Origin of the sequence: Akkermansia muciniphila (genome assembly GCF_900184965.1) — a bacterium.
Lineage (GTDB): Bacteria > Verrucomicrobiota > Verrucomicrobiia > Verrucomicrobiales > Akkermansiaceae > Akkermansia > Akkermansia muciniphila_A.
Map to the genome: position 1 here is coordinate 1 of NZ_FXYA01000185.1, position 115,343 is coordinate 115,343.

The window sequence follows — 115,343 nt, forward strand, 5'->3', positions numbered from 1 at the left end:
GGGCGTTGCGAGAGGGATGTAATCATTTGAATCCCCGAACGATTGGCAGCTTGTGGAGCTCAGGCAAAGGGAGAATCCTGCAAGGAGGGCGAATAAACGCATGTCTTGTTGCTACAGTAAGAAGTTTCATTCATCAAGCCCAAACTCCGCCTTTGAAAGAGAGCCGGACGAAAAAAAGCCGCGGATCAAACAATCCGCGGCCTTTTTTCTCTATTAACTACCTATGGAACCAAAAACCACCCTGAACGGAGTTTGAATTATTTTTTTCACCCGTCGGACAGATCTTGTGAAGGATGAGACTCCGTGCAGGAAAAATGCGTTCAAAATATGTTCGTCAACAGTTCTTTCAGGAGGTGTTTCCGTATGCGCCCTGGCTTGCGTTCAGCAAATATATCAGAGATTTTTTCTGAACATATTCTGTTTTGCAGACATGTCAATTTTGCCGCTGGCATTTAAAATGCCGGGGATGCGTTGCTGATAGATTTAATTTCTGGAATAATAATTATTGAAGGAAAGAATTTGGCGGCTGTTTGAAGATGTTTGTTTGGCTTCCGGCTGAGAAGATTTTTATGTGGGGATGGCCGGAGGCGCCTTACGGCGCCACGGTCAAGGGGCAAGGAAAGGTGCCCTGGAACCGGCGTTTTTCCCGGCGGAAAAGCAGAATCCGCCTACAGTTTCCTGCTGTTTATGGAGAAATACCCTCCGGCGTCCGGAGTGATTTGCCCTGCAATTTGCATTTTTGCCAAAAGCGGGGTGATGATGTGCGCCGCTTTTCCCAGAGAGGTGCAGAGGGTGTCAATCGTATTGAACCCCAGTCTGATGGCGTGGAGAATTTCCTTTTCTTCCAAAGTGGGAAGCGGTGGGGGTGTGGCTCTGGAAGGAGCTCCTGGAGAGAAGAGAGGAAGTCCCTGTTCCGGAACGGCCCAGTTCATGTCCTGCAAAATATCGGAGGCTCCGGTGGCCAGGATAGCTCCGTCCCGGATGAGGGCATGGCATCCGTCGGAAGAATGCCGGTCAACCGGTCCGGGGATGCAGAAAACGTCCCGGCCCTGTTCGGCCGCCGTCCGGGCTGTGATCAAAGCTCCGCTGCGTCCGGACGCTTCCACCACCAGCGTAGCGCGGCTCCAGCCGCTCACGATGCGGTTGCGCATGGGAAAAGTGGTGCGGGAGGGAGGCAAGTCCATCGGGAACTCGGAAACTACCGCTCCATGCCCGTCCGCAATGCGCTGCGCCAAATTGCTGTTTTCCCGAGGATACAGTTTGTTGAGCCCTGCCCCGATGACGGCAATGGTGCGTCCTCCCGCGTCCATGGCCCCGGCATGGGCTTCCGTGTCCACGCCGCGCGCCAGTCCGGAAATAACGGTTACTCCGGCTTCCGCCAGGTCATGGGAGACGTTTCTGGCGCAAAGCCTGCCGTAATGGGTGGCCATGCGTGAGCCGACGACGGCAATGGAGCGTTCGGCATCCGTTTCAGTCCAGTTTCCCCAGGAGTAGAGGACAATGGGCGGGGCCAGCAGATCACGCAGGGAGGATGGGTAGGAGTCGTCAAAAACCGTGGTGACTGAAGCTCCCGCGTTTTCCGCCAGTTCCAGTTCCCTGTACGGGTTGACGGTGCTCCGCCAGGAGGAAATATGGCGCGCAAGTTGCGCCCCGATGCCGGGAATCTCCATCAACAGGGAGGCAGGGGATTCCAGAATCAGTTCCGGAGTGGCGAATACCTGCAGAAGGCGCATGATTCTGACAGGGCCCAGGCCCGGTATCAGGTTCAGGGCTATGGCTGCTTCCCGAGGAGTCATGAAGAGGTGGTCAGTTCCTGGTAAACGTCCAGATGGGATTGAATCATATCCTGCATTTTGTAAGGGGAAGGGATTTGCCGGGGCAGGGGGGGGGGCTGGGCGTGCCAGCGTGCCAGCAGGTCCGCCATGGCGGCGGCATCTCCTACGGCGACATTCCCTTCCGGAAGGAAGGAGTCCAGCTGTTCCTTGACTCCTCCGTGAGCGTATCCGGCAACGGGTTTGCCCAGAGCAAGAGCCTCCAGGGTTGATTTGCCGAAGGCTTCCGGGCTTTTGGTCAGGGAGAGGGTGACGGAACACGTGGAAATAATGTCCCGCAGATCCTGGCGATGTCCTGTCCAGGTGAAAGCCTGGGAGACGCCGGAACGCTCTATTGCCCGCAGGACTTCGTTTTTATATTCTTCTTTTCCTTTCTTGGCTTCTCCTACGATGACGGCGTGGGCCGGAATCCCCTGTTCCAGAAGCTGCCTGACGACCGGAATCAGATCCAGATGCCCTTTCAGGCGCGTGATGCGGCCCGGCAGGCACAGGGTGAATTTGCCCTTCAGCTCGGGATAGGACATGAACCAGCCCGTGAGCCATTCCCGGGAGGGGGAGTAATCCGGATGATACTGGTCAGGAGAAATGGCGTTGGGTATGATTCTGATGTGGTCCGGCGGGGTGGACGGATAATGGGCGAGGATATAGTCCCTGATGCAGTTGGAGACGGCGAGCACCCGCTCTCCCCGGCTCATGATGGCGGAGTACCGGTTGACGGAGTAAAAGCCGTGAACGCTGGTGACGAGGCCGGGCCTGTCTTCCGGCGGCAGCTTTTTCCATGCCAGGTAGCCCGCCCATGCAGGAACGCGGGAATGGAGATGCAGGATATCCGGCCTGACGGCCTGAAGCAGGGCGCGGAGGGCTCCGATGCGGAAGAGAGTGGAGATGCTTTTTTTCCCTATCGGCATCAGGATATGGCGGGAGCCTTCCTTTTCCAGACGGGGCACCAGGCGTCCGCCTCCGGAAACGACGATATTTTCCACGCCCCGGGAAGAAAGGCCGCTGCCCAGTTCCATAACGACTTGTTCCACGCCTCCGGATTCCATGGAGGGGACGAGATGCACTATTTTCATAAGGCGCGGAGCTGGGGGAAAAATCTGGAGAGGATGTAGTCTGCCGCACGGTCCGCTTCCAGAAGGGGGGAACCTGGAGCCGCCAGGCGGAAGTTCTGTTTTTTCCAGTCACTGTATCCAGTAACCATGCCTTCCTTCTCCAGTATCTCCAGGCCGGACAGGATGCGGGATTTGCGGTTGCCATGCCGGCGCGGCACGGAAAGGAGGCCTACAGGCGCGCCGGAGCCGAGAGCCTCATAAACCATGGAGACGCTGTCCTGGCTGACCCAGGCGGCGGAGGCGTGCGCCAGATGCCGGGCCACCCAGCCCGGCCGGGTCTCCTCTACGGGAACGACGGTGATTTCCGGAACGGCTGTCCGGATTTTTTCCGCAAAGCCGTCCGGCGTCCGGCGTGAGGTGGTCAAAACGATGTTCCCGGGGGTGTGGATGCTGATGGAAGAGAGCTGATTGAGCATGCTTTCGTCATCCCAGTCAAAGTCTTTGCTGGGTCCTCCGATGAGAATCAGGGTGATATCCTTTGGTCCGGATGGGTTTGGCCTCATGGGGTGGAGGGCTCCCCGGGTGGGGAAGATATCCGTGTCGGTGTAATCGCGGCCGGAATCCAGGTCGTGGCGGGGAATAAGGCAGAGGTCGAAAAAGGAGCAGGGAAGCGTGGGTTTCATGCAGAGGACGGCCCGGGTTTTGAAATGGTGCCGTGCGCAGATGAGCGGGATATGCGTTGCGTGGCCGGCGGAAATGAACAGGTCCGGCCGCGGAATATCGCTGCCGGAGACGACCTTCCGGATTTTCCCCAGAAGGGAAAGTCCCTGCAGATCCACCGTTTCCACGGTTCCTCCCGCTTTGGATATCAGGGCCTGCGCCAGCCCCAGGGACTGGTTGAGGTGGCCCTGTTTCCCATCGCTCAGAATCCGGATGTTCATATAAGCGTTATTATGAAGCGGCGGCGAGGTGCAGGCAATCCAATTCCCTCCGGACAGAAGAAAATTCTTGGTGGAAGGCGCGTTCTTGTTCATGATTCCGGCGTGCTGACTCCGGATCCCGCTGTGATTAAAAATTCCTTGTGCGCCGTGTCCCGGCAGCTTGGATTTTCCGGCTGCCGGGTGGCCCGCGCGGGAAAGAGCCTGCATGCGGAGAAATTATTTCAATGGCTGGAGCGCGGATGGCACGCCGGAATGGAATGGATGGCGCGTTCCCCGGAGCGGCGCGCGGACCCCGCGGAAGTGCTTCCCGGATGCCGTTCCATCATCTGCCTGTCCTATGATTATGACAGCCCCGTTATGCGGCCGGAGGGGGAGGGAAGCATTTGCCTTTACGCCCATGGAAAGGATTACCACGGAATTCTTGAGGAAAAACTGGCGGATTTGCAGGAGCTGCTTTCCATTTACGGAGGAGAGCAGAAGGGGTATGTGGATTCCGGCCCTGTTATGGAACGGGATCATGCGGAGACGTGCGGCCTGGGATGGCGCGGAAGAAGCGGCCTGATTGTGCGCAGGAAAGGAGGTTCCCGCTTTTTTATCGCCACCTTGCTGACTACGCTGGAACTGGAGCCGGACGCTCCGGTATCAAACGGATGCGGCAGTTGCCGCCGTTGCGCGGCCCTGTGCCCGACAGGCGCGATTATGGAGAACGGTCAGGTTGATGCCGGCCGCTGCCTTTCCTACTGGACGATTGAACACCGGGGGGCTATTCCGGAAAAAATCCGTCCCCTGATAGGCGCGCGCTTGTACGGGTGCGATACCTGCGTGACGGTCTGTCCCTGGAACAGCAAACCTCTGCCGGACGCTGACGAACGGTTCCGCATGTCCCGTTTTCTGTCTTCTGTTTCCCTGCGCGATCTTCTTTCCCTGGATGCCGGCGGTTTTGCCGCCCTGTTCCGGAATTCTCCTTTGAAAAGGCTCAAGAGGGATGGATTGTTGCGCAACGGCTGCATTGTGATGGGGAATGCGGGAACTCCGGATGACGTTGATTTTCTGAAGACGCTTTACGGGGAGTCCCCTCTGGTGGAGGAGCATGCCTCCTGGGCGGTGGAGCGCATCCTCCGCCGTTACGGACGGCATGCATCTTCAAGCGGCGCAAGAGATTAAAAATAGAAAAAATGATGTTTTGGTCTTGTCAAAACCTCAATTTATGGTATCCATCTTGCCCCAAGCAATAGCTCTGCGCGAGGCAGAGAAAAATAACAGCTAGCAAATCCAATCCATTATGGCACGCCTTTTCGGTACAGAAATACCCAACGAGAAGCGCATCGAGGCTTCCCTTCCGTATATTTACGGAATTGGTCGCTCGACTTCTAAGAGAATCCTGGAACAAGCAGGCATCAATCCCGACATCCGCACGGGACAGCTTACCGACGAACAGCTCACGAAGATTGTTCAAGTGATCACCACTGACGGCATTTTGATTGAAGGTGACCTTCGTCGTGAAAAGCAATCCATCCTCAAGCGTCTGACCTCCATCAACTGCTATCGCGGTCAGCGTCACCGCCGCGGCCTTCCGGTGCGCGGCCAGCGTACCCGTACGAACGCCCGCACCCGTAAAGGCAAGAAGAAGACTGTTGGCGCGCAGGCCAAGAAGAAGTAATCCGCCAATCTGAATTTTAATATAGCTTTACTATGGCTAGCGAAGAAATCACCAACGAAACCGCCGAACAGCCTGTGGAAGCGGCAGCTTCCGCTCCCGTCGCTGAAACTCCGGCCGCCGCTGTTTCCGCTCCTGAAGAAATCAAGAAGCCTGAACCCCGCAAGGACATCTTTGCGGAACTTGGTCTGGGCGGCGATGACGACAAGCCCAAAATCCTGAAGGCCAAGGGCAGCAAAAACGTTTCCACGGGCGTGGTTCACGTTTCCTCCACGTTCAACAACACCGTCGTGACTGTGACCGACCAGCGCGGCAATGTCATCGGCTGGTCCTCCGCCGGCAAGATGGGCTTTAAGGGTTCCCGCAAGAGCACGGCCTATGCCGGCCAGGTGGTGTGCCAGGACGCCTGCCGCCAGGCCATGGGCCACGGCTTGCGTGAAGTGGAAGTGCGTGTGAAGGGCCCCGGTTCCGGTCGTGAATCCGCTGTACGTGCCGTGCAGACGATCGGTATTGAAATCACCTCCATCAAGGACGTGACTCCCATTCCCCACAACGGCTGCCGTCCTCCGAAGGCCCGCCGCGTCTAATTGAGAATCCTTTACCTATAGATCTAATATATCATGGCTCGTTATACCGGTCCCCGCGATAAAGTGTCCCGCCGTTTTGGCGTTGCCCTTTTCGGTTCCACCAAGGCTCTTGAAAAGCGCCCCTTCCCTCCCGGCCAGCATGGCATGCGCGCCGGCCGCAAGAAAAAGTCCGACTATGGCGTGATGCTTGCTGAAAAACAGAAGCTGCGTTTCCAGTACGGTGTGCTTGAAGGCCAGTTCCGCAAGTATTATGCAGAAGCCGCCCGCCGCCGCGGCATTACCGGCGATATTCTGCTTCAGCTCCTTGAGCTTCGTCTGGACAATGTTGTGTACCGCCTCGGTTTCAGCAATACCCGCGCCGGAGCCCGTCAGCTCGTTTCCCACGGCCACATCACCGTGAACGGCAAGAAGACGAACATTGCGTCCTACTCCTGCCGTCCGGGCGATGTCATTGCCGTCGGCGGTAAGGCTTCCTCCCAGCAGCTGGTTACCCGTTCCCTTGACCTGACTCAGGCTACTGTGGTCCCGGATTGGCTGGAATGCGACCGTGACAAGCTCACGGGCAAAATTGCCCGCGTGCCTTCCAAGGAAGAGATTGCTCCCATCGTCAACGAGCAGCTCATCGTGGAATTCTACTCCCGTTAATCTTATTTCCTTCTGGATTTGCTTCAAAACCCCGGTTGCCTTTTGGCGGCCGGGGTTTTGGGCATTCAGGGGGGAGTAATGGAGGAGTTGGGTGTTGAGAGTTGAGGAAAGCGGGTATAGGATGAAACCATGACGGACGATTGGAAAGGAAGAGGCGTGGCTCTTTTTGATATGGACGGAACGCTCCTGCCCTGGGATACGCAATATGTTTTCTCCTGTTTCGTGGTAAGGCTCCATCCCTGGAGGCGCCTGCTGATTGTTCTCTTCCTGGCCTGTATTCCGTTTTATGTTTTGAAAATATGGGATGAAAAACGGATGAAGCGAGCCTATCTCATGTATTTGTGGGGGCTCCCCGCTGAAACGGTACGGGAATATGGACGGAAGTTTGCCAGGATGGCGCAGGAATGGATTTATCCGGAGCTGAAGGAACGGCTGGAAGAAGACCGGAAGAAGGGGTATCTGTGCTTCATGGTTTCCGCCTCTCCTTCATTTTATGTGAAGCCTCTGGGGGAGCTGCTGGGGTTTGATGGAGTTTTGGGAACGGATGTGCTTCTGGAGAAACGCATGCCGGCAATGCCGGAACTGCCGCACGGTAATAATAAAGGGGCGGTGAAAGTGAAACGCTTGCGGGAGGGGAATGTGCTTCCGGAGCACGGCATTCTGGAAAACGCCGTTGCTTACAGCGACAGTGCAGCGGATATTCCCATGCTGCTTTCCTGCAGGAGAAAGGTTCTGGTGAATCCTTCTCCTGACCTGAAGAAAGACAGGCGTCTGGATGGCGCGGAGTGTCTGTATCCTGCCAGACCCTGGAAGGGAAGGCTTGGGAAGATATGGAAGATTGTCTTTTTTGTCATGGGGCTGGTAAATGTAAATGACAGAAAATCAATGGTTGGTTGATGGGTGGAGAGAAAAATGCTTTACTTTTGTGACGAAAATGTTTCACTTTTCTTAACAAGGGGGAAAAAAGCGTTTTTCTTTCCATGTTAGCAAATCAACAATTAATACCCTAACCAAGTAATAGTCATGCAAACCAAGAACATCATCAGTGTTGCTGCAGTTGTGGCATCCTTTGCCGGAGCCGCTCTTGCGGGGACTCCCGTCAAGATTGTTGCTCCGACTCCGGTTCCCGCTCCTGTGGCGACTACCAGCCCGCTGTCCGGCGATATTTACGCCGGGTACGCTTCCAATTACACCTGCCGCGGCATTGTGGCTTCCCACGCGCTGGCGGAAGGGGATAGCGTTATCCCTGCTGGTGTCAATCTGAATTACAAGCTGTGTGATGCCAACTCCATCGTGGCTTCCGCTTCTTATACGACCTTGACTTCAGGCCACCATCTCATGGGGGACAGGGATACTTCCTTCCACAATGAGACCAATTTCAATCTTGGCTGGCAGAATAAGGACGGTTTGTTGAACAATCTGTCCACGACGCTTGGCTGGAATCTGATTCATGGCGGCCTGCTGGGCAGCTTTGCCAAGTATGACCACGCTCATTCCGTCACGCAGGAGTTTTACCTGAACCTGAACTATGATGTGACCAAGAACTGGTTTGCCGGCGTGACCACGAGCTATGCCTTCCAGGGCATGACCGGCTGGTGGTTCCAGCCTTACGTTGGCTACAAGGCAGCCCTCTGCCCTGCCACGGACATTGTCGTAACGGCCGGCATGTCCGCCACGTCCAGCTATTTTGGCGCTGCGTTTGAGCAGGCCAATGGCGCTCAGGCCTGGTGGGTGAAAGCTGAACTTCCGGTGAAGCTGGGAGTGAAGAACCTTTCCCTTGTTCCCTTTGTCAGCTTCAACTGGGCCGGCTGCGGCGCGTTGAAGGTCAATAAGGGCCTGGATAAGGGAGACAAGCCTTACAAGAACTTCGGCGTGGTGGCTGGCGCCAGCCTCGTCTATTCTTTCTAAGCCATCCGGCCAACGATTGAATGATATTTTCAGGTGCGGCGGAGAAATCCGCCGCGCTTTTTATTTCCAATGGTTCCCGGGCCTGATGACTGAAAGTTGAACTTCCGGTGAAACTGGTCTCCAGGAACCTATCTCTCGTTCCTTTTGCCAGCTTCAACCGGGCCCTTGAAGGCCAACCGGGGTTCGGGCAGGGGCGGCAAGCCTGATAAGACTTTCAAAGTAGTGGACGGTTCTGGCCCCGTTTATCCTTTCTGAAGTTGACGGGGGCAAACTTGAATGATGTTTCCTGAAACGGAGCAGGGATCAGCGGCGTTTTTGCTTGTTGCCAAGAGGAGTTTTTTTATCCAGAATACTTTCCGCACGGCATTTCGATGTTATGAATTTCTTTTTTTCTTTTCTCCTTGGAGCAGGCATGGCCTCCGTCGCTTTCATGGCCGTTTCTTCGGCGGAATCACGCATTCCGGAGGTTCCTTCCGCTCCTGCTTTAAGACCGGTCAGCGGCAGTATCAAAGCCGGGTATTCCACTAATTACGAGTTTAGAGGCCTGATTCCCGCAGGCTGTAATCCCACGGCGCCTCTGCGGCTGGATTGGAGAAGCGATTTGAATGACCGGTATTCCCTGATTCTGGCTTTGAAGGAGGAGATTTTACTGGGGCATCCGGCGGCGGATATAGAGAATGAGACGATGGTGGATCTTGGCCTTCAGCGGAAGCTTGGAAAGGCTACGTATGCGGCATTATCCTTTCGTGCGAATGACGGCGGATTAGCGGGGTTTGCTTCCGAACGTTTGTTCGGCAATGGGGGGACAACGTACGAAACGGCGCTGATTATGCGCCATGATGTGGGATTCCTTCCCGGTTTTTATGCGCAGGGAAGTGCCGCATATTCCTTTTACGGAATCACGGGCTGGTGGTTTGATATGTGCACGGGATCGGATTTCCGGATGACGGAGAACCTTTATATGGGCTTTAAATTCGGCGCCGTGTTGAGTTCTTCCTATTGGCCTTCCAGCAGCAACGGCTGGCAGTCTCTCTATTTCAGGGTGACGGCGAATTACCGCCTGTTCGGGAATGTTTTTATAGAACCTTTCGTTGGCCTGCACTGGCTCGGCAAAGGTTCCCACGGGGTGAACCGCGTGTATGGAAGAACGCTGGTGAAGGGTAATAGCTGGGTGACGGGAGCCAGCCTGGTTTATGCTTTCTGAGCAGCATGGGGGACCCCTTCTTCCCGAAGGGAGAGGTCCGCACGCATGCGGATCATGTCAATGCATTGCACGCCGTTGTCCCAGACGGGTTCCGGATAGTTGTCCGTGAAGTGGTTGTTGATAACGCCAGAAACCTGGAATCCGCAGCTTTCATAGAGGGCCATTGGCCCCGGAGACGCATCGGACGTTCCCACTTCCGCATACCGGCCCCCTTTGCTTCTGATGATGTCCAGGGCGTGCCGCACCAGGGCTGTTCCGCAGCGCTGCCTTCTATATTCAGGGGCTACGGAGCAATTCATGATTTCCCATGTATTTTCCCCCGTCTGACGGATAACGATGACTCCGGCGGCAGCTCCGCAGTTTCTTGCGACGTAAAGTTCGCCGTGGGCCAGATGATCCGCTATCCGGCGTTCGTCCGGATCTGCATCCCGCAGAAGTTCCCTGAGGGGGGCGGGCGGGGGCCATACGGCCGTCTCCCGCTCTATAGGAAAGGTGCGGGCCATTATTCCACGCGCATGAAGATGATGGAGTCCGCCAGCAGTTCCCCTTGCAGACTGTCCCCCTGGATGACGACAGGCTGACCGGAGGAGATCAGCCCTTTTTCCTTCAACAGGTCCAGAGCGGTGGAAATCATGCGGGCCGGATCTTTCAGGAAGGGGGATTCAAAGGCGGTTACGTCGCGAGCCAGGGCGAGCTGCCTGACAACGACAGGGTCATTGCTGAAGGCGAAGATGGCCGCCCGTTCCGGCCTGAGGACGGCTGCCTGCGTGGCGGCCAGGCCGCGGCGGGTAAAGACGACCAGACAGGCGTTTTCCACGGAGTCCGCCAGGGAGATGGCTGCCTTGGTGGCTTTCTGGCGGTCTCCGTTCAGGATGGCGGATGCCGCGAAGTTGAGGTTGCCGGAGCGTTCCATACGGTGGGCGATGGAGTCCAGCACTTCCACGCAGCGTACGGGGTAATGGCCCACGGAGGTTTCCCCGGAAAGCATGACGGCGTCCACTTGTTCAAAGATGGCGTTGGAAACGTCCGTGACTTCCGCACGGGTGGGCGTAGGCTGGGTGATCATGGATTCCAGCATATGCGTTGCCACGATGCAGCGGCGTCCCAGCCTGTGGCAATGGCGGATGATGCGGCGCTGGATGATGGGCAGTTCTTCAATGCTGACTTCAATGCCCAGGTCTCCGCGCGCGACCATGATGACGTCTGCGGCCAGGATGATATCGTCAATGTGGCGGATAGCCTGCTGGTCTTCAATCTTTGCGACGATCTGGGCTTTGCCTCCCAAGTTGTCGATATGTTCCCGGAGCTGGGCAATATGGGCGGCATCCCGGACAAAGGACATGGCTACGTAGTCCGTCTCGCATTCTACGGCCACGGCCAGATCCGCCAGGTCTTTTTCCGTCAGGGCCGGGAGCCGCAGCGCTACGCCGGGCAGGTTGATGTGGCGGCGGGAGCCGAATACGCCTTCCGTGAGCACGTCGCAGATAAGCCTGTCCGGGCGCACTTCCGCAATGCGCATGAGGATGCCTCCGTTATCCACCACCATGGTATGGCCCGCCTGAACGTCCTGCAGGAGGCCGTCATAGTTTACCGTGGTGGAAAAAGGAAGTTCCGGCTTGGCCGTGCCCAGGCGGATTTCCATTGTGTCTCCCTTTTTCAAATGGTAGGGTTCAACCAGATCTCCCGTGCGGATGGAAGGCCCCTGGAGGTCAAAGAGGATGGCCACGTTCGCTTTCAGTTCCGCTGCTTTCCGGCGGATGCGGAAGACGACTTCCCGAACCCAGTCGTGCTGGGAATGGCTCATATTGAGCCGGAAGACGTTGGCTCCGGCTTCAATAAGCTGGCCCAGCATGTCGGAAGTGTCTGTTGCGGGTCCAATAGTGCAGATGATTTTGGTGGCCCGAGGCCGGGAGGGTGTGTTCATGGTCTTTGTCAGTGCCCATAATGTATCTTACGGGGCATTTAAATGAAGTTTTTTATGATACATGGCAGGATTGTTGCATGTCACGGAGCTCTTGAGGGAGCATACTGGATACATGAAAGAGATCAGGGTTGAATTGATCAACACCGGGACGGAAATTTTGCTGGGGAGTATTGTGAATACAAATGCCGCATGGCTGGGCAACAGATTATTTGAGGCCGGATTCCGTGTGGGGAGGGTAACCGTCGTGCCCGACGGTTACGCTATTAACGAGGCTATGAGGGAGAGCGCCCGGCGCGCAGATATCGTGATTGTGAGCGGGGGGCTGGGACCGACGAGCGATGATGTGACCCGGGAAGCCCTGTGCGACGTGTGCGGCGTGGATATGCATCATGATGAGCGTGTGGCGGAGGGACTGAAGAGTTATTTTGAACGGAGGGGGATTCCCATTGCGGAGTGCAATTTCAAGCAGGCCATGGTTCCGGATGGAGCTGCGGTATTGAAGAATTCCAACGGAACGGCGCCCGGGCTGGTGATGCCTGCCAGCGGTTCCCTTCCCATGTTTATCCTGCTGCCGGGGCCTCCGGCAGAGTTAAGGCCGATGGTGGAAGATTCCGTAATGCCGCTTCTGGAAGATTTGGCGGATGAGGATATTCCGCATTTGCGCGTGTTCCGCCTGGTAGGGATAGGGGAGAGCGATCTTCAGGAACTGGTGGATGGTTCCCTGCACCAGGTGGAGGGGCTGGAAGTGGCGTATTGCGCGCGCGTCGGGGAAGTGGACGTCCGTCTGGTGGGCAGCGAGACGGCTTTGAAACAGGGTGAGGCCCGTTTGCGCATTTTGGCCGGGGCGTATGTGCTGGCTCCTGTTGGGGCCTCTCTGGAGAAAGCGGTTGTGTGCCATCTGGCGCAGCAGGGGCTGAAAGCGGCGACGGCGGAAAGCTGCACCGGCGGCCTGATTGCCAAGAGAATTACGGATGTGCCGGGATCTTCCGGAGTTTTTGAATGCGGATGGGTTACTTATGCCGACCGGGCAAAGACGGAGATGCTGGGCGTGCCGAAGGAGGTTCTGACGCGTTACGGTGCTGTGAGCGAGCCCGTGGTCAGAGCGATGGCGGAAGGAGCCCTGGAACGCTCCGGAGCTGATGTCGCCGTTGCCGTCAGCGGTATTGCGGGCCCCGGAGGCGGTACGCCGGAAAAGCCTGTGGGGACCGTATGGCTTGCCTGGGCTTTCCGGGGAGGAGAGACGCGGGCGGAGATAATGTTTTATCCGAGGGACCGCCTGTCTTTCCGTAAAATGGTTTCCCAGCGGGCCCTTGCGGGGCTTCTGGATGCCAGGGGAAAGGCGCCTGTTTAAGCTGCTACGGGGTTCCGGCAAGGGCGCGAAGATGTTTTCCGTGACGTTCCCGTCATTCATCTGGAAAATAAAACAGCCTGTACGCGGGGCATACAGGCTGTTGAGAAAAGATAGGGGGGATGAAAGGTCAGGCGCGCCTGCGGCGCAGCATCAGGGAAGCCAGCCCCAGCAGGCTGAGGGTGGCCGTAGCAGGTTCCGGCACTGCTCCCGCCACTACGTACTGCACCTTGACGTTTCCGTTTTCCGTGTAGAGATAGTACTGGCCCTGGTAGTCTGCGGCGTTCCCTTCCATAATTCCGGACGCCTTGGTCAGCGCGCCGCCGTCTTCCGCGGTGAAGTCTCCCAGGGAAATGGAACCGCCGTCAAAACCGGCGGAGGTAATCAGCGTGCGGGTAACAAACTGGAATTCTCCAGCAGCCAAGTCAGTGGATATGGTGGCCAGCATGCCGGAAACGGAGAAGCCGGATGCTCCCCAGATTTGCTGATTAACGTTCATGATACCGTTTGTTCCGAAAACAAGCCGGGCTCCATTGCCTCCATTGTCAATGCCGCAAACGCCAAGATGGAAGATCCCGTCCAGGATGATCTCACTGCTTTTGAAGTCCACTTGTGTGAGGGAAAGAGAGGAATTGGCTCCAATGGTGACGTTTCCGGTCCAGCGGGTTCCCCCAACCGTAACATTGCTGTTGCCTGTGACGGTGATGCTGCCACCGTCGGAGGTGTCCACCATGGAGCCGCTGATATTGATAGTTCCGGTGTTATTGAAGATGACGTCCGGCCCCTGCCCGTTGCTGCGGGCGGGAACTCCATTGCTCCAGTTGTCCGCATTACCCAGTTCATAGGTATTGCCTTCCGTAGGACCAGCGTTGCCAGTCCATTCCGTAACCATGCTGGCGGCATTGGCGCAGATGCATGATCCGCAGAGGATTGCCGCAATAAATAAGTTTTTTTTCATATTAAAAAAATAACTAGATTAATAAGCCCAGAGAAAACGCTGGCGCTACCGTGATGCTACCGGGTTAGCAATCCGTTATAGGCAAAAACCGAAGAAAATCCTGTTTGACTTAGGAAAAGTTTCAAAGAGCTACAGCCATTGAAAGGCAGACTTTTTCTTACATATAACGTATTCCAGAAAAGAGAGTTATCAAAATTTAACTACAGATTTAAATAACGCAAAGGATCTCAGGGCTTTCATTGGAAGCCAATGGCGCCGGGCAGACTTCATTTCATAAAAACGCCTCTTGGCATGGAAGGAAACGCCAATACAAGTCATTCCCGCTTAGAATCAAAGCTTGACCCCGGATTGCTAATCCGTAGAGAACAGGCGTCTGGAGAGAAAGTTTTTATTCGCTTTCTTGGTCGTGTTCATCCGCTTCGCGGGTGGAGAAGCGCATGAGTTCCGCTTCGAAGTGGAGCGGAACGTCCCCCGTGGGGCCGTTGCGGTTTTTGGCCAGATGCAGATTGGCCCGTCCGGCCATTTGCTGGCGTTTTTCCTCATCTTCCGCATAGTAGGCGGAGCGGTAGAGCAGGCCGATCATGTCCGCGTCCTGTTCGATGGAGCCGGATTCGCGAAGGTCGGAGATGCGGGGGACGCCCAAGCTGGCTCCCGTGCGGCTTTCCGGACCGCGGTTGAGCTGGGCGAGGACGATAACAGGCACTTTAAGTTCCTTGGCCAGGGCTTTGAGGCCGGCGGATATTTCCGCTACTTCTCGTTCACGGCTGTTGGCCGCCTGTTTGGAGTGGGAGCGCATGAGCTGGAGATAGTCTACGCCGATGGCTGCCAAACCGCCCTGGTCCCGCATGACCCGGCGCGCTTTGGCCCGGAGTTCGTTGATGGAGATGGCTGCGGTATCGTCAATGACAAGCTGGGAAGCCCCCACTTCCTTGACGGCCTGTTTGAAGTGCTTCATTTCAAGCTGGGTGAGGTTGCCTCTCTTGATGATTTCCCGGCTGCGGACTCCGGAGCGGGCGAAAAGAAGGCGTTCCACAATCTGGACCGCGGGCATTTCACAGGAAAAGAGCAGAGTAGGTTTTTTCTCATTCAGCGCGATGTGCTCAATGATGTTGAGCAGGAAGGAGGTTTTACCCATGGATGGACGGGCGGCGATGATGAACATGTCCCCCGGTTTAAGGCCGTTGCTTTTTTTATCCAGTTCCTCAAATCCCGTGGTCAGTCCCTGGATTTGGCCTTTGCTTGCGATGAATTTTTCAAAATTGGTGACGGCCTGTTTAAGGATGCTGGCCAGGCTTTGTTCATCCTTGGCGCTGTTATAGCGTTCCCGTATCTGGAAAATATGGGTTTCCACAGAATCCAGCAGTTCCGCTACGTCGTCCGGATTGTCAAAGGCCTGCGTAGTGGACTGGTTGGCGATGTCAATGATGGAGCGAAGGATGAATTTGTCCTTCAGGACATTGAGGTAGTGCTCAAAATAGGCTCCGGTGGTGGTAAAGGTGTAGATTTCCGCCAGGCCCGCGCTTCCGCCTACGGCTTCCAGCTGGTGCATGTCTTCCAGGGCCTGGGTGATGGAAACGATGTCAATGGGTTCGTTTTTGTTATATCGGGCCTGGAAAAGGCGCCAGAGCAGCTTGTGCGCAGGGAGGTAGAAGTAGTCCTCCGTCATGCCGATGGTGACGCATTGCCCCACATAAGTGGCCGGGTCCATGGCCATGAGGGCCAACACTCCCTTTTCCGGGCCGGGAGCCTGCGGGATGTCCCTGAGGTCCAGGGACTGAATTTTTCGGGGGGCCCTGGTCAGTTCCAGCGGGGGAACGGCAGTGGTGGTTGTTGTAGTTTCCATGGCGGGGCGGCAGGATGGGTGGCATCCGGCCGGAAAGGATAGCACAACGGCGGGCGCCGGGCAATAGGCAACGTTGCCAATCAGGAAAAGTCCCGTTCCGTCAACGGGGCGTACTTCCGTTTTTTTCCTGTTCCTTCCTTAGCCTCAGCTGCCCGCAGGCGGCGTTGATGTCATGGCCTTTTTCATACCGCATGGTGACGGGGATACGCGCTTTGTGAACAGCATCCCGGAAGGAGCGGCAGCGTTCTTCCGTGGGGCGTTTCCACGGAAGCCCCTCCACGGTGTTGTACGGGATGAGATTGACTTTGGCGTGTAGGCGTTTGGCGATCCGGATGAGATGGGACGCGTCTTTCGGAGAGTCGTTGATGTCCCGGATGAGGATGTATTCCAGCGTGGGCATCTGGTTTCTTCCCCTGCTCCATTCCTCAAGGGCCGGAATGAGCTGGGAGAGCGGCCATTTTTTGTTGACCGGCATGATCTGGTCGCGAACTTCGTCCGTAGCTCCGTGCAGGGAGACGGCCAGACGGATTTGCCTGGGATAGGCCGCCAGTTTTTTCAGTCCGGGAACGAATCCTGACGTGGAGATGGTGATGTGGCGCGCCCCTATTTCCAGACCGCGGTGGGAAGTGATGATTTCCAGGGCATCCGCCAAGTTGTCAAAGTTGGAGAGAGGTTCCCCCATGCCCATGAAGACGATGTTGTTGACCCGTTTTTCCGCGATGGTTTCCGCGGAGAGGATTTGCCCGATGATTTCTCCCGTGGTGAGGTGGCGTTTAAGGCCCAGCAGACCGGAAGCGCAGAATTTGCAGCCGAAAGCGCAGCCTACCTGGGAGGAAACGCAGAGGGTAACGCGCTCTGATTTTTCTCCATTTTCCGCAACGGCGGCGGGAATGATGACGGATTCCACCAGGCTGCCGTCTTCCATTTTGGTAAGGAATTTCCGTGTGGTGTCCGCAGAACCGTGAATTTCCACGATTTCCGGTGTATGGAAGCGGAAATGTTCCGCCAGCAGATTTTTGAGCGCGGGGGGGAGGTTGCTCATCGCGTCAAAGGTGGTGACGCGCTTGCGCCACACCCAGTCCAGAACCTGCTGGGCGCGGAATTTGGTGTGCCCGTGTTCCGTCAGGAAGGCGAGCAGCTTTTCCTCCGTCTGGGCGGTGATGAGGGGAAGTGGGGACATGGATTTGAGGCGGTCCCGTTACAGCAGGGAATCCACGTAGCGGTCCCGATTGAAGGGTTCAAAGTCTTCGGCTCCTTCCCCGGTTCCCAGAAAGGAGGGGGGGATATGCATTTCATCCATGATGGCTACGGCCACTCCTCCCTTTCCGGAGCCGTCCATTTTGGTGATCATAACGGAGTCCAGGGGCGTCGCTTTATGAAATTCCCTGGCTTGCGCCAGGGCATTGGCGCCAGTGGTGGCATCCACCACCAGCAGGGTGTGATGGGGAGCGTCCGCATCCTGCTTGGCGAGAGTCCGGCGGATTTTGGAGAGTTCCTCCATGAGGTTGTGGCGCGTATGGAGGCGCCCCGCGGTATCGCAAATGAGGTATGGGAAACCTTCCCTGATGGCCCGCGTATGGGCCTCATAGCAGACGGAGGCCGGATCCTGGCCGGGAGCTCCCTTGTAGATGGGAATGTTCAGCTTGTCCGCCCAGCTTTGAAGCTGTTCCACAGCGGCCGCGCGGAAAGTGTCCGCCGCAGCCAGGAGAACGCGGGAACCCTGTTTTTGCAGCAGATGGGCCAATTTGGCCGCAGAAGTGGTTTTCCCGGTGCCGTTGACGCCCACGACCAGAATGACCAGCGGTTTCCCTGCCGGAGGGACGGGCAGGGACGGGGCCGCGGAAGGAAAGGCCTGGCGAAGCGCTTCACGGGTGGATTCCACCAGATTTTCCGCATTCAGGCCTTTGCTTTCTTTCAGCTGGTCCACAATACCCATGGCGCGCCTGATGCCGATGTCTGCGGCTACCAGGTCAGCTTCCAGTTCATCCCAGTCTATCCGGGAGCTTCGGGAGAATTTGGTGAATAGTTTTTTAAAGAATCCTGCCATGGCGCGAAGCGGAGTTATGCCGGGCGTTCCGTTTTTGAGATTCCGGCCAGGACGCCGTTGACGAAGCGGGGGGATTCCGCAGAGGAGAAGCGTTCCGACAGGCGGATGGCCTCCGAGATGACGATGGGAGCCGGGAGGTCTTTGCGATGAAGGAGTTCATAGGCGCCCAGGCGCAGGATGGCGCGGTCAATGGCGCTGACGCGTTCCGGGGAGTAGTTTTCCAACGTGGAGTCGATGGCTGCGTCCAGCCCGTCCCGGCGGCGCAGGATGTCTTCCCCCAGGGTTTTGGCTTCCCGGTAGAGTTCATCCGCATCCCGTCCTGCTTCCACCACTTTTTTTATTTCCGCCAGGGAGGGGCGGTCGTCCGGGTGGATGAGGCAGTTGATGCGGTCATTGATTTCCTGGAGTTTCCTGCAGGAGGAGATGAGGGAGGGCCAGATTCCGTTATAAGCTGGGAAGTCCTTGAGCGTGTCCAGCAGGCGGCGGCGCATCTGCATCAGCGCGGTATTGAGTTCCTGGGCGGCGTCGCAGGCGGCGGAAAGCGAGCCCTTGTCATTGGCGGGGTCTTCGTGCAGGGCTTTTTTCAGCCGGAGCAGGGCGGCGTTGAATTCTCCTTCCTTGGTCAGCAGGTCCTGAAGCTGGTCGCGGACGGGGAGGGTAAGAGGGTCTTGCTGCAGTTTGTCCGCCGTTTCCCGCGCACGGGTGATGAAGAGGCGCAGTTTGTCCGGATAGTCCCTTGTAAGGTGGCCGGAGACGGCCCTGGCTTTGAGTTTGCAGTAGTCGCCCCGGAAAGGTTCCATCAGGATATCCCAGATTCCCTCCCATTCCGTTTCCGGCGTCTGAGAGGCGGCGTAAAGGTATTGGAGGGTTGTTTGTCTGATTTGATTACGAGAGAGCATGGCGATGGAGAAGAGAGAGATGGGCCTTATTGCCGGGACAGGGAGTTGAGGAAGAGTTCCGCCATGCGGGCGGCGGTACGGGCCGCTTCACGGCCGCGGTTGAGCTGAGAGGCGATACAGCGGGCGAAGGCCTGCTTTTCATCATTCAGGAGCAGGACTTCATGGATGACGGGGATGGTGAATTCCAGGGCAAGCTGCATCAGTGCCTGGGTAATGGTGGAGCCGATCAGATCCGCATGGTCTGTGCTGCCGCGCAGGATGACCCCCAGAGCCACCACGGCATCGGGACGTTTTTCCGGAGAACGGGAGAGAACGGATTTAATGGTTACCGGAATTTCAAAAGCTCCCGGGACGCGGATGATTTCCAGGCGAACCGAGGGAAGCACGGTTTCCAGTTCTGCCGAGCAGTTGTCTACCAGGGCCTGGGTGTATTGTTCGTTGTATTCCGAGGCGACGATGCAGATTTTGGCGCGCGTGCCCGTGGCGCGCTGGCGGCGGGGAAGTTCCGTGGACATGAAGGGATGGAGTGAAAGGTTACAGGATATGGCCCAGCTTGCATTTTTTGGTAGCCAGGTATTTGCTGTTTTGTTCGTTGGGTGGGATGATGAGAGGAACCTGTTCCGTGATTTTTATGCCAAAGCCTTCCAGCCCCACGATTTTCCGCGGGTTGTTGGTAAGCAGGCGCAGCTGGTTTGCTCCCAGGTCATGCAGGATTTGCGCGCCGATGCCGTAGTCGCGCAGGTCGTCCGGGTAGCCGAGTTTGAGGTTGGCTTCCACAGTATCCAGACCCTGTTCCTGAAGTTTGTAAGCCTTGAGTTTCGCCGCCAGGCCGATGCCTCGGCCTTCCTGCCGCAGGTAGAGCAGGACGCCTCCTTCCTGGGCGATGCGGCGCATGGCGGTGTGCAACTGGCTGCCGCAGTCACAGCGGCGGGAGCCGAAGACATCCCCTGTCAGGCATTCACTATGCACGCGTACCAGCGTGGGCTTGTCCGGGGAGATTTCTCCGTGAACCAGGGCCAGGTGAAGAGCCCCGTCCAGCTGGGATTCATAAAGGTGGCAGGTAAAGTTCCCGTAGTCTGTGGGCATGTTGACGGTTTCCACCAGCCGGATTTGCTTTTCCTTAGCCCGGCGGTATTCAATGAGCTGGGCTACGGTGCAGGCTTTCAACCCATGTTTTTTCTGGAATTCTCCCAGGTCCCCAATGCGGGCCATGGTCCCGTCTTCCTTCATGATTTCACAGCAGACGCCGGCGGGCTGGAGGCCCGCCATATGCACGAGGTCAATGGTGGCTTCCGTATGGCCGGCGCGGCGCAGCACGCCGCCGGGCACAGCGCGGAGAGGGAATGTGTGCCCCGGCTGTACAAAGTCGTTGACCGTGGCTTTGGGGTCCGCCAGCGTGCGGATGGTGAGGGACCGTTCCGCGGCGCTGATGCCTGTCGTGATGTCATGGGCCGCATCCACGGAGACGGTGAATGCGGTGGACATGTTTTCCCGGTTGACGGAGGTCATGAGCGGGAGCTGGAGGGCATCCGCCCGTTCCGGGGAAAGCGGCGCGCAGACGAGGCCCCTGGCGTGGGTGACCATGAAGTTGATGGCTTCCGGCGTAGCGAATTCGGCGGCAATAATCAGGTCTGCCTCGTTTTCGCGCCCGGGGTCGTCCGTAACGATGATCATCCGTCCCCGCCGTATTTCTTCCACGGCTTCTTCAACGGTGCAGAATTGAAGCTGATTGTCCATAAAAGGGGATGAAGAGAGGTTATTTTTGCTTTTTCGCCCAGGAGTCCTTGAGAGCCACGGTGCGGTTGAACACAGGCCTCCGGCCCGGCACATGGTCCCTGCGGTCCGCCACAAAGTAGCCGAGGCGTTCGAACTGGCAGCGGAATTCGGGTTCCGCTCCGGCCAGGGAGGGTTCCAGCTTGGCGTTTGTGATGACGGACAGGGAGGAAGGATTCATGACGGAAAGGAACCCTTCCTCAGCAGCGTCCGGGTTTTCTTCCGTGAAAAGACGGTCATAGATGCGGATTTCCCCGTCCACCGCGTATTTGGTGCTTACCCAGTGGATGGCGGCGCGGCACTGGATTCCTTCCGGCGGGTTGGAGCCGATGGTGCCGGGAATGTGTTCGCAGAAGATTTCCGTGATATTTCCCTCCGCATCCTGTTTGTAGTCCGTGCAGGTGATGCAGTAGCCCCCCCGGAGGCGTACGGTGCGGCCGGGCGCCAGGCGGAAGTATTTTTTAGGAGGATCCAGCATGAAGTCGTCCCGTTCAATCCAGACTTCCCTTGTGATGGGGAGACGGCGGACGCCTTCTTCCGGTTTTTCCGGATTGTTCAGCACTTCAGCCATTTCTTCCGCGTTTTCCGGCAGGGTGGTGATGGTGACCTTGAGGGGATTGAGCACGGCCATGCGGCGCGGCGCGTTGGCATTCAGGTCTTCCCTGACGCTGTATTCCAGCAGGGCCACATCCGTGAAGCCGTTGAATTTAGTGATGCCTATGGTTTGGCAGAAGTTGCGGATGGCGGCAGGAGTGTAACCCCGGCGGCGCATCCCGGAGACGGTGGGCATCCGTGGATCGTCCCAGCCGGAGACGTGTCCTTCCTGCACCAGTTGCAGCAGCTTGCGCTTGCTCATGACGGTGTAGGTAAGGTTCAGGCGGGCGAATTCCGTCTGACGCGGGCGCGCCGGGACAGGGCAGTTTTCAATGACCCAGTCATAGAGGGGACGGTGGTTTTCAAATTCCAGCGTGCAGAGAGAGTGGGTGATGTGTTCGTAGGCATCTTCCAGCGGGTGGGCAAAATCATACATGGGATAAATGCACCAGGAACTGCCCGTGTTGTGGTGTTCCGCGAACATGATGCGGTACAACACGGGGTCACGCATGTTCATGTTGCTGGAACTCATGTCTATCCTGGCCCGCAGGATGGCTCTGCCTTCCGGGATTTCCCCGTTTTTCATGGCCTGGAACCGTTCCAGGTTTTCTTCCACGGAGCGGTTGCGGTAGGGGGATTCCTGCCCGGGCACGTTCACGTTGCCGCGCTGGGCGCGTATTTCCTCCACCGTCTGTTCGTCTACGTAGGCCAATCCCTTGCGGATGAGGGAAACGGCGCATTCGTAAAAAAAGCCGAACATGTTGCTGGCAAAGAAAAGGTTGTCGCCCCAGTCAAAGCCCAGCCAGCGGATGTCTTCCTGAATGCTGTCCACATATTCCTGGTCTTCCTTGCTGGGGTTGGTGTCGTCAAAACGCAGGTGGCAGCGCGCACCCGGGAATTCCTGGGCGATGCCGAAGTTAAGACAGATGGATTTGGCATGTCCGATATGAAGATACCCGTTGGGTTCCGGAGGAAAGCGTGTTACCGGGGCCTGATGCTTGCCGGAGGCAAGGTCATCAGAAATCATATCGCGGATGAAATCTCGGCGTTCGGCAGGCTGCAATGACATGGCGGAAATTCTACTACCAAATTTTCTCTTCTGCAAGCGTGTTCACTCGGAATGACGTGAGGCGGGAGGATAAGCATGACGAGTGTTTTTGTCTTTTTTTCAATGGTCCGTGTCGTCAAATTCAAATAATTTATATGAAGGGGCGTTTGGAGATGTGAGCCTTTTATTTATGAAAGCGGACTAAAAAAACATCCTTTCGTCAGGAAAAAATGGGAACTTTCTCCTTACCTTGTTTTCCGGAGTTTACGGAATAGTTTTCAGGTGAATAAGATTTTCAATAAGAGCGGTTTGATCAGAATTTTAAAATTCTGAAGAAATCAGAACTGCGGAATGAAAAGAAGATATAACGGGAATGGGGTTCGGTGGGAGTTTCTTGAAAATTTGAGCGGGCGCATGATCAAGAAAAAGTTTGGAAGACTGGTATTGCAAAAGAATGAAAAACGTGCATATTGGAGCCCGGTGAATCTGAATTGTCCACAGTGCAAACGACATATCAATGTTCCTTCTTCCGCGGAAGGTTCTATGGTGAATTGCAGCAAATGCGGGCATGAGTTTCTTTGCGACAGGGAAAAACTGATTCCTAAGAAACCTTTTGCCAAGGCGAAGAGGGCCGTTTCCGTCCATCCTCCCAAAGACAGAAGGGAGGTCATCCAAAGCGCCCTGGTGGAAACGGGGCTGATTCAATTGGTGTGTCTTTGCGCGTCCCTGGCTGTTGCCGCCGGTTGCGTGTGGATTTTTTACAATGCTTCTTCCAAGATGGATGGGTCCTTTTTCCTTTCCATGCTGCAGCAGCCCCAGCAGAAGGCATTTGCCCTGTTTTTTGCCTGTCTTGCCGGAGGCTTGATGGCCTGTGCCGGACGCAGGCACAAGATTGTTTTCATTTTGCTGGGTTTGCTGGTTGCTGGGGGGATTGCTTCCCTGCCTTTCGTGTATCCGGTCAAGGTGAATCCCTCCCTGCTCGGAGGGCATGAAGAGGGAAACGCCGGGGAAGAAGATGTCTCCGGATTTACCAGTATGGGCCTGGAGCAGCTGCCCTCCAAGAACGCTTCTGTCCAGAATTATGGGGCGAGTGATTTGAAACCTCTGTTTTCCGCTATTGACCGAAAGGAATCCCAGGGGGTTCTGGGCGTATGGGTGGTGGGGGTGAATGCGGCCAACCGGGATATGGTGAAGGCGTATTTGAAGAGGATGACCCAGTCTGAGGACGAACCTATTTTTTATGACCGTAAGGGAACGGGCGGCGGGCTGTTCGTTATTACTCCCACTCCCATTACGTTTAAGGAATTTGTAGAGGTCGCGGGTAAGATGGGGAAGGTGTCTTTGCAGGATAAGGAGCGTTTTTTTGTGGAAGTGATTTTGAACCGGGACAGGTTTGAAGCGCGGCCCGCTTCCGCCGCGTTGCAGGATGAGCGCCACCAGTATTTTGTGCTGGCCAATTTGAAGGAGCTGTCCTGTCTGGACATCCGCCGCGTTATTGCCGCTGCAAAACGCCTGTCAGCCGTAAATCCGGATAAGATGCGGGGCGAGGTTTCTGACAGGCTGGTGGAGCTTCTCCGGGAACCGTGGGGGCGTGATGCGGAATATGTGACTGCGTTGGCTTCGGCCCTTGTGGTATGGGCTGAACCGGATCATGAGGAGGCTCAGCGCGTGGTTTATTACGTGGCTACGGAGCTGAAGAAGGCGGATTGCGAAATTCCGGCGTCTCTGGTCAGGTTTTTACTGCATGGCCCGGAAAAGGGAAGTTTCGCATTGCTTCTGGAGGAATGGAAAAAGGATCCCCAGAAATGGGAGGACGAATGCAAGGCTGCCGGCCCAACGGGAGAAGCCGATATTATTCGTTCGCTGAATGAGTCCGACGATTTTGTGTTGAAACGTTCCGCCGCCCGCATTCTTGGGGAAATTGGTTCGGAAGCTTCCCTGTCCGCGCTCAAAGCATTCACTCATGACGCCGATAATGAATTGCGCCTGTGCGCGGAGTTGTCTGTGAATCTGATTGAAAAGCGGCTCGGGATAGATTCTTCCGCCAAAGGGGGCCGATGAGGGCGGCTCCGTTTCCGTGATGGCGCATCGCTCTGTTTTCTGGGCAGGAAGGGAATATAGACGAGGCATTGGTGCAGAGGTTCTCAAATGGGTTCCTGCTCCCGAGGGTTTGTTACCTGTTTCTTTTGCGATATTTTCACCATTTGAGCATATTTGCGGGAAGGAAATTTGTTTTTGCCCGGGAAGCGTCTTTTTTTGGTTGCGGAGGAAAGCCAATTTACTAAAATGCAACGACCATGACAGACCAAGAAAACATGAAGGCCGCCATTCCGGATGTGGCCAGGCGGTATATGCGCTATCTCCTCATCATGGCCGGTTTGGGCGGCCTGCTCTACGGTGTGGACGTTGGCGTGATTGCTGCTGCGCTTCCCTATATTGAGCAGACGGCCGGTTTTAATCCTTCCCAGCTTTCCCAGGTGGTGGCCGCCGTGCTGTTCGGCAGCGTTCTTTCTTCCCTGTTTGCGGGCTATCTGGCCGACAAGATGGGACGCAAGGCGTTGATTACCGTGGCTGCCGCCTTGTTCACGGCAAGCATTCCCGTGATCTGCCTGTCCCAGGAAGTATTCGGCATTATGTTGCTGGGCCGTATTCTCCAGGGAGCCAGCGCCGGTATTGTGGGCGTGGTTGTTCCGCTGTATCTGGCCGAGTGCCTGAGCGCCGAGTCCCGCGGCAAGGGAACGGGGATGTTCCAGTTCCTGCTGACGGTGGGCCTGGTGTTTGCCGCCGTCGTCGGTTTGCTTGCCGCCAGTTATGTGGGCGGCGTCGAAAATTCCGGCGCGAGCGAAGAGTCGCTGACTTCCGCCAAGGTTCTGGCCTGGCAGGCTATTTTCTGGGTTTGCGCCATTCCCGGCCTGTTCCTGTTTTTCGGTTCCTTCCGTTTGAGCGAATCTCCCCGTTACCTGTTCCGCCGCGGCCGCAAGGATGAAGCCATGACTGTGCTGGTGCGCAGTTATGGAGAGTCCCGCGCCAAGGAAGTGTTTGATGAGATGGTTCACATTGAAGAGGAAGAGAAACAGAAGGCGGAGGAACTCAAGAAGCAGAGTTCTTCCGGAGAGTCTCTTCTTCAGCGCAAGTATATCTATCCCTTTGTTCTGGCGGTGCTCGTTCTGGCGTTCACGCAGGCTACGGGTATTAATTCCGTGCTGAATTATTCCGTAAAGGTGTTCCAGCAGGCAGGTCTGGAAGGCACTACTGCCAACTGGGCGGACTTTACCATCAAGGTCGTGAACTGCTTGATGACTATCGTCGCCATGGTGCTGGTGGACCGCAAGGGTCGCAAGTTCCTGCTTAAAATTGGAACGGCCGGCATTGTAGTCGGCCTTCTCGGCACCGGGTTCCTGTTCAATAATGTGGAAAAAGCCCGCAAGGACGTGACTGCGGATGTGGCCGCCCTGCTGGCCGCCCAGAGCCCTGCCGTCCAGAAGGAATTTGAACAGGGCAAGGATGTGGGTTCCATCCGCACGCTTCAATTGGAACGCACTCCGGATTCCCCCTTCATCAAGAATCTCCTTGCCAAGAACGGCATGGCCGACAAGGACATCAACAGGATGCAGCTCATCATCACCTATGACCAGCCGGAAGCCAATCCCGCCTGGTACCAGTTCCTGATGGGGTCCTCCACCCAGCTTTCCGTCGTAGAGTTTTCCGAACTGACCAAGGATACTAAGGATATCAAGAAGGAAGAGGACAAGGCTTCCCTGGCCGTGATCAAGGCTGTTCCGGATTCCACCAATAAAATGGTGGTGAACGGCAAGGACGGCTATGCCATGAAGCCCGTTTCCATTCTGAAGGCGGAATTAGGTGAAAAGCCGGATACCTCCATGGGCTGGGGCGTGACTGCGTTTTTCATCATCTTCATTGCTTTTTATGCCACCGGCCCCGGCGTATGCGTCTGGCTGGCGCTGTCCGAGCTGATGCCTGCCCGAATCCGCTCCAACGGTATGGCGATTGCCCTGCTGATCAACCAGCTGGTTTCCACGGTCATTGCCGGTTCCTTCCTCCCGTGGGTGGGCAGCTGCGGTTATTCCGGCGTGTTCTTTACGCTGGGCGGCATTACGGTGCTGTATTTCATTACGGTGACCTTCTTCCTGCCTGAAACCAAGGGGCGTTCCCTGGAAGAAATTGAAGGTTACTTTACGACAGGCAAGATGCCGGAAGATCCCAAGATGATCGGCGAAGGCATTGAAGCGGAGGAATAAATTCTTCCTTCCTGTGATTTTCAAAGCCGCTTTCCCTGAGTTGGGGAAGCGGCTTTTTTATAATAGGAAACAGAGGGGGCTGCCTGTATGGCTTCGGAAGCGCAGCAGTTCCTTCAGGGCCTGTAACCGGGCCGTAACGGTTACCCTCCCTTTTTTCGCGAACCAGAAGGGGAGAATGGCGGGCTGTGAAGTCCGTGATGACGGTTCTACTTGGCGGGGCCCCCTTTTTTCTGTTTGGACTGCCAGAGCTTGATGGTTTCCGCAATGGAGGGATAACCGTTTTTCATATGGAAGTCATAGGCTGTCTGGCCGTCATCGTTGCGGAGAGAGGGATTGGCCCCGTGATTCATGAGGCAAACGGCTATTTCCGGAGAGTTGCAGACCATCAGCGGGGTCAGGCCATCCACATCCGGCTGGTTGGGGTCCGCTCCCGCCTTGATGAGAAGTTCAATGAGCGGAATGAGGCGTTCCGACGGTTTTTCCTTGGTGCAGATCAGGTGAAGGGGTGATTGCTTGCTTTCAAAAAAGCGCTCGTTAACATCGCATCCCGCCTTGATGAGCCGTTCGTAAATGGCGGAGGACAGGCTGAGGAAGCCGACCCCGCGCGCCTGAGCGTTCATTCTGCGCTTGAGATCCGGGGAACCTGCGTCCAGAAGCGCCAGCGCTATTTTTTCCTGGCCCGGATCGGAGTCATTGAGGGCGGCGGAATACATGAACGGGGTGACGCCCCAGGGCCCCGGCAGGTCCGGGTCGGCGCCGTGTTTGAGCAGGGCGTGCACCAGCGGCAGTCTTTCTTCTGCGGTGGAATTCATATAGAGGCCTGAGAGGCACGCCCAGGTAAGGGGAGTGTCTCCCGGCTCTTTGGTGCCGTCATGCATGAAAATGGATTGAGCATTGACGGGAGCGCCCTTTTCTACCATCCGGACGGCCAGCTGGTTTAATCCCAGGGCAATGCAGAGATGCAGGGGCGTAGTGCGGTCCGGCGTCTGGAGCAGGAGGCTGCCGGTCTGGCGGAATTGTTCCAGCATCTGATGGCATTGAAGAATGGAGTGGAATTCCTCCTGCGCTTCTCCGGGAAACATGATTTCCAGCGGCCAGGAGTCATGCAGGAAACGAAGGGTAAGGCCCAGCAGTTTTTCGTTGGCCGTCTTGATTTCCTGCTGTTCCGCTTCCGTGAGCCGGATCGTCTTTTCCTCCGCATGCGTCCAGGGAGCGGCTATGACGGCTGCTGAGGACAGAAGCAGCATGGTCCCTGTCATTGGTCTCATGAAGTCCTTATAGGGGAAGGGTAGTGAGCTGTCACTTCAAATCAGGGGCATGTCAACCCAACCTGGAGAGACTGATGCGGACGGCTTCCACCGTGCGGTCAATGTCTTCTTCCGTATGGGCCGTAGAGATAAAGCCCGTTTCATACGGGGAAGGAGCGAAGTAGACGCCTTGTTCCAGCATGTTCCAGAAGAAGGATTTGAAGAGTTTTTTGGAAGCTTTTTGCGCGGATTCCAAGTCATAGACTTTCTCTTCCGTGAAGAAGAGGCAGAACATGGAGCCTGCACGGTGGAAGGTGTAATTTCTGCCGTGTTTTTTAAGGGCTTCGCGAATGCCTTCTTCCATGCGCGCTCCGAGCTGTTCCAGGCGTTCATAGGCGTTTCCTTTCAGGAGTTCCCGGAGCTGGGCCAATCCCGCCGCCATGGCGACCGGATTGCCGGACAAGGTTCCCGCCTGGTACACGGGGCCGAGCGGAGAGAGGCAGTCCATGATTTCCGAGCGGCCTCCAAAAGCTCCCACGGGGAGGCCTCCGCCGATGACTTTGCCCATGCAGGTAAGGTCTGGAGTGATGCCGTAAAGCTGCTGCACGCCTCCGGGAGCGACCCGGAAGCCCGTCATGACTTCATCAAAGATGAGGAGGGCGTCGTGGCGGAGCGTGATTTCCCGCAGGAAGTGAAGGAAGTCGTTTTGCGGAAAGTAGAGTCCGGCATTGGCGGGGAAGGGCTCCAGGATGACGGCGGCAATGTCGCTTCCATGGAGTTCGAAGGCTTTTTTCACTGCTTCCCGGTCATTGTAGGGCACGGTGAGGGTGAGCTGCGTCATTTCCCTGGGCACTCCCGCGCTGTCCGGTTCTCCGAAGGTGAGCGCTCCGGAACCCGCCGCCACCAGAAGGGAGTCCACGTGACCGTGGTAGCAGCCGATGAATTTGATGATTTTGCGGCGTCCGGTATAGCCGCGCGCCAGCCTGATGGCGGACATGGTCGCTTCCGTTCCGGAGTTGACCATGCGCACTTTTTCCACGGAGGGCACCATGTCCGTGATCATTTCCGCCATGTCCACTTCCGCCGGCGCAGGAATTCCGTAGCCCAGACCCCTGTCCACGGCGGCATGTACTGCGTCCAGAACGGGTTGCGGAGCGTGGCCCAGAATGGCCGGGCCCCATGTGCCGATGTAGTCAATAAGCTGGCGTCCGTCCGCATCCGTGATGTAGGCTCCTTTGGCCGATTGAACGAAGAAGGGGTCCCCGTCCACATTGCGGAAGGCCCTGACGGGGGAGTTGACTCCGCCAGGGATAACGGAACGCGCGCGGGAGAAGAGCTGGGCTGACTGATTCATGTGCGAGGGAAGCAAAAAGGGCAAACCTTGAGAAAGGGTTGCCCTCATGGAAATTGGGTTCTTATTCCCGAACCAATATTGTTTTAAGCTTCAGGAGCGGAAGCGGGTGTTTCGGCGGTTTCGGAAGCGGTTTCTTCGCTCTTGTTGCTGAAACGCCATTTTACCTTGTTGCGCTTGCTGGCGGAACGGGCCTTGCGGCGGCGTTCGTCCATCGGGGTTTCAAAAGCGCGGCGGCGGCGCATTTCATCCAGAATGCCTTCAACATCCAGTTTTGTTTTGAGGCGCTTGAGAGCGCGGTCGATAGGTTCACCTTTTCTTACGGTAACTTCACGCATGATTTGTTTTCCTTTTTCTATTCGTCCGGGAACGGGAGACAATAGGTAGTGCTTTCCTGCTTACAGGTCAAGATTTTTATCATGACTGACCTATTTTTTGCTCCTGAATGAGAGTTCTGCCGTCCGGAACGGCGGGGAGCGGCCGCGTTGCCCCGTTTCCCGGTTTCGGAGCGCGGTTCAACTGTCCTTGCCTTATAACAGGGGGCGTGGTAGAAAGAGGCGTCTCCCATGAACCGGCTGCATACATTGATTGACGGATTTTCCCGGGTGCGGATTCTCTGCATCGGGGACGTAATGCTGGATAAGTTCCTGTATGGGAGCGTCAGCCGTATTTCCCCGGAGGCCCCGGTTCCCATTATGAAGATGGACCGGGAGACGCGCATGCTGGGAGGCGCGGGCAATGTCGTGTCCAATCTGTGCGCGCTGGGATGCCTCACCACCTTTATCAGCGTGGTCGGGGATGATGACCATGGGCGGCAGGTAAGGCGTTTTCTGGAAGAGACGCACTGCGTTCCGGAGCTGGTGGTGCGCGAGGGGTATGAGACGACCGTGAAGATCCGTTTTGTGGCGGGCAAGCACCATTTGCTGAGAGCGGATCAGGAACAGCCGCTGAACATGGAGCCGGAGCTTGCTTCCCGTTTTCTGGAACGGGTGGATGCCTGTTTGCCGGAGGCGGATCTTGTTCTTTTATCCGATTATGGGAAAGGCCTGTTTGACGGACGTACCACCCCGGAGGTGATTGCCCGGTGCCGTGCCGCGCGCAAGTCCGTCATCGTGGACCCGAAGGGAGCGGACTATTCCCGCTACCGGGGGGCCACGCTGGTAAAACCCAATATGAAGGAGTTCCAGGAAGCTACCGGCGTGGCGCTCAATCCTGCCATGACCGGGTGGGAACGGGATGCCGTGGCGGGGGCGCAAAGGCTATTTTCCGAATTCGGCATTGAGAATCTGATTGTTACTCTGAGCGAACACGGCATGATTTTCATTCCTTCCTCCAACCCTGCCGATTTTGTCTGCATTCCTACGGAGGCCCGGGAGGTTTTTGACGTGTCCGGCGCGGGGGATACCTCCCTTGCCAGTCTGGGCGCGGCGCTGGCTGCCGGAGCCGCGGTGCCGGACGCTCTGGTCGTGTCCAATGTGGCCGCCGGCATCGTAGTGGGCAAATTCGGAACGGCCAGCGTGACCGGAACGGAGTTGAAGAAGGCTCTGAAGGAGAAGGATATCCGGACGCCTTCCTGGCATCACCGCGACAATATCCTGACGCCGGAGGCCGCGGCGGAGCTGGCGGCGCGTTTCCGCCGGGAAAAGAAGATGGTTGGGTTTACGAACGGTTGTTTTGATTTGCTCCACCTGGGGCATATGCATTCCTTTATGAAGGCGCGTGAAGCGTGCGACGTGCTTTTTGTAGGGCTGAATACGGACGCCTCCATCAAGCGGCTGAAGGGCGAGGACAGGCCGATTAATAATGAGGAGATGCGTTCTCTGCTGCTGGCGTCCCTGGATTTTGTCGATTACGTAGTGCCGTTTGATGAAGATACGGCTCTGCCGCTGATTGAGAAGCTGCGTCCGGACGTGATTGCCAAAGAGGGATATCCCCTGGAATGCTGGCCGGAAGGCCAGTTCGTGAAAGCTTATGGGGGGCAGGCTCTGGAACTTCCCCGCCTGGAGGGCTTTTCCTCCACCAATATCATCAACCGCATGAAAAGCAGCCCGGAATGAGCGAATACATCAGGAACCAGATTTTAGGGATAGCGGATAATTTCAAAACCCTGGCTTCCATGGCCGGGGATATTGAGCAGGTCGCCCGCATTTGCACGGATACCCTCAGGGCCGGGAATAAGATCATGTTTTGCGGCAACGGGGGCTCCGCCGCGGATTCCCAGCATCTGGCCGCCGAATTGGTAGGGCGCTACAAACTGAACCGTCCCGCCATGAATGCGCTGGCCCTGACGGTGGATACCTCCATCCTGACCGCCGTGGGTAATGATTACGGATATGAGACGGTATTTTCCAGGCAGCTGGAGGGAGTGGGCCGCCCCGGGGATCTTCTGGTGGGGCTTTCCACGAGCGGCAACAGCCGGAACATCGTTTTGGCGATGGAGCTGGCGCGCCGGATGGGCGTCCGGACTGTAGCTTTGACGGGCCGCGGAGGGGGCGAGATGAAAGAAGCTGCGGATTTCTGTATTGCCGTTCCTTCCGAGGCCACGAACAACATTCAGGAGATGCACATTGCAGTGGGGCATCTGGTTTGCGAACTGGTTGAACGGGAGATATATGGCGGGTAAGGCTTTGTTTCTGGACAGGGACGGCGTGGTTAATGTGGATGGCGGATATGTGCACCGCATCGAGGATTTTCGTCTGGTGCCCGGAATTCTGAATCTCTGCCGCCAGGCTAAGGAGAAGGGGTACCAGGTGCTGGTGGTGACCAACCAGTCCGGCATAGGACGCGGCATGTTTTCCGAAGATGACTTTGAACGGCTGACGGAATATATGAGAGGGGTGTTCCGTTCGTCCGGCGCGGAGATTGCAGATGTGTTTTACTGTCCCAGCGCGGATGACGGGCATCCGGACCGGAAGCCGAATCCCGGCCTGTTTCTGAAGGCTGCCGCCGCGCATGGGCTGGATATGAAAGCCTGCGTGTCCGTAGGTGACCGGGAACGGGATATCCGGGCGGCTCTTGCCGCCGGAGTGGGTCGCAATTTCCTGTTTTCTACGGAAGATGTTTCCACCCTCGCCACAGCCCGTGTGGAGACGTTGGAGGAAGTAGCGGCAAGGCTGTAGGCCGGGAATGACTGCTCCCGGGAAGAATCATTGCCGGGAGAATCGTTTTTCCGCCAGGTGCATGCAGCCGAGGATGAGGGCGATGATGACCAGCGGCCCCAGGATGTCCGCGTACCCCACCATGCCCGTGTTCACGGGGGCCACGCAGAGCAGGAACCACCAGGCCAGGGACAGCGCGCGAAGCAGGGACGGAGCCCCGCTGCCGGAGAGGAAGACATAGATGACGAGAGCCCAGAATTGCTGGAAACGGGGCAGCGTGACCAGCCATTCCCGGTCCCCTCCGGGCCAGACAAGCGTACCGTAGGGGCCGGATGCGGGGAGGTCGCCCCACATGGCGCTTGCGGGAAGCGCCAGGTTTATCAGCAGGTTCAGGAACAGTCCCGCATATACGGTCATCATCAGGACTCTCCACTGGGCTCCCGTTCGCACCGCCAGGAACAGGAAGGCCGGCACCAGCAGGAAGGGCGTCAGTTCCAGCGTTCCCATCCAAAGGGGGATATCGGTTCCTATCGTTGCAAGGCAGTCCGCTCCTTGGGGAATGGCGGAAAGAACAGCCCAATACAGGAGCGTCAGAAAAATGCAGCGGTACCTGACGGCCCGGCTTGCCGGACGTTCTTCATCCGGTGGAAGGCCCAGCCATGATCCGGATGAGTGCTGGTTGGAGAGGAACTGCATAGGCGGGTTGGGAATGGAGTTTTTGTAACGGGAACGGACAGGTTTGTCAATAGAGCCCGGTTCAGCTCCGGAGACGGGCTTTTTTTCAACAAAACGGGCATTTTTGTTGTCCACGTTGTGACAAAGTTGCTGCCTTCGGATTCCTGCCGCGGGCGTCTCTTTTTGTTAGTCGGCGCCTGAAAGGCCGCAGAAAAACAGCTGTGACTCAGATATCTCATTCTTTTTGCTTATGCCCTGTTCCAGATTCCTGACGATTTTACCGGTTCTGTTTTTTTGCCTGCTGGCTGTTTCCTGCGGAAAGAAGGAGAAGGATGATCCTAACGTCGTGGAATTGAATTTCGGCCATTTTCCCAATGTGACGCATGTGCAGGGCCTGGTGGCGCATCATTTTTCCCAGCAGGGGAAGGGGTGGTTTGAAGAACGGCTGAAGGAGGCCACCGGAAAGGACGTCAGGATCAACTGGTACGTGTACAATGCGGGCCCCAGCGCCATGGAGGCCGTGTTCGCCCGCTCCGTGGAATTGGCTTACGTGGGGCCCAGCCCGGCCATTAACGCGTTTGTGCGTTCCCGAGGGGAGGATATCAGGATGATTGCCGGAGCCGTGGAAGGAGGCGCCGCCCTGGTGGTTCCGAAGGATTCCACGCTGAAGGAGCCTGCGGATTTCCGCGGCAGGGTGATTGCGACCCCCCAGCTGGGGAATACGCAGGATGTTTCCGCCCGCGCCTGGTTTTCCCGCGGCGGCCTGCATGTGACGCAGCGCGGCGGGGACGTGACGATTCTGCCGACTCCCAACCCCGAACAGCTCAGCCTGTTCCGGCAGGGCAAGCTGGACGGCGCGTGGACGGTGGAGCCGTGGGTGAGCCGCCTGGTGATGACGGCGGGAGGCAGGGTGCTGGTGGACGAGAAAGAATCCATCGCGACCGTGCTGGTATGCGGAGCTGAGTTTCTCAGGGAAAAGCCGGATGTGGCGAAAGCCCTGGTGCAGGCGCATGCGGAGCTGAACGAATGGATAAGGCTGCATCCGGAGGAGGCCCAGTCAATCGTGGTCAGGGAACTGGAGCAGCTGACGCATTCCAGAATAGATCCGGCATTGATTGCGGAGGCCTGGAAAAGCATCGTCATCAAGGACAGGATTTCCATTCCCAAGCTCCGGCAGTTTGTGCAGGACGCCCATCAGGCCGGGTTTATGAAAGAGGTCCCGGATGTAGGCGGCCTGGTAGCGCCGGATGCGGCTGAGGAACAGTTGACCATGGTGAAGGAGGGCGGAAGATGATTGCGGGTGCAGAACATTGCGGCCCCGGAGGCTGCAAGCTCCGTATTGCGGGCGTGAGCAAGGTGTTTGACGGAAGGCGCGGAAAGGTGGTGGCTTTGGAGGACATTAATTTGAATATCAGGGGGGGCGAGTTCGTGTGCCTGGTGGGAGCCAGCGGGTGCGGAAAGACTTCCCTGCTGAATATTATTGCGGGGCTGGAGTTCCCCTCTTCCGGGGTGGTGGAGCTGGATGGGGAGCCTGTGAAAGGGCCCGGACGGGACCGCACCGTGATGTTCCAGGAGTCTGCCCTGTTTCCGTGGCTGGACGTGATGGGAAACGTGATGTTCGGCTTGAAGCTGACGCCCGGACTGACTCGGGGAGACCGGCTCGCCATGACGGAGAAGAATCTGGAACTGGTGGGGCTGAAAGAGTGCGCCCATGCTCATATTCATGAACTTTCCGGCGGGATGAAGCAGCGCGTGGCGCTTGCCCGCGCCCTGGCTGCCAGCCCCCGAATTTTGCTGATGGACGAGCCTTTTGCCGCCCTGGACGCCATGACCCGCGAACAGCTTTATCAGGATATTCAGGAAATTCATTTGCGCTGCGGCATGACGATTATTTTCGTTACGCACAATATGCGCGAGGCCGTGTGCCTGGGGGATCGCGTGGTGTTGCTTACTCCGCATCCGGGGCGTATCTGTGAGGAGTATTTCGTGGATTTCCCTCATCCCAGGGATATCAACAGCAGCGGTTTGGCGGAATTGTCCGCCCGCATCATCCGTGATTTGAAAGGAGCCACGGCATGAACCGGAATAAATGGTCCAAGTGGAGGGCTCACGCCTGTTCGCTCGTGTTTTTCATTCTCGTGGTCTGGGCATGGCAGTATTTGAGCGACTTAAGGGTCTGGAAGCCTTATTTGTTTCCCTCTCCGCTGGAAGTGTGGGAGTATCTGCGTTCTTCATTTCAGGACGGGTCTTTGGAGGAGGCTTCATGGATTACCGTGAAAAGGCTGGTAATGGGGTATGGAATAGGCCTGGTGACGGGAATTCCCCTGGGCATGCTGTGCTCCCGTTTCCAGCTTATCCAGAATACCCTGGGGCTGGTTTCCCTGGGGTTCCAGGCTCTGCCCAGCGTGTGCTGGGTTCCGTTGGCGACCCTGTGGTTCGGCCAGACGGAAGGGGCTATGCTGTTCGTGGTGATTATGGGGACGCTGTGGTCCGTAATCCTGGCTACGGCCAACGGCATGCGGAACGTGCCGCCCATTTACGCCCGTGCGGCGCGCACCATGGGCGCAGGCCCCATTTATTGCCTGGTCCATGTGACGCTTCCCGCTTCCGCTCCGTTTGTCGTGAGCGGGATGAAGCAGGGTTGGGCTTTTGCCTGGCGTTCCCTGATGGCTGCGGAAATTTTTGTTCCCATCCTGACCGGGTTCGGATTGGGGCAGCTGCTGCATTTCGGACGCGAGCTGAACGCGATGAACCAGGTTGTAGGCATTATGTTCGTAATTGTGGTGATTGGGCTGCTGTCCGACAAGATTCTGTTTTCTCCTCTGGAACGGTTTCTGCACCGCCGCTGGGGGACCGGACAGGCCTGAAGCGGCGGAAGACAGAAACGCGGAGGTGAGGGCCGAGCGTTCAGACGATATGATGCCCGTTATTTGCCGGAAGAATCCAGCTCTTTTTTGAGCGCCCGGACTTCCTTAATCAATGCCGGAAGTTTTTTGAGGGCAGCGTACTGGCGGGTGGCGTCCTTGTAGGGAAAAGCCGGCATGCCCCAGTAAGTAGAGTTTTCCGGAATGTCCGAGAGGACTCCCGTTTTGGCTCCCAGCGTGGATCTGGAACCGATTTTGAGGTGTCCTGAGATGCCGACCTGGGCGGCAATGGTGGCGTAGTCCCCCACTTTGGTGCTGCCGGCTATGCCGGATTGGGCGACGATGATGCAATGCCTGCCGACAACGACGTTGTGACCGAGCTGGATCAGGTTGTCTATTTTGGTGCCTTCCCCCACAATGGTGCGGCCGAATCTGGCGCGGTCAATCGTGGTGTTGGCTCCTACGTCCACGTCATCCCCCAGTTCCACAATGCCCACCTGGTCAATGCCCACATAGCGCCCATTGTCTCCCATCAGGAAACCGAACCCGTCGGAACCGATGACGGCTCCGGGCTGGATGGTTACCCGGTTGCCGAGTTTGCAGCGTTCCCTGATAGTTACGTGGGCATGCAGGCGGCAGTTTTCCCCCATGGAGACGCCGTCTCCGATATCGCAGCCGTTGCCGATGTCCGTTCCGTCTCCGATTACGCAGTGAGCGCCGATGCAGGTATAGGCTCCTACATGGATTTTGTCCGGGTTGAAGCTGGCCGTGGGGTCGATAATGGCTGTAGGATGAATTCCGGGGGTAAACCGGTAGGCGGAAGCCATGAAGTATTTCACCAGGGCGTTGAATGCCATGGAGGGGTTGTCCACTTCCACGAATGCGGCATGTTCCGGGTACGCAGGCAGACCCGGAGGCACCAGCACGATTCCGGCGGAGGTGTTCAGGAAGTCCTGGAAGTATTTTTCGTTGCCAAGGAAGGAGGCTTCCTCGCGGGATGCGTCAAGAAGGGAAGCGACCCCGAATACAGTCAGTTCGGGGTCGCCGGAAAGGATTTTTCCCCCGGTGAGGGCGGCCACGGCTTCAAGTGTAAGCTTCATGGGTATATGATTCCGCCTTCCCGGGGGTAATGTCAAGGGTTAGTTGGCCGGGGCCGCGGGAGCAGCGGGAGCGGCCGGGGTCTTTTTCTTGGTGGGGTCAAACCCTTTGGGGGCGTCCTTGTTGAGTTCTTTCATCACCGTAGGGGTAATGTCCATGCCGGGCTTCGTGTAAACGAATACCTGGTTGGACCGGAGGGCCTGGGCGCTTTTGTCCAGAACGAGGTCATAGTTGCCCTTGGTGGCGATGCCTTCCGTGATTTTTGTGATTTCCCCCATGATTTTGGCGGAACGCACTTTCATTTGTTCCTGAAGGGATTTAAGCTGGCGTTCCACAAATCCGCGGCGTTCCTGTTCCAGCGCAATGACTTCCTGGCGCTTGATCTGGGCTTTTTGTTCCAGCTCCTTTTTGTCCTTTTCATTCAGCATGGGATCCTGGAGCCTTTTGACCATATCATTGAAGTCCGCTTCCATTTTCTTGATGGTTTCCGCGCGGGTATTGTTGGTTTCCTGCACCGTCTGGGCAGCCTTGTCTACTTCCGCCTGGGCTTCATGGGTCTTGTAGTAGTCAGCGAAGAGTTTCTGCACATCCACCGTCGCTACCTTCAGTTCAGCGTTGGCCGTGGCGCTTAATGCCATTGCTGCTGATACACCTAATGCTGTTTTGAAGAATCTCATAATTTTTAGCGTCTTCTGACTTTACCAGTTTACATGTGGAATGGCATGCGTCAACCTTCTAGCAATATTTCAGGATTGAACTTTTGTCATCATGGGGCCACTTTAGGTGCATGCAAACATTTTCCACCAAGGCCCAGTTGAGAGCTGCCCTCCTCAAGCATCACCGCAAGCATGACCATGTGGTTCTCGTCCCTACAATGGGGGCTCTTCACGCCGGACACCGCGCTCTGCTGGAACAGGCGCGCAAACTGGCCGGGGAGGATGGCGTAGTGGTTGCCAGTATTTTCGTCAATCCTATCCAGTTCAACAATTCCTCCGACCTCCAGACTTATCCCCGGACTCCTGAAAAGGATTTGGAGGTGTGCGAAGGAGCAGGCGTGGATTATGTGTTTTCCCCGGCTTCTGAAGAAATGTATGCCGGAGAACGCAGCATTTCCGTGGAAGAAGGCTTTTTGTCCGCAACATTGTGCGGCGCGTCCCGCCCGGGGCATTTTTCCGGCGTCTGCACGGTGCTTGCCAAGCTGTTCAACCTGGTGCAGCCCACGGACGCCATTTTCGGCAAGAAGGATTACCAGCAGCTTGCGATTATCCGCCGCATGGTGCGCGACCTGGATTTTCCGGTGCGCATTCACGGGGCGGAAATTGTAAGGCACAGTAACGGGCTGGCCTATTCCTCCCGGAATGCCCGCCTGACGCCGGAGCAGAAGGAACAGGCCGTGGTAATACGGCAGGCCATGCTTCAGGCCCGGGACGAGTTCCAGGCCGGAGGGGACGTCTCCAAAGTGAAGGAGCATGCCGCCGCCATGATTGAAGGGGTGCCCGGCACGAGCATCGATTATCTGGAGATTGTGGATGCGGAGACCATGCAGCCGCTGGCAGTGAACCGGAAGCCGGCCCTGATGGCCGCCGCCGTTTATTTCGGAGACGTGCGTCTTATTGACAACATAGAACTTTAATCCGGCGAGGATTTTCTTATACTGCGCCCCGTGATTACCGCCGCCAACCTCCACCGCAGCTATTCCATCGGCAAGAAGTCCATTGAAATCCTGCATGGGGTGGATTTGCACATCGCCGCCGGAGAGAAGGTGTTCCTGTGCGGACCCAGCGGGGCCGGAAAGACCACGTTGATGTACACGCTGGCCGGATTGGAAACGCCTCAAGAGGGAAAGGTAATGATTGACGGTACGGACATTTACGCCTTGTCCGCCACGGCCCGGTCCGTGTTCCGGAACCGGAACATGGGGTTTATTTTCCAGAATTACCTGCTGATGCCGGAATTGACGGCACTGGAAAACGCCTGTCTGGCTTCCTCCATCGGCCGGAGGCCGCGCGTGGAATGTGTGAGGGAACTGATGGAGCGCGTGGGTTTGGCCCACCGCCTGAACCATCTGCCCAGCGAGCTGAGCGGCGGGGAACAGCAGCGCGTGGCAATTGCCCGCGCCCTGGCGAACGACGCCCCCATTATTTTTGCGGATGAACCCACCGGAAATTTGGACCGGAAGAACGGAGCGGAGGTGCTGGATCTTTTATTCGGCCTGGCGGACGAGTCCCGCAAAACGCTGGTGATTGTGACGCATGACGAACATCTGGCACGGAGAGGGGACCGCATTATTACGATTATGGACGGGCAGGCCGTCTGAGGCTGCCGAGCGTAGGGACTGCCTACCGTTATTATTTGATGTCCACCGCAAGATGCCGGGCGGCTTGGAGCATTCCCCGGATCACCTGCGCTATGCAGCGGTAATCCGGCGTTTCCGGACGGTCTCCCTGCTGATGGCAGTTCGGGTTCCGGAAAAGAAAGGAGTCCGGCATCATGACGGCGGCCAGGTTTTGGCCCGAAAATGGCGGAAGTCAAAAGCTGGTGCTCCAACTTCTGACTTCCGCAGGGTTGAGACAGACGGCAGATAGGAAGGGACGCCTATGTTTCTAAATTGTCCGAGCCCGTCTGCCGCTGTCTTTTTTGCCGATGACGGCGATGAAGTCCTCTGTATCCGGATACAGGGTGTCCATGCCATACGGAATGTTCACCATTGATTCGGTTGCGGACGGCGATCGATCATACATTATTCCTTGTAGTCTTCGTCGGAATCACCTTTGCATAGAAATGCGAAATCCGGGGAACTTCCCGCTGTGTCCAGCAGTGAGCTCCATGTGAGATTGGGGTAATCAATGAGATCGTGTGCATAAGCCAGCATATTGTCCGGCGCCTGTCCGTATCCACGTCCTACTTCACAGATGCATAAGATGAGAATGAGGTGTATGGCTGGTGATACAGGAGCGTCTTCCGGGATTCCCTCATTGAAATATTTGATAAATGCATTTGCAGATTCCTGGCTGTCATTATCCAATTCCTGAAAGAGTTTTTTATAGGATTGGGGCCTTCCTTTTTTTATTACCGGGTCATATTTTTGCCAGCCTCTTCCCAATTTTATATCCAGTTTTCCTTTAATTTGTTCAAATATTTGCGTAACTTCAGCAGGATCCCTGTCTTGAAGTTTCACCCAGGCGAGCCAGATTTTTCCTGCTCCTTTCAATTGTTCGACTGTTATCATTTTGCGGTATTATTTTCGTGTTTGTTTTTTCAGCGTATCCGTCGCAAGCTCATGCGCAGAGCCGGGGAAAATCCCTGTTTTTTGAAGTCTTGCTTTATGCGGATTTACATCGTTAATTTAATCCGATTTTTGCTTATTGTTATTATTTGTTTCCCAAAGAGCCGTTCTTTTTTTTGAGAGCTTCTATCTGTCTCCGGAACATACAGGGATGTTTTCAGATTTGGGGAATTGAGATGAACGGTAAATTCCCGGCGCCTTCCGGCAACGCGAGAGGATCGGTATTGCATTCGGGTGGGTTGTTGTGTAGCTTGTTGGGCATGTGGGACTGGATTGTGATCAAGGATGCGCTCCGGGCGATCGTTGAAATTTTCATCCTGTGGGTGTTCCTGTACCAGATTTACCGCGCTTTCCACGCAACGCGCGGCGCGCGCATTATGGTGGGGCTGTTCGCCTGCTTTCTGGCCCTGGTGGTGCTGGCCTTTTTCTTTCAGCTGAATGTTATTTCATGGATATTGACGCGCATTTTCGCCCCCGGTCTGGCGTTGGCTTTGGTGGTGATTTTCCAGCCGGAGCTGCGCGTAGGGCTGGCAAAGCTGGGAAGCCACCCGTTTTTCTCTTCCTTCGCCAAGCTTCAGCGGGTAGATTTCCTGGATAATTTCTGCAAGGCGGTAAGCAAGCTTTCCAACCAGCGGTTCGGCGCCCTGTTCGCTTTTGAGCGGAGCATCAGCATGAAACCTATTGAGGATTCCGGCGTGAAGCTGGACGCCATTTTTTCTCCGGAGCTGGCCCTGACGATTTTCCATACCAAGACGGCTCTTCACGACGGAGGCGTGGTGATTTCCGGCGACCGCATTTCCGCTGCTGCCTGCGTGTTCCCGGTTTCCCAGAAGGAAATGAGCGACCGCACCCTGGGGCTGCGCCACCGCGCGGGCGTGGGCATGTCCGAGGAAAGCGACTGCGTGGTGGTGGTGGTGTCCGAGGAAACGGGGGCTATCGCCCTGGCCGTAGGCGGGAAACTGGAACGCAACCTGACTCCGGAACAGTTGAAGGGGCGTCTTGAGGAACTGCTGAATATTTCTTCTTCCAATGAAAAAACTGCTATTGCTTAACTGGCCGGCCAAGCTGTTCTGTCTGGTGCTGGCCGTGATTATCTGGTCTTTCATCAATCACTGGGTGACTACGAATGACGGCGTGTCCACCCGTGGGCAGCTTGAGGAGATTAGAAGATCCCATCCCTGAATATTTACCGTTATGAGGAATTTCATTGTTACCGGTACCGATACGGAAGTCGGGAAAACTTATGTGAGTTGCCTGATCGTCAAATCTTTAAGAGAGGCGGGCATTAATGCCGCCGGGGTCAAGCCCGTGGCCTGCGGAGACAGGCAGGATGCCCGCCTTCTGCGTGAAGCCGGGCCAAAGGGGCTGACGCTGAATGAACTGAACCCCGTTTTTTTGAGGAATGCCACATGTCCCTATGTAGCCGCACGGCTGGAGAATACGCAGGTGGATGAAGAGGTTATCTGGAACGCTTATGACGCGCTGTCCGCTGCACATGAATGCGTGCTGGTGGAAGGGGTGGGGGGCTGGGAAGTACCCATTGGCCCCGGACGGAATTTCAGCGACATGGCTGCGGATTTCAAGCTGCCTATTCTTCTGGTGATAGGCAACAAGCTGGGGGCCATCAACCATGCCCTGCTGACGCTGAATGCGATCAAAAGACGCGGCTTGGAATGCCTGGGCATCGTGTTTAATAATGTGAAAGAGGAATGGGATACTGCCTGCGTGACGAACAGGAGCATGGTAGAGGAGTTTTCCGATGCGCCCATTCTCGGCGAACTGATTCATGGGCAGGATTACATGGATATGGAACCCCTGCTGAAACGTTTGCTCTGACAGGGCGGGGGTAGCGAATGAGTGGGATAGCGGTGAAGGCTCCTGTCCCTTATTGCTAGGGTTGCGGAGTGAAACAGCGATGTGAAGGAATAATCATGTCGTGTTGGAGCGGATGGGGAGAACGCTACGGTTTCCCAGGCGTGGAAGCCCTGTTTTTGCGGAACGGCATCCGTTGCGGGAAATTTCTTTGTATGGAGTATGATTCCTGTCCAGATGTCTGCTGACAGGGCGCCCCTTCCCGTCATTATTCTTTTTCAAAGACGGAGAGGATGGCTTGATGGACATCCTCAGCGGCATGAATTTTCGGCAGGGAGGCCGGGCCGATGAACACGGGCTGCTGGTTTGCAGGCACCCGGTCCCTGCCATGGGAGCCTTTCACCTGGTCTCCGTTGAGGGGGATAACTTTCATCAGGGCGCGGAACCCCAGCTTTTTTTTCAACAGAAAAGCGGCGGCATGGAACATGGGGAAGGCAAGGCCCGGATCAAAGAACATTTCCGCGGGGTCATAGCCGGGTTTGCGGTGGATGTCCACGCAGCGGGCGAAGTCCGGCGCCTTGGTGTCATCCAGCCAGTAATAGTAGGTGAACCATGCGTTCGGGGCCGCAACGGCGGTGAATTCCGGCAGGCGTTCCAGAGCCGCGGAAGAAAGGCCGGAGAAGTCCGTTTCCCTGATTTCTTCCACTCCGGGGGTAGCGGAGAGCAGCGCTTTCACTTCTTCTTTTACGGAAGGATCATTGATGTAGATATGGGCAGTCTGGTGATCCGCCACGGCAAAGGCGCGGGAGGCGCCGCAGTCCAGCATTTCCGTACCCATTTCCGGTTTGACGGTGATCCAGCCCCGTTCCCGGAAGATACGGTTGAGGGCAATGCTGCGGGATACGTCGGAAATGCCGTATTCACTGAGGACGACGGGGGTGACGCCTTCCCGTTCCAGAAAGTCGATCAAGTCGCAGAGAAGACCGTCCATAGCCTCCGCCGCATGGGCCGCCTGAGTTGAGGATGGACCGAATTTCTGAAGGTCATAGTCCAGATAGGGCAGATAGATGAGGCTGAGGTCAGGGCGGTGTTTCCGTTCTATCCACCGGGCGGAGTCCGCTATCCATTGGGAGGACCGGATCCCTGCCATGGGGCCCCAGAAGGTGGGGAAGGGGAATTCTCCCAGGTCCTTTTTAATGGTTTCCCGGAGTTCCATGGGTTGGGTGTAAATGTCGAAGATTTTGCGGCCGTCCGCCGGGTACATGGGGCGCGGCGTGATGGTCCAGTCCGCCGTGGAATACATATTGTACCACCAGAAAAGTTTGGCGCAGGTGAAGCCGGAGCCGTACCGTTCACGCAGTTTCTCCCAGAGGCGCGGGCCCTGCACCAGCTTGTTGGACTGCTTCCAGAATTGGATTTCACACATGTTCCGGTTGTACCATCCGTTGCCGGGAATGGCGTGCTCCCGCGGGGAAAGCCCTGTCACGTAGGTGCTCTGGGCGGAGCAGGTGAGGGCCGGAAAGGCCGGAGGGAAGGAGGAAACGCTCCGCTCCCCCGCCCAGGCGGAGAACCGCGGCATGTGTTCCATCATCTGGAGGGAAAGGGCCACCACGTCAATGACGGCCACACGGGTGCGAGGGTGTTTCATGGGAGGGATATTAGCTGTTTGGAAGGGGAATTCCATCTTTCCATTTGAAAAAGATGACGGCATCCGTCATGATTCCCCGCATGGAACGTCAGGATAAACGACTTGTGGACCAGTTGCGTCCGATCAGCTTTGAAACGGGTATTGCCCCGAATGCCACGGCTTCCGTGCTGGTGACTTTCGGACGCACCAAGGTGATTTGCGCCGTTACGATTGAGGAGGATGTGCCCCGCTGGATGAAGGTTCAGCGTGTGGAGGGAGGATGGCTGACGGCGGAGTATTCCATGCTTCCCTATTCCACGCTTGACCGTAAACGCCGGGATATTACGGCGGGGAAACTGGACGGACGTTCCAGCGAGATCCAGCGTCTGATCGGCCGTTCTCTGAGGGCGGCCGTGGATCTGGGCAAGATTGGCCAGCGCACGATTTGGGTGGACTGCGACGTCTTACAGGCTGATGGCGGTACCCGCACCGCTTCCATTACCGGGGCTTCCGTAGCTCTGGCCATTGCCGTAAACAAGCTTGTCGCGGAAGGAAAACTGGCGGAGTCTCCCATGAAGAGGCTGGTTTCCGCCGTATCCGTGGGAATACTGGGGGGAGAGGCTCTGCTGGATCTCTGCTATGTGGAGGACAAGGATGCGGAAGTGGACATGAATCTGGTGATGACCGACCAGGGAGAGTTTGTGGAGGTGCAGGGTTCCGGTGAAGAGGCCGTGTTCACGGCTGACCAGATGAACCGGATGCTGGAATTAGGCCGCAAGGGGCTGGAAGAGATTGCAGAACTCCAGCGGCAGGTGATTGCCGAGGAGGACAGGCCGGACGCCGGAGCTTTGGAAGGGTTGAGTTCCTTTTTCGGCAGCGGCAGGTAGGAATTTCCCCTGTGGCCCGGGGGTTCCCCGGGCCTTTTGCAAGGGGGGCGGAGGCGGAGTTTTCACGCCCTTGCAGGGCCAAGATTTTTATGAGAATATGCTTGTCCTGACTGGGAAATCGCGTTAATAGTAGAAACGAACATAGATAACCACGTACGGTTTTCTTAAACTGTAAACATTCCATCATATCCAACAATGAAAGTATCTTTTGCAACACGCCAGTTACGCAGGGGGTTTACCCTGATTGAACTTTTGGTTGTCATTGCCATTATCGCCCTGCTGGCTTCCGTGGCATATGGTCCTATTCTGAATCAGATCAACAAAGGCGACCAGATGCAGGCCCTGACCAACATGAAGAACGTGGGTGTGGCGATGAACGAGTTCAAGGCCAACAGCAAACTGGGCAATTTTCCCGATGATATCACTGCCGACCGCGTTGTGGCCCAGCATAATTACATGAGCGGCCTGGGCGCGCTTCAGGGCGATACTTCCAATGACTATTTCCGCCAGCTTCTGGGTAATGAGTCTGTTTCCGAAAGCAACTTCTACGCCAAGGTTCAGACTCCTTCCGGCGGTTCCACCGTTACTCCCAACGGCGAAATTTACGACGGACAGGCCCTGACTCCCGGTGAAGTGGGCATTTCCTATGTCATGCGCAAGGGCGACAATAACAAGAAGGTAGGTATTGGAAGTTCCGTAGGGGAATATCCCCTGATGGTCACTTCCGTGCTTCCCGGTGAAGACGGCAGCACCGTTGTGGCCGGCAATGCCGTGCGTTTCGACCCGGAAAGCTTCCGCGGCAAGGTTCTGATTTTCACGACTGCCCAGAGCGCCAAGACTCTGGAACTGGACGACAACGACAACCTTCAGGATACCTTCATTCCCAAGAGAAGGGGCAAGGACATCAGCGACCAGTTCCTGATCCTCACGCCCGATTTCAGCGGCCAGGAATAAGTTTGCCGGCAGTATGATTTTGTACAGGGCGCATCCGAAAGGATGCGCCCTTTTTCATGCCTGATTTTTGAAAAGGAAATCTTCTGTTTTACGGAAATCTCCTGCCGAGTTGACCAGTTCTGTCCGTTGTTTGCTTAAAATAGATTTTACGATGTAAGGAAAGCGCCGGGTTTCCAGACGATAAGAAGATTGTCTATACAGACAGGAGACGGAACAGAACCTTTTGGAGATGATATCGTGGCTGATTTCAGGAAGCAGGCGTTTTTCCCGGGGGCCTGCCGTTGGTATGGGGTTGCAGGGCTCTTGCCGATTTCAATATGTTCCGCATATCGCTGGGGCTGAAGATGCAGCCATGCCGGACCGTCTCTTTGACCCTTTGGCCGTTGCGGCAATATACGGGATATTCCCAGCCTGCTGAAGCGCTGCAGGATGAGTTGGGAGGAATTCCGGCTTATATTCTCCTGCTTGTTTTGATGCCAGTTTGTGTCGGAACCTGTTTCGCAAAAATGAATTCGTGCCGCAAAAAAGGCATTCCGGCCGTAAAAACCGGAATGCCCTGGTGGGGAAAGTCTGGGAGGTTTTATTTGTCTGCGGGAGTGCCGAAAACGTTTATTTCCGCAGCGGAGGCGCCGTTGCCGTCCAGAGATCTGGTGCCGATGAAGCGGAAATAACGCACGGGTTCATTCACGTTCTTGAGATTAATGGATTGCTCAATGGGGTTGGCGCGCAGATTGGAGAATTCCCCTTCCGCCGCTTTCGTCCAGTTCTTCCCATCCGCGCTTACTTCAAATTGGTATTTATCCGTCATGCCGGAGGTTTTCCCATCCTGTCTGGGAAGGTAGGAGAAGCTGGAAACCTGGTACGGTTTTCCCATATCCACCACAAAGGATTGAGGCGCTTCCGCCTTGGCAAGCCAGGAGGTTTCCGGGTTGTCGTCGATGGCCGCCGCCGCATTTCCAGATGTGGCGGTTTTCACTTTCCATCCGGTTTTGCTGATGCCGAATTTGGCCTGGCTGACGGGGCCCAGTTTACCGTTGGAGAATTGGCAGCGGGCTTTGACAGTGCCGCACTTCGTAAATTTAGCACCCTGGCTGTAAACGGGAGATCCTGCCTTGGGTTCGCTGCCGTCCGTCGTGTACAGGATTTTATTTTTGCCGTCCGCGATGATGATAAGGTTGTCTCCGCGGCGGAAAATGGAGGGCCGTACGGCGCCCGCGGGCTGGCGGAAGAGGGAGAATTCCGAGATGCAGGGCGTGGCCTGGCTGCCCGTGATGCGCAGACGTAGTTTCTGGGTGGTGATGGGGCGGGGCAGGCGGCGCATGACCTGGTTGCCGATGGTTTTCCCCTCATTGTCGATACAAACCCATTTGCCATTGATGAAAGCGTCAATATTGAAGGAGTCCACGCGTTGTCCCAGGCGTGTTTGTTCGCGCAGCCGGATGACGTCGAAAGTGGCGGGTTTGGGCAGCGTAATAATGGCGGTGGGGGTCAGATTGTCATCTTCCACGGCCCAGTAGGTTTCAATGTTGCCGTCCGTCATGTTGGAGGGAGAGAATTTTTTGTCGTTGCCGCGCGTCTGGCTGGCTGTGACGGTTGCTCCCAACGCGTAATCCCTAGCATATAGCTTATCGCGCAGTTCCTTGAATTCCAGCAGGGATTTGACATCCGCAGGATCCAGTCTGCCTGTTTTGTCCGCCGCCACGTTCAGAATGAGATTAGCTCCGCGGCCTACGGAATCAAACCATACCTGCATAAGTTCTTCAGGGGATTTGACGCGGGATGCCTGTCCCTGATGCCAGAACCAGCCGGCATGGTTGATGGTGGTGTCTCCTTCCGCCGGCACCCAGCGTTCTCCGCCGCGCATGCCGGTGCCTCCGCCTCCGCCGTTCAGCCCTACGGTGCTCCAATGGGGATAATTGACGTGGCCTTTTTCGGAGCCTCCCCAGCGGGCGTCTCCGTGGTGGCCCGCTCCCCAGATGATGCAGCCGGGCTGGATTTTGCGGATCATTTCCACGATTTTTTCAAAGTTATAGTATTTTTCCGCGTCACCGATATTGCGCTTTTCCCTGGCTCCTCCGTAATAGCCGTCTCCTCCATTGGCTCCGTCAAACCAGATTTCAAAGACAGGCCCGTAATTGGTCAGCAATTCCCGGATTTGTTTATAGTAAACGTCCAGGTAGCCATCTTTGCCGTAATCCGCGTTGTTGCGGTCCCAGGGGCTGAGGTAGGTGCCGAATTTGATGCCGTGCTTTTTGCAGGCAAGGGCGAATTCCCTGACTACATCTCCTTTGCCGTTTTTCCAAGGACTTTTGGTGATGTTGTGGTCCGTGGATTTGGTGGGCCAGGCGCAGAAGCCGTCATGATGTTTGGCCGTATAAATCATTCCTTTCATTCCGCCTTTTTTAAAGGTGGAGACGATATCGGAGGCATTAAAATCCGTGGGGTTGAAGATTTTCGGGTCTTCATCGCCGTAACCCCATTCCCGTCCCGTGAACGTATTCAGGCCAAAGTGGATGAAGCCGTAGAATTCCATGCGCTGCCATTTGATTTGGGCAGGTGTAGGAATTGCGCCGTATGGTTTGGGCGGTGCTGCGGTCCAGCCGGGCAGCATGGAGGAAGAGAGAACTGTTCCGAGGAAGAGTGTTGTTAGCTTATTCATGCAGAAAAAAGTGTGTTGAAAAATACGGAGTCGCTCCTCCCTTCTTTCATACGGGGGCTTTGCTGTCAAGTTGAAAGGAAGCGGGAAACATGGGACAGCGTGTTAGTGAATTCTAACTTCGACATGCGGGGAATTCCGCTTGATACGGAGGAGGGTGCCGTTTAGCATACAAAGGACTTTCGTTCCCATGTCCTATTTCCGTTTTTTACTGCTGGCGCTGGTTTTTCTGACCGGTTCCGCGTTGATCAGCGAGAGCGCTCCCGTTTACATGGCCCGGCGGGACAGCAAGTTTGCGCTTGTTCCTCTTTGTGACGGTTTTGATTTTCCGGTAGGGAAGCCTGACGGCAACGGCTATTACCGTTCCCGCGGTTTGCGCCTGAAAAGTCCCCGTCACATGGGCGAGGATTGGAACGGCAATAAAGGAGGCAATTCCGATTTGGGCGATCCCGTTTATTCCGTAGGCCACGGGGTGGTAACTTATGCGGCGGATGCCCGGGGCGCGTGGGGAAAGGTGGTGATTGTGCGCCATGCTTTCCGTGAACCCAAGTCCGGAAAGGTTCTTTGCTGCCAGACGCTTTATTCCCATTTGAACGATATTAACGTTGTGCTGGGACAGTTGGTGCTGCGCGGCACCCAGGTAGGCACTATCGGCACGAACCGCGGCATGTATCCTGCCCATCTTCATGTTGAGCTGCATTACAACCCGGATGTGAATTGCGGCCATCAGGGGATTCCCAAGACGGAGCGCAATTACGGTCGCCTGACGGATTTTATTACCCGCTTCCGCCGCCTGCCTCTGGAGAAAAGGATGGTGCGCGTCCCCATCGGCGGGTTTCTGCCTTACAAGGGAACGGAAGGACTCTGACTTCTGCTGGATGACGGTGAAGCTGTGTATTTTCGGCGGTTCGTTTGATCCCGTGCATGAAGGGCACGTTTGCGTGGCCGGGCATGCACGGAAATATTGTGGAATGGACCGCGTGCTGTTTATGCCGTGTTCCCTGTCTCCTCTGAAGGAACAGGCCCCCTCCGTGACGGATGACCAGCGCTGCCGGATGATTGAGCTGGCTCTTCAAGGGCTGGATTGGGCTGTGCTTGACCGGACGGATTTGGAACTTCCGCCTCCTTCATGGTCGTGGAGGGTGGCTGAGCGGACGGCGGAGCGTTATCCCGGTGCGGAATTGTTCTGGCTGATGGGCAAGGATCAGTGGGATTCTCTGGAACAGTGGGGACGCTGGGAATATTTGTCCAGCCTGGTGACGTTCATTGTTTACCGCCGCGGCGGGGCTCCATCACCCAGAAAAGGGGTGCGCGCCCTTTTCATTGAAGGGGATGAACCCGCTTCTTCCACCCGCATACGGCATGATTTGCGTTCGGGCGTATGTCCGGTTCCCCATCTGAACCGGAAGGTGGAGGATCTGATCAGGAGGGAAGGGCTGTACGGCGCGGCACGCGTCTAAAAGGACGGCTGTTTCCAGTTTATTTCTTTTTGTCTCCGAACGTTTCTTCCGGGTAGTGGACCTGCATCAGCGTGAGTCCGTCCGGCGGGGCGCAAAACGGGCTTTTGTCATCCGGAAGCGGAGCGTTGATGAGGCGCGCCAGTTCGTCCAGCGTTATTTTTCCCCGTGCGGCTTCATGGGCGGCTCCCGTCATGAGGCGTACCATTTTGTAGAGGAAACCCGTTCCGGTAAAGGTGATGAAGACATGTTTCCCCGCCTGTTCCACTTGCGCCTGCATGATGGTCCGGCGGAAGTAATCCTCCGGAATAGGGCGCGGTTCATTGCCGCGCAGGGCGGCAAAGGCAGTGAAGTCATGCGTTCCCCGGAACAGGTGTACCGCCTGTTCCAGAATATCCACGCTCCATGCCAGAGGGCGGTGCCAGGCCAGCCCGGCGTCAAAAGGGTTGAGGATGGGCGCGCGTGAAATGCAGTAACGGTAGGTTTTTCCCGTGGCGCTGAACCGGGCATGGAAACCGGGCGGAACGTATTCCGCATGGGTAATCCGGATGGTTCGGGGTAGGCGCGTGTTGAGCGCGGCAGGCCATTTGTCCGCAGGAATGCGGTGGGTATCCGGAGCGTCTGCATGAAAAACCTGGCCCAGCGCATGAACGCCGGCGTCTGTCCTGCCGGAACCGTGGATGCGGCAGGAGGTCCCAAAGAGCCCGGAAAAGGCTCGTTCCAGCACGTCTTGGATGGTCCGGCCTCCCGGCTGGCTTTGCCAGCCCAGGTAGGGGCGTCCGTCATATGCGGCAATGAAACGAATGCGGGGCATAGGGATGATTGTGTTGGAACGGCCCGGTTTTGGCAAGTGGCAAGTGTCGGACGGTGACGGTTTGGAATGGATGCCGTCCGTTCCATCCGCTCTCTAGCTTGGAAGCCGTTAACGATGGCTATACGAATACAGGATTTTGGAATGTTGCATGTGGCTCCGGATTTGTCCGGCGTGATTCCGTTGAATGCTTTTGAAGCACAGGCCGCCAGTGTGCGGGACCTGGCGGCGGGCGTGATGGATGTGTCCGGAGCGGCTGGAGCCGCGCTGAAGGAAATGCAGGAGGTGAGGGATGCCGGCCAATGGGCGCAGGCCCGTGACGGGATGTACCGTTTTGAACAGGACGTGATGCGGGAGCTGGAAGCAGGAGGGGATTCGGAACACCTTCAGGAGAGATGGAAGAAGGCGCTGACAGAACGGCTTCCTTCCTATCTGCCTGCCCGGATGTCCGGCCCGGTGAGGGAGCGCGTGGCCCTGGCGAGGGAGAATCTGGAGACGGCCGGGAGCATTTATTTGCAGAAGATGTCCCGTCTGGGGCAGTTGGAGGAGGCGCGCCGGTTTTGGGCCGGGGGGGTGGAGTCTGCCGTGGAGCAGGGAGAGGCCGCTCTGGCCGAACGCAGGATTAGGGAGGGCAGCGGAATATTTGTAACGGGAGACGAGGCTTCCCGTATGGCGGAGGAAGCGCATTCCCGCGCAGCGCTGAATCGGGCGGTGGAGGAGGTTCGCCGTGATCCTGCTGCTGCGGTACGTCTCGTTTCCCGGCAGGAGAAGATGCCGGAAACTCCGGAGGAGAAGAAGGTGGCGGAAGAGGCTGCTGCGGCGTATGGGGAGTTGAAGCGGCGTTATGCGGATGCTCTGGCGGCCACTGTGTCCGGCGGCGGGTTGCTACGGGATGACGGATTGGCGAATGCGGAGAAGCATGGCTTGATCAGTTCCGAGCAGTTGAGGCGTTATACGGCTTCCCGCGACCGGAGGCAGACGGCGGAATTTTCCGGTATCAGCATTCCGGAGGACGATATGCTGTTGTGCCGCATGACCTCTCTGATTGATGAGGACTGCGGGGGGGAGGAAGATGCTGATGCTTTGATAGAAGTGGCTACTTCAGGTTTGCCTGCCGTTCAGGTGGAAAGGCTGCTCCGGCGGCGCGAGGTAATGTCAGGAATACCCCGCGAATTGCGTCGCGCTGTTTCCCGGCGCCTGTCCTCCATGTTCCGGAATGGCGCGTGGGGGCCGCCTGATGATGCCCGCGCGGCAGAGGAATGGAAGCGTGTCCAGACGGAATTGGCGGAGGCGGTGAAGAGGGCCCCGGAGCAGCCGGCGGCGGAGATGGAAAAGGTTTTTGAGAAAGAGAAACGCCTTCAGGATGCCGGCTGGGTGGGGTTTTCAGATATGAATAACGAAAAAGAAAGAAAGTGATGATGGAGGATCATGGAGACAGGAAACAGGCAGAGACGCTCCCTATGGAAGGGAGTTCTCCGAAAGAGGTTCCCGAAATTGTGGGGGAAAGCCATATCCGGGAAGAGAACGCGGCGCTCTCCGAACCTTCCGGTACGGAAAAATTCCCGGAACGGGAGTCGGAAAGGGAGGAATATTGGAATAGCGTATTGACGGGGGATGTGATGACCATTCCGCGGGAAGTGAGGATGAAAGCGGAGGCGATGTATCCGGCTGGGACGGCGGACCGGGAAAGAATTGCCGCGTGCGTCATGCAGTCCTGGGTGGCGGATTCCGGGGCGATTCCCCGTGAACGCATCCGGAGGGACTGGAAGAATATCCGGGAACAGGTGGCGCGGCAGTATGGAGCGTCCGGAAAGTCTGATGACGAATTATTCGTGGCAGTTTCCATGCACAATCAGGTGCGCCTTTCCCGGAGGGAGACTTTGTTTGAATTGTACCAGGAAGAGTATGAACGTACTCTGTCCGGTGGCGGGACGGTTCCTGACGAACGGGGAAGGGAAGCCATTTCCTTATGGCCGGAGGAGTTGCAGGCTGTGGCGCGGCAATTGAAGGGCCGGGCCGTGTCCGATGCTCTGGATGACAGGAACCGTCTGGCGGATGCCGCCGGGATTATCCGCAAGGGATTGGAGGGGCTGGTAGCCAATGATGAGCCGGCGAAAGAAAGTTTTCCCGCTGTGCAGTTGAACCGGCAAGCCGTCGCCGGAGCTCCGGACGTCATACGCGCCGTGGATTGCCTGGCTTCCCTGGGGGATGGAGACCGTCAGAAGGTGTTCCGCATGATGGCTCCCTATTTGCGTTCCCGTCCCGCCTTCCGGGATGCCCTGGGGGGAGCGCTTAAACGCGGCGCCGCAGAGGTCGCGGAGAATGCGGCCCAGCTGGCTGTAAACGGCGCGGCATGGCTTCTGCCGGAGGGGCGGGAAAAGGAGGCGCTGGACAATTATTCCCGGAGTTTTGAAGAGCTGAGGAATTTTGCCAGGATGGAGTTTGCCCCGCTGCGCGGGGGAAAGGATTCTCCCTGGTTCCGGGAGATGCTGGTGGATATGGCCCAGCAGGGAGCGTCCACGGCTTTGGCGTTTTGCGGCCCTGCCGGGCTTGGCATGTTGATGGCGGGGGAGACGGGGCGCCATATGGCGGAGGCCCGGCGCATGAATCCGGACGGCGTGTTTGATGCTCAGATGGGGGGATCTGTCGTCTCCGGCGGGGTGAATACCTTGCTTTCCTTTGGAATGACGAAGCTGGGCCAGAAGATGCTGGGGCAGGGAATGCGGGCGTTCCGGGCCATGAGGCCCGCATCCGGGAATTCCGGTGCGTTTTTTCCCGGAATGGGAGCCGTTGCGGCGGATGCCGTGAAGATGGAGGCGGAAAATAAATTGATGGAGTTGACGCCCATGGTCATTCAGGAAGGCGTGGGCGCTCTTACAAATAAGGCGTCCGGCGTGGACTGGGAGGGATGGCGGGCCAGACAGGCTTCCGCGGATGACCAGTTGAGGGAGGCCGTCATGATGATGCCTTTCCTGCTGATAGGCGCGGGAAAGATTACCCTGAACCATTTCCGCCATGCCGGAATGCTGCTTGGAGACGGTTCCCCGCTGAAAGTATTCGGCATTCCGGATGAAACGGTTTCCCGAATTTTGCGGGAGAAGGATGTAAGCCGTGCCGGGGAATTGTTGCAGAAGTCCCTGCGGAATTCTCCGCTATGGGGGTCTTTATACATTTCCAGAAAGGCTTTGGAGTGGTCTCGCGCACTGGATGAAGCCGGAGAGCCTTTTTTGAAGACGGAGCAGGATGTAAGAGATTTTTTGGACTTGCCTTCTCCTGTACGTACAAGACCTTGGAAGATGCGGGATTTCCCCGAATCGGAAGCGGTGTTGAAAAAGCTTTTTCCTCATCCGGATTATGCTGCGGCCAGAACCAAGTGGCTGCTGCGTGCCGGCCTGCCCCGCGTGGGGGAAGCCGCTGCAGCGGACGGGCAGCCCGTTTATGGGGCGGAACCGGCGCCCGGCGTGAAAATGAAGCGAACGCAGGGCCGGCCTTCTGTGGAGGAGGCTCTTTCTTCCTGGTATGAGACGCTGGTCCGTATGGAAGAGGAAGATTTGGGGCTGGTCCGGAACAGGAATGGTCGGGAAATCCCATGGCGTTTAAGGAATGCGGAGGAATATGACATCCAAGCGGATGCTTTGCGCCGGGCGTTTGTGGAAGAGAGGCTGAAGAAGCGCGCTTATCGGCCGTACAGGATGTTGTTGCTGGCTTATCCGGAAGAGGCGGGAAGCCGTGCGGGTTTTTCCGGCAGGGACTGGGACGCCGTTACGGCGGATATGGATCTCCGGACACGAGCCAATGTTTATGAAGGAGTGATGGAACGGGTGCACGGCGTCCCGCATGAGGAGGTGTCCGGCCATGTGGCTTTTCGTTTATGGAAGTCATTTTGCCGGGATGAAGGCGCTTGCGCCAGAGCGCGCCGGTGGCTTGAGGAAGGAAGTGCGTTGCTGAACGCTCCGGATTTGTTGTCTGAATCTTTTAACCCGGACGGCCTGCCCTCCGCCCTGGCCAGGATGAGCGGCATGATGGCCGTCCTTGGAGGAGCGGAACGCCACGGGGTAAGTCCGGAGCTGCGGGAAATGAACCGCATGGTATGGGGAACCCAGGCGGATGTGAACAGCCTGTACCACGTGCTTCCCAACATGAAGGAATTTGACGTGCATGTGGGGCGCGGCTACACGCCTGTGGAGAGTTACGGGCGGCTGCTGGCCCGGTTTCTGGAGGTGGCGCCGGAAAATGTGGCCCGTTATGCCTCTGTGCTGGATGCCCCGCGTCTGCATGCCGGGCCGGAACAGGTTTCTCCGCGTATTTATCCGGGGACGCGGAAAACGGTGGAGAATCTTCTCCAGTTGACTCCGCGCCTGTTCCAGTCGTCTCCCGGAGGGGAGGGGGCGGAAAGGCTGTGGAGAATAAAATATCCCAATGGCAGGTGGTCGGACTGGCATCCTTCTCGGGAGGCGGCGGAAGCGGACCTGATGGCCAATGTTTCCATGATGTTTTCTGCCGCCTGCTCAGCCAAGAGGGATTTGATCCGTAGCTGGAAATGGCATGCCCTCAACGGGCGGCCGGAGTGGGATACCAATTATCTGCGGCTGACAGCCGGGTTGGAAAATGTGCAGGGGGGGCGGCTTTCCTGCCTGTATGACAGCCTGACGGCCATGGCGGTGGCGGATATGCTGAAAGCCGGTTACGGCGTGCGTGGAGCAGTGGGGTCCGGGGATCGTCTGGAGGTGACGGGCCGGGGCCGTCTTGCCGCTGAAACGCTGATGAGCCGTGACGCCCTGTTGGAGCGCATGAATATTCACGAAAAGTATGTAGGTTACGCGCAGAGGCTGGGCGTGGATGCGGACAATTTGCCCGTTTCCTCAGCCAAGGGGTTGGTAATGCACCGGCTGAGGCTTCACAATACGGCCAATCCCCTGGCTTTGATCGAAGACAAGGCGGAAGTCGTATGGGACCGGCTGATGCGCACGGATCAGCTTTCCCCGGAAGACGCTTGGGAAATGTTGAAACGTCTGGAACGTGTGCCGCGCCGCAGGAAGCTCTCTGGGGAAACGGAATTGATTGAGGAGTTGTCCCAGCTGTCCAAGGAGTATTTTTTTGCCCATCTGGATCATGACGCCGTACCGGAAACGGTAGCCTCCTGGGCGCGCTACGGGGCAGCAAGCCCGGATAAGGCTATGGAGCCTCTGGAGGAGCTGGCGCGCCGCGCCGGGCTGCTGAAGAGAACGCTGAAGGAGGAACCGGAAACCGTTGAATTCATGGGCATGCTCCGTGAGACGGTGGGGATGAATGACCGGATACGGGCTGAACGCGCCTGGGAGCCGGCCGGAGGGGAGGTCCGCCTCCCCATGGTGGAGAGGTACTCTCACAGCCTGATGTCCGGTCGGCTGCTGTCTACCGTCCCGGACCACGTGAAAGAGGGGCTGGCGCGTTCCCTGTCCGCTCTGGACGGATACGCGGGCGGTTCCGTACGCAGGATGGAGCGGCTGGCGGAAAACCGCATGAGGGAACTGTCCCGGGCGTTTCAGGAGTTCCCCCAGCTGAATTCCTGGCGGCCTGATCCGGAACATCCCGGCCTGTACCTGCATTTGGTGAAAAAGCCGTTCCGAGCCGGACTGGGGCCTCTGCGCGCGAAGGATGTTTCCCTGGAGGCTTTGGGAGAACATCTTCCGGAACCCATTCTGGAAGCCCCCCTGTATGTGGAAGAAGATTTTTCCGTCAGGCGTGGCGTTCCCGCCCCTGCCGCATGGCGCAGCCGTCCGGATGTGGTCCGGGCTGTGGAGACCCTGGATGCCGTGAGGCGGGATTTTGCAGACCGACCGGAAGCTACGGAGTCCGGCGTTAGCTGGAAGGGGAGGATTTACCGGATTGATTCCGAAGCGGCTCCCGCGGGGGTGACGTCTGCCTGGAAACGGGAACTCCCGTTGGATGAGGCCATTTCCCTGATTGATGTTCTGGACCGCAGGCAGGAGGAATTAAGAGGCGGCATGCTTCCCTTCCTTCCTGAGCCGGAGGAAGCGCGCGCGATGTATGCCAATTGCGTGATTTACCGTGACCCGGACGACCCGGGGCATACCGTACGCCTGATGCCGGGCATTCCGGAAAGTCCCGTACGGCAGGCGCGCGCGCCTTATGTGGTGCATGCATGGAACGGCGTTTATCTGGACAGCCGGGGAGCGCCTGCGGTGTCCGAACGGGATTCCTATATTCCGCTGGAGTGTTTTACGGGAGCCGGGGAGGAACCTTCCCTGAAAGATTCACGGATGAGCCGCACCCGGTTCCTGGACCGGATTTTGGAAACGCTGGGGGATGCAGATGTTCAGGAACGATGGTGGTGGGACAGAAGGCAGGCTGTGGGATGCTTCATGGAGGATGTCGTCAGGCTGTATGAAGAACTGGGCGTGCGTGAAAATTATTTGAAGGGAAAGTTTGATTTGCTTGATCCCGTGATGGTGCAGACGCTCCGGTTCGTTTCCCACGTGCTGAACGATCCACTGGCATACCGCCTTCCCCTGGACAAGGGGACGGAGGCCCAGAAGGGGATGACCAGGGAAGGGGCCTTGTTGAAAGAATTGATAGAGGAACATGGAACATTCTAATCATTTGACGGAATCATGGAGCCTGCCGTGGCAGTCCGTCCTGTCCAGCCAGCTTTGGAGGCTGGAACACCTGTACTGGATAGAGAACAAAGCCGGTCAGCTTCAGCGTTTTTCCCTGAACAGGGCGCAGCGGCGGCTGCATGAGCGGCTGTGGTACAGAAATGACATCCTGAAGGCGCGCCAGTTGGGCATTTCCACGTATGTGGCCATGCTGATGCTGGATATGAGCCTGTTCCGGTCCAATTTCCATTGCGGCATCATTGACAAAAGCCTGCCGGACGCCCAGCAGAAACTGGCCAAGCTGCATTTTGCCTGGGACCATCTGGATTACGTGCCGCCCAACCCCTCTGCGATGGATGTGGCCCTGGCCCGGCTGGGAGAGAGAATCAAGAGCCTTTCCGGCGTGGAAAAAAAGGGGGAATGGCAGCCCTGTACGCTGGCGCGCAGCCGCCTGGCTTTCTCCAATGGGAGCGATGTGCGGGTGGGGACGAATCTGCGAGGGGGAACCATGCAGTTTCTCCATGTTTCCGAGCTGGCGTATGTTTCCGTGCATGCCCCGTGGAGGGCCAGGGAAATCCGTACGGGAGCAATCAATACAGTTCCTCCCGGCGGTTTTATTCTGAAGGAAAGCACTCATGAAGGCGGACGGTACGGAGTGAATTACGAATTGACGCGCCAGGCTATGGAAAACATGGGTAAAAGCGAGCTTTCCCCCTTGGATTTCAGATTCTTTTTTTTCAGCTGGTTTGACCAGGACGAGTACACCTTGCCGGGGCGCGGCAGATGGAGCAGGGAATTGGACGAGTATTTCCTTTCCCTGGAACGGGAGACCGGAGTGGTTCTGGATGCGGGGCAGAAGAGATGGTATGCCCGGATGGCCCGGGTGATGGGCTCCTCCATGAAGCAGGAGTATCCGGGAACGCCGCAGGAGGCTTTTGCTACAGGGGAAGAAGGCAGTATTTACGGCAGCCGTATCATGGCCCTGCGGGAACGGGGGCGGGTGGGGGTGGAGTTTGAGGCTGATCCGGACGCTCCCACTTTTACGGCATGGGATCTGGGGCTGAGTGACCATACGGCCATTTGGCTTGTGCAGATCATGGGAGACAGTTTCCACTGGCTGGACCATTATGCCGCTAGCCAGCAGCCCCTGGCCCATTATGTTGAAAGAATGAAGGAATGGGAAAAAAATTATGGTGTTGCGGTAACGTTCCATCTTTTGCCCCATGACGCTGCACGGAGGGATGCCCACGGCATTTCCTACGTGGAGAATATGGGAAGGCTGGGATTGGTGAATGTGCGCGTCGTCCCCAGAACCACGGATGTCTGGCGCGGCATTAATACGCTGAGGGAATTGCTGGAGCGCAGTTTTTTCCATGCCCGCACCCAGGAAAAGGCGCGAGGCATTTGCGGGGAAGAAGAGCCCGGAGGTGTAGAGCATCTGGAGTTGTACAGGTCCAGGCCTCCCGGCGTAGGCGGGGCCATTGCGGAAAGTCCCGTGCATGACGGGCATTCCCACACGGCGGATGCCGCGCGTACTTTTGCGGAGGCGTGGTCTCATGGCCTGCTCCATGGAACCGGGAATGGCCGGGAGCGCGGCAGGCGCGCCCGGATGTGGTGACGGGGGAGGAGTAACGGGAAAGAGATTTTTTTGATTGATAGTTGACAGTTTTGTCAAAAAGCGGTTCTTTTTTCCGGCCTTCAGCTGTCTAACGCAGTGATGCGATTTATTGAGATGAAATTATCCCTTTTCCATCCGTTGGTTTCCTGCCTGTGCGTTCCGTTTTTGATTTCGTCCTGCGATACTACGGGAAGGGCCCCTTCCCCTGTTCCATCTTCCCATATGCCGGTAGAAGAAATGACGGGATATTTTGAGGAAACGGGGACTATTCCGGGGCACCTGCTCAAGTGGGAAGATGATCCGTCGCTGCCCGGAAAGCTGCTGGTCGTAGTGGATAAGAAAAAGCAGATGATGTATATCTACCGGGGGACGCACCGCATTGCGTATGCTCCCATCAGTTCCGGGAGAAGTTCCGGCATGACGCCCTCCGGCTACTTCCTCATCTCTTCCAAGGATGAGGATCATCATTCTTATTACGGCGCGTTTATTAATGCTGACGGAGAATTGCGGGACGGGGATATACGAAGGGATTCCCCCCGCCCCGGCGAGAGGTTTGAACCTGCCAAGATGCCCTATTTCATGAGAGTGAACGGGGCCGTAGGAATTCATGAAGGGTACTTGCCCGGTCATCCGTCCTCCCATGGATGTATCCGTGTCCCCCACCTGATCGCGAAAAATCTTTTTGAAATAGCTCCCGTAGGAACCCGTGTGGTTGTCAGGGATGGAAACTGGAACATTCACGAGCTTCAAAAAAAGCCGTCCGGAATATTCAGGACGGTGCACAAGTCTTCCGCTCCGGTGGCTGGCGCCAATTCGGCTTCCTCCGGAAAGAAGGAACTTGTAAAATCGGAAATGTCCGTAAAAAAGGACGCCGCCGCCATGCCGTCTGTGGGAAAACAGAAAAACAGGCAACTGCCTTTTTCTGAGGCGGACGCTGTGAACTCTTCTTCATCCAATGGCCTCGAAGGACTGGAATAACATGCTGTCCGGGCGCCTATATCATGCCCAGGATTCTGAATTGGCCGCCGCCCGGCTTAGGGCGCGCCGGCTCGTTTTCCGCTACAACCAGTCCGCTCCGGAAGATGAGTGTCTGCGCCGGGATTTGGCCCGGGAGCTTTTCGGCCAAATGGGAGAGGGGTGTTATCTGGAACCTCCGCTGCGTTGTGATTACGGCTCCAATATACGGCTGGGGGACCGGGTGTATGCCAATTTCAACCTCGTGGTGCTGGACTGCGCTGCCGTTACCATCGGCAATGACGTGCTGATAGGTCCCAATGTGGGCATTTATACTGCCGGGCATCCCGTAGACCCGGAGCTGAGGCGGCAGGGGCTGGAATTTGCCCGGCCTATTACCATTGAGGACGGAGTATGGATAGGCGGTCACGCGGTGATTGCTCCGGGCGTGCGTATCGGAAGAAATTCCGTGATAGGAGCGGGCAGCGTGGTGACGAGGGACATCCCCGCCAATGTCGTGGCTGTGGGCAATCCCTGCCGCGTGGTTCGCTCCTTGACGGAGAAGGACCGCGAAGTTTGGAATACCGGGAAAAATGAAGAGGGGCCGCTTTCGCAGGAACAAAGGCAAATTCCCCGGAATGACGAAATTTGAATTGCTTTTAGGGCTGGATGGTGCATAGTTGGCGCCCTCACAGTGTCGATTAGCCGCTGCCACGAGCTAAATACATTCAAGGAAAACACTTATGAGTAACGAAATCAATTTGCAGGAATTCAAGATGCATGAGAAGGATTCCGGTAGCTCCAGCTACCAGATCGCCCGCCTGACCCAGCGCATCGCCCACCTGACGGAACACCTGAGCACGAACAAGCACGATGTTTCTTCCCGCCGCGGGTTGTTGAAGATGGTGGCTCTGCGCCGCAAGCTTCTTGATTACGTCAAGCGTGAAGATCTGGCTCAGTACCAGAGCCTGATTCAGCGTCTTGGCCTTCGCCGCTAAAAGGCGGAGCATATTCCCGTTTGATTCGGCCGTTGCGGTTTTCCGCAGCGGCCGTTGTTTTTACGGCTTTTCCGGGAGGAAGTTGCCGGGGCGGTAATGCCGTCATGGAAAGGGTGTCGGCATGGTGGATTTGCGTTTTAGTCGGGAGAGTTTGGAAGGCCTGTCTTTTATTGTAGGTATGATGCAGGCGCGCAAGGAATAGGAAAATATGGATGAAAGCAGGATGGCTCCTGATGCGGATGAGATATTTAAGATTCTTGAAGGAAATGAACTGCTATGGCTATCAAACTATTTGCTTGCATTATCCTTGACAGGGATTATGCTCGCATTCGACGTTTGGGGATTCGTTTCCCGAAACGTTTCTGTCGGGCATGCCTTGAGAAATTTTCGGATTTTCACAGGCTGTCAAGCCGGTAAGACTGGGCCGGAGCGTTTGATCCATCTGGGATGCGCGTCCTGCCGCGCGGACAGTATTTCCCCTCTGTTTCTGGGAAAGGACTGTTGCGGATAACATCTTCCTGAGGCACTGCCCGTACCTGACGCCATTCAGGCTTCCCGCCCGGAGCCGGTCTGGATGGGCTGATGAGGCTGCGGGTGATTGAAAGACAAAAATATAATGAGCATACATTCAGTTGAATGCAACGTTGGTACGAATCCCATCACGATTGAAACCGGTAAGATGGCCCGTCTGGCGGACGGCGCTGTTGTTGTCCGCAGCGGCGATACCGTCGTTCTTGTGACCGTGGTAAGCGCCACCAAAGTCAAGGAAGGACAAACCTTCTTCCCCCTGTCCGTGGAGTATAAGGAAAAGGCCGCTGCGGCGGGTATGTTCCCCGGCGGCTATTTCAAACGCGAAGGGCGTCCCACGGAAAAGGAAATCCTGACGTGCCGCATGACGGACCGCCCCCTGCGCCCGATGTTCCCCAAAGGGTACTTCTACGATACGCAGGTAATTACTCTTCTGCTCTCCGCCGATGGTGAAAACGAACCGGACATTCTGAGCATTAACGGCGCTTCCGCCGCTTGTGTCGTTTCCGACCTTCCTTTTGCCGAACCTGTGGGGGCTGTGCGCGTGGGACGTATTGACGGCCAGTTCGTTATCAATCCGACCAATTCCCAGCGCGAACATAGCCAGCTGGATCTGGTATTTGCCGGCACGAAGGACCAGGTCATCATGATTGAAGGTTCCGCTAATGAATTGCCGGAAGAAGATTTTATCGCCGCTTTGCGTGTCGCCCAGGAAAACGTGAAGGTCATTTGCGAAAAGCAGGAAGAGCTCCGCGCCGTTTGCGGTAAGGAGAAGCGCGCTTATGAACTTTGCCTTGCCAAGCCGGAATTGCTGGAAATCGGCTATGAAATTGCCGGCGATCGCATTGAGGAAGCTATTTATGCCCCTTCCAAGGTGGAGCGCCAGAAGAAAGTGGGAGCCCTGCGCGACGAGGTGGAGGCTGCCATTAAGGAACGCCATCCGGAAGCTACTGACTTTGATGTGGAACAGGTTTTTGAATATATTCAGAAAAAGGCCTTCCGCATCTCCATCATGGAAAAGGACAAACGGGCCGATGGCCGGGCTCTCAAGCAGCTGCGCCCCCTGACCGCGGAAGTCAATGTGCTGCCTCCTGTGGTGCACGGTTCCGCGCTGTTCGCCCGCGGTGAAACAATGTCCCTTTGCCTGGCGACGCTCGCTCCGATGGAAGAACGCCAGTACATGGACAATTACACGGGAAGCGTGAATGAAAAGCGCTTCATCCTGCATTACAATTTCCCGCCTTTCTCCGTGGGAGACACTGGCCGTTTCGGTGGTCAGAACCGCCGGGAAATCGGCCACGGTGCTTTGGCGGAACGTTCCATTGCTCCGGTCGTGCCTGGCGAAGAGGAATTCCCGTATGCCATTCGTGTCTCTTCTGAAATCATGGAATCCAACGGTTCCACCTCCATGGCTTCCGTCTGCGCGGGCACGATGTCTCTGCTGGCGGCCGGCGTGCCCCTCAAGCGTCCTGTAGCGGGTATTTCTGTGGGCCTGGTGACGGAACAGAATGACCAGCATGAAATCACCTCTTACAAAACTCTGCTGGATATCATCGGTTCCGAAGACTTTTACGGTGATATGGACTTCAAGCTTTGCGGCACGTCGGAGGGCGTGACTGGCTACCAGCTGGACCTCAAGCTGCCTGGCATTCCCCTCTCCATACTGGAGGAAGCCATTCACGTGGCGAAAGCCGGTCGCACGGATGTTCTGAAGGTCATGAATGACGCCATTGCCGCTCCGGCCCAGATGAGCCCGAATGCTCCCCGTATTGAGACCACCAAGATTCCCGCCGACCGCATTGGCGAGCTGATTGGCCCCGGCGGCAAGAACATTAAGGCTATTCAGGCTGAATCCGGCGCCGATATCAATATTGAGGAAGATGGCACCGTGCATATTTACGCCGCCAAGCAGGAAGGCCTGGACCGTGCTCTGGAATTGGTTACCCGCATGTTCAAGACCATTGAAATCGGGGAACTGTACACCGGTAAGATTGTTTCCACGACCACCTTTGGCGCGTTTATGGAAGTGCTGCCCGGCAAGGATGGCCTGATTCATATCTCCGAGCTGGCCGAAGGCCGCACCGCCAAGACGGAGGATGTCGTGAGCGTTGGAGACGTGGTGACCGCCAAGTGCATCGGCATTGACGACAAGGGGCGCGTGAAAATGTCCATACGTGCCGCTCTACGCGATGCCAAGGCTGCCGAAGCAGAAGCTGCCGGCATTACGGAATAACGTTTTTCGTTGAGCCTTTAAACTCTCAGTCCCGTTTCCGGTTATTCCGGGAACGGGGCTTTTCGATTGCTGGAAAGATGTTTTGCAGTTGGTTCAACTGCTTGAGCGATCAGCCAGAATTTTTTCTGTTTATGCCGGAAGTTGGAAGTTTGGCAATGCCGGAAAGGACCGGGAGGGATGGAGTTCCTTCCGCATGGCAGATTTTTTTGTTTCCCGTTCTTGACAGGATTTTTTCGGTTCCTATGATGCGGACGCCCGTTGCGTTCTGCGGACACCCCCCCTGCCATACATGATTCTTTTTGTCACTTTCGTTATTGTTTTTCTGATTCTGGTCAACGCCTTTTATGTTGCGGCAGAATTCGCTGCAGTAAGCGTACGCCGCAACATGATCCGGGAAATGGCGGAGAACGGCAGCAGGGTGGCTGTTCAGTTGCTTAAGATTTTGGAAAATACCAAGGAGCTGGACCGGTACATTGCGGCCTGTCAGTTCGGTATTACCATTTCCAGCCTGGTTCTGGGCGCGTACGGACAGGTTGAACTGGCCGCCTATCTGTTCCCTCTGTTTGAGCGGTTTGGCGGGATGGATTCCGTAATGGCCAATTCTGCGGCAGCCCTTGTTGTGCTGATCGGTCTGACGGTTTTTCAGGTAATTCTTGGGGAATTGATGCCCAAATCCCTGGCGCTTCAGTTTCCCAAACAGGCAGCTTTGTATACCTATTATCCCATGCGCTGGACACAGGCCTGCTTCGCATGGTTCATTGACTTCCTGAATGGAAGCGGTTTGTTGCTTCTTAAGCTGTTCCGTCTCCCTCCGGGAGGCCATCAGCACATCCACTCCCAGCAGGAGATTAATATGCTGCTGGATGAAAGTCATCAGGGCGGGATGTTGGAAGAGGATGAGCATGAACGGCTGCACAGCGCCTTGTCTCTGGCGGAACGCACGGTGGAACAAATTATGATTCCCCGTTTTCAGCTTGTTTGCCTGGATGCGGATGCCACGCAGGAAGATATTTTGGACATGATTGCAGACAGGCCCCATACTCATATTCCCGTGTATGAAGGGAGTCGTGAGTCCGTCATTGGCATGCTGCATATCAAGGATATGGTAGCCGCGTATGCGGAAAAGGGGATTCTGCCTCCTCTCCGTTCCATGTTGAGGCAGGTGCCGTGCGTGATGGAAATGCAGACGGTGGAGATGCTGATGGCCCGGCTGCGGGAAGACAGAGCCAAGGAAGCCTTTGTGCTGGATGAATACGGAAAGTTTGTGGGGCTGGTAACGCTGGAACGTCTGCTGGGTGAAATGGTGGGAGATATTGATGAGGAATTCATCCGTTCCGGGGAGAAAGTGGAAAACCTGCCGGATGGTTCCGTGCGCATCCCCGGTATGATGCGTGCCCATAAGGTGGAATGCCTAATACCTTTTTTGATGAATGGCGCCACTACGGTGGGCGGCTGCGTGATTAAGCACATGTCCTGCATTCCGAAGGAAGGGGAGCGCCTGATTATCGCCGGGCGCGTGCTGGTGGTGGAAAAGATGGACCATAACCGCGTTTCCTCCATCCTGCTGCTGCCTCCGGAGAGCAAGGAGAATGAACCTGCCATGGAAAGCGGGGTGGGCGCATGATGACTATTTTCATTATTCTGTTGCTGATTGTGTTGAACGGCCTGTTTGTGGCCGCAGAATTTGCCTTGCTTGGCGCGCCCCGTGCGGCGTTGGAGCAGATGGGGGTGTCCGGGAACATGGTAGCGCGCCGTGTTTCCCTGATATTGAAAACGCCCCGGTTGCAGGACCGCTATATTGCTACGGCACAGCTTGGCGTTACATTCGCCAGTCTGGGGCTGGGTATGTATGGAGAGCATGCTGTCGCCGGATGGCTTCATGAATGGCTGGCGCAGTACGGCTGGGCTTCCTGGCTGGTGGCTCATGGCGCGGCCAGCATTCTGTCCGTGGCGGTATTGACATACCTGCATATTGTGCTTGGGGAAATGGTGCCCAAGGCGCTTTCCCTTCAGTATGCTGCAAAGCTTTGCCTCATGATTGCGATGCCCATGTACATGATCCAGCTCTGCCTGTATCCCCTGGTAGTGGGCATGAATGCCCTGGGCAATTTCTTTCTGGGGTTGCTGGGCGTGGACCGGAATGAATCCAAGTCCCACTACCATTCTGCGGAAGAACTCCAGTATATTATTGAAGAGAGCCATGAAAACGGGGCGTTGCCGCAGGAATCCGGCCGAATTATGGATGGCTTGTTTGACCTGGATGATCTGTATGTTCACCAGGTCATGACCCCGCGCGTCAGGATAGACGCCATTCCTGAAGGGGCGGAACATGAGCAGATACGGGAAATTGTGCGTCGCACCCGCCGTACTCGTTACCCTGTCTACCGCGGTGACCTGGACCATGTGGTGGGCATGGTGCATGCCCGCGACCTGTTCCGTATCATGTTCCGCAGGAAGGCTCTGACTCCTGAGTACATCCATGCCATACCCAAGGTCCCCAAAACGGTAAAGTTTGACAATGTGGTGGAAATCATGAGGAAGGACAATGTGCGCCTTGCCATTATTCTGGATGAGCACGGGGGGACTTCCGGACTTCTGACCCTGACGGATGTATTTTCAGAAGTAATGGGCTGGGACCGCGGCCGCATCAAAGTGCTGACGGAGCTGCCTGGAGATGCGGTGGGCTTCTCCTGTGACGTATCCGGTCTGGCACGCATTGAGGAATTGGGGGAAGCCATGGACATGGATTTGGAGGACGGGGAAATAGATACCGTAGGTGGCCTGATTCTTAATTTGCTGGAGGCTCCTGCGGAGGAAGGGGATACTGTCAGCTATAGAGGGCTGGAATTCAAGGTGACCCGGACGGAGAATGGCGGTGTGGAGCGCTGTACCGTGACCCGGGTTACTCCCCTGATGAAGGATGAGGCCCTGGAAGAGGAGGAATAATCTGCCGTTTGCGGACTGGGCATGTCAGGGCTGCCCTGCCTGATGCAAAAGTTCCTTGGTGGAGCGCGTATGCTATGGCAGAATATTTCCGTCATGTCCGCCCCTGAATCTGCCGATGCGCCTATGAACCGCCCTTCCATGAAAAAATGGGTGGTTCTCCTCGTTATTCTTGGGGCTTTGGTTGGACTGGGCACGATGATGAAAGCCTGGATGGACAAACGCGCTGGAGCGGCGGCGCAGCCGGTTGTTTTTTCAGGAGGCAGTGAGCACTGGGACCAGAATGAGGTGCCCATTTCCATGCAGTGTGGAGCCTGTCATGAAAAGGAATTCCGTCAGTGGGCCGGTTCAGACCATGCTTGGGCATTCCGCAAACTGGGAGATCAGTGGGAGTCTGAAGCGTTCCATAATATGAAGCTGGATGCCCATGGCAGCATTCTCCAATTCTCTACGGATGGCCACGGGCGCATGGTCCATGACAGTCAGTCCTCAACTTCCTGGCGCGCGGAATGGGCCACAGGGAGGATTCCCCTGGTGCAGTATCTGGTTCCCGCCAGGGACGGCGGTTTTCATACCTTGAGCGCTGCATGGGACGTGAACCGCAAAGAATGGTTTGATATTTTCGGCGAGGATGCCCGTCAGCCGGGAGACTGGGGACACTGGACAGGGCGCGGCATGAATTGGAACACGCAGTGTGCGTGGTGCCACATGTCTCTGTTCCATAAAAATTATGATCCTGTTAAAGACCGGTATGCTTCTACTTGGACGGAGCCCGGAGTGACTTGCATTCAGTGCCACGGCCCCCTGCTGGACAATCCGGAGGCGGGGACGGGGTGCATGATTTCCACCAGGAACAAGCTGACGCCGCAGCAAATTCATGATAACTGCGCTTCCTGCCATGCTAGAAGGGATGAATTCGATCATGATTTTGCCGTAGGCGACCGCTTTGACAATCATTTCCAACTGGTGCTTCCCGTTCAGCCCGGCGTTTTCTGGCCCAACGGCATGCAGAGGGATGAGGATTATTGCGAGACTGGCCTGCGGTTAAGCCGTATGGGCAAGGCGGGGGTGACCTGTTTAGACTGTCATGATCCGCATACGGGGACGCTGAAGCTTCCTCAAGAAGATAATACGCTTTGCTTGAGGTGCCATGGTACTGGAGAAGCGGTAAACGGCGTAAAAGCTCCCGTTATTGACATGGCTGCGCATACGCCATGTCCTCAGTCCAGCATGGGCTCCCGGTGTGTGGAATGCCATATGCCGGAGAGCCTGTATATGGCTCGTGACCCCCGCAGGGATCATTCTTTCAATTCTCCTGATCCTTTGCTGAGCGTAGAGTTGGGTATTCCGAATGCCTGTACCATGTGCCACAGGGAAAAAAGCAATGAATGGGCTGCGGAGGCGGTAAAGGAATATTACGGGGTTAACCCCAAGATGGCGCAGTACAGGGAACGGACCCGGGCCGTTCAGCATGCCTACGAAGGGAAGGAGGATGTTCTGCCTCTGCTTATGGAATGTTTTAAGAGGGAGGAAGTGGGCGCATGGCGCGCTACGTTGTTGGATTTGATGGATGCGTGGGCTCATGAACCCTCCGTTCAGGAAGTGGCAGCCACGGCGGTTAAGGACTCGGATCCTCTGACGCGGGCTGCCGCCGCCAAAGTGATGGGGCGTGCGGGTAGTCCAGCTGCGGGCAAACTTCTTAATGATCCGTTCAGGGTCGTGCGCTTGCAGGCGGAGTGGGCTTTGCGGGATTCCCTTCCTCCCGACAGTCCGGGAATGAGGGAGCTTACTGCCGCCGCTTTGCACCAGGCGGACCAACCTTCCGGAGCTATGAAGCTGGCCCAGATAGCCATCAGCCGCAAGGATGCGAAAACTGCGGAATTGTGGTTTTCCAAAGCTTTGAAATGGGATGCCACTTCTTCCGTGGTGCACCGTGATTATGCCGTTTTCCTGGCTTCTCAAGGCCGCAGCCGGGAGGCAGTGGCCCAGATGCAAAAGGCTGTACGTATGGCTCCCAAGGATGCCAACCTGTGGTATCTTCTGGGACTGGGGCAAATTGAAAATAATGATGAGCCGGGAGCTTTGGAATCCTTTAATGAAGCTTTAAAAATAGAGCCCGCCTTTATTCGCGCTTTGTTTAACCGGGCTCTGTTGAATGAAAAGGTGGGCCGGTTGGAGCAGGCTTTGCAAGATTTGGAAAACTGTTCTTCCCTGGATAAGGGAAATGCGGATATTCCTTTCACTCTTGCGGTGATGCTTTACCGCAATGGGCGGTATCGTGAAGCCGCTGCCGCGGCTGCAGAAGCCCTTCGCCGCGACTCGGGACATGTCCGGGCCAGGCAAATTCTGGAATCAGCCTCTCGACATGGAAGATAAGAAATAGTATATTGACCTCATGTGTATGAAATTTTCATCTTGGTGTATCTTGCTGGCGTCTGCGTTCATGACAGGGTCTTCTCTCTGTTGGGGGGATTCTTCAGGAGCGGCGGATGATCCCTCCCTCCGTACTTGGACTAATAAAAACACGGGCAGTACGGTGGAAGCCCGGCCAGTAGCCCTGAATATGAAGACCGTCAAATTGGTGACAACGGCCAAAAAGCCCATTACGATGCCGCTGGAAAAACTTTCCGACGAAGATCGCGCATGGCTGGAGGAACACAAGGAAGTGATCGGCAAGCCTATTGCAGAATGGTCGTCCATGCCGTCCGGCCCTGTGGCGGAGGAAATGAAGGGAAAGACTTACATGCTTGAAAACGGCAAACTTAAAAAGAGGGATGGGAAATTGAATCCCAAGCATTTCATTTTATATTTCAGTGCAAGCTGGTGCGGCCCTTGTTGTCGGAATGCGCCGCACAGCGTGGAAGCCTACAACAAGGTGGTAAAAGATAATCCGGAAGTGGAGGTAATCATGTGCAATATGGACCGAAACCTGGATGACGCCCAAAAATGGGCCGTTGCCAATAACATGCCATGGCCTATCCTGTTGAGAGAGGATTTGACGGATCTTGCCAAAAAAGTAGCTCCGCGCGGTATTCCCACCATGATTCTGGTGGATAAGGACGGCAAGCCTATTCAGTCTTCCCAGAACATGGAACAGTTGGTGAAAGCCATCGGTTCAAGCCGTTCTTCCCGCTAGGCGGCGCGTTGTCTGATTTCTGAGGTGATGTCTTCTCCCCGCAAATCCCAGTCTGACCGTTCTGCGGAAACCAGCGGCAAAATCCTTCGTGCTGCGCAGAAGCTTTTTGCCCTCAGGGGATTTAATGGCGTGACCATGAGGGCGGTCGCTTCTGAAGCAGGAGTAAATCTGGCTTCTATCGTCTACTATTTTGAGAACAAGGAAGGGCTGTATCTGGCTGTTTACAGGCAGTATGCGGAACCTCTGATGAAAGCGCGCATGAAGATGCTGAAGGAGGCGGATCTTCAGCCGTCCCTGAGGGCTTATGCCCGCGCATTTATAGAACCTGCTTTCCGGTTGTTTCTGGATAAGAGCCTGGGCGGTCCGGATCATGTCCGTTTATTGTGGCGTCTGCCGCAGGAACCGGAATATCTGGGAAGAAAAATCTATGATGAATTTTATGCTCCATCAATCCAGGAGATGATAGCAAGAATCCGGAAATTCTGTCCGTGGAGTGATGAGCTTTCCTTGTCCTGGCATGCGCATATCATGAGTTCTATCTTCCATGCCACGTTGGGGAAGTATGTCGCGTGCATGGACCTCCAGGAAAAGGAGCCGTGGATGAAAGATCAGGACCGCATTTTGCAGATGATTGTAGATACGGCAGTCCTGCTGATTTCCCGGTCGGCTCTCTCACTGGAGGAAGAGGAAAGGCAGGGATAATATGGATGAAAACGCATGTTTTTCCTTATGCTTCCCCCAATTCCTTTTTGAGTGTTCCGACTGTTTCCGTAATGTCGGAGTGTGTAAGCAGCCAGGAAACGATGACGACCCTGTTTGCCCCCGCCTCCAGTACGGAGGGCAGTGTGTTCCCATTGATGCCGCCGATACAGAAGACGGGGAAATTTTCCGGTAGCTGTTGCCGTACGCTTGCGATGTCTTCCAGGCCGATAGCCTGTCTTCCCGGTTTGGTGCCCGTGGGGAACAAGGGCCCAAACCCAATATAGTCCGCCTGCTCTCCACATGCATCCAGGGCCTGTTCAGGACTGTGCGTGGACCGTCCTATGACGGCATCCTTTCCCAGCAGAGCCCTTGCGGACGCCAGGTTCCCGTCATCCTGCCCCAGATGGACGCCGTCTGCGCCGATACTCAGGGCAATTTCAGGATAATCGTTGACGATAAAAAGACAGCCGCATTTGCGGCACAGGGGGACAAGCTGGCGCCCCATATTTTCAATGTGTTCCGGGTTATGGTTTTTTGCCCTTAACTGGAGAATGCGCAAGCCGCCAGCCAATAATTTTTCTGTTACAGGGAGTAGTTGATGTTCAGCAATATATCCCGTATCTACAATGCCGTACAAACGGCAGGATGAGAGGCATTCCTTCCTGTTCATGGCAAGGAATTGTACCGGATAAAATCATCCCGGCAAGACGCTTCCCATTCTTGACCCTAAAAGAGGGTGTGGTATACTCCCCGCATCGTGTCGCCCGCCTTATATTCCGCCGCTAAAAGTGTATTATTCCAAATGAATCCGGAAACTGCCCACAAGGTGACCTTGTGGGGGTTGCGCCTGGCAGAGAAGATGCGTGTCCTGCCTCTAGTAATGGGGAAAGTTCCTTCTGATCCTGTGGAAATTCTGGGAATGAAATTTCCCAACCGGGTGGGACTTGCCGCCGGAATGGACAAGGAAGCGGATACGGTAAACGCTTTTGGTCAGGCCGGATTCGGTTTTGTGGAAGTGGGTACGCTGACGCCCCGGCCGCAACCGGGCAATGAAAAGCCCCGCCTGTTCCGCCTGATTCCCCAGAAAGCTATTATCAACCGGATGGGGTTCAACAATGAAGGTATTGCCTCCGGAGTGGAAAACATCCGCTCCGCCACTCGTTTTCGCGGTGTTCTGGGCGTCAACATTGGGAAAAATAAGATAACTCCCAATGAGGACGCGGTCCAGGATTACCTTGCTTGCCTGCGTGCGGCATGGCCAGTGGCGGATTATATAGCCATCAATTTCTCTTCTCCCAATACGCCTGGCCTGCGCGACCTTCAGGCGGCGGAACCCGCTGCCCGTCTGCTGGCTTCCCTGAAATCGGAGCAATCCAACCTGGCTGCGGAAACCGGTCGCCATGTGCCCATTTTTATGAAAGTGGCTCCGGATGTGACGGATGAGCATATTGCGGAACTCAGCCGCGTTTTTCTGGATGAAGGGCTGGATGGTCTTATTGCTACGAATACGACTCTTTCCCGCGCCGGGGTAGAAGCCAATCCTCGCCATGAAGAAGCAGGCGGCCTGTCCGGCGCCCCTCTGACGGAACGGTCCACGGAAGTGATTGGAGCTTTTGCTTCCGAATTGAAGGGGCGTATTCCGATCATTGGCGTTGGCGGCATCATGAGCGGCGCGGATGCCGTCGCCAAAATCAAGGCAGGAGCCAGCCTGGTGCAGCTTTATACCGGCTTCATTTATCGCGGCCCGGACCTTATCCGGGAATGCGTGGAAGCCATGAAGGCCGAATGCCCTGTTAATAGCTGATTTCCTTTATTAACCGCTTACAGGATCCATTCATGCCCGGTTCCTTCGTACACCTTCACAATCACACAGAATATTCCTTGTTGGACGGCGCAGTCCATATCAGGGATCTCATTGCTGAGTGTTCCCGCATGGGAATGCCCGCCGTTGCCGTTACGGATCACGGCAATCTGTTCGGAGCCATTGAATTGGTCATGGAGACAAACAGCCTCAATAAATCCGTGGCCGCCTGGAACAAGGAGCATCCGGAAGGTCCGCGGAGGCAGGAAGTAAAGCCTATCTTTGGTTGCGAAGTTTACCTTTCCCCTACGCCCATCAGCGTGAAAAAACAGCTTCCCGGACGCCGCAAATACACACATCTCCTTTTACTGGCGGAAAATGAAACTGGATGGCAGAATCTGGTTAAACTGGTGTCCCGTTCCCACTTGGAAGGCTTTTATTATAAACCCCGCGTGGATATGGAAACCCTGCGGGAATTCCATGAGGGCCTCATCTGTTGTACAGCATGCATTGCCGGACCTCTTAATGAATGGCTGCTCAATGACCAGCCTGAAAAAGCGGAGGAAGCCCTTCTGGCTCTAAAGGATATTTTTGGGGACGACAATATTTTTGTAGAGCTTCAGGACCACGGCATGGAGGAACAGAAAAAATGTCTGCCGGAGCTGGTGCGCATTGCCCGCAAGACTAATACCCCCATTGTTGCCACCAATGACGTGCACTTCCTCAGGAAGGAAGATCACGACATGCACGATGTTCTGATTTGTATCGGAACCAACGAAAAGCTGGCTTCCCCAAAACGCATGCGCTATTCCACGGAAGTGTATTTGAAATCTCCTGAAGAAATGTGGGAGGTGTTCAGGGATTATCCGGAGGCCGTGGAAAATACGTTGAAAATTGCGGAACGGTGCAATGTTGCTATCAAGCTGGATTCCACCAGTACGGAAAAATACCCTGAATTCGGCACGCCGGACGGGTCGTCCCGCGAAGAATACCTGCGTAAAGTATGTTATAAGGGGCTGGAAGAACGGTATGGAAAGGAACGTGTAGCTGCGGACAAGGAATTGCGCGACCGTTTGGATTATGAGCTTGGAATTATCAACCAGTTGAAATTCCCTTCCTATTTCCTGATTACGGCGGACTTCATCAACTGGGCCAAGGATCATGACATTCCCGTAGGTCCCGGACGCGGTTCCGCAGCCGGTTCCTTGGTGGCTTATGCCATGAAAATCACGAATATAGATCCTCTGAGGTTCGGATTAATCTTTGAACGTTTCCTAAATCCGGAACGCGTCAGCCCTCCGGATATTGATATTGACTTTTGTCAGACACGCCGGCCGGAAGTAATCGACTACGTCCGGCAGAAATACGGGGAACGCGCTGTTTCTCATATTATTACGTACGGCACCATGGGTGCCAAGTCCGTACTCAGGGACGTAGCCCGTGTGATGGATATGTCCTATGCGGATGGAGACCGTATTTCCAAACTTATCGAAACCGGCCCCAAGGTGACTCTTCAGTCCAGCTACAAGAGTAATGAGGAGCTGAGGGAACTGATTGCCTCTGATGAGGGGTATGCGGAATTGTGGGGGTACGCGACCCGCCTGGAAGGATTGATCCGCAACGTGGGGGTACATGCGGCGGGCGTCGTGATCGGTGACCGCCCCCTGGACGAGCATGTGGCCCTCACTCGTGATGATCTTTCCGATCCCCATGCCGCTGTTGTCGCCCAGTGCGATATGAGCGCAATTTATGAAGTGGGGCTTTTGAAGATGGACTTCCTGGGTTTGAAGACCCTGACCGTTATGCATGATGCGGAGCAATACGCCCGCTGGCGCGTGCCGGAATTCAAACTGGATTCCGTCCCTCTGGATGACCGGGAAACCCTGGACCTGCTGAACAGGGGAGATACGATGGGGGTTTTCCAGTTGGAATCCGGCGGTATGGTGGACACTTGCCGCCGTTACGGGATTCAGAAAATAGAAGACATCATTGACCTGCTGGCTCTTTACCGACCGGGAGCCATGCAGTTCATGGATGAAATGATTGAAGTCAAGAAGGGGTTGCGCCAGGTGGAGTACGAGCATCCTTTGCTGGAACAGGTCAGCGGGGAAACCTACGGCGTGATGATCTATCAGGAACAGGTGCAGGCGGCTGCCAAGCTGTTGGCCGGTTATACGCTTGGCGGGGCCGACCTTCTGCGGCGCGCCATGGGCAAGAAGGACCCGGCGAAGATGGCCAAGGAAAAAGCCCATTTTGTTGAAGGATGCTGGAAAACAAACCAGATTGATGAAAAGACGGCTACAGCCATCTTTGACAAAATTGAAAAATTCGCCGGGTACGGTTTTAATAAGTCCCACTCCGCCTGCTACGGGCATATTTCCTACTGGACGGCCTACCTCAAGGCCCACTTCCCTGTGGAATTTCTCTGCGGGCTGATGTCTAATGAGGCGAACAATGACAAAATCGGGGTGTTCATTCAGGAAGCCAACCGCATGGGTATTGAAATCCTGCCTCCCGATGTGAATAAATCCATGCTCAAGTTCACTCCTGAGAAAATGCCTTCCGGCAAGCTGGCTGTGCGTTATGGACTGGCGGCCATTAAAAACGTGGGAGAGGGGGCTATGCAGATTCTTCTGGAAGAAAGAGAGAAGAACGGGGAATTTTCCAGTATGGAGGACATTTGCAACAGGCTGGATTCCAAATCTGTCAACAAAAAGATTCTTGAATCCCTGATTCGTGCGGGAGCGCTGGACTGGACGCTGGAGCCGCGTTGCGTCCTGTTTGAACGTGTGGATCTGGCTCTCAGCGGCGCTTCCCAGGTACACAAGGATAAGGCTCTGGGGCAGGGTTCCCTGTTTGACATGACCTTTGAAGTGCCCAGGGTAAAGGACGAGCCCGCCGTTCCGGAATGGTCCAAGGAGCAGCGTATGGGGGATGAAAAGGATCTGTTGGGCGCTTACTTCTGCGGCCATCCTCTGGACTCCATGCGCGGTGTCATTGATGCGGAAAAATACACCCGCATAGGGCTCATTGACACACTGGAACCGCACGAACTCAAGCAGAAGCACCAGCTTGCCGGCATGGTTCGTTCCGTCACCTCCAAGATCAGCAAGGCCGGTAGAAAATTCGCCATTCTGACATTGGAAGATTTTACCGGCAGCATAGAAGTGTTGTTGTGGTCGGATGTTTATGAAAAGGCTCAGGAAATGGAGGGCGGCCTGGAACCGGGCGTTTTCGTTTCCGTGCGAGCCAACATCCGGGAGGATGACCGCACATCCTCCAAAAGCGTGGCTGCGCAGGGCATTGACCCCCTGGGAGGCAAAAAGCGCAAATCCAAATCCGGGGAGCAGGGGCCTCTGAATATCATTGTCAGTCCCCTCCGCCACACGAGAAAAAATCTGGAACAGATACGGGATATTCTAAAAAGGTATCCCGGTCGTTCCAAAGTCAATCTCACCATCAAGGACAGCCTGGGACATAGCCAAATTCTGGAACTGGATGAACGGTTCCGCGTGAATCGCTGTCCGGAGTTGGAAACAGAGCTTTCTATGTACAATTAAGGTCATGCCGGGAGGAAAGCTGTCATTGCCGGAATCTGAACGCCTGGTATTACGGGCGTGGCGGGAAGAAGACTGGCCCTTTTTTGCGGCTATGAACGCCAATCCCCGGGTAATGCGTTTTTTCCCCGGCATCATGACGGAAAAGGATTCTCTTTCCATGTGGGGCCGTATGCGGGAAGAACTGGATGAAAGAGGATATGGATTGTACGCAGCGGAATTGAAACATTCCGGTTCCCTGATTGGTCTTCTCGGCTTTCATTGGGCTGATTTTGAAGCGGATTTTACACCATGTGTGGAAATAGGCTGGAGGCTTGTGCCGGAAGCCTGGGGATATGGATATGCTACGGAAGGCGCCCGTGCATGCCTGAAACATGGTTTTGAACGATTCGGTTTTGACCGGGTATATTCTTTTACTGCTTGCGTGAATTTCCCTTCACAAGCCGTGATGCAACGCGTTGGAATGAGGAAAATAGCGGAATTCAACCATCCCAAAGTTGCTCCGGATTCTGTCCTTTATCCGCATGTACTTTATGTAAAGGATGCTCCCTGAAGATGAGCCTCTGGCTGATTTTCGACACCGTATCCCGGGCTTTTCATGGGAAGGCTTGTTCTCCCTTATAGGAAAATGATGAACGGGTTGTGATATTTTGCAGGTTTATCCATTCTTTTTTCCCATTGTCTCCCGGCAAATCGAACGGACTGCAATGCTGAAGAAATGCAGGGTGCGCGTTGGAGCCTTTTGTCGCCAAGCGTGACTTAAAAGGTGTAACTTGCCACGGCGTTGAATTGGTGCAGGTGGAGTTTAGAAATATTGACGGATTTTTATAAGAAGGTCTGCAATTAAATCATTTTAATAGTCCATTAATAATGAAATAGATCTATATTTTGTCTTTTTCTGGAAAATTTATATATAGGATAATGACAATGGAAATATGAACGCTTTGATTCGCGGGTGCTTCTATCCTTCATGCGGGCAGCCTGTCATGGTCAGCCCGGAAACGATGAAACAATAAATACCGTCATGTTTGATCCAAATCAAAAACCTGATACAGCCCGGGCGGAAAATTCCATTTTCGGCTCTCCGGAAGCAGATAACCTTCTCCCCAAGGATGAGTTCCCGGATTACGCGATGCGCGCGGAGGACGCTTTTCAATTGGTGTCCGATGAATTGATGCTGGACGGCAATGCCCGCCAGAACCTTGCAACCTTCTGCCAGACCTGGGATGAAAAGCAGGTCAGGATGCTGATGAACCTCAGCATTAACAAGAACATGATTGACAAGGATGAATATCCCCAGACAGCCGCTATTGAAATGCGTTGCGCTGCCATCATTGCCAATCTTTGGAATGCCAGCAAAAATGAAAAACCCATTGGTTGTTCCACTATCGGTTCCAGTGAAGCATGCATGCTTGGAGGCATGGCGGCCCTGTGGCGCTGGAGAGCCCGCCGGAAAGCTGCCGGCAAACCCATTGACAAGCCCAACCTGGTATGCGGTCCTGTCCAAATCTGCTGGCACAAGTTCTGCCGCTATTGGGATATTGAAATGCGTGAAATCCCGATGGCGCCCGGGAAATGGAAGATGGATGTTGACCGGATGCTGGAACAGATTGATGAGAACACCATCGTTGTGGTTCCTACGTTTGGTGTGACCTATACGGGCGCTTATGAATTGCCGGCGGAAATTGCCAAGGCTCTGGACGATTACGAAGACAAGACCGGCATCAGCGTTGACATCCATGTAGACGGCGCCAGCGGCGGCTTCCTTGCCCCGTTCTGCGCCCCGGATGTTGTCTTTGACTTCCGCATTCCCCGCGTCAAGTCCATCAGCGCTTCCGGCCATAAGTACGGATTGGCTCCGCTCGGAGTCGGCTGGGTCGTTTGGAGAGATATTTCCTACCTGCCTGAAGGATTGATTTTCAATGTCAACTATCTTGGCGGAGAAATTCCCAATTTTGCCATTAACTTCTCACGGCCGGCCGGACAGATTATCTGCCAGTATTATGATTTCATCCGCCTGGGCAAGGAAGGCTATACGAACATCCATACGCAGGCTTATGAGGTAGCGAAGTACATTTCAGATGAGCTTTCCAAACTGGGTCCGTACGAATTTATTTGCACGGGCGATCCGGAAAAAGGTATTCCCGCTGTATGCTTCTTCATCAAGGATGGAGCCAATACGAACTACACGCTTTTTGACCTTTCAGACAAGCTGAGAACCCGCGGCTGGCAGGTGCCCGCCTTCACGCTCCCTGCCAACTGTCAGGATACGGTGGTGATGCGCGTCATGGTTCGCCAGGGCTTCTCCAAGGATTTGGCAGATCTGTTCCTGGAAGATTACAAGCGCATGCTCGCTTTCTTTGAGAAACACCCGGTTTCTTCTCCGATGACGGCGGAAGAAGGAACGGCTTTCCACCATTCCTGATGGAAGAAGCTCTGCTGAGCGATTTTTGTTGGATGAATAAGTGTGTGTAAGCGCGGCTCCGCAGTTGTCAAGGTTTGTGCGTGGACCTGACAGCTGCGGAGCTTTCATAAGCGTTTATTTGATGCGTTTTGATATTTCAGCGGGGCATCCAACGGTTCCCTGGCAGACAATCCGGGGAGGGCGGGGAGGAAATGTGCGGACTGGCATCATTCTGTCTCTCCTGAATTTGGCCGCATCTTTTCGGGAGATGGCTTTTTCACATCTCCGGGTTTGAGTCTCTCAGCAGCAATCTGCTGGTCCCTGTTATAATTGCCCGGATAGTCCATCTTGGGGAGGGAACCGGGGCCGCCATCTCTTTATCTTCGTTTTCCCCTCTTCCGGTCTGCCGGGCTGGTTCCGGCCGCCTTTCCTTTGGTGGCTTTAATATACAGGTGGCTGTTAGTTCCACCTTATGAATCAGTTCTTTATCCATCGCCAACAGGGTTCCGCCTGACACTGCCGGTACTGGTTACTGGAATCAGGTTCGGAAGAATTGTTCGTGTTGGTGCGGACAACACTTTCTCTTCTTGGGCAATCATCGCGGAATCCTCCTCCGGGAATGGCCATATTATCTCCTATGATCGCTCCGGAAAAGTAGATGACAATATGGTTTCCATCTCCATTCGGATGTTGAACTGTGCTTATTCCCCTGCCGCGAAGAAGGCCGGTGAATATAACTTGATATGGGAAAACGCATAGCGGAGTTGAAATTTGAATCAGAGAATAATTGGGGAAAGCATGTTGAAAAAACGGGATGCCGGGTGTTGTTGCCAGGTTTGTTCCCTGTATTTTCCCATTCAGGCATGAAAAAGTATTAGTAAGGATTTTTTCAGGAATCAAAATTTTTAAGACAACTAACATATATTAAATTATTTATATGTATAATTATAAACGGATTATGTTGTATTTTATTTTTGAAAAACTTGACAATAAATTGAAAACGGAATTGACAGTGATAAAAACCAATAATATTCTCCTGTAATAATCAGGGGATAGTTGGTTATGTTGATTAAATTCAAACACTTCATAAGGATATTTGCGTTGATTTTCCTTTTGTTGGGGGCGTGGGCGGCAGGAGAAGTCGTAACCGTTCAGGTACCGGAGCAGCTTCCGGAATGTCCGGTTCGGTTTATTCGCGGTACGCTGGTAGCTGGTGACGGCTCCATTTGGGTTGTAGGAGAAAAAGAAAGCATTTACCGCCTTCAGGTTGGGGACCGGGCATATGAAAAATCGTGGCTTAATATGGACTATTATTCCGGTTTTCCCAAAGGAAAGAATTTCACCTGTATTGCGGAGGACAGGCAGGGGCGCATCTGGGCGGGCACGGATGACAGCGGCGTAGCCGTTTTTAACGGAAGAGAATGGAAAATGTATAACCGCAGCAATGCACTGAATGGCGAGCATGTTTATGCTTTGGCCATTTCTCCTGTCTCCGGGGAGGTTGCCGTAGCCTCATCCGGCGGCGTATCCGTTTACGATCCTGCAGGCGATTCGTGGAAGACGCTGGACAGATCCACTGGCTTGGCGGAAGACCAGGCGGCTTCCGCAGGTTTTGATGCCAGGGGCAATTTGTGGCTGGCCTATGCCTGTGGCGGAGTATCCTGTTCTTCCCGCCAATCAAGGTATATGCAGTGGAAGAATGTTCAGGCCCCCTGGTACTGGGACAACAGGCAATTCGCCCGTCAGCCGTACCAGCCGTATGGTGATGGCTTGCCTTCCAATATCTGCAATGTGTTGACTTGTACGGATAAGGATCAGATTCTGGTGGGTACCTGTTCGGGGCTGGCGTACAGTAACGGCATCAGTTCTTGGCGTTATATGAGAGGGCGTGATTATGCCCAGAAAAACAGTCATCTGTATGGTTCTGCCGCACGGAAAACCGCGGTTCCGGGAGAGTCGAATTCCAGAATGTTGTCTGAAGATTTTATTTCTTCCATTATCCAGCAGGGAAAGGAGATTTTCGTCGGCTACCGGATGCAGGGAGTGGATGTGCTGGACGCTGAAAAAATGACGGTGAATCAGAGAATAAGAAAGGGGCTGGAAAACGTGGATGTCCCTTCCTTGCTGGTGCTTCGGGATGGGAGCGTCTGGGCAGGGACATATGGACGGGGTCTTGTTTGCCTGAAAAAGGGGGATCTGGCTTATCAACTGGACAGGAGCCCGCAGGACAATGAAGTTCCGTTCCCTCGTCCGGCGCAGATGGAGGAGCCTTCCGTGGTACTCAGAAGATTGGAAAAGCTGGGATCCGATGCGCATGCGGGGAAGAGTATTGTGTTCCGGGGGGAGGACTGGACTACGAAAGGGGACTGGTGCGGGAAGTACGGGCACACGCGTGCCACGCTGTGCGCCACGAATGCCCCCATGAGCAATTCCGAGTTTAAAGCCAAGACTATCCGGTTCCGCACCCTTTCTTCCGTTCCCGGCCATCCAGGATACAAGGGGGCCTTGTCTCCCTACTGGATTCAAGGGCTGATGGGGCTCAACCGCAAGAAGGGAGACGCGCTGCGCTGGTGGGTGCACAGCATTAAGGAAAATAATAACCGCAACGTTCTTTTCGACCCTACGGATTCCGTGCGGACAGAGGCGGAGTGGGATGACCACGGGGAAGCGTATCCTGGCTTTGTGGACGGACCTGATATCTGGGTAGCCGTGGAGGTGCCGGAGGGTGTCCATGAAATAGCTCTGTATTTTTATAATCCCAACGGTTATCTCACCAATGAATCCAGGCGGGATTACGTAGTGGAAGCCAGAAGGCACCCTTCCACCGCCCCCCTTGTGTTCCAGTTCAATATTGAGGGGGATCTTGCGATAGGAGAACAGAATAGTCGGGGGAAGGAACTTGCCTCCTCCATGGAGCAGTGGTATTCCTACCCGGTGGAGGCGCGCACTCGCGTTTCCAGATTTGCGGGGTCCGGGGTTTATAAAAGGTTCATGAGCAGGAAGGGGGGGATTTACCTGTTCCGTATTTGCCGGAACGGTTCCTTTAATACCATTTTAAACGGGGTGTTTGTGAATGAAAAAATACCGTGGGAAATCCGAATGCCTGAGGAATTGCCTTATTACGTATCCGGTGCGCTGGCTGGCATTGTTCCCACTCCGGAAAGGGTGAATGGAGCTGCTCTGGGACAGAGGGAAAAGGCTGTGTGCAAGCCTTTGTATGAGTTGCAGTATACGCGCAAATACCTGACGCCGGCTGCGTGCAGTCTTCAGAACAGGTATGTTCTTGCTCTGTGGCGGCAGGCCCGGGAGAGCCGGGCCGAGGGTGGTTGCCTAGCGGACTGCCTCCAGTGGGAAGCCAGAGTGAGCGACGACCGAGTGAGAGCTTCCTTCGATGAAACCATGAAGCGTTCCTGGGATCAGAGCCAGATTTATTATATCGGCAACAGGTCCCGGGATTTTATGCCGAATGCCCCGGGTACTGTCCCTTTCTCCCTCAGTGAATTGCGCCTGATGGCCAAACTGCGCATCGACTGGCGGCAGTATCGGGACGATGCGAAGACTCCTCCTGAAAAAACTGTTCAGGAAATGAAGGAATTCCTTAATAAGGAATTGCTGAAACAACAACAAAGTAGAAAATAACAATGAATAAAATTGCCTGTGCTATAATGGTTTCTCTCTCGGGAATCTGTCTCTTGAAAGGAGAAACAGTTCCGCAGAAAACGGAATGGAAAGGGGGACGCCTTATTTATGATGGAGTCATCATCAAAAATCAGTTCAATCTGCCTCAAAAAGGAATCAAATACCATGATGAGGATAGATTGTCCTATGATGTCATGAACACCACCCTTGAAATGAGCACCACCCTTTCCAAAAATCCGCAATGCGGCAGGGAATGGTGTTACAAGGGAATCAGCTATATTGTTGTCAAATATTCCGGCCCGATTTCAGATCCGAGAGACGGGGGCACCATTTATTTTGAACCATACTATAACCATCATATCTGGTTTCATGAGAAAAAGCATGGGGAATGGGGGATTTTGTACTCCAAAGTCTATATTATTACCCGGATTAAAAATGCGAATATCGAGGATGTCAGAGACTATGGAATCAGCGGAGAGGACGGTAGCATCTTTTTCAAGTATGTAGAAAAAGTAGTAGATGATAATATGTGAATTCCGTTTGGTTTTCCCGGATGAAAATCATCTTCCGCCGGTTCCCGGCTATTTAGGCTCCGGAGGTCCGCAGACGGCGACCTCCGGAGCTTTGTTGGGTCAATCCTGCTTTCGGGGCAAGCCTTTCCGGTTTAGAGGGGCAGTTTCGTGCCGCTTGATGGAAAGGTGCTGCTTCCCCGGCGGGAAAACATCCGGCGCCTTGGGATGCCGATGATACTGAAAAGCTCCTGTCCGTAAAACACGAGGCTGCGGAGGGAATGTCCCGTTTGCCGGAATAAAGGGGGCCCTGTGCGAGGTCTCTGCGTTTTTTTGCGTGGGGCGGGGCTGCGTTTTTATGGCGCTTCAAAATACACTGTTCCGTGGGAATCCCGGCCTCCGGCCCCTTTGAATTTGGCTTTGACCGTATAGGTTGCTCCTTGCCTGGGTTCCGGGGCATTCAGGATGTACTGGATATTTTCCTTATGGGCGCCGCTCCTGCCCGCATGGGCGTCCCGGGAGATTTCCCGGGAATTTTCATACAGGGCTACGGATTCGATTTCAATGGCGTGAGCGCCCTTGTCGTACAGCAGGGTGACGGTGTATTTGCCGGGCGCCCTGACCAGTTTGGTAACGTCAAACGAATGTTCCTGTCCGGTCAGGACGGCGGGCGTCCATGTGCCGATCCTGGGCGTATTGAAAAAGTCGGACTTGTCTATTTGGCTGATGATATTCCGGGCAAATTTGATTCCCATCAGGTCCATGCGTTCGCTATACGCTTTCAGGCGTTTTTTGAAATCCGGAAAATCCTTGTTGCCTGCGGGAGTCCAGCCAACCTCCGCAAAAGCGCAGACACGGGGAAACGCCTGGTAATGCAGACGTTCCGGTGTGGCAATCCATTCCGTCCATACTTGGGCGCCCAGCCCCTTGACTCTGGAATGGTACTGTTCCTCCAACCCGGGAAAAACAGGTTCGAATCCGTATGCCTTTTGCAGGGGAATGCTGCCGTAACTGTAATCCAAATAGGTGGAGGTATGGAGGGAATTGATGACGTCATGTCCGTCCCGGATAGCGTTTTTGGCCAGGCCGGTGTTGCCCTTCCAGAACTGGATGACGGCATTGGTGTCCAGTTTGGCACCGGCTTTTCCTCCTCCGTCCCCATTGACGTCATGTCCGTAAATTTCATTCCATCCCATCATGCGGCGCCCTTTTTGGGCAATAATGCCGGACATGCGGTTGGTGAAATACATCTGGACGTCCGCATAATTCTTCATGCCGTTTTTTTTCATGAATTCCTCAATTTCCGGAACACCCTTCCATTGCTTGTCATAGCGCACCTCATCCCCGCCTATATGAATGATTTTGCCGGGGAAGAGCGCCGCGATTTCATCCAGAACATCGGACAGGAAGGCATAAGTTTTTTCCGAAGTGGGATCGAAGGCTGTGTTGACAATGAATGTGGTGGGCACTTCCACGGGAGTTTTCAGGCTCAGGAAGGGGTATGCTGCGGCGGCTGCGCTGGCATGGCCCGGCATTTCAATTTCCGGAACGACGGTGATATTGCGGCGGGCTGCGTATTGCACGATATCCCTGATTTGTTCCTGGGTATAAAAGCCTTCATGCGGCGTTCCGTCTGATTTGCCGCTGTTCCATGTGCCGATTTCCGATTCCCTGCGTTTGGAGCCGATTGAGGTCAGGAGCGGATACTTTTTGATTTCAATGCGCCATCCTGTGTCGTCCGTCAGGTGCCAGTGCAGGATGTTCATTTTTAGCAGAGCCATTTGGTCGATGATTTGCTTAATGGTTTTTTCACCAAAGAAGTGGCGCGCCTCATCAATCATCAGAGCCCGCCAGGAGAACCGCGGATAGTCCGTTATGTGGAACGGAGTTTCGGAAATGTTCCACGGGACGATGGATTTATCCGCCGTCCCGTCGTGGAAAATGGCAGGCATCATCTGGACCAGGCTTTGCCCCGCATAAAAGATGCCCCTGGCATCGGCCGCGGAAAGGATGATGCCGCCAGGGGAAGATTGGATGGAGTAGGCCTCTTTTCCCCTGGCGGCCAGGGACGCGTCTTTTTTGATGATGATGCAGGCGGCTTTCTTCGACGCTTGTCCGGCCGTTTTAAGGGGAAGAGGGAGCCCTGTCCCTTCGCTGAGCATCTGCTGTAATTGCCCTGCCTGATTCAGGAAAGCCTTGTCCTGCGTTGCCGTGATGATGAAGGAATCCCGGGTGAGCCGGGCCGGACTTCCTTTGAACAAGGTGATTTCCGCAGGTTTCGGGATAATTTGTTCTTGTGAGAAAGCTGCTGGAAAGCTGGCGGACAGAACAAGTGCGGGGATAAGGAATTTCATGGACACGGTTATAGGTACAAAGGCTGCTGACACAATCTTTCATGGGGAATTTGTTTTTTTGGCTCCTGGAACTGAATATTGTTTTTTGATGCGGGTCTCATCTTCAGAAGGTATGTGTCCGGGGCGGACACAGCGTCCGTTTGCGGCAAAAGCGGGGTGCGGGTACGCAGGATGGAGCCGCTTCCGGATACGCCATTTCAGAAAATCTCCAACCATGACCAATATGAAGAAGAAAACCGTAATTCTGTTGTCGCTGGCGGCCTGCACGGGCATGCCGGCGTGCTCCGGAGCCTGGGCGGCGGCAGTTTGCCAGGAACAGGCCTACCACCTGAAGACGGCATGTCCCCATCCCCTTTCCCTGGCCGGTCCTGCGGATGAGCGTGTTTATTTGCGCTTTCAGACGGGGTGGGCCAGCAAGTACGAGTGCGAGGGCCTGGACTTGTGGGACGGCCCTCTCTGCATGTTTGTCCCTGAAATACAGTATAAAGAGTGGGTGGGGAAAATATGGTACGGCGTTTCCACGGACCATCGGAATCATGCGGAGTTGAAATACCGGCTGGATTACGTCAGGGAACTGGGAAACTGGACGGTCATGCCCTGGTATGAGCACAGCTTTGTTTTTCCGGGAGACAAGGGAATTCCGCGTCCCGGCTTGAAAACGACTTACCATTTTTCCGACCGCTGGTTTGGCGGCGCGGATCTGTACTGGCAGTATAACAACCATACGTTCCGCGGTTATTACGCCGTATTTGCGGGGCTGCATGAGGAAATAGCGGATTGCGTGCGGGTGGACGCCGTAGTGCGCTACGGTTACAATGGAGGGTATGTAGGCCCGGTGGTGCACCATGGCTCCAATGCCCTGGATTATAATCTGAGCGTTACCTTCCGTGCCACCGGACGCCTGACTGTGGAATTGTTTACCAATTACAGCCAGGCGCTGACCGTGGTCAAGCAGAAGGGGCTGGGGGATGATTTCTATTATGGCGTCAATTTAAAATATACATTCTGATTCCCGGACAGGAAGTCAGGCCCCGGCTGAGTTCCGGACGGGTCGTCAGCGTGTCCGTTGCGAATTCCCGCTGGTTCCGGAGAGTGTGGGGCAGGGAGTTTTTTTCTTCCGTATCGAACGGAGGGGGACATTTTTTTGTCACAACGGAATAGTATTTCTCTCTTTTCATGAATACTCCGTCCCCCCAGTCTCAGCCGCCGGATTCCGTCTGGTACGGATGGATTTTGAAACTGTTCCATCATTGGAAAGTGGGGGAAAGGCAGGTCACCTATGTATGGGCCGTGCTCGTCGGGATGGTGGGCTCCTGCATGTCTCTGTTTTTTGAGTGGATGGTGGAAGTAATCCAATGGATGCTCACAGGCATCTGGTCGGATTCCCGCGTAGGCACTTTTTCCCTGGTGGAGCCGGAATGGCGCATGTTTATTCCGGTGGCGGGCGGCCTGGTGGCCGGCTGCATCCTGCTGTTCCTGAAGAAGAGGATGCCGGGGCAGGCTACGGAATACATGGAGGCCATGTCCATCGGAAACGGGCTGATCAAGTTCCGTGCCTCCGCCCTGAAAGTCTTTTCCGCGGCATGGAGCATCGCTTCCGGGGCTGCCATCGGCAAGGAAGGGCCAATCATCCAGTCTTCCGCTCTGATCGCGTCTAATGTGGGGCAGCGCCTGCACGTATCCATTCCGCGGCTCCGGCTGCTGGTGGGCTGCGGGGCGGCGGCGGGGTTCACGACGGCGTTCCATGCCCCTTTTTCCGGTTGTCTGTTCGTGAGTGAAATCATCATCGGCACTGTGAGCATGGATATTCTGGCGCCACTGCTCATCGCCTCCTGTACCGGATTCGTGATGCTGCATCTGCTGGGGGATCCCTCTCCCCTGTACAGTTCTCCGTTTGAAAGCTTTACTGTCTTTTCCCAGTCTCTCTGGTGCATTGCCCTGGGGGCGGCGGCTGCCGTGGCGGCCAGGGGATGGGTCAGTTTGCTGGATGCGGCCGCCAGATATTTGAATGGCCGCCAATCCCTTCTGCCGCTGCGTCTGGCGGCCGCCGGGCTGGTCGTGGGGATTCTGGCCGTTTTTTATCCGGAAGTGGTGGGCAATGGTCAGGCTCTCATTACCGGGCTGGTTCATGAGGATTACGGCACGCGGGAGGCGCTCATCCTGCTTCTGGTAAAGGTGTCTGCCGTGGCTGTGGTGTTTGGCTGCGGTACGGTGGGGGGAGCCATGACGCCCACTTTATACGTGGGTAGCATGGTGGGGTTTATTTTCAGTACGGTTCTGACGTCCCTGGGAATGGAGGGCAACCATACGGTGGCGTATGCGATGGTGGGGATGGCTTCCTTTTTCGCCGTGGCGGCCCAGGCCCCTCTGACGGCCCTGGTGATGGTGGTGGAGTTTTCCATGAGCGGGCAAATGATTTATCCCCTGTTGATCGGTGTCGTAAGCGCTTATGGCACGGGAAAGTTGATTCGCGCGCGTTCCATGTATGCCGCCAGTCTGGCCGGCAGCCCGGCGTCCGTCGTCAACCTGCCCATGGCGCAGGTCTATGTGCATGACCTGGCGCGGCACGTAGTGCCCCAGGTAGCTCCGGACGCATCCCTGGATGACGTTTCCTCCCTGATGCTGCGGAACCCCGGAGACCTGGTTTTTGTGGTGAATAAAGATGGGATTTATGAAGGAGCCATTTATCCGGAGGATTTTCTGGAGGTTCGCCGGAAGATGGAGATGCAGAAAGAGGGAACTCCTCCCGATGCGGGGGCTCTGGTTCGTACGGGCGCTCCCGTGCTGGATGCCGGAACCCATCTGACGGATGCTTTGAAGCTGTTTGAACAAACCCACCTACCCGCCTTTCCCGTAATCTGGAAGAATACCGGGAGGCTGGACGGCGTGCTGTACCGCAACGCGTTGTTCCAGGTTATTACGGAGATGATGAAGCGGGAGTCCGGCGGAGACGTGGGCATGTAAAATGAGACGAAGCAAGGGTTGGGTATTACAATTTTGTAATTTTTTTGATTTCCGTTCGTAACATTACCAAAATTAAGCGCCAGGATGTTATCCGTATTTCCTGCGCCGTTTTTTGCCCGGCTGCATGGAGGTGAAAGAAAAAGTAGTTGGTATGGCGGGGGCGTGCGGTTAATATTCGCCCAGCCCCGGATTGCATGAATGAAGTAAACAGGTCACCGGATTTAGAGATGGTCGTGCTGAAGGAAATCAGCTCCGCTATTGTCAATGAACGCAATGGCACGGCTTTGCTCCGGCATATCCTGGACGTGCTTTACCGCCGCATGAAGATGCTGCGCGGCACGTTCACCATCCGCCGCGGGAACGATTTGATGATTGAAGCCTCCCACGGACTGGACGAGCAGGAAATGAAACGAGGCCATTACCATGTGGGGGAAGGCATTACGGGGCATGTGGCGGAAACGGGAAGGCCCCATGTGATTGAGGACATTTCCCGTGATCCCAGGTTCCTGAACCGTACCCGCACGCGCAAAAGCGGTGAAAGAGCAGCGTTCATCTGCGTTCCCATCATTCATTTGCAGCAGGTCATCGGCACGTTGAGCATTGACCGTGCCGTGGATCGGGATACCGATCTGGAGCGGGACCAGAAACTGCTGGAAATTGTGGGCAATATCGTTGGGGATGCTCTGGCTGCCAGTCTCCAGGCGCATGAGGAACGCGCCGCCCTGGTGGCGGAAAATGAGAAACTCCGGGAGCTTCTGACGACTAATCCGGGAGAGTTGATCGGCAATTGCAGCACCATGCTCCAGGTGTATGAACAGATCCGCCAGGTGGCGCCCAGCGATGCTACGGTGTTGATTCGGGGAAGTTCCGGAACGGGGAAGGAGCTGGTGGCGCGCGCCGTGGTGAACCTGAGCGGCAGAAAGGATAAGCCGCTGGTGACGTTGAATTGTGCGGCCATGCCGGAGAACCTGCTGGAAAGCGAGCTGTTCGGCCATGAAAAGGGTTCTTTTACCGGAGCCACCAGCCGCCGCATCGGCCGTGCGGAGGCGGCGGACGGCGGCACCCTGTTTCTGGATGAAATCGGGGATTTAAGCCTCCAGATGCAGGTGAAGCTGCTGCGTTTTCTCCAGGAAAAAACTTTTTCCCGCGTGGGAAGCAACAGGGAGCTTCATGCAGACGTGCGCTTCATCGCCGCCACCAGCCGCAATCTGGAGGAATTGATGGCGGAGAACAAGTTCCGGGAAGACCTGTATTACCGGTTGAACATTTTCCCCATCGTCATGCCGGATCTGTCCAAACGCAAGGGGGATGTCATGCTGCTGGCGGAACACTTTCTTTCCAAGTTCAATTTGAAATACGGGAAGGACATCAAGCGGTTGTCCACTCCCGCCATCAATATGCTCATGGCTTACCACTGGCCCGGCAATGTGCGGGAGCTGGAAAACTGCATGGAACGTGCCGTCATTACGGCGCAGGACGACTGCATTTACGGCTACAACCTTCCCGCCTCCCTCCAGATGCCCAGCCATGACGCTCCTTATTCCCGTGACGGGGAGGCTCCCGCTGATTTGCCGACCATGGTGGACTCCTTTGAACGGGAATTGATTGTGGCCGCATTGAAACGTTCTCCGGGCAATATGTCCGCCGCGGCCCGGGAACTGGGCATTTCCCCACGGGTACTCCACTATAAAATGCACAGGCTGGGCCTGCAGAAATCATGAAAGGCCTTGATCAGCTTCTATCGGCCGTTTCCCGGTCCTTCTACCTGAGCATGCGCTTCCTGCCCCGGGAAATGCGCTCCGGCGTGGCCGTGGGCTATCTGCTGGCGCGCGCCACGGATACGGTGGCGGATGCCGTGGATATGGACTGCCGGGAACGCCTGGCACTTTTGAGGATGATGGGGGAGACGGTGGCCGGCTCCGCTTCCAGGGAGGATGCCGCCACCTGCTTTGGCCGTCTGGGCGTTCTTTCCACAGTCCAGCCGCACCGGGGGGAGGCGGAACTGCTGGCCCGTTTCCCCGAATGCCTGGCTCTGCTGGAAAACCTTTCCCCGCATGAACGGGAGCTGGTGCGGCAGGTGCTGGCCTCCATCGTGGAAGGGCAGGCGTGGGATCTGGAGTATTTTGAAAGCCATGCCGCCGTCTCATGCCCGGAACAGCTGGAGCGCTATACTTATATGGTGGCCGGCTGCGTAGGGGAATTCTGGACCAGGCTGGGCCTGCTGGCGCTGGGCCCGGGCTTCAGCACGCAGCCGGAGGAGCAACTTTTGCGCTGGGGCAGGCACTACGGCATGGGGCTGCAGCTGGTGAACATTCTGCGTGACCGGGAGGAAGACCTTGACCGCGGAAGAAGCTATTTGCCCGCGCCCGATGACCGTCCATGGCTGGAGCGTGCGGAACGCTGGCTGAAGGAAGGCGTATTTTACGCGGAATCTCTGCGGAACGGGCGGCTGCGTTTTTCCACCGTCCTGCCCGCCTGGCTGGGGCAGGACACGCTGGAATTGCTTCAACGGTCGGATCGGCGGCATCCGGCTTCCGGAAAGGTGAAGATTACGCGCGGAGACGTTTATTCCCGGGTTTGGAAAGCCTTTCTCTTCTCCTGGAAAGAGGCTCTGTAGCTCATGCGGCGCTTTTTGCGGCTGACGGGGCTTGCGGGGCAGCCGGGGCAATCGCAGGCTTGTTCCCGGGGGCTTCCTCCTTTTTCCGCTTATCCGCGGATGTTTCCGCTGCGCCGCCGGTTTCCGGTTTTGGGGAGGGCGGCGGCTTGGGCGCCAGCAGGTCTTCCCATTGGTGGAGCTTGAATTCCTTCCCCATGCCGCCTATTTCGTTGAGAAGTTCCCGGCATTTGTCCGTAAGTTTTTCATAGTCGGGAGGTCCGGCCTCAGGCTCTGCGGAACCGGGAAAAATCAGGTAGCTGACCTTCAGATCGGAGACGGGGCGGCTGTAAGGTCCCGCCTTGGGGTTGATTTCCCGGCTCAGGCGCAGGGAACCTTCCCCCGTTTTGTAGCGCGGTCCGGCGTCTCCCACCAGGGCCGGGTACAGCTTGTCTCCCACGATGACGACGGCATAGTCCCCGAACTGCGGGGAGAAAGGGGAGGATTGATTGACGACTCCCAGCGGAACGACGATGAACGGATCATATTCCGAGATCAGGAAGCTGTATCGCTTCAGTTCCTCAATGACCCGTTCCGCATGGTCTATTTTGCGGCGCAGAGCCGTTTTTTCCGCGGCGGGAGCTTTTTCCAGCGTCTTCTTGTAGGAGGCCAGCCTCTGCTGCCAGGGTTTGAGCAGGGGATTGGGTTTGTCTGTGCGCTTTTTCCAGCGGTAGGAAGTGCTGGGCTGGTAGAAGGAGCTTTTCAGGATTTTATCCGGCATGGCGGCCAGCCGGTCTCCGTCCGAGCCGTCGGAAACAACGTCCATTTCACTTTGCAGCCAGAGAAGTTTCCTTCCCGTGTCCGGATAGGCGGTTTCCAGAATCGTCTCCGTATCGTAATAATTATGGCGGTCCAGGAGTTTGAGCAGGGAGGCCAGGTTTTTGCGGATTTCCGTCTGTTTGCGGACGTAAATCTGGCCGTAATAAGGGGAGACGCGCGCATGCCTGAACAGGGTAGTCAGGCCGGGAAGCATGGAGTTCAGTTTAGGATTGAGTTTCAGAATGTCTTCCTTTTTCGTCAATGCTTTGGGCTGCTTGACGTTCAGGGAAAGGGTCATCTGGTAATTGCTTTTGGTTTCCCTGTCCCTGGAGGCCAGGGTTCCGGGCTGGAAATTAACCTGCGTTTTCAGGTTCAGTCCGCGGGCCAGTTCATAAATATGGGTCATGGCCCCTTCCGCGGGCCTTGTGGGAAGCACGGGCGGAAATGGGGGGTACTGCACCGGGGGGAGGGCGATTGTGCGCTCCGGCGTCCATGGCGTGTACAGCCGCTCATCCTGGGGTTCCTTTCCGGAGGCGGATGGAGCAGCGGTTATTGAAGGTTCTTCCTGCCCGGGCTGTTCCGCAGGGGGGAATTCATGGGGCGGACAGGTTCCGGAGTCCGTCGGCGCCAGTTCCGGCTCCCCTTTCAGGGCGCGTATGATCTGGGCGGGATACGGCGTGAACAGGGAGGCTGCCATGGCTGCCAGGCAGATGCAGACTGCGAGCTTGAACCAGGTGAGGCGGGGTATTCCGCGGCGATGCGCTTTCATGATATTGAAGAAGGTAAGTCATTGGATGCCGGAAGAACTTTCCGGGGGCGCCTGCCCATGAAAAGGCGTATCAGCCCCAGCGGGGCGGCGGCCAGAAACATGGCGGCCAACCGTATTTTCATGCCGGGAAAGACCCGGGCGCGTCCGCGGACCAGGGCTCGGAGGCTGTCTTTCACGACGGTCTCGACGGACGTGTCAAAAGCGTTGCGTCCCGGCATCATATTTCCGGTGAAGCCGGGACGCCGCGCCGCTTTTCCAAAGCCTGTGGAAACCGGGCCGGGGCAGACGGCCAGCACGCGGATGCCGTGTTCGCGCAGTTCCAGACGCAGCGCTTCCGACAGGCTGGAAACATAAGCCTTGGTGGCCGCATAAACGGCAAAATCCGGAATAGGCAGGAGGGCGCCCAGGGAACTGAGGTTGATGATATCCCCTCCGTTTTTCTTCATGGCGGGGATCAGCGCATGGCACAGGCGGGTGAGGCTTTCCACATTCAGACGCAGCAAGGAACGTATTTTTTCCCAGCGGCCGTCCGCGAAATCTCCGTAATCTCCGGCTCCGGCGTTGTTGATCAGAAGGGTTTTCCCCGGAGGAAGGCCCTCCAGGCGGGAAATGAGCGTATTCAGGGAGGTTTCGTCCGCCAGGTCGCAGGGAAGGACGGCGGCGTGAAGGCCGGGATGGCGTTTTTCTAGGGCGGCGGCAAGCTGGCGCAGGGCGGCTTCATTCCGGGCGATGAGCACCAGTTCCGCCGTATGGGGCGCCAGCGTTCCGGCAAACGCTTCCCCGAAGCCGGATGAGGCGCCCGTAATAATAATCCTGTCGTATTGGAGGCGTGCGGTTTGCATGGCGGGTCGGAGCAACCCGCATCATGGTCAATCCGGTGCGGAACCGCAATGAAAAAGGGGGAAGGAGGACGCAAAAAGCAGGGCCGCCCTTTTTGAGTCCGGGGCCGGGCGCTGCGGTTTCCGGGCGCATGGAACCGGGGCCGGACTGTTCCGCGCCTCCGGGCGGCCCGTCCGCTCCAATAAAAAACCGCCTGCCGGATGAACGGGAGGCGGTTTGGTGAAAGCGGGAGTATTTGCTTAGGCCTGGGCGGCTTCTTCCTGCACCTGCACCACGCGGAAGGGCACGCGGGAGGCGAGTTCGCCGTCAACCGTCAGGTCGATGGAGTAGTTGCCCGGCTTTTCAAAACGCAGGCCCTGGAAGTTCATGATCAGGTTGCGGGTGAAGAAGGAAGCCCCTTCCGGGAAAGCGGGAACCGGGAAATTGATCTTGATGGGCATGCGTTCTTTGTCCAGCGGCGTGCCGTCGGCATCAACGATGCTCAGGCCCAGTTCGTGCGTGCCTTCGTCTTCAGGAGTGAGGCAGATGCGCAGGGCGACGGCGCAGACGGGATGCACGACCGGGAACTGGCGGGCGACCAGGGAGTCAAAACCGCCCTGGATGCAGAGCTTGCCCTGGTAGTCGGCGGCGAAGTCACAAAGAGTAGAAACTAAAATATCCATGTTGTGATAATGTTGATGTATTTGGCTCGCTTTCACGCGGAAAGCATGAACATTGGACAGAACTATACTCCCTCCGGACCTATTGCAAGATAAAGCTGTAGAAAATATTGTCATTTCTCCGTGAAATTCCGGTTGCGCTTGAGATAGGGCGGGAATCCCTGTACTACTGGTTCCGGCAACGCGTTCCCGGGCATGATCCAATGGTTTTTTGACATTCCTTCCAAGCTGATTCACTGGAGGCTGAATCTGGTCAGGACGCTGGGCGCCTACGTACCGTGGCTGCGCCGTGACGACGGTTCCATGAAGGTGCATGCCGGCACGCTGGTGGACTTGTTCGCCACTATTTTGAGCGGGCGCCGCCATTTGAGCGCCCGTGATGCGGACGCCGCCCTGGATATTCTGCGCTATACTTTCCCGGAAGTGGAGCACCGCTGGCTTTCCACCCGTTTCGAGCGCTCCATGAGGGCCAATCTGACGGTGGCGGACGTTCTGGCCTCCGCCGCTTCCGGCAGGGATGAGACGGAACGCATGACGATAGCGCTGGAGGTGCTCTCCCTGCTGATCAATACGGGAGATTCCCGCATGACCGGGGAGCTGTTTGACCAGGTGACGTACGGTCTGGAACTGCCGGGCACCGCAAACCACTTGAGGCAGCTGCTGATGACGCCGGACGTGGAGGCCCAGGAACCGGCGTACAGCGTCAGTTTTTCCTCCGGCATCGGGGCGGAGGTATCCCTTCCGGAGCAGGACAAGGGCATTTCCTTCCGTCTGATCCGGTGTTCCCGTCTGGTGCTGGTGGTGAACGACGGCTCCCGCCCCATTGTGGTGCGCGGGCGCCATTTGCCGCCCGGCGGGGTGATGCCGCTGACCAACGGGCAGGTGGTGCTGCTGCCGTCCGGGCCGCTGAGCTTTGAGGACTTTTCGTTTTTTCTGAACTGCAAGCGTTCAGGCAAGCAGGAAGTATGCTATATTTCCCTGGACGGCGGTTCTCTGCAAATCAGCCGGGTGCGTTCCCGGGCCAGCGAGGTGCGCGTGAACATGGGACTGGCATGCGAGGTGGAAGTGCTGAGGCCGGAGGTGGAATTTGCGGTTGACGGGAAACGTCTGTATCCCGGTGAAAGCGTGCGCATGGCCTATTATTCCTCTTTCATGCTGGACGGGGAAGGGCCTTTCTCCATGGGAGAGGTGCAGAATTCCATGTCGGACATCGGGCGCCGTTTCCGCCTGGACCCCGGCACCCGCAAGCTGCGGGTGACCAATCTTCCGGAAAAAGCGCGCAAGGGGGACATGCTGCTGACGCCCGGGCTGGCTCCCGGTGCGGTTCTGGAGGTTTCTTTTTCCAGCGCCACCAACTCCGGCTGGCTGGAAGTGGTGGAGGCCTCCATGCCTCTGCTGCTCAATGGCCGTCTCATCCGGGGAAGAGTTGCCCTGAGGGATGGGGACGTGGTGCATCTGAACGTCTATCATGCGCTGCGCTGCCGTTTTTCCGCCGGGGTGCTGGATGAAGAATACCATGCGATCAGAACCCTCAGCGTGGAGGGGGTGACTAAGGAATTCCTGCGCTCCGGATGCGTTCTGGACAATATTGACCTGACCGTGAAACGTGGGGAAATGGTGTGCATCCTGGGGCCCAGCGGGTCCGGGAAAAGCACGCTGCTCTCCATGCTGGCCGGTCAGCTGCCGCCCACCCGGGGCTGTATCCGTTACAACAACCAGCTTCTGTACAGCGCCCCGGATCTCATACGTCCTTACATCGCTTTCATTCCCCGGGAGGATATTCTGGATGCGGCCATGAGCGTTTCCGAACACATCTCCCAGGCCACCATTATACGCCGTCCGCGGCTGAACCGGTCGGAACGCGTCAGGCGCGTGAACGCCATTTTGAAATTCCTGGGGCTGACGCACATCGCCTCCCGCCGCGTGGGCGAAATGAACGCCCGCACCATTTCCGACGGGGAGCGCACGCGCCTGAACCTGGGGCTTGACCTGACGGGCATTGCGGACGTTTTCCTGCTGGACGAACCTATCAGCGGCCTGTCCACGTCAGATGCCAAGCTGGTCATGCAGACCATGCAGAGCATGAGCCGCGACAAAATGGTAATCGCCACCATGCACCGGCCCAGCACGGCTATTCTGAACCAGTTCCACAAAGTGCTGGTGCTGGACCACGGCGGCCAGATGGCTTACTGGGGGGACGTGCCGGGCATGATGCGGTATTTCCGGAAGGCGGCTGCGGACATGGGCATTGACGTTTCCGAGGAGGCGCGGACGGCCGGAGGCGCGGACTACGTGTTTGAAGCGCTGGAAGCCCCCCTTTCCTGGCATGACCGCCGCAGGCGGCAGCACCCCCGTCTGTGGCAGGAGCGTTTTGAAGGCTACCGGTTCCGCAATGTGATGGGGCATCATCATGAAGGGGGCGCTCCCAGGACGCTGTATGAAGGCACGCTGGAATTTCCGCCCGTGCCCAGGCGCAGCGTCATGCAGCTCTGGCGGCTTTTCCGCATTTGGGCCGTGCGTACCTTCCTGGGGCGCGTGCGAAGCCGCATGGGGTTGTACACCATGCTGCTGGAAGGTCCGGTTCTGGCTCTGCTGATTTCCGTGACCCTGCGCGCCTCTTCCAGCCCGGAATACACGTTTGCCACGGCTCTTCACATACCTTCCTACCTGTTTCTGGCGACCATTGTGGCCATGTTTTTCGGCCTGACCGGGGCGGCCAGCGAAGTGCTCAAGGACCGCGCCCTGCTCAAAAGGGAGAGCAACGCCAAGGTGTTCGTGACCGGTTATGTCCTCGCGAAGGCGCTGGTGCTGACGGGGCTTTCCGCCGTGCAGTCCGCCCTGTTCCTGTGGGTGGGGAATGCCATTCTGGAAATCCATGAAATGTTCCTGATTTACCTGGGGACGATGACGCTGACGGCTTTCGTCGGCGTAAGTCTGTCCCTGCTGGTCTCCGTCTTCGCCAGAACGGAGAGGGCGGCGCTTAACATGGTGCCTCTGCTTCTGATTCCCCAGATACTGATGGCCGGGGCCATTGTCCATTTTGATGAAATGAACCAGTTCATTCCGTGGTCCGCCCACCGTACGGACGAACATGGGCGCCTCAAGCCGGGGCGCGTGCCGCTGGTGGCGGAATTCTGCCCTCTGCGTTACTCCTTTGAAACAATGTTGGTGGACCAGGCGTCCAGGAATGTATGGGAGAGGGAGCGTGAAATCATTCAGGAGAAAGTGGATGAACTGAAGGAACGCCCTCATTTGGACGACAGGGAATTTGAAGAATTCAAGCTGCTCAAGATGGCGTTGCTCCACATTGCCGCTATTGGAGCGGATGGACCGGAACAGGCTAAAGCCGCCGTCCGGCAGGTTCGGAGGGCGGCTCTTGACGGTTCGGAAAAAAGCTACAGGCGGACCATTGCTGAATTGGAACTCCTGGGCAAGGGGCATCCGTCCGTCAAATCCTTTTACGTCAATGACCGTGTTGTGATGCTGGATGAATCAGCCGAGATTCAGCGCGTCAGCCGGGATGCCCTGGACAGGCCGGAAATTTTTCTGGGCCGCCGCCAGCCTCTGCCCTGGGAAGGCTCCGGCCAGTCCCCGGGGGATTCCGGATACAGCGCGGATGACGGAACGGTTCCCACTCCATGGAAGGATTCCCTGTTTCTGTTCCTGATGGGGGCCGCCCCCCTGCTGGTCACGGGCCGCGTCCTTAAGCGCAGGCTGGAAAGGGCCGGATGACGCTTGCGGCCTGCGGGGGTTGGCGCCTGTATTTCCTCCGTAAGGCGGAAAATCCGGCGCGCGCGTCCGGGGAATGGCAGCGGCCCGTAAGCCCCCCGTGCGTCCCGCAAAAAACGGAGGGACTCCTTCAAATATTCTTTTATTTATGTGTTGACGCGCCGGACGGAATCACTATCCTTGAAGAAAATCTTTTTCTTTATGTTTTCCCGATTGACGAACAGGTGCGTATTATCTTCCCTTTCCGCAGCAGCCTTGTCCTTTGGACTTTTTTCCTGCGGAGGCAGCGGCGGCAGCGGTGACGGGGAAAGCCTTCCTTCCGGCACCATGCTGGATTTGAGCGCTTCTCTTTCCACGGAAGATGGGCTGGGGCCGTGGAATATTGTCGTCAAATTGACGGGTAATGGTTCGGATCTGCCCCTGGTAAGCATTAACGCGGCAAGCAGCAATGAGAGCGCCCCTATGAATATTGCTTCCGTAGTGTACCGCAGGACGGGGTCATCTGCTATTCTGCGGGGAAACTTCACGATTACTTCCGGACAGTGGACGGCTCCGGGGCCAATTGTCGTGACAAACAGGGACAAGGCTTTTGTGGATGCGAACATTTCCTTCAACTCTTCCAATGAACGTGAAAGCTGCGGCGGGACGTTTACCGGTTCCATCACTTATCAGGTTCCCGTTGAAAATGATGAAGGTGAGGAGGAAGCGCAAAACTGGACCGCTACGGAAGGAGCGGTGAGTTACACGGTATCCTGAAGTTCTGATCATTTATGACGGGGCTTTGCCGCCGTGAAACGGGGCAGGCCTGTTTGAAATTATGGTCGGAAGGGCAAAGAAATGTCTTTGGGGCATCTGGTTGTGCTCTGGGCTGGCCCTTTGCGGCTGGAATGCGGAATCGGCCGACCGGGGGATTGATATGGCGGCATCGAAAGATGCCTGTTTTATCAAGACCTTCCGCGCCAAAATTGTCCCGGAGAGGCTGCGTTCCTTTGTCATGCCGGCGGATGGAATTGTCAGCAACTGGATTCCCGCGGACGGGCGCGTTCAGAAGGATACTATTATTGCAACAGTCAATGAAGATGAAATTGAACTGGAGCGCAAAGAGCTGGAAGTCAAAATTCTGAAGGATCGCATCGCCAGGGAGGAAGAGTTGTCAAAGCTGGAAAAACAGCTTGAAGAGATAGAATTCTACTCTTCCCTGACGAGGGAGGAACGGCAATATGCCAGCAAGCAGGCGGAAGGCGGGGAAAGGGCCATCCGGGCATTGAAAGACAAGATTGAGCTTTCCAAAAGGGAGTTGTCCCTGGTGGAGGACAAGCCGCGTCTGGATTTTCGCAAGAAGGAGGAAAAATATATCCTCAGAATGCCTTTTGACGGGAAACTGCAGTACCAGTTTTCCATTCCGCCGGATAACAGCGTCGCCCTGTACATGGATGCCGCGTCCCCGATTGCGACCGTGTGCGATGACTCCTCTTATTATCTGACCATTTCCATTTCGGACCCTGATTTGACGAATCTGCCGCCGGAATCCCTTTCCCTGTCCGTCCCCCTGGGTGACGGTTCCGCTTTGAAGGGGGTTTTTGCCTTCAAGCGGGTAGAGAAAAATATTTCCGGCGGAGGGGAATTGCTGGCGTATTTTTTCCGTCTGCCCCGCCAGGAGCATGAACGCGCCCATTCCATGCTGGGCTCCAACTGCACGGCCCGTCTTTATTATATGCCGCAGGGAGAAGTGTTTCATCTCAACAAGGTGAGGCTGGCTTCCCTGCCGGAAGGGAAAAAATGTTCGTCCTGGCAGGAACTTCTTGAAAAAGTGCATCCGGAACTGGAACTGGTGGTGAATGGGGAAACGGAATTGATCGTTCGAAAAAAATGAAGTTGCTATGCGAATCAGTCTGTTTCAGTTATTCAGGCAAGCAGTGGATTTTTGAAAATTATAACAGGGTGTTCACTTCCGGAATCACCATTTTGAAAGGGTATTCCGGATGCGGGAAAACAACTCTGTTGAAAATTCTGGCGGGTTATCTGAGACCGCAGCGCGGGCGCGTCATTACTCCCCGGCGGAAGGTTCAGGCGGATTCACTCTATCGGCGCAAGGAGGTGAGTTACATGTTCCAGGGGCTTAATCTCCTTCCCCTGGCCACGGTGGAGAGAAATCTTCAATTATGCGCGGAAATGGCCATGCTGCCTAAAAAACAGTGGACGCGGAGGGCGGATGATTTGATTGCCCGCCTGGGCCTGGAATCGTTGAGGCATAAAAAAGCGGGGAGTTTGTCCGGCGGCCAGGCCCAGCGGGCGGCTCTTGCCCGCACGATGATGAAGGATTCCGATGTGCTGCTTCTGGATGAACCTACTTCCGGCCTGGATGACGGCAATACGGAAATCATTAAAAATTTGATCAGGGAATACCCTGCTGACAAAATCTGCATTTTGAGCACGCATGATTCCCGGCTGTTCGACCTGACCCATGAAATCATTGATTTTAACCTGTCTGTATCTCTTTAAAGATACTCTCCACCGTTGGAAGGAACGCCCGGCCAGTCCCCTTTCACGGATTCTGGTGGCCTTTTTCCTTTCCCTGTGCGCGCTCTCTTTTCTCGCCAATTATGTTCTCTCCTCAAAAATGCTGCATGATGAAATCAGGAAGAACGGGGCGGACCTGATTATTGTTTTTGATACTGTGCGCGACGGGGACCCTTCCAAGAAAAATTTACTGCAACATGAACTGCCGTCCCTGTATGGCTGCGATGTCCTGGTGCTGAATGACGCCCGTGCGGGTGTGGCGCGCGTGGGTAAGACAGTATTCCCCGTTCTGGAATACAACATGGAGTCCTGCTCCTTTCTTTCCGCGCTCGGGTTGGAGGACGTGGCCACCGTCCTTCTGTACAATCCCTCCCGGAGCCCGTTGCAGGCGGGGCCTTGTACGGTTACCATAGCGGATTTTGATTTTTCCCTGAATGCCTCCCCTTTGCCGGAGGGGCATTTGCTGGGCAGGCTGTATCCTTCCGGTGTCATTTTAGCCCCGGAGGGAACTTTCAGCTCCGGACAGGAGGTCCCCATGGAGAATTGCCGCTATATCATCCGGGTGCATGAAATGACGGCGGCACGCATTCGGAGCATCGAAGAAGTGCTGAACAACATGGTGCGTTATGACGGCAGCATGACTATGGTTCAGACTCACGTGGGGCTGCTTGACAGGCTGGAAGTGCTGATGGGCAACCAGACGGAGTGCAGGACGGGGTTTTCCCTCGGCATTGCGGTGATCGTCGGCATTCTGCTGACAGCCCTGGCATCCATGGAATTCCGCCAGAATGAATATGTCTATACGCTGATGAAGAGCTTCGGGGTGCGCCCTGTTCTGCTGATTATGGCGTTTATCGTGGAAAACGCGTTCCTGATTGGCGTCTCCTTTGCGGGCGCCGTCTGGGCGTTCATGAAAACCCAGAGAATCGTCTTGGGGGAATTCTTTAAGCTGGGAAACTCCGTCCTGACTTATGCCGATATACGGCAGGATTTGTGGCTGCTGGGCATTTCCCTGGCGGGGTGTGTGCTGCTTTCCTCCATCCCGGTCGCCTTTTCCGCCTGCCGTCCCATAGGGAAGGTGCTTAAGTAAGTGACGGGGATTCGGGATCTGCTTTCCGGCATGTCCGTCTTTGCCCGCCTGGGGGAAAAGGCTGGCTGTGTCCCGGCAGGGTGGGAGATACTGGATAAAAAAATCCCTTCCCGCCATGAGAGCGGGAAGGGACGTATGAAAAAAGGGGGTTATTGATCCAGCTGGGGGGGGACTCTGAAGTCTCTGATGACCGCCTGGCAGTTGTCCTGCTGGGTCTCCGTCTCGGTATATTCGGCGTCTCTGACGCTGCAAGTGGCGGAACCGAGGCCTTTGGAGATGTTGTGGGGGTTATACAGCACGACGAGAGCGTCCAAATGGGAGGTTGTTGTGCCGTCATTGGATGACCAGTAAAAGCCTATCTGTTCCGCAGTGTCGGAGGCGGGCTTGTAGTTGATGACGTGAACGGATGCCGTCGAGGAGGTCGGGCTGGTTCCGGTGTAAATGGCGGCGTTGCTTTCTGAGGTTGTGATGAAGGAGAAGACGTAAGGATTGCCGTCCGGAAGCGTAATGTCCAACGTGCGCTGAAGGCCGATGGGAAGATAGGCCTGTTCACTGGAACTGGATCCGCCGCAACCGGAGAGGGTCCCAAGCCCGAGAGTAATTAAAGCGGGAATGTAAAGGCGGGAATTCATATCTTGATGAATAGAAGGTTGATGTTGTTAAGACTGGGATATGATGTTGATGCTGATGGTGATGCCGTCGATGGGGATGGGCGTCCTGTCTTCCGCTTGCATGTAGGAAATGCTGGCTCCGCCTTCTCCGGAAGAAGCATGGGTGGCGTTTTCAAAGGTTAACTGGGGGATCCTGATGGTGCTCATGAGGGTGTTGGGTTCTGAGGATGAACCGCTGTTTCTGTTGTAGGACAGACTCAGTTCCGCCGTGTTTTTCCCGGTTTTGGTATAGGAATAAATGCCGGCTCCGTTCCACATGTTCATGTCTTCCCCTTGTGTCTGGATGATGAACATCCCGTTATCACCGGTGGTCATGTCAAAAATGGCGGGAAGCGTTATGGCGGCATCCGTAATGCCTGTTACCTGCATGTTTAACACCTTGCTGCCGATGGTGGAAGGCGCCAGGCCTTCAGCATCGGAACTGCTTCCGCCGCACTGAGCCAGCGTAAGAATGCCGAGGGTGCAGCAGACCGCAGAAAAAGAGGTAAAAAGAGGACGCATCATAAGAGGATAATAATTTTCCGATAAACTGTGATATCGCACTTGATTTGTCAAGATAGGAATCGGATGGCAAGTATTTTTTACACGGGAAAGGGAAAAACCGGATTCCCTGCGCTCCGGCCCCTTTTTCCTTCTTCCCCGGCCTGCCGTGTTGATGCTTGACTTTTCAGGGGCAGGAGCTATGTAACAAGGGGCCTGTATGTTCCCTTTTCCCCCGGTTGTCCGTTCTTTCCTGTTTTCCCTGTTTGAAGTGGCGTGGCTGAGGGCTGCGTTGCGCTTCTGCCTCTGTGCGGCGGTATGCGCCTCCTGCTCCGTGGACAGGCACATGGAAAAAAAAGCGGGGGAATTGATGGCCAGGATGGATGCCGTTCCCGATTGGCGGCAGCTGCCGCGGAAGGAAATTTCATGGAGCCAGGCTCTGGAGATGATGATGGAGCGGAATATTGACCTGAAAAAATCGGAACAGTCTCTCAAGACGACAAAACGTTCCGTCATCAATGTTTTTACCCAGATTATCCCCGGCGTCAATCTGGACTGGATGCTGACCAAGGAATTGAGCGACCTGGCCAACGTGACGGCCAGCGATGTGGAATACAACACGAACATCCTGTTCAACATGCCGTCCCTCACCCAGATCCCGTTTGATTATTATTCCGCCAAGGCGGCCGTTTATACGGCGGAAAAGACGCTGGAAATGAAAAAAAGGGAGCTGGTGGCCAGATTGTACCAGCAGGTGCTTTCTTACCGGAATGCGCAGATCAGCTACAATAACCAGCTGGGCTCCCTGCCTTATGACGATGATGGCGTCCAGAAAAAGAAGCTGGACGTGGAACGGGAACGGAATTTGAATGAGATTTCCCAGGGTTTTGCCGTGCTGCTGGGGAATATGGACGCCCGGTGGCTGGTGAAGCCTGAAACGATGCCCAGACTGGATTGGGGCAGGTACAGGGCGGCGTCCCGCCAACTGGATCTGCTGGTGGTGACGATGGTGGCCATGGAGCTGGAAGCTTCCCGCCTCCAGGTGTTGAATGCCAAGCTGAAGTTCCTGCCTTCCGTGGATATTAATTTTTACAGCCCCACTCTGTTTTCCAGCACGGGCGGGACGTACGGCGGTTTTTTTGCGGGCGCGGGCGATATGAAGGTGAACATGAGCCTGCGGGAAGAGCTGGATACGCGCCTGACCTCCTGGTTTCAGTATAAATCGGCCAAGGAAAGCCACGAACTGCTGCAGCGTGAAGTGGTGATGGAACTGCAGCGGCGGCGCATCAAGATAGCCGCGCTGCTGGAGAGCCGCAGGAGGTTTGAACTTTGGCGGGGGGTGCTGATGAAGGAAATCGCGTTCAAGGAGTCCAGATTATCCGTTTCCGGAGAGGAATATCTGGAACAGAGGAAGGATATCAGGAAAATGTATGCTGACCTGGATAATGAAGCTTCCAAGAATGCGGAGGTGGAAGCGGCTCTCATCATGGAATACGGCTGGCTGAAGTAAGGCAACGGAGGATGAGGGGCTTCCCTGTGTGACTGCGGGGCTTCCTTTCTTGATGCTTTCAGGGGCTTGTGCTATGATCCGGATATGCAAAAAGTTCGGCAGCCCGCGGGCACGGCATTGATGATTCTGGCTTTCCCGGCCGCCATTTACGGAGCGTTTCCATGGGGAATTGCCCTGGGGGCCTTTTTGTTTTTGCTGGGGGTGATTGTGGCGACCAGCCGTTTTTCCGCCATAGTCTGGTCATGGTGCCTGTTTTCCCTGGGAATGTATCTGGCGGCTCCTTTTATCTGGATGTGGAATCCGGACTATTTTTTCAGCCGTTCGTTTGACGTTCTGTTGATAAGCGGCTGTCTGGTGGGCAGCCTGGTGTTGCTTACGATCCGGTTCGCGGTTATTCCCGTGCTGTGGCCCAGGGTTTTCCGCTACTTCGTGGAAGGAAGCCCCACGCTGGAGGATCTGGCCCCGGAGAAGGGAAAGACGGTGGCTGAACTGCGGGGCGGCATAGAACGCAGACAGGTGAATTTCCTGTTCGGGCATGCGGACCGGGAACTGGTGGAAAAGTGGGGGAAAATAGCCCAGGGAATCGTAGCTCTTTCCAAAAGCCGCAAACGGCTGGCCATATGGGCTGTAGGTATTTTCCTGGTCTGGCCCGCAGCCGTGTTTTTCCTTTCCGGGGGGATGAGCGGCGCGCTGGACCGGGATATTGACCGCATGTGGGAGACCCGTCTGTTCCGGGACGGCATGGTGGTTTCCAGCCCAGCGGCGATGAATGCGGCGCGCCGCGTTTTCAGGGATGCCCGGGCTCTGCGGGGGCTGACGATGGAGCAGGCGCGCGCGTGGCTGAGGACGGATCGCAGGAATGCGGCATTCAAATTGGGCAAACCCCGTTACGATTTTGAAAAGGATGAAACCGTGCTGGTGCTTTCAGATGGGAGGGATTCCATCCGCCTGGTGGCGGTTTTCAATGATGCGGGGCAGATTACCCATTCCTGGCCTGAGGAGTATATGACTTTGATGGTCAGGGATCTGGAGAAAAATTGAATGCCGGGGGCGGAAGGGGATTATTGCCCGGCAGGACACCCGGTGATTGCGGAAGGCCCTGCGGCTTTCCGCTACAGCGTGCGCTTTTGCGGAGGCGTCAGGTTCAGCCTGCCTTCACTGATATGAATGCCCATGCCGCTTTCTTCAATCATGTGGATGAGCGGCAGATAGGCCTGAAGCAGGTTTTCAAACGCGGGCAGGAGAAAGATCATGTAACCCTGGGGAACGGAGAGGCTGCCGATGGTGCCCCCCACGTGGATTCCTCCCGGCAGCGTTTCGTCATTGTAGAATTCGAAGCGGGTCTGCACCGCCATGTAGTTGTGCGGGTCCAGGGATTGAAAGGGCGTCAGGAACAGGGAGATCGTCTGGCGGGAGTCGATGCCCGTATAGCGTTCGATGATGATCTCCATGTATCCTTCCCCGATGGTGCCGTCCGGCCGTTCCTTGCCGCCGTGCAGCCGGATGCCTGCCGCCGGGTTGATGGCGAAGATGGCCAGGGCTCCGTGTTGCAGGGGATGGATGGAGGAAGCCAGATAGCGGTTGATGTCTTCTTCCGAGAATGAAACGGAGGCGTCCCTGTTGATGGCCTGTTTCAGGATTCTGGGGATATCCGGGGCGTTTTCCCTTTGGCGGAAGCCGGGCAGGTCGTCCGTTTTCTGCGGGCACCAGGAGGAGTAAACCAGCCAGGCAATAGCGGCCAGAATAGCTATGGTCAGCAGGAAAATGAGATTGCCGATCAGGGAGAAAGGCGTTTTTTCACGAACGGGTTTTTCCCGGGAGCCCTGATCTTCCGGATCGTAGAAATGTTCCACGATGTTTTCATGTTCCGGCAGGTCGCGCAGGGATTCTCTGCCGGCGGCGCCGTTCCGGGGGGCGCCTTCATTGTCGGAGCTGGGTGCCATGGTGCGGAGGGGGGAGGTTACGGAAGTCTGGGGAATTTGGAGAAATCCGGAGCGCGTTTTTCAACGAAGGCGTTTTTGCCTTCCTTCGCTTCTTCGCTCATGTAATAGAGCAGGGTGGCGTTGCCGGCCAGGTCCAGCAGCCCCATCTGCCCGTCGCAGTCGGCGTTCAGGGAGGCTTTCAGGCAGCGCAGGGCCAGAGGGCTGTGACGGAGCATCTGGCGGCACCAGGAGAGCGTTTCCTCCTCCAGGTTCTCCAGGGGCACCACGGTGTTGACCAGCCCCATGTCCAGTGCTTGCCGGGCGTCGTACTGCCGGCACAGGTACCAGATTTCCCGCGCTTTTTTCTGGCCCACGATGCGCGCCAGGTAGGAGGAGCCGAGGCCTCCGTCAAAGGAGCCTACTTTGGGACCAGTCTGTCCGAATTTGGCGTTGTCCGCGGCGATGGTGAGGTCACAGACGACGTGGAGGACGTGGCCTCCGCCGATGGCGTATCCGGCCACCATGGCGACGACGGGCTTGGGCATGGTGCGGATGGTGCGCTGCACGTCCAGAATATTCAGGCGCGGCACGCCGTCTTCTCCGATGTAGCCGGCGTCTCCGCGCACTTTCTGGTCGCCTCCGGAGCAGAAAGCGTCCGGGCCTTCCCCCGTCAGGATGACTACGCCCACCTTGGGGTCTTCATGGGCGGCGTTCAGGGCGTTGAGCATTTCATGCACGGTCAGGGGACGGAACGCATTGCGGACGTGGGGGCGGTTGATCGTGATTTTTGCGATGCTGCCGTCGTCCGTTGTTTCATACTTGATGTCCGTGTATTCCCTGGCGGTGGTCCATTGTGCGCTCATACGGATTACTTTAATAAGGCGCTTGGCAATGGGAAGCCTAAAATGCGCCGCCTTTCCGTTCCGGTATGTCGGGAACCTGCGGGACTGGGGCTGCGCGGCGGCCGCAGGCGTTTTCCTCGCCGATTCCGGTGTTTTCCCGGCAGGCTCTCCGGCGGCCGGAAGCTGGCGGCTTTTGTCATTTACGGCCTGCGCTTCTGTGCTACATTGGGAACGGTATGATACATGACCTACTGGTGAGCGGCGTGACGGTGTTTTCCGGGAGAGAGCATTTTGAATTTGTTCCGGGAATCAATGTGGTGGTGGGGGGCAATGATTCCGGCAAAAGCCATTTGCTGAAATTATGTTATACCGTGGCCAAGTGGAGCGCTGACGGGGGAAGGAAATCCCTGCCGGAGAAATGGGCGGAGGAACAGCGGCTCAGGAAAGACCTGATGCGGGTGTTCGCGTCCCGCGGGCTGGCCGGGCTGACGGCCCGGAACCGGGGAAACGCCCATGCGCGCGTGGAGGCCTCCATGGAGGGGGACGGCGTGCCGGAGGGCATGGGAAACCTGGTGTTTGATTTCCAGGCGGGGCATGAAGAAGAAGGGCTGAGCATCCGGGAAATGCCCCGGCGTTTTCTGAACGTGCCGGTGGTGTTCCTGGCGGCGCGGGAGGTTTTGACCATTTATCCGAGCTTTGTTCAAGTAGGGAGCAGGTTCCCCGAGTTTCTGGACGGCGGCAGCTGGGATCTCTGCCGTTATCTGGACATGGAGGCGGAAGCGGAACCCATCAGCACGGATGCCAGGCGCGTGGTTGCCAGGCTGGAAAAAATTATCGGGGGAAAGGTGGTGAAGCGTGACGGGCGTTTCTTTTTGCAGCGCCCCGGACAGCAGCCGATAGAAATGAGCCTGGTGGCGGAAGGATTCAAAAGGCTAGGAACGCTGAGCTACCTGATCCGGAACGGTTCCGTGAAAAAAGGTTCCGTCCTGTTTTGGGATGAACCGGAAATGAATCTGAACGCCTCCCACCTGCCCGTGCTGGTGAAAACCCTGACGGGGCTTGCCAAGGCGGGGGTGCAGGTTATGTTGTCCTCCCACAGCCTGTTCCTGCTGCGGGAGCTGATGATTCAGCTCTCCGAACCCCGCAATGCCATGGTGCAGAGAAAGTTTTTCGGGATGAGCGTGCCGCGGGGGGGGCATGCCGGGGTAAGGGTGTCCTGGGGGGAATCCCTGGAGGACGTGGGGCCTATCGAGTCTCTTGAAGCGGAAATCGAACAGGCGGACAGGTATTTGAAGCTGAGTTATGAGTCATAAGCCGTCAAAAGCTTATTACGTGGAGGGCGTCCACCGTTTCTGGATCGATGAAGGCTACGTGGTGTGCCGCATTGAATGCTCGGATTATTATGCCCGGCAGGCGCAGAATTTCTGCGGGGGATGCAAGGAAATGGATTTTTTGCTGTATCATCCGGAACGCCGGGATCTGTGGCTGGTGGAAGTGAAGGATTACCGTTTTGACGCCCGGCCCAAGGTGGGGGAACTGGTCTGCGCCCTGAGCCGCAAGGTCCGGGATACGATGTTCCTCCTCCGGGCCGCTTCCGTGGCCGCCCCGGATGAGGAGCCGGCGGAGGGCATTTCCCTGAGGGATTTTTCCATTCAGGCCTCAGGAGCGGAAACGCTTCATCTGGCCTTTCTGCTGGAAATGGGCATGGGCGGCGTCTGGACGGACGGCGGCCTGCTGGCGAATGTCAAGAACCTGCTGGTGGGGTCCATGCGTTTTCTGGATGCGGAACTGGTTTGCGCGCCCATTACCTATCCCCGCCGCATCGGCCCCTGGCGCGTGACCTCCGCCCACGGGGAGGTGAGCAAGCGGGTGGAAATCCGGCGCGCCAGAAAATTGGCGGAAATCCAGGAGCAGAGGCGGCGGGAGCGGCTGAACGCGCAGGACGAGGGGGCCTGGCAGGAAAAGAGCCGGGAAGGTGCCGGTTCCCATGCGGCCCCGGCGGAGGAAAGGATGCCCCAGTGGAAGCGGCGTCTCCGGCAGCGCATGAACGGAGAAAGCGCGAACCACGAAGGGCGGCGCAGAAAAAGGAAGCGGGAATGAGGCCTGCGCCGGCTAAGGCCTTATTGCCGGGAAGAGCCCCGGCCCGGAACGGTGCGGACCTGTCCTGCGGCGGCTGTCTGGCATGTCTCGGAAAAAAGTTTTATTTTACAAGGACTCGCGTATCATGCCGCCCTATTCATTAACTTCTGTGTGCTAACCACATTATGTCTGACAGAATGCCACCAAGTCCTCCCCGTCCTCCCAAATTTCCCGGCTCCGGCAGGCCCGAATCCCCCAACTGGGGCGTGTGGGTCATGGTACTTCTCATTGTAGGCGTCCTTGCGTTTGGCTTTTTCACCCCTGAATCTTTCGGGCTGGGCCCCCGCAAGGAAAATCTGGAATCCTTTGAAGCCCAGTATAAGGCGGGGCGCGTGGTGCTGAACGATCCCAAGGCCCCCGTGGAAGTGGTGCTGAGCGAGAACGGTTCCGAAGGCGTTATTCACGCGCTGGTGTACAGGAAGGAAATTCAGCCGAAGGTGGAAATGACCCCCTTTGCGCTGACTTATTCCATGTCCCTTCCGGACCGCGACAAGCCTTTGCTGAATGAGCTTTCCGGCTACAGGGTGGTGGAGAGCCCGTACCGGACGGAAGAAGGAAAGAATGTTTCCCTCATTCCCGAGGGAGCGCAGAAGCTCTCCGTGCCCGAATTCAACCGCCTGGCCCTGGAAGGCCGCATTGCCGGAGGAAAAGACGGAATCGTCCTGGCGGAAGACGGCAACCAGAACGTGCTGGTCGGCCAGATTGTCACCCGTATCTGGCCCGCGGCCACGGGAGACGCCTCCGTGGACAAGCAGCGTTTTGAACGCGTGGAAGTGCCTTTTACCCTGGAGTTCCAGGGAGACCGCGTCAAGCAGCTGCTGGGGCCGGATACGAAGTTCAAGCGTGAATCCGGCTCCTGGGGCGGCATCCTGCTGAATCTGCTGCCCATCGTGCTCATTCTGGTGATTCTGTTCTTCATGTTCCGCGCGCAGAGCGGCGGAGCCCGGGGAGCCATGAGCTTCGGCAAAAGCCGGGCGCGCCTCATCTCCCCGGACAAGAACAAGGTGACGTTCAAGGATGTGGCCGGCATCAGCGAAGCCAAGGAGGAAGTGTGGGAACTGGTGGAGTTTCTGCGCAATCCGGAAAAATTCCGTGACCTGGGCGCCACCATTCCCCGCGGCGTGCTGATGGTCGGGGCTCCCGGCACGGGCAAGACCCTGCTGGCGCGGGCCATTGCCGGGGAATCCAAGGCTTCCTTCTATTCCATCAGCGGTTCGGACTTTGTGGAAATGTTCGTGGGGGTGGGCGCGAGCCGCGTCCGCGACATGTTTGAACAGGCCAAAAGGACGGCTCCCAGCCTGATTTTCATTGATGAAATTGACGCTGTGGGCCGTCAGCGCGGCTACGGCATGGGCGGCGGCAATGACGAACGGGAACAGACGCTGAACGCCCTGCTGGTGGAAATGGACGGTTTTGAAAACAACTCCAATGTAATCGTGATTGCCGCCACCAACCGTGCGGACATCCTGGACCCAGCCCTGCTGCGTCCCGGCCGCTTCGACCGGCAGGTGGTGGTGAACCTGCCGGACGTCCGGGGGCGCGAACAGATCCTGCAGGTGCATGCCAGAAAAGTGAAGATGGCGCCCGGAGTCAGCTTTGAGCGGATTGCCCGCGGCACGTCCGGCTTTTCCGGTGCCCAGCTGGCCAACCTGGTCAATGAAGCCGCCCTGCTGACCGCCCGCAAGGGGCTGAAGGAGATTACGGAGGCCGAATTGGAAGAAGCCCGCGACAAGGTCAGCTGGGGGCGTGAACGCCGCAGCCTGGCGATTAACGAACGGGGGCGCCGCATTACCGCCGTGCATGAGGCGGGGCATGCCATCTGCCTGTTGAAAACACCGCACAGCGAGCCGCTGCACCGGGTGACCATTGTTCCCCGCGGCGGGGCCCTCGGCATGACCATGTGGCTTCCTTCCGACGACAAGATGCACCAGCTCCGGTCCGAAATGCTGGACCAGCTCGTCGTGGCGATGGGCGGGCGCTGCGCCGAACAAATCGTTTTTGGTGATGTGACCAGCGGTGCTACCGGAGACATCAAGAGCGCCACCAACCTGGCGCGGCGCATGGTGTGCGAATTCGGCATGAGCGAAAAACTGGGGCTGATTGAGTACGGAGAACACCAGGGAGAAGTTTATATTGCCCGCGACCTGGGGACGCGTTCCCGCAATTATTCCGAATCCACGGCGGAGCTGATTGACTCGGAAGTCCGCTTCCTGGTGGACAGCGCTTATGAACGCGCCATGGCCATCCTGACGGAAAACCGGGACAAGCTGGACATTCTGACGGAGGCCCTGATGGAGTTTGAAACGCTGGAAGGTTCCCAGGTCATGGATATTCTGGAATACGGGGAAATGAAAAACCCTCCCTCCAGGGTGACTCCGCCCCCCATGCCTTCCGAAGTGGAGGAACAGCCCGGGAAGGATGATTCCGGCCATACCGAGAAGAAAGAAGCTGAAGAGACCCGCGCGGACGGCGCTGAAGAACGGAAGATGGAAGGGGAACTGGAACAGGCGGAACGGGACCCCTTCTCCTACAATCCCGTTGATGAGTTCGGCAAGGACGGCGGAGAAAAGAAATAATTCAATAGAAACGAATCGAATATGGTAGCCAACGATGCGATGGAACTGGCCAGGATGTGCGCCCGCGCCGCGGATGACGCCAAGGCCGAAAATGTGCGGGTGTACGACTTGCGGGGCATGTCTTCCCTGACGGATTTCATGGTAGTGTGCACGGGGTTGTCCGTCCCCCATCTGCGAGCCGTCATCCGGGAGCTGGAAGAAGCCGTTCGGGAAAAGGCGGGAGCCCTCCCCACCTATGTGGAAGATACGCCTGTGGCATTGTGGTCCGTAGTGGACTACATTGACGTGATGGTTCACATCATGGGGCAGGAAACGCGCGAATTCTACGGTATGGACACCCTGTGGAAGGATGCCCCCGTGGTGGAATATTAATTACTCCAATCTGACTTCACACCGTGCCGCATCCGGTTGCGGCACGGTTTTTTCTTTTCTGGAATAAATGGCCTGTTGTTTGCCGCGCTTCGCAAAAAGATGGCAGTCTGCATGGCCGGGTTCTTCCGCATGAGGGCCTGTTTCCGGAGAGGAAGAGAAAAGACGCGATAATGGCAGAGGCAACGCATTTTCTTTGCGGGGCTTTGGATGATTCTTCCCTGGCTTTTCCTTGGAAAAGGGGAGTGGAGCCCCGGTTCTAACAAGATTCCAACCTTGCCTTGAAGCCGCAATCGGATTACTCTTTCACCGTTATTTATGAGTAGTTCCGGACCTGCCTCAACCCCGATGATGGATCAGTACCTTCGCATGAAGAAGGGCTTGCCGGAAGACGTGCTGCTGTTTTTCCGGCTGGGGGATTTTTACGAAATGTTTTTTGAGGACGCCAAGGAGGCCTCCGCCATTTTGGGCCTGACGCTGACCAAGCGCCACGGCATTCCGATGTGCGGGGTGCCCCACCACAGCGCGGAAGGGTATATCGGACGGCTGGTGAAGGGAGGAAAGCGGGTGGCTATTGCGGAGCAGACCACCATTCCGCAGCCGGGCAAACTGGTGGAGCGGGAATTGACCCGCGTGATTTCCGCCGGAACCCTGGCGGATATGAATTTGCTGGATTCCTCCCGCCATAATTACATTGTGGCGTTGTACAGGGACAAGAAGCGCTTCGGCCTGGCATGCGTGGACCATACCACGGGGGAATTTTCCGTGGCCCAGTTCGAACACATGGATTTGCTTCTGGACGAGCTGTCCCGCATCAATCCCTCCGAACTCCTGGTCAGCGACGAGCAGACGGACTGCTTCCCCGGAACCCACCCCACGCTTTATTACGACGGATATACTTTTCTGCCTTCCACGGCCATTCCCAATTTGCTGAGCCATTTCCGGGTGCATTCCCTGGACGGCTTCGGCTGCGGGGAGATGACTGCCGCCCTGGGTGCGTCCGGCGCGGTGCTCCATTATCTGAGCTACCAGCTCCGCCGCCCTACGGACCATTTGCGCCGCATTTCCGTGCGCGCCACGGAGAACGCCGTGCTGATTGACCAGGCCAGCCAGAGGAATCTGGATCTGGTGGATTCCCGCGGCGGCGTGAAGCTTTCCCTGCTGGGAACCCTGGACAGGACAAGCACCCCCATGGGCGCGCGCAAACTCCGGGACTGGCTGCTCCACCCCCTGTGCGATCTGGAAAAGCTTCTGGCGAGGCAGGAGGTGATCGCCGTTCTGCTGCAGGAGCCCTACCTGATGAGCAAGCTGAGGGAGAGCCTGAAGAATGTGCGGGACATGGAGCGGCTGACGGGGCGCATTTCCCAGGGCGCCGGGAATGCCCGCGACCTTCAGGCGCTGGCTTCCTCCCTGTCGCGCATCCCCGCGCTCAGGGATGATTTGGAATCCCTGCCCGGCGGCGGGGAGATGCTGGAGAGCATCCGTTCCCGCATGGGCTGTTTTGATGAGCTGGTGGATTTGCTCCAGCGCGCCCTGGTGGAGGAACCGCCCGTGACCATCAAGGAGGGCGGCATCATCAGGGAAGGGTATCACGCCGGTCTGGATGAATTGCGGCTGGCTTCCCGCGACGGGAAGGAGTGGCTGGCACGGCTGCAGGAGAAGGAGCGCAAGCGCACGGGAATTGATTCCCTGAAAATTCGCTTTAATAACGTCTTCGGTTATTACATTGAAGTAACGAAGAGCCATTACGATAAAGTGCCCCCGGATTACCAGCGCAAGCAGACGCTGGTGAACGCGGAGCGCTTTATTACCCCGGAGCTCAAGCAGATGGAGAATACCATCCTGGGGGCGGACGAGCGTTCCCGCCAGGTGGAGTATGAGCAGTTCCTCCTGTTGCGTGAGGAAGTGGGCCGCCACATTGACGATATCCAGATGACGGCGGACGCCATGGCGGATCTGGACGTGCTGCTGGGACTGGCGGAGGGCGCGCAGCAGTACCGGTACTGTCGCCCCGTTCTGGACAATTCCATGACCCTGCGCATTGTCAATGGCCGCCATCCCGTTATTGAGCAGAATGTTTCCGGCGATGTGTTCGTTCCCAACGACGCTTTTCTGGAACCGGAGGAAAACCGCCTTATTCTGCTGACCGGGCCCAATATGGCGGGCAAGAGCACCTATATCCGCCAGGTGGCCCTGATTACGCTGATGGCCCAGATTGGAGCGTATGTGCCGGCGGAAGCCGCCCACATCGGTTTGGTGGACCGCATTTTCTGCCGCGTGGGAGCCAGCGACGACCTGGCGCGCGGCCAGTCCACCTTTATGGTGGAGATGAGCGAAACTTCCCTGATTCTGAATAACGCTACGGAGCGCTCCCTGATTATTCTGGATGAAATCGGGCGGGGCACGGCCACCTTTGACGGTCTTTCCATCGCCTGGGCCGTGGCGGAATACCTGCATGACGAGCTGAAGTCCCGCACCCTGTTCGCTACGCATTATCATGAGCTGACGGATTTGGCCAATTCCAGGCAGGGCGTGCAGAATTACAATGTGGCCGTGCGGGAGTGGAAGGAGGAAATCGTGTTTCTGCGCAAGATTGTGCCGGGAGCGGCGGACAAGTCCTACGGCATTCAGGTGGCCCGACTGGCCGGCATGCCTGCCGTCATTGTGGACCGCGCCAAGGCCATCCTGTCCCATCTGGAGATGAATTCCACGCGCCCCAGGAAAAAGGGGCGCTCCCGGCTGGCGGAACCGAGAGCCAAGAATACGGACATGGACGATGATATGCCTGTCGGGGAATATGCTCAGCTGGAGTTGTTCTGATATGCCTCCGCTTTCGGATACAATCGGCGGCCTGCGTTTCGCCGCCATTGATTTTGAATCCGCCGGCGCGGCCCGGGGGGAGACGGACCAGCCCGTCCAGATAGGCATAGCCGCATGTTCCCGCCTGGAGGACGAACCTGAGTTGTGGACTTCCTATATTGCGGTGGAGAAGCCGGTTTTATGGTCCGCCTCCCAGGTGCACGGCATTACTACGGAGATGCTGGCGGATGCCCCGTCTTTTCCTTCCCTGTGGCCGGAGATACGTTCCCGGTTGGGGCAGGCCGTGGTGGTGGGGCATAATCCGGCTACGGAACGGAAGTTCCTGCGGCGGTTTCCAGGCCACGGCTTCGGTCCGTGGCTGGATACGCTGGCTTTGGGCAGGATGTGCGTCCCCGGTCTGGAGGATTATTCCCTGTCTTCTTTGTGCGGCGCCCTGGGGTTGACCTGTTCCGTGGAGGCGTTGCTTCCTGCGCGCCGCTGGCATGACGCTTTGTATGATGCGCTGGCAAGCCTGCTGATTGTCCGTTTTCTGGTAAAGGAATTGAATTTGTCCGGCCAGCCCCTGGAGGTATTGGGCAAGGCGGTGAGAACATGATTTTCCCGGCAGGGGAAAGAATGCTTTTCCGGGCCGCGTATTCGGAAAAAGATGAATGCTTCTGTTTTCTCTGCCGTTTTTTTATTGCTCTCCTTTGCTTCTTCTGCCGTGTATGCGGCTCCTGCTGATGAGGCTCCGGATCCGCCCGATGTTCCCAAACTGAATACCCAGCCGTGGGTTCCGGCCCGTTACAGGGCGGTTCGGGAAAATTTGCTGGGGAAGGAATGCGGCATTCTGTTCGTGGGGGATTCCATTACGGAATGCTGGGAACGGGAAGGTGCCGCGCTGTGGAAGAGGCTGTTTCTGCCGATGAAGGCGGTCAACTTCGGAGTGAGCGGGGACAGGACGGACAGCATGCTGTGGCGTATGGAGGATACGAAACTGGCGGTCAAGACTTCCCCCCGCTATTGCGTTTTACTGGCCGGGACGAATAATATCGGCCGCTGGAAGGGGAGGCAAGCCGCGGCGCAGACGGTGAAGGGCATCCGGGAGATAGCCGTACGCCTGTTGAAGAAGTTTCCGGAGACCCGTTTGATCCTGATGGAGGTGACTCCCTACGGCTCCGATCCCGGCAGCCCGTTGCGCAGGAGGCAGGAGGAGATTAACCGTTTACTGCGCAGGCTTGAGCTTCCGAGGACCACTATTTTGTCCATTAACGGTAGCCTGCTGAAGCCGGACGGGACGTTCAGGGAGGGCATGTTCAGGGATCATGTCCATTTAACGGAGAAGGGTTATCAGGCATGGGCGGACGCGTTGCTGCCGCTGTTGAACGGGGAAGGGTAAGTTTTCTCCGTTTCCTGCTGCCCGGCATGGCCTGGGGGGAGGGCGGCGGATTGCCGCCCGCATGGCAAGACGTCCTAGCGTTCCATTTCCTTTTCCAGGAATTCCAGCAGGTAGGCCGGGGACAGGAGTTCCCTGGTGACGACGGGTTTTCTGCCGGGAAGATACAGGGCATTGACGGGAACGGCCGTGCGCCCCAGGTTTTTAAGTTCCTGGTCAATGGCGGGGTTCGTGCGGGTCTTGTCCGCCTTCATCATGACGATGCCATATTTTTTGAAAGCGGCCAGCACTTCATCCGTATAGGAGGCCTTGTTGACCTGGCAGGTGGAGCACCAGCGG

The 115,343-nt window shown here is 56.3% G+C and carries 97 protein-coding genes (1 of these 97 running past the window's edge); 61 read left to right on the forward strand and 36 right to left on the reverse strand.

Going from position 1 to position 115,343, the window contains the following annotated elements; all coding sequences use genetic code 11:
- Window positions 1–668: 668 nt before the first annotated feature.
- The 3 genes from dprA to CI070_RS05590 are packed head-to-tail and all read right to left on the reverse strand — an operon-like array spanning window position 669 to window position 3,825.
- Window positions 669–1,796, reverse strand: coding sequence for a DNA-processing protein DprA (dprA, locus tag CI070_RS05580; RefSeq protein WP_094137380.1), 1,128 nt, complete (start codon window positions 1,794–1,796; stop codon window positions 669–671).
- Window positions 1,793–2,905: a glycosyltransferase gene (locus tag CI070_RS05585; RefSeq protein ID WP_094137381.1), complete on the reverse strand. Its 1,113-nt coding sequence runs from the start codon at window positions 2,903–2,905 to the stop codon at window positions 1,793–1,795. Before CI070_RS05585 ends, dprA begins: the two co-directional genes overlap by 4 nt.
- Window positions 2,902–3,825 (reverse strand): mitochondrial fission ELM1 family protein, encoded by a 924-nt coding sequence (locus CI070_RS05590; protein ID WP_179218569.1) that lies wholly within the window; start codon window positions 3,823–3,825, stop codon window positions 2,902–2,904. Before CI070_RS05590 ends, CI070_RS05585 begins: the two co-directional genes overlap by 4 nt.
- A 123-nt stretch (window positions 3,826–3,948) precedes the next feature.
- Here CI070_RS05590 and queG point away from each other — a divergent pair, with 123 nt between their 5' ends.
- The 6 genes from queG (at window position 3,949) to CI070_RS05620 (ending at window position 8,622) form a co-directional block, all read left to right on the forward strand.
- Window positions 3,949–4,989: a tRNA epoxyqueuosine(34) reductase QueG gene (queG, locus tag CI070_RS05595; protein WP_218824885.1), complete on the forward strand. Its 1,041-nt coding sequence runs from the start codon at window positions 3,949–3,951 to the stop codon at window positions 4,987–4,989.
- 118 nt (window positions 4,990–5,107) lie between these two features.
- Window positions 5,108–5,485, forward strand: coding sequence for a 30S ribosomal protein S13 (rpsM, locus tag CI070_RS05600; protein ID WP_012419492.1), 378 nt, complete (start codon window positions 5,108–5,110; stop codon window positions 5,483–5,485).
- Window positions 5,486–5,517: 32 nt separating this feature from the next.
- Window positions 5,518–6,069, forward strand: a complete 552-nt coding sequence (gene rpsK / locus CI070_RS05605) for a 30S ribosomal protein S11 (protein WP_012419491.1) — start codon at window positions 5,518–5,520, stop codon at window positions 6,067–6,069.
- Window positions 6,070–6,102: 33 nt separating this feature from the next.
- Complete coding sequence (rpsD, locus tag CI070_RS05610; protein ID WP_022198459.1) at window positions 6,103–6,714, forward strand: 30S ribosomal protein S4; 612 nt, start codon at window positions 6,103–6,105, stop codon at window positions 6,712–6,714.
- A gap of 129 nt (window positions 6,715–6,843) precedes the next feature.
- Complete coding sequence (locus CI070_RS05615) at window positions 6,844–7,611, forward strand: HAD family hydrolase (protein ID WP_094137384.1); 768 nt, start codon at window positions 6,844–6,846, stop codon at window positions 7,609–7,611.
- Window positions 7,612–7,737: 126 nt separating this feature from the next.
- A complete protein-coding gene (locus CI070_RS05620) occupies window positions 7,738–8,622 on the forward strand; it encodes a hypothetical protein (RefSeq protein WP_094137385.1) in 885 nt (294 codons plus the stop codon).
- Window positions 8,623–8,925: 303 nt separating this feature from the next.
- Here the strand turns inward: CI070_RS05620 and CI070_RS14110 are convergent, their stop codons facing one another.
- A complete protein-coding gene (locus tag CI070_RS14110) occupies window positions 8,926–9,054 on the reverse strand; it encodes a hypothetical protein (RefSeq protein ID WP_256943699.1) in 129 nt (42 codons plus the stop codon).
- Between CI070_RS14110 and CI070_RS05625 the strand changes: the two genes are divergently transcribed.
- The gene (locus tag CI070_RS05625) at window positions 9,053–9,826 is read left to right on the forward strand and encodes a hypothetical protein (protein WP_179219357.1); all 774 of its coding nucleotides are present in this window, start codon (window positions 9,053–9,055) and stop codon (window positions 9,824–9,826) included. The genes CI070_RS14110 and CI070_RS05625 overlap by 2 nt on opposite strands.
- Here CI070_RS05625 and CI070_RS05630 read toward each other — a convergent pair.
- Both CI070_RS05630 and pyk read right to left on the reverse strand, forming a co-directional pair.
- Complete coding sequence (locus CI070_RS05630) at window positions 9,814–10,329, reverse strand: GNAT family N-acetyltransferase (protein WP_094137387.1); 516 nt, start codon at window positions 10,327–10,329, stop codon at window positions 9,814–9,816. The two genes, CI070_RS05625 and CI070_RS05630, sit on opposite strands and share 13 nt — an antisense overlap.
- Window positions 10,329–11,750 carry a pyruvate kinase gene (gene pyk, locus CI070_RS05635; RefSeq protein ID WP_094137388.1) on the reverse strand — a complete coding sequence of 474 codons (1,422 nt, stop codon included), beginning with the start codon at window positions 11,748–11,750 and terminating at the stop codon, window positions 10,329–10,331. The genes CI070_RS05630 and pyk overlap by 1 nt, the downstream gene beginning before the upstream one ends.
- Before the next feature lie 112 nt (window positions 11,751–11,862).
- Between pyk and CI070_RS05640 the strand changes: the two genes are divergently transcribed.
- Window positions 11,863–13,101 (forward strand): competence/damage-inducible protein A, encoded by a 1,239-nt coding sequence (locus CI070_RS05640; RefSeq protein ID WP_179218572.1) that lies wholly within the window; start codon window positions 11,863–11,865, stop codon window positions 13,099–13,101.
- 127 nt (window positions 13,102–13,228) lie between these two features.
- On the opposite strand, the gene CI070_RS05645 is transcribed toward CI070_RS05640, so the two are convergent.
- The 8 genes from CI070_RS05645 to CI070_RS05680 form a co-directional block, all read right to left on the reverse strand.
- On the reverse strand, window positions 13,229–14,056 hold the full coding sequence (locus tag CI070_RS05645; RefSeq protein WP_094137390.1) for a PEP-CTERM sorting domain-containing protein: 828 nt from the start codon (window positions 14,054–14,056) through the stop codon (window positions 13,229–13,231).
- Between the two features lie 388 nt (window positions 14,057–14,444).
- Window positions 14,445–15,899, reverse strand: a complete 1,455-nt coding sequence (gene dnaB, locus CI070_RS05650; protein ID WP_094137391.1) for a replicative DNA helicase — start codon at window positions 15,897–15,899, stop codon at window positions 14,445–14,447.
- Between the two features lie 100 nt (window positions 15,900–15,999).
- A complete protein-coding gene (gene rlmN / locus CI070_RS05655) occupies window positions 16,000–17,079 on the reverse strand; it encodes a 23S rRNA (adenine(2503)-C(2))-methyltransferase RlmN (protein WP_094137392.1) in 1,080 nt (359 codons plus the stop codon).
- Window positions 17,080–17,097: 18 nt separating this feature from the next.
- Window positions 17,098–17,946 carry a signal recognition particle-docking protein FtsY gene (ftsY, locus tag CI070_RS05660; RefSeq protein WP_094137393.1) on the reverse strand — a complete coding sequence of 283 codons (849 nt, stop codon included), beginning with the start codon at window positions 17,944–17,946 and terminating at the stop codon, window positions 17,098–17,100.
- A 14-nt stretch (window positions 17,947–17,960) separates the two neighbouring features.
- The gene (gene nusB, locus CI070_RS05665; RefSeq protein ID WP_094137394.1) at window positions 17,961–18,845 is read right to left on the reverse strand and encodes a transcription antitermination factor NusB; all 885 of its coding nucleotides are present in this window, start codon (window positions 18,843–18,845) and stop codon (window positions 17,961–17,963) included.
- 26 nt (window positions 18,846–18,871) lie between these two features.
- Window positions 18,872–19,360, reverse strand: a complete 489-nt coding sequence (gene ribH / locus CI070_RS05670; protein WP_094137395.1) for a 6,7-dimethyl-8-ribityllumazine synthase — start codon at window positions 19,358–19,360, stop codon at window positions 18,872–18,874.
- A gap of 19 nt (window positions 19,361–19,379) precedes the next feature.
- Window positions 19,380–20,582, reverse strand: a complete 1,203-nt coding sequence (locus tag CI070_RS05675) for a bifunctional 3,4-dihydroxy-2-butanone-4-phosphate synthase/GTP cyclohydrolase II (RefSeq protein ID WP_094137396.1) — start codon at window positions 20,580–20,582, stop codon at window positions 19,380–19,382.
- A 19-nt stretch (window positions 20,583–20,601) separates the two neighbouring features.
- Window positions 20,602–22,281, reverse strand: a complete 1,680-nt coding sequence (locus CI070_RS05680) for a glutamine--tRNA ligase/YqeY domain fusion protein (RefSeq protein WP_094137397.1) — start codon at window positions 22,279–22,281, stop codon at window positions 20,602–20,604.
- A 393-nt stretch (window positions 22,282–22,674) separates the two neighbouring features.
- On the opposite strand from CI070_RS05680, the gene CI070_RS05685 reads away from it, so the two are divergent.
- Together CI070_RS05685 and CI070_RS05690 are read left to right on the forward strand one after the other, a co-directional pair.
- Window positions 22,675–24,321, forward strand: coding sequence for a hypothetical protein (locus tag CI070_RS05685; RefSeq protein WP_094137398.1), 1,647 nt, complete (start codon window positions 22,675–22,677; stop codon window positions 24,319–24,321).
- A gap of 236 nt (window positions 24,322–24,557) precedes the next feature.
- On the forward strand, window positions 24,558–26,519 hold the full coding sequence (locus tag CI070_RS05690; RefSeq protein ID WP_218823935.1) for an MFS transporter: 1,962 nt from the start codon (window positions 24,558–24,560) through the stop codon (window positions 26,517–26,519).
- A 206-nt stretch (window positions 26,520–26,725) separates the two neighbouring features.
- On the opposite strand, the gene CI070_RS05695 is transcribed toward CI070_RS05690, so the two are convergent.
- The 3 genes from CI070_RS05695 to rpsU all read right to left on the reverse strand — a co-directional run bounded on the left by CI070_RS05695 (window position 26,726) and on the right by rpsU (window position 29,455).
- Entirely contained in the window at window positions 26,726–27,787 is a 1,062-nt protein-coding gene (locus tag CI070_RS05695; protein ID WP_143245740.1) for an ankyrin repeat domain-containing protein, read from the reverse strand.
- 52 nt (window positions 27,788–27,839) lie between these two features.
- A complete protein-coding gene (hemL, locus tag CI070_RS05700) occupies window positions 27,840–29,120 on the reverse strand; it encodes a glutamate-1-semialdehyde 2,1-aminomutase (protein WP_094137400.1) in 1,281 nt (426 codons plus the stop codon).
- 83 nt (window positions 29,121–29,203) lie between these two features.
- The gene (gene rpsU, locus CI070_RS05705) at window positions 29,204–29,455 is read right to left on the reverse strand and encodes a 30S ribosomal protein S21 (RefSeq protein ID WP_094137401.1); all 252 of its coding nucleotides are present in this window, start codon (window positions 29,453–29,455) and stop codon (window positions 29,204–29,206) included.
- A 228-nt stretch (window positions 29,456–29,683) separates the two neighbouring features.
- Between rpsU and CI070_RS05715 the strand changes: the two genes are divergently transcribed.
- From CI070_RS05715 to CI070_RS05725, 3 genes are read left to right on the forward strand one after another with little or no spacing between them, the layout of a single operon-like run.
- Window positions 29,684–31,174, forward strand: coding sequence for a PfkB family carbohydrate kinase (locus tag CI070_RS05715; protein ID WP_094137403.1), 1,491 nt, complete (start codon window positions 29,684–29,686; stop codon window positions 31,172–31,174).
- Window positions 31,171–31,740: a D-sedoheptulose 7-phosphate isomerase gene (gene gmhA / locus CI070_RS05720; RefSeq protein ID WP_094137404.1), complete on the forward strand. Its 570-nt coding sequence runs from the start codon at window positions 31,171–31,173 to the stop codon at window positions 31,738–31,740. The genes CI070_RS05715 and gmhA overlap by 4 nt, the downstream gene beginning before the upstream one ends.
- On the forward strand, window positions 31,730–32,236 hold the full coding sequence (locus tag CI070_RS05725) for a D-glycero-alpha-D-manno-heptose-1,7-bisphosphate 7-phosphatase (protein ID WP_094137405.1): 507 nt from the start codon (window positions 31,730–31,732) through the stop codon (window positions 32,234–32,236). The genes gmhA and CI070_RS05725 overlap by 11 nt, the downstream gene beginning before the upstream one ends.
- A gap of 27 nt (window positions 32,237–32,263) precedes the next feature.
- Here CI070_RS05725 and CI070_RS05730 read toward each other — a convergent pair whose 3' ends face one another.
- A complete protein-coding gene (locus tag CI070_RS05730; protein ID WP_094137406.1) occupies window positions 32,264–33,025 on the reverse strand; it encodes a hypothetical protein in 762 nt (253 codons plus the stop codon).
- 115 nt (window positions 33,026–33,140) lie between these two features.
- On the opposite strand from CI070_RS05730, the gene CI070_RS05735 reads away from it, so the two are divergent.
- From CI070_RS05735 to CI070_RS05745, 3 genes are read left to right on the forward strand one after another with little or no spacing between them, the layout of a single operon-like run.
- Window positions 33,141–34,184: an ABC transporter substrate-binding protein gene (locus tag CI070_RS05735; RefSeq protein WP_094137407.1), complete on the forward strand. Its 1,044-nt coding sequence runs from the start codon at window positions 33,141–33,143 to the stop codon at window positions 34,182–34,184.
- On the forward strand, window positions 34,181–34,969 hold the full coding sequence (locus tag CI070_RS05740; RefSeq protein ID WP_094137408.1) for an ABC transporter ATP-binding protein: 789 nt from the start codon (window positions 34,181–34,183) through the stop codon (window positions 34,967–34,969). The genes CI070_RS05735 and CI070_RS05740 overlap by 4 nt, the downstream gene beginning before the upstream one ends.
- Window positions 34,966–35,757 (forward strand): ABC transporter permease, encoded by a 792-nt coding sequence (locus CI070_RS05745; RefSeq protein WP_094137409.1) that lies wholly within the window; start codon window positions 34,966–34,968, stop codon window positions 35,755–35,757. Before CI070_RS05740 ends, CI070_RS05745 begins: the two co-directional genes overlap by 4 nt.
- 59 nt (window positions 35,758–35,816) lie before the next feature.
- On the opposite strand, the gene lpxD is transcribed toward CI070_RS05745, so the two are convergent.
- Together lpxD and CI070_RS05755 are read right to left on the reverse strand one after the other, a co-directional pair.
- On the reverse strand, window positions 35,817–36,854 hold the full coding sequence (gene lpxD / locus CI070_RS05750) for a UDP-3-O-(3-hydroxymyristoyl)glucosamine N-acyltransferase (RefSeq protein WP_094137410.1): 1,038 nt from the start codon (window positions 36,852–36,854) through the stop codon (window positions 35,817–35,819).
- Between the two features lie 39 nt (window positions 36,855–36,893).
- Complete coding sequence (locus CI070_RS05755; RefSeq protein ID WP_179218573.1) at window positions 36,894–37,490, reverse strand: OmpH family outer membrane protein; 597 nt, start codon at window positions 37,488–37,490, stop codon at window positions 36,894–36,896.
- Window positions 37,491–37,639: 149 nt separating this feature from the next.
- Here CI070_RS05755 and panC point away from each other — a divergent pair, with 149 nt between their 5' ends.
- Both panC and CI070_RS05765 read left to right on the forward strand, forming a co-directional pair.
- A complete protein-coding gene (panC, locus tag CI070_RS05760; protein ID WP_094137412.1) occupies window positions 37,640–38,485 on the forward strand; it encodes a pantoate--beta-alanine ligase in 846 nt (281 codons plus the stop codon).
- Window positions 38,486–38,515: 30 nt separating this feature from the next.
- Window positions 38,516–39,169, forward strand: a complete 654-nt coding sequence (locus tag CI070_RS05765; RefSeq protein ID WP_094137413.1) for an ABC transporter ATP-binding protein — start codon at window positions 38,516–38,518, stop codon at window positions 39,167–39,169.
- Window positions 39,170–39,200: 31 nt separating this feature from the next.
- Here CI070_RS05765 and CI070_RS13535 read toward each other — a convergent pair whose 3' ends face one another.
- Window positions 39,201–39,344, reverse strand: coding sequence for a hypothetical protein (locus CI070_RS13535; protein WP_179218575.1), 144 nt, complete (start codon window positions 39,342–39,344; stop codon window positions 39,201–39,203).
- 248 nt (window positions 39,345–39,592) lie between these two features.
- Entirely contained in the window at window positions 39,593–40,081 is a 489-nt protein-coding gene (locus tag CI070_RS05770) for a hypothetical protein (RefSeq protein WP_094137414.1), read from the reverse strand.
- A 317-nt stretch (window positions 40,082–40,398) separates the two neighbouring features.
- Between CI070_RS05770 and cdaA the strand changes: the two genes are divergently transcribed.
- Genes cdaA through bioD form a run of 3 tightly spaced genes read left to right on the forward strand, consistent with a single transcriptional unit; the run spans window position 40,399 to window position 41,974 of the window.
- Window positions 40,399–41,190, forward strand: a complete 792-nt coding sequence (gene cdaA / locus CI070_RS05775) for a diadenylate cyclase CdaA (RefSeq protein ID WP_256943603.1) — start codon at window positions 40,399–40,401, stop codon at window positions 41,188–41,190.
- Window positions 41,168–41,320 (forward strand): hypothetical protein, encoded by a 153-nt coding sequence (locus CI070_RS13540; RefSeq protein ID WP_164917374.1) that lies wholly within the window; start codon window positions 41,168–41,170, stop codon window positions 41,318–41,320. Before cdaA ends, CI070_RS13540 begins: the two co-directional genes overlap by 23 nt.
- A 12-nt stretch (window positions 41,321–41,332) precedes the next feature.
- Window positions 41,333–41,974 (forward strand): dethiobiotin synthase, encoded by a 642-nt coding sequence (gene bioD / locus CI070_RS05780; RefSeq protein WP_094137416.1) that lies wholly within the window; start codon window positions 41,333–41,335, stop codon window positions 41,972–41,974.
- A 244-nt stretch (window positions 41,975–42,218) separates the two neighbouring features.
- Here bioD and CI070_RS05785 read toward each other — a convergent pair whose 3' ends face one another.
- Window positions 42,219–43,598, reverse strand: a complete 1,380-nt coding sequence (locus tag CI070_RS05785) for an alkaline phosphatase family protein (RefSeq protein WP_256943604.1) — start codon at window positions 43,596–43,598, stop codon at window positions 42,219–42,221.
- 68 nt (window positions 43,599–43,666) lie between these two features.
- On the opposite strand from CI070_RS05785, the gene rph reads away from it, so the two are divergent.
- Window positions 43,667–44,464 carry a ribonuclease PH gene (gene rph / locus CI070_RS05790; protein ID WP_022198427.1) on the forward strand — a complete coding sequence of 266 codons (798 nt, stop codon included), beginning with the start codon at window positions 43,667–43,669 and terminating at the stop codon, window positions 44,462–44,464.
- Window positions 44,465–44,659: 195 nt separating this feature from the next.
- The gene (locus tag CI070_RS05795; protein WP_022198426.1) at window positions 44,660–45,418 is read left to right on the forward strand and encodes a type II secretion system protein; all 759 of its coding nucleotides are present in this window, start codon (window positions 44,660–44,662) and stop codon (window positions 45,416–45,418) included.
- A 580-nt stretch (window positions 45,419–45,998) separates the two neighbouring features.
- On the opposite strand, the gene CI070_RS05800 is transcribed toward CI070_RS05795, so the two are convergent.
- Window positions 45,999–48,077, reverse strand: a complete 2,079-nt coding sequence (locus CI070_RS05800; RefSeq protein ID WP_094137419.1) for an alpha-L-fucosidase — start codon at window positions 48,075–48,077, stop codon at window positions 45,999–46,001.
- A gap of 187 nt (window positions 48,078–48,264) precedes the next feature.
- Here CI070_RS05800 and CI070_RS05805 point away from each other — a divergent pair, with 187 nt between their 5' ends.
- Window positions 48,265–48,942, forward strand: a complete 678-nt coding sequence (locus tag CI070_RS05805; protein WP_012419445.1) for a M23 family metallopeptidase — start codon at window positions 48,265–48,267, stop codon at window positions 48,940–48,942.
- A 16-nt stretch (window positions 48,943–48,958) separates the two neighbouring features.
- A complete protein-coding gene (gene nadD, locus CI070_RS05810) occupies window positions 48,959–49,534 on the forward strand; it encodes a nicotinate (nicotinamide) nucleotide adenylyltransferase (RefSeq protein WP_218824887.1) in 576 nt (191 codons plus the stop codon).
- A gap of 19 nt (window positions 49,535–49,553) precedes the next feature.
- Here nadD and truA read toward each other — a convergent pair whose 3' ends face one another.
- Window positions 49,554–50,345, reverse strand: coding sequence for a tRNA pseudouridine(38-40) synthase TruA (gene truA / locus CI070_RS05815; RefSeq protein ID WP_094137421.1), 792 nt, complete (start codon window positions 50,343–50,345; stop codon window positions 49,554–49,556).
- A gap of 114 nt (window positions 50,346–50,459) precedes the next feature.
- Here truA and CI070_RS05820 point away from each other — a divergent pair, with 114 nt between their 5' ends.
- From CI070_RS05820 to CI070_RS05885, 12 genes are all read left to right on the forward strand, one after another.
- Window positions 50,460–51,758, forward strand: coding sequence for a hypothetical protein (locus CI070_RS05820; protein ID WP_143245741.1), 1,299 nt, complete (start codon window positions 50,460–50,462; stop codon window positions 51,756–51,758).
- The gene (locus CI070_RS05825; RefSeq protein WP_094137423.1) at window positions 51,758–56,941 is read left to right on the forward strand and encodes a hypothetical protein; all 5,184 of its coding nucleotides are present in this window, start codon (window positions 51,758–51,760) and stop codon (window positions 56,939–56,941) included. Before CI070_RS05820 ends, CI070_RS05825 begins: the two co-directional genes overlap by 1 nt.
- Window positions 56,928–58,559, forward strand: a complete 1,632-nt coding sequence (locus tag CI070_RS05830; RefSeq protein WP_094137424.1) for a hypothetical protein — start codon at window positions 56,928–56,930, stop codon at window positions 58,557–58,559. Before CI070_RS05825 ends, CI070_RS05830 begins: the two co-directional genes overlap by 14 nt.
- Before the next feature lie 222 nt (window positions 58,560–58,781).
- Entirely contained in the window at window positions 58,782–59,537 is a 756-nt protein-coding gene (locus CI070_RS05835; protein WP_179218577.1) for a L,D-transpeptidase family protein, read from the forward strand.
- A complete protein-coding gene (locus tag CI070_RS05840; protein WP_094137426.1) occupies window positions 59,515–60,165 on the forward strand; it encodes a sugar O-acetyltransferase in 651 nt (216 codons plus the stop codon). Before CI070_RS05835 ends, CI070_RS05840 begins: the two co-directional genes overlap by 23 nt.
- Before the next feature lie 91 nt (window positions 60,166–60,256).
- Window positions 60,257–60,511: a 30S ribosomal protein S15 gene (gene rpsO / locus CI070_RS05845; protein WP_022198419.1), complete on the forward strand. Its 255-nt coding sequence runs from the start codon at window positions 60,257–60,259 to the stop codon at window positions 60,509–60,511.
- A gap of 616 nt (window positions 60,512–61,127) precedes the next feature.
- On the forward strand, window positions 61,128–63,272 hold the full coding sequence (locus CI070_RS05855; protein WP_094137428.1) for a polyribonucleotide nucleotidyltransferase: 2,145 nt from the start codon (window positions 61,128–61,130) through the stop codon (window positions 63,270–63,272).
- Between the two features lie 289 nt (window positions 63,273–63,561).
- Entirely contained in the window at window positions 63,562–64,896 is a 1,335-nt protein-coding gene (locus CI070_RS05865) for a hemolysin family protein (protein ID WP_094137430.1), read from the forward strand.
- Window positions 64,893–66,218, forward strand: a complete 1,326-nt coding sequence (locus CI070_RS05870; protein WP_094137431.1) for a hemolysin family protein — start codon at window positions 64,893–64,895, stop codon at window positions 66,216–66,218. The genes CI070_RS05865 and CI070_RS05870 overlap by 4 nt, the downstream gene beginning before the upstream one ends.
- A gap of 93 nt (window positions 66,219–66,311) precedes the next feature.
- The gene (locus tag CI070_RS05875; protein WP_179218579.1) at window positions 66,312–68,591 is read left to right on the forward strand and encodes a tetratricopeptide repeat protein; all 2,280 of its coding nucleotides are present in this window, start codon (window positions 66,312–66,314) and stop codon (window positions 68,589–68,591) included.
- 67 nt (window positions 68,592–68,658) lie between these two features.
- On the forward strand, window positions 68,659–69,351 hold the full coding sequence (locus tag CI070_RS05880) for a TlpA family protein disulfide reductase (protein ID WP_179219358.1): 693 nt from the start codon (window positions 68,659–68,661) through the stop codon (window positions 69,349–69,351).
- Window positions 69,352–69,378: 27 nt separating this feature from the next.
- Window positions 69,379–70,053 carry a TetR/AcrR family transcriptional regulator gene (locus CI070_RS05885; protein WP_094137434.1) on the forward strand — a complete coding sequence of 225 codons (675 nt, stop codon included), beginning with the start codon at window positions 69,379–69,381 and terminating at the stop codon, window positions 70,051–70,053.
- A gap of 25 nt (window positions 70,054–70,078) precedes the next feature.
- On the opposite strand, the gene thiE is transcribed toward CI070_RS05885, so the two are convergent.
- The gene (gene thiE / locus CI070_RS05890) at window positions 70,079–70,723 is read right to left on the reverse strand and encodes a thiamine phosphate synthase (protein WP_094137435.1); all 645 of its coding nucleotides are present in this window, start codon (window positions 70,721–70,723) and stop codon (window positions 70,079–70,081) included.
- Window positions 70,724–70,810: 87 nt separating this feature from the next.
- Between thiE and CI070_RS05895 the strand changes: the two genes are divergently transcribed.
- The 4 genes from CI070_RS05895 to CI070_RS05910 all read left to right on the forward strand — a co-directional run bounded on the left by CI070_RS05895 (window position 70,811) and on the right by CI070_RS05910 (window position 77,836).
- Window positions 70,811–71,857, forward strand: a complete 1,047-nt coding sequence (locus tag CI070_RS05895) for a quinone-dependent dihydroorotate dehydrogenase (RefSeq protein ID WP_094137521.1) — start codon at window positions 70,811–70,813, stop codon at window positions 71,855–71,857.
- A 32-nt stretch (window positions 71,858–71,889) separates the two neighbouring features.
- The gene (dnaE, locus tag CI070_RS05900) at window positions 71,890–75,414 is read left to right on the forward strand and encodes a DNA polymerase III subunit alpha (RefSeq protein WP_094137436.1); all 3,525 of its coding nucleotides are present in this window, start codon (window positions 71,890–71,892) and stop codon (window positions 75,412–75,414) included.
- A gap of 4 nt (window positions 75,415–75,418) precedes the next feature.
- Window positions 75,419–75,964 carry a GNAT family N-acetyltransferase gene (locus tag CI070_RS05905; protein WP_094137437.1) on the forward strand — a complete coding sequence of 182 codons (546 nt, stop codon included), beginning with the start codon at window positions 75,419–75,421 and terminating at the stop codon, window positions 75,962–75,964.
- A 471-nt stretch (window positions 75,965–76,435) separates the two neighbouring features.
- Complete coding sequence (locus CI070_RS05910) at window positions 76,436–77,836, forward strand: glutamate decarboxylase (protein ID WP_094137438.1); 1,401 nt, start codon at window positions 76,436–76,438, stop codon at window positions 77,834–77,836.
- Window positions 77,837–78,292: 456 nt separating this feature from the next.
- On the opposite strand, the gene CI070_RS13065 is transcribed toward CI070_RS05910, so the two are convergent.
- The gene (locus tag CI070_RS13065) at window positions 78,293–78,736 is read right to left on the reverse strand and encodes a hypothetical protein (RefSeq protein WP_143245742.1); all 444 of its coding nucleotides are present in this window, start codon (window positions 78,734–78,736) and stop codon (window positions 78,293–78,295) included.
- 180 nt (window positions 78,737–78,916) lie between these two features.
- On the opposite strand from CI070_RS13065, the gene CI070_RS14810 reads away from it, so the two are divergent.
- Window positions 78,917–81,454 (forward strand): ligand-binding sensor domain-containing protein, encoded by a 2,538-nt coding sequence (locus CI070_RS14810; RefSeq protein WP_179218582.1) that lies wholly within the window; start codon window positions 78,917–78,919, stop codon window positions 81,452–81,454.
- A 2-nt stretch (window positions 81,455–81,456) separates the two neighbouring features.
- Window positions 81,457–81,987: a hypothetical protein gene (locus CI070_RS05920; RefSeq protein WP_094137440.1), complete on the forward strand. Its 531-nt coding sequence runs from the start codon at window positions 81,457–81,459 to the stop codon at window positions 81,985–81,987.
- A 332-nt stretch (window positions 81,988–82,319) separates the two neighbouring features.
- On the opposite strand, the gene CI070_RS05925 is transcribed toward CI070_RS05920, so the two are convergent.
- Window positions 82,320–84,317 carry a beta-N-acetylhexosaminidase gene (locus tag CI070_RS05925; protein WP_094137522.1) on the reverse strand — a complete coding sequence of 666 codons (1,998 nt, stop codon included), beginning with the start codon at window positions 84,315–84,317 and terminating at the stop codon, window positions 82,320–82,322.
- Between the two features lie 223 nt (window positions 84,318–84,540).
- Here CI070_RS05925 and CI070_RS05930 point away from each other — a divergent pair, with 223 nt between their 5' ends.
- The 4 genes from CI070_RS05930 to CI070_RS05950 all read left to right on the forward strand — a co-directional run bounded on the left by CI070_RS05930 (window position 84,541) and on the right by CI070_RS05950 (window position 89,898).
- A complete protein-coding gene (locus tag CI070_RS05930) occupies window positions 84,541–85,326 on the forward strand; it encodes a hypothetical protein (protein ID WP_143245743.1) in 786 nt (261 codons plus the stop codon).
- A 167-nt stretch (window positions 85,327–85,493) separates the two neighbouring features.
- Entirely contained in the window at window positions 85,494–87,281 is a 1,788-nt protein-coding gene (locus CI070_RS05940) for a chloride channel protein (RefSeq protein ID WP_094137443.1), read from the forward strand.
- A gap of 194 nt (window positions 87,282–87,475) precedes the next feature.
- A complete protein-coding gene (locus CI070_RS05945; RefSeq protein ID WP_094137444.1) occupies window positions 87,476–89,002 on the forward strand; it encodes a sigma-54 interaction domain-containing protein in 1,527 nt (508 codons plus the stop codon).
- The gene (locus CI070_RS05950; protein ID WP_094137445.1) at window positions 88,999–89,898 is read left to right on the forward strand and encodes a phytoene/squalene synthase family protein; all 900 of its coding nucleotides are present in this window, start codon (window positions 88,999–89,001) and stop codon (window positions 89,896–89,898) included. The genes CI070_RS05945 and CI070_RS05950 overlap by 4 nt, the downstream gene beginning before the upstream one ends.
- Before the next feature lies 1 nt (window position 89,899).
- Here the strand turns inward: CI070_RS05950 and CI070_RS05955 are convergent, their stop codons facing one another.
- The 3 genes from CI070_RS05955 to CI070_RS05970 form a co-directional block, all read right to left on the reverse strand.
- A complete protein-coding gene (locus CI070_RS05955) occupies window positions 89,900–91,462 on the reverse strand; it encodes a glycoside hydrolase family 75 protein (protein WP_094137446.1) in 1,563 nt (520 codons plus the stop codon).
- Window positions 91,459–92,304: an SDR family NAD(P)-dependent oxidoreductase gene (locus tag CI070_RS05960; RefSeq protein WP_256943605.1), complete on the reverse strand. Its 846-nt coding sequence runs from the start codon at window positions 92,302–92,304 to the stop codon at window positions 91,459–91,461. Before CI070_RS05960 ends, CI070_RS05955 begins: the two co-directional genes overlap by 4 nt.
- 237 nt (window positions 92,305–92,541) lie before the next feature.
- Window positions 92,542–92,964 (reverse strand): DUF6941 family protein, encoded by a 423-nt coding sequence (locus tag CI070_RS05970; RefSeq protein WP_012419416.1) that lies wholly within the window; start codon window positions 92,962–92,964, stop codon window positions 92,542–92,544.
- Between the two features lie 192 nt (window positions 92,965–93,156).
- Here CI070_RS05970 and CI070_RS05975 point away from each other — a divergent pair, with 192 nt between their 5' ends.
- The 5 genes from CI070_RS05975 to CI070_RS06000 all read left to right on the forward strand — a co-directional run bounded on the left by CI070_RS05975 (window position 93,157) and on the right by CI070_RS06000 (window position 100,300).
- Entirely contained in the window at window positions 93,157–96,693 is a 3,537-nt protein-coding gene (locus tag CI070_RS05975; protein ID WP_094137448.1) for an ATP-binding cassette domain-containing protein, read from the forward strand.
- 198 nt (window positions 96,694–96,891) lie between these two features.
- Window positions 96,892–97,446 (forward strand): hypothetical protein, encoded by a 555-nt coding sequence (locus CI070_RS05985; RefSeq protein WP_143245744.1) that lies wholly within the window; start codon window positions 96,892–96,894, stop codon window positions 97,444–97,446.
- Window positions 97,447–97,606: 160 nt separating this feature from the next.
- The gene (locus tag CI070_RS05990) at window positions 97,607–98,563 is read left to right on the forward strand and encodes a hypothetical protein (RefSeq protein ID WP_143245745.1); all 957 of its coding nucleotides are present in this window, start codon (window positions 97,607–97,609) and stop codon (window positions 98,561–98,563) included.
- Entirely contained in the window at window positions 98,560–99,192 is a 633-nt protein-coding gene (locus tag CI070_RS05995) for an ATP-binding cassette domain-containing protein (protein ID WP_094137452.1), read from the forward strand. The genes CI070_RS05990 and CI070_RS05995 overlap by 4 nt, the downstream gene beginning before the upstream one ends.
- Window positions 99,155–100,300 carry a hypothetical protein gene (locus CI070_RS06000; protein ID WP_143245746.1) on the forward strand — a complete coding sequence of 382 codons (1,146 nt, stop codon included), beginning with the start codon at window positions 99,155–99,157 and terminating at the stop codon, window positions 100,298–100,300. Before CI070_RS05995 ends, CI070_RS06000 begins: the two co-directional genes overlap by 38 nt.
- 149 nt (window positions 100,301–100,449) lie before the next feature.
- On the opposite strand, the gene CI070_RS06005 is transcribed toward CI070_RS06000, so the two are convergent.
- The gene (locus CI070_RS06005; RefSeq protein WP_094137454.1) at window positions 100,450–100,932 is read right to left on the reverse strand and encodes a hypothetical protein; all 483 of its coding nucleotides are present in this window, start codon (window positions 100,930–100,932) and stop codon (window positions 100,450–100,452) included.
- A gap of 27 nt (window positions 100,933–100,959) precedes the next feature.
- The gene (locus tag CI070_RS06010) at window positions 100,960–101,475 is read right to left on the reverse strand and encodes a hypothetical protein (RefSeq protein ID WP_094137455.1); all 516 of its coding nucleotides are present in this window, start codon (window positions 101,473–101,475) and stop codon (window positions 100,960–100,962) included.
- Window positions 101,476–101,671: 196 nt separating this feature from the next.
- Here CI070_RS06010 and CI070_RS06015 point away from each other — a divergent pair, with 196 nt between their 5' ends.
- Together CI070_RS06015 and CI070_RS06020 are read left to right on the forward strand one after the other, a co-directional pair.
- Window positions 101,672–102,961 (forward strand): hypothetical protein, encoded by a 1,290-nt coding sequence (locus CI070_RS06015; RefSeq protein ID WP_094137456.1) that lies wholly within the window; start codon window positions 101,672–101,674, stop codon window positions 102,959–102,961.
- An 84-nt stretch (window positions 102,962–103,045) separates the two neighbouring features.
- Complete coding sequence (locus CI070_RS06020) at window positions 103,046–104,002, forward strand: hypothetical protein (RefSeq protein ID WP_143245747.1); 957 nt, start codon at window positions 103,046–103,048, stop codon at window positions 104,000–104,002.
- A gap of 71 nt (window positions 104,003–104,073) precedes the next feature.
- Here the strand turns inward: CI070_RS06020 and CI070_RS06025 are convergent, their stop codons facing one another.
- Both CI070_RS06025 and menB read right to left on the reverse strand, forming a co-directional pair.
- Window positions 104,074–104,904 (reverse strand): hypothetical protein, encoded by an 831-nt coding sequence (locus CI070_RS06025; RefSeq protein ID WP_094137458.1) that lies wholly within the window; start codon window positions 104,902–104,904, stop codon window positions 104,074–104,076.
- Window positions 104,905–104,921: 17 nt separating this feature from the next.
- Window positions 104,922–105,746: a 1,4-dihydroxy-2-naphthoyl-CoA synthase gene (gene menB / locus CI070_RS06030; RefSeq protein ID WP_094137459.1), complete on the reverse strand. Its 825-nt coding sequence runs from the start codon at window positions 105,744–105,746 to the stop codon at window positions 104,922–104,924.
- 215 nt (window positions 105,747–105,961) lie between these two features.
- Here menB and CI070_RS06035 point away from each other — a divergent pair, with 215 nt between their 5' ends.
- From CI070_RS06035 to CI070_RS06070, 7 genes are all read left to right on the forward strand, one after another.
- The gene (locus CI070_RS06035; RefSeq protein ID WP_179218584.1) at window positions 105,962–107,038 is read left to right on the forward strand and encodes an AAA family ATPase; all 1,077 of its coding nucleotides are present in this window, start codon (window positions 105,962–105,964) and stop codon (window positions 107,036–107,038) included.
- Complete coding sequence (locus CI070_RS06040; protein WP_094137461.1) at window positions 107,028–107,825, forward strand: hypothetical protein; 798 nt, start codon at window positions 107,028–107,030, stop codon at window positions 107,823–107,825. The genes CI070_RS06035 and CI070_RS06040 overlap by 11 nt, the downstream gene beginning before the upstream one ends.
- Before the next feature lie 164 nt (window positions 107,826–107,989).
- Window positions 107,990–110,440, forward strand: a complete 2,451-nt coding sequence (ftsH, locus tag CI070_RS06045) for an ATP-dependent zinc metalloprotease FtsH (RefSeq protein ID WP_256943700.1) — start codon at window positions 107,990–107,992, stop codon at window positions 110,438–110,440.
- Between the two features lie 21 nt (window positions 110,441–110,461).
- Window positions 110,462–110,812 (forward strand): ribosome silencing factor, encoded by a 351-nt coding sequence (rsfS, locus tag CI070_RS06050; RefSeq protein ID WP_012419401.1) that lies wholly within the window; start codon window positions 110,462–110,464, stop codon window positions 110,810–110,812.
- A 348-nt stretch (window positions 110,813–111,160) separates the two neighbouring features.
- Window positions 111,161–113,629, forward strand: coding sequence for a DNA mismatch repair protein MutS (gene mutS / locus CI070_RS06060; protein ID WP_254888279.1), 2,469 nt, complete (start codon window positions 111,161–111,163; stop codon window positions 113,627–113,629).
- A 1-nt stretch (window position 113,630) separates the two neighbouring features.
- Complete coding sequence (locus CI070_RS06065) at window positions 113,631–114,224, forward strand: 3'-5' exonuclease (RefSeq protein ID WP_022198372.1); 594 nt, start codon at window positions 113,631–113,633, stop codon at window positions 114,222–114,224.
- A gap of 51 nt (window positions 114,225–114,275) precedes the next feature.
- On the forward strand, window positions 114,276–115,007 hold the full coding sequence (locus CI070_RS06070) for a GDSL-type esterase/lipase family protein (RefSeq protein ID WP_094137465.1): 732 nt from the start codon (window positions 114,276–114,278) through the stop codon (window positions 115,005–115,007).
- A 74-nt stretch (window positions 115,008–115,081) separates the two neighbouring features.
- Here the strand turns inward: CI070_RS06070 and CI070_RS06075 are convergent, their stop codons facing one another.
- Window positions 115,082–115,343 carry the final stretch of a protein-disulfide reductase DsbD family protein gene (locus CI070_RS06075; protein WP_179218586.1) on the reverse strand. It continues 2,054 nt past the right edge of the window, so only the last 262 of its 2,316 coding nucleotides appear in the window; its start codon lies beyond the right edge, outside the window; the stop codon is at window positions 115,082–115,084.

Bases quoted from the DNA above. Each gene is read 5' to 3' on its own strand.
- dprA (WP_094137380.1), bottom strand. From the start codon at position 1,796: ATGACTCCTCGGGAAGCAGCCATAGCCCTGAACCTGATACCGGGCCTG.
- CI070_RS05585 (WP_094137381.1), bottom strand. From the start codon at position 2,905: ATGAAAATAGTGCATCTCGTCCCCTCCATGGAATCCGGAGGCGTGGAA.
- CI070_RS05590 (WP_179218569.1), bottom strand. From the start codon at position 3,825: ATGAACATCCGGATTCTGAGCGATGGGAAACAGGGCCACCTCAACCAG.
- rpsM (WP_012419492.1), top strand. From the start codon at position 5,108: ATGGCACGCCTTTTCGGTACAGAAATACCCAACGAGAAGCGCATCGAG.
- rpsK (WP_012419491.1), top strand. From the start codon at position 5,518: ATGGCTAGCGAAGAAATCACCAACGAAACCGCCGAACAGCCTGTGGAA.
- rpsD (WP_022198459.1), top strand. From the start codon at position 6,103: ATGGCTCGTTATACCGGTCCCCGCGATAAAGTGTCCCGCCGTTTTGGC.
- CI070_RS05615 (WP_094137384.1), top strand. From the start codon at position 6,844: ATGACGGACGATTGGAAAGGAAGAGGCGTGGCTCTTTTTGATATGGAC.
- CI070_RS05620 (WP_094137385.1), top strand. From the start codon at position 7,738: ATGCAAACCAAGAACATCATCAGTGTTGCTGCAGTTGTGGCATCCTTT.
- CI070_RS05625 (WP_179219357.1), top strand. From the start codon at position 9,053: ATGGCCGTTTCTTCGGCGGAATCACGCATTCCGGAGGTTCCTTCCGCT.
- CI070_RS14110 (WP_256943699.1), bottom strand. From the start codon at position 9,054: ATGAAAGCGACGGAGGCCATGCCTGCTCCAAGGAGAAAAGAAAAAAAG.
- CI070_RS05630 (WP_094137387.1), bottom strand. From the start codon at position 10,329: ATGGCCCGCACCTTTCCTATAGAGCGGGAGACGGCCGTATGGCCCCCG.
- pyk (WP_094137388.1), bottom strand. From the start codon at position 11,750: ATGAACACACCCTCCCGGCCTCGGGCCACCAAAATCATCTGCACTATT.
- CI070_RS05640 (WP_179218572.1), top strand. From the start codon at position 11,863: ATGAAAGAGATCAGGGTTGAATTGATCAACACCGGGACGGAAATTTTG.
- CI070_RS05645 (WP_094137390.1), bottom strand. From the start codon at position 14,056: ATGAAAAAAAACTTATTTATTGCGGCAATCCTCTGCGGATCATGCATC.
- dnaB (WP_094137391.1), bottom strand. From the start codon at position 15,899: ATGGAAACTACAACAACCACCACTGCCGTTCCCCCGCTGGAACTGACC.
- rlmN (WP_094137392.1), bottom strand. From the start codon at position 17,079: ATGTCCCCACTTCCCCTCATCACCGCCCAGACGGAGGAAAAGCTGCTC.
- ftsY (WP_094137393.1), bottom strand. From the start codon at position 17,946: ATGGCAGGATTCTTTAAAAAACTATTCACCAAATTCTCCCGAAGCTCC.
- nusB (WP_094137394.1), bottom strand. From the start codon at position 18,845: ATGCTCTCTCGTAATCAAATCAGACAAACAACCCTCCAATACCTTTAC.
- ribH (WP_094137395.1), bottom strand. From the start codon at position 19,360: ATGTCCACGGAACTTCCCCGCCGCCAGCGCGCCACGGGCACGCGCGCC.
- CI070_RS05675 (WP_094137396.1), bottom strand. From the start codon at position 20,582: ATGGACAATCAGCTTCAATTCTGCACCGTTGAAGAAGCCGTGGAAGAA.
- CI070_RS05680 (WP_094137397.1), bottom strand. From the start codon at position 22,281: ATGTCATTGCAGCCTGCCGAACGCCGAGATTTCATCCGCGATATGATT.
- CI070_RS05685 (WP_094137398.1), top strand. From the start codon at position 22,675: ATGATCAAGAAAAAGTTTGGAAGACTGGTATTGCAAAAGAATGAAAAA.
- CI070_RS05690 (WP_218823935.1), top strand. From the start codon at position 24,558: ATGACAGACCAAGAAAACATGAAGGCCGCCATTCCGGATGTGGCCAGG.
- CI070_RS05695 (WP_143245740.1), bottom strand. From the start codon at position 27,787: ATGAGACCAATGACAGGGACCATGCTGCTTCTGTCCTCAGCAGCCGTC.
- hemL (WP_094137400.1), bottom strand. From the start codon at position 29,120: ATGAATCAGTCAGCCCAGCTCTTCTCCCGCGCGCGTTCCGTTATCCCT.
- rpsU (WP_094137401.1), bottom strand. From the start codon at position 29,455: ATGCGTGAAGTTACCGTAAGAAAAGGTGAACCTATCGACCGCGCTCTC.
- CI070_RS05715 (WP_094137403.1), top strand. From the start codon at position 29,684: ATGAACCGGCTGCATACATTGATTGACGGATTTTCCCGGGTGCGGATT.
- gmhA (WP_094137404.1), top strand. From the start codon at position 31,171: ATGAGCGAATACATCAGGAACCAGATTTTAGGGATAGCGGATAATTTC.
- CI070_RS05725 (WP_094137405.1), top strand. From the start codon at position 31,730: ATGGCGGGTAAGGCTTTGTTTCTGGACAGGGACGGCGTGGTTAATGTG.
- CI070_RS05735 (WP_094137407.1), top strand. From the start codon at position 33,141: ATGCCCTGTTCCAGATTCCTGACGATTTTACCGGTTCTGTTTTTTTGC.
- CI070_RS05740 (WP_094137408.1), top strand. From the start codon at position 34,181: ATGATTGCGGGTGCAGAACATTGCGGCCCCGGAGGCTGCAAGCTCCGT.
- CI070_RS05745 (WP_094137409.1), top strand. From the start codon at position 34,966: ATGAACCGGAATAAATGGTCCAAGTGGAGGGCTCACGCCTGTTCGCTC.
- lpxD (WP_094137410.1), bottom strand. From the start codon at position 36,854: ATGAAGCTTACACTTGAAGCCGTGGCCGCCCTCACCGGGGGAAAAATC.
- CI070_RS05755 (WP_179218573.1), bottom strand. From the start codon at position 37,490: ATGGCATTAAGCGCCACGGCCAACGCTGAACTGAAGGTAGCGACGGTG.
- panC (WP_094137412.1), top strand. From the start codon at position 37,640: ATGCAAACATTTTCCACCAAGGCCCAGTTGAGAGCTGCCCTCCTCAAG.
- CI070_RS13535 (WP_179218575.1), bottom strand. From the start codon at position 39,344: ATGATGCCGGACTCCTTTCTTTTCCGGAACCCGAACTGCCATCAGCAG.
- CI070_RS05770 (WP_094137414.1), bottom strand. From the start codon at position 40,081: ATGATAACAGTCGAACAATTGAAAGGAGCAGGAAAAATCTGGCTCGCC.
- cdaA (WP_256943603.1), top strand. From the start codon at position 40,399: ATGTGGGACTGGATTGTGATCAAGGATGCGCTCCGGGCGATCGTTGAA.
- CI070_RS13540 (WP_164917374.1), top strand. From the start codon at position 41,168: ATGAAAAAACTGCTATTGCTTAACTGGCCGGCCAAGCTGTTCTGTCTG.
- bioD (WP_094137416.1), top strand. From the start codon at position 41,333: ATGAGGAATTTCATTGTTACCGGTACCGATACGGAAGTCGGGAAAACT.
- CI070_RS05785 (WP_256943604.1), bottom strand. From the start codon at position 43,598: ATGAAACACCCTCGCACCCGTGTGGCCGTCATTGACGTGGTGGCCCTT.
- rph (WP_022198427.1), top strand. From the start codon at position 43,667: ATGATTCCCCGCATGGAACGTCAGGATAAACGACTTGTGGACCAGTTG.
- CI070_RS05795 (WP_022198426.1), top strand. From the start codon at position 44,660: ATGAAAGTATCTTTTGCAACACGCCAGTTACGCAGGGGGTTTACCCTG.
- CI070_RS05800 (WP_094137419.1), bottom strand. From the start codon at position 48,077: ATGAATAAGCTAACAACACTCTTCCTCGGAACAGTTCTCTCTTCCTCC.
- CI070_RS05805 (WP_012419445.1), top strand. From the start codon at position 48,265: ATGTCCTATTTCCGTTTTTTACTGCTGGCGCTGGTTTTTCTGACCGGT.
- truA (WP_094137421.1), bottom strand. From the start codon at position 50,345: ATGCCCCGCATTCGTTTCATTGCCGCATATGACGGACGCCCCTACCTG.
- CI070_RS05820 (WP_143245741.1), top strand. From the start codon at position 50,460: ATGGCTATACGAATACAGGATTTTGGAATGTTGCATGTGGCTCCGGAT.
- CI070_RS05825 (WP_094137423.1), top strand. From the start codon at position 51,758: ATGATGGAGGATCATGGAGACAGGAAACAGGCAGAGACGCTCCCTATG.
- CI070_RS05830 (WP_094137424.1), top strand. From the start codon at position 56,928: ATGGAACATTCTAATCATTTGACGGAATCATGGAGCCTGCCGTGGCAG.
- CI070_RS05835 (WP_179218577.1), top strand. From the start codon at position 58,782: ATGCCGGTAGAAGAAATGACGGGATATTTTGAGGAAACGGGGACTATT.
- CI070_RS05840 (WP_094137426.1), top strand. From the start codon at position 59,515: ATGGCCTCGAAGGACTGGAATAACATGCTGTCCGGGCGCCTATATCAT.
- rpsO (WP_022198419.1), top strand. From the start codon at position 60,257: ATGAGTAACGAAATCAATTTGCAGGAATTCAAGATGCATGAGAAGGAT.
- CI070_RS05855 (WP_094137428.1), top strand. From the start codon at position 61,128: ATGAGCATACATTCAGTTGAATGCAACGTTGGTACGAATCCCATCACG.
- CI070_RS05865 (WP_094137430.1), top strand. From the start codon at position 63,562: ATGATTCTTTTTGTCACTTTCGTTATTGTTTTTCTGATTCTGGTCAAC.
- CI070_RS05870 (WP_094137431.1), top strand. From the start codon at position 64,893: ATGATGACTATTTTCATTATTCTGTTGCTGATTGTGTTGAACGGCCTG.
- CI070_RS05875 (WP_179218579.1), top strand. From the start codon at position 66,312: ATGTCCGCCCCTGAATCTGCCGATGCGCCTATGAACCGCCCTTCCATG.
- CI070_RS05880 (WP_179219358.1), top strand. From the start codon at position 68,659: ATGACAGGGTCTTCTCTCTGTTGGGGGGATTCTTCAGGAGCGGCGGAT.
- CI070_RS05885 (WP_094137434.1), top strand. From the start codon at position 69,379: ATGTCTTCTCCCCGCAAATCCCAGTCTGACCGTTCTGCGGAAACCAGC.
- thiE (WP_094137435.1), bottom strand. From the start codon at position 70,723: ATGAACAGGAAGGAATGCCTCTCATCCTGCCGTTTGTACGGCATTGTA.
- dnaE (WP_094137436.1), top strand. From the start codon at position 71,890: ATGCCCGGTTCCTTCGTACACCTTCACAATCACACAGAATATTCCTTG.
- CI070_RS05905 (WP_094137437.1), top strand. From the start codon at position 75,419: ATGCCGGGAGGAAAGCTGTCATTGCCGGAATCTGAACGCCTGGTATTA.
- CI070_RS05910 (WP_094137438.1), top strand. From the start codon at position 76,436: ATGTTTGATCCAAATCAAAAACCTGATACAGCCCGGGCGGAAAATTCC.
- CI070_RS13065 (WP_143245742.1), bottom strand. From the start codon at position 78,736: ATGTTAGTTGTCTTAAAAATTTTGATTCCTGAAAAAATCCTTACTAAT.
- CI070_RS05920 (WP_094137440.1), top strand. From the start codon at position 81,457: ATGAATAAAATTGCCTGTGCTATAATGGTTTCTCTCTCGGGAATCTGT.
- CI070_RS05925 (WP_094137522.1), bottom strand. From the start codon at position 84,317: ATGAAATTCCTTATCCCCGCACTTGTTCTGTCCGCCAGCTTTCCAGCA.
- CI070_RS05930 (WP_143245743.1), top strand. From the start codon at position 84,541: ATGAAGAAGAAAACCGTAATTCTGTTGTCGCTGGCGGCCTGCACGGGC.
- CI070_RS05940 (WP_094137443.1), top strand. From the start codon at position 85,494: ATGAATACTCCGTCCCCCCAGTCTCAGCCGCCGGATTCCGTCTGGTAC.
- CI070_RS05945 (WP_094137444.1), top strand. From the start codon at position 87,476: ATGAATGAAGTAAACAGGTCACCGGATTTAGAGATGGTCGTGCTGAAG.
- CI070_RS05950 (WP_094137445.1), top strand. From the start codon at position 88,999: ATGAAAGGCCTTGATCAGCTTCTATCGGCCGTTTCCCGGTCCTTCTAC.
- CI070_RS05955 (WP_094137446.1), bottom strand. From the start codon at position 91,462: ATGAAAGCGCATCGCCGCGGAATACCCCGCCTCACCTGGTTCAAGCTC.
- CI070_RS05960 (WP_256943605.1), bottom strand. From the start codon at position 92,304: ATGCAAACCGCACGCCTCCAATACGACAGGATTATTATTACGGGCGCC.
- CI070_RS05970 (WP_012419416.1), bottom strand. From the start codon at position 92,964: ATGGATATTTTAGTTTCTACTCTTTGTGACTTCGCCGCCGACTACCAG.
- CI070_RS05975 (WP_094137448.1), top strand. From the start codon at position 93,157: ATGATCCAATGGTTTTTTGACATTCCTTCCAAGCTGATTCACTGGAGG.
- CI070_RS05985 (WP_143245744.1), top strand. From the start codon at position 96,892: ATGTTTTCCCGATTGACGAACAGGTGCGTATTATCTTCCCTTTCCGCA.
- CI070_RS05990 (WP_143245745.1), top strand. From the start codon at position 97,607: ATGGCGGCATCGAAAGATGCCTGTTTTATCAAGACCTTCCGCGCCAAA.
- CI070_RS05995 (WP_094137452.1), top strand. From the start codon at position 98,560: ATGAAGTTGCTATGCGAATCAGTCTGTTTCAGTTATTCAGGCAAGCAG.
- CI070_RS06000 (WP_143245746.1), top strand. From the start codon at position 99,155: ATGAAATCATTGATTTTAACCTGTCTGTATCTCTTTAAAGATACTCTC.
- CI070_RS06005 (WP_094137454.1), bottom strand. From the start codon at position 100,932: ATGAATTCCCGCCTTTACATTCCCGCTTTAATTACTCTCGGGCTTGGG.
- CI070_RS06010 (WP_094137455.1), bottom strand. From the start codon at position 101,475: ATGATGCGTCCTCTTTTTACCTCTTTTTCTGCGGTCTGCTGCACCCTC.
- CI070_RS06015 (WP_094137456.1), top strand. From the start codon at position 101,672: ATGTTCCCTTTTCCCCCGGTTGTCCGTTCTTTCCTGTTTTCCCTGTTT.
- CI070_RS06020 (WP_143245747.1), top strand. From the start codon at position 103,046: ATGCAAAAAGTTCGGCAGCCCGCGGGCACGGCATTGATGATTCTGGCT.
- CI070_RS06025 (WP_094137458.1), bottom strand. From the start codon at position 104,904: ATGGCACCCAGCTCCGACAATGAAGGCGCCCCCCGGAACGGCGCCGCC.
- menB (WP_094137459.1), bottom strand. From the start codon at position 105,746: ATGAGCGCACAATGGACCACCGCCAGGGAATACACGGACATCAAGTAT.
- CI070_RS06035 (WP_179218584.1), top strand. From the start codon at position 105,962: ATGATACATGACCTACTGGTGAGCGGCGTGACGGTGTTTTCCGGGAGA.
- CI070_RS06040 (WP_094137461.1), top strand. From the start codon at position 107,028: ATGAGTCATAAGCCGTCAAAAGCTTATTACGTGGAGGGCGTCCACCGT.
- ftsH (WP_256943700.1), top strand. From the start codon at position 107,990: ATGTCTGACAGAATGCCACCAAGTCCTCCCCGTCCTCCCAAATTTCCC.
- rsfS (WP_012419401.1), top strand. From the start codon at position 110,462: ATGGTAGCCAACGATGCGATGGAACTGGCCAGGATGTGCGCCCGCGCC.
- mutS (WP_254888279.1), top strand. From the start codon at position 111,161: ATGGATCAGTACCTTCGCATGAAGAAGGGCTTGCCGGAAGACGTGCTG.
- CI070_RS06065 (WP_022198372.1), top strand. From the start codon at position 113,631: ATGCCTCCGCTTTCGGATACAATCGGCGGCCTGCGTTTCGCCGCCATT.
- CI070_RS06070 (WP_094137465.1), top strand. From the start codon at position 114,276: ATGAATGCTTCTGTTTTCTCTGCCGTTTTTTTATTGCTCTCCTTTGCT.